Origin of the sequence: Providencia zhijiangensis (assembly GCF_030315915.2) — a bacterium.
Taxonomy (GTDB): Bacteria; Pseudomonadota; Gammaproteobacteria; order Enterobacterales; family Enterobacteriaceae; genus Providencia; species Providencia zhijiangensis.
On the sequence record NZ_CP135990.1, the window covers coordinates 1,614,452 to 1,729,794 of the forward strand.

Below are 115,343 nucleotides of genomic sequence, written 5' to 3' on the forward strand. Positions count from 1 at the left end.
AAAATCTAAAAAGTGCTTAAAAAACAAATTGATTAATGGTTTCATTGGTTCGTTTTGCTACAATCTCATTTAATTCTGGCGAAAAATATTTAATATTTTTCGCTTTTTCTCCGAGTGCTGAAGTGAATTTAGATGCTGATAAAGGAATAATGTTGTGAATTTGTAGCCGGAGATCTCATTTATCTTTTGAGATAAGAGACATTTACGTACAGTTGATTATAATTTTACTGTTAATGTTTATTCGATAATTTATCAGGAGGGCTTATGTACAAAACGATTTTGGTCCCTATCGATCTTACTGAAGAAGAGTTGACCAGTAAAGCGGTTCGTCATGCGGTAAATTTAGCGAAACAATCTGGCGCAAAAATTCATCTGATCCACGTATTGCCTATCTCTTCGGCGATTATTAATGCGTATGCGTTGGGTTATATGGAAATTAAAGACCGAGCGACAGTGAAAGCAGAAGAAGATATGAAAATGTTGATGGATTCGATTGATCTTCCTCATGATGATGTCAGTTACACTATCACGTTTGGTTCACCTCGTGATGAAGTGATTAACACCGCAAAGGATATTAATGCTGATATTATTGTGATTGGTTCTCGCCGTCCAAATATTACGACCCACTTGTTAGGTTCTACAGCGGCAGGAATTGTTCGCTACGCAGAAACATCCGTACTGGTTGTTCGTTAATTTATTCTTTTTTAAAACCTATGCAATGAAGTTTCCATAATGTTGCATAGGTTTTTTTATGTCGTTTACAAGATCATTGTTGAATTGGCATATCGGTATGGATTGAGTGGGATTTTTATGGAGAAATTCACTAAAGAATTAATGCGCATGGAACATTTTGTTTTGCGAGTTCTGCGTTTTTATTTTTTAGCGTTATTAGTGTTTTTTATTGGCTTACTGCCTGGGATTATTGGTTTTTATTTTATTGAAGGGCATTCGATAATGGAATCTATGCTAAACGCATTATCAATGCTGAGTGGCCAAGCGATTGAGCCTGCACCAATCACCCAAACAGGCCGTTTCTTTATTGCTATTTATGGTTTATTTTTACAAAGTGTATTCATTATTAGTATTGGCTTAATCGTCACGCCATTTATTCATCGAATATTACATAAATGGCATCTAGAAGAGGATTAGATTGAATAAGTTGCCAAATGTTGTGATTATTTACTGAATTGATTGTCAGATTAGTAAACCAGTTCACGGCATTTTCATTTTATTCAGACTATACTTTTCTTGGCAAAACAATAACCATTAAACCGCTATCTCATCTATTCAAAAAACGAATAAATTGAATGAGAGATACATCCTTGAGAGGGGCTTATATGAATAAAACTATTTTGGTTCCCGTTGATATTTCTGAAGATGCATTGACCGATAAAGCGTTAAAGCAAGCCATTCATTTAGCAAAAATGGATAACGCTAACATTCATCTATTTCACTCAGTGCCGGATGTTTCAAGATTTTCGATGAGTTATAGCTATCATTATGATTTGCTCGCCTCATTTACGAAAAAGGCCATTGAACGTTCGGAAGAACAGCTGGTTGAACTGGTTAATCACATTGTGAAAGATATGGATTTCCCCGCGGATAGGATCTCTTATAAAGTGGAGTTCGGTTCGCCAAGAGAAAAAGTATTAGACGAAGCTGAGAAAGTTCATGCCGACCTTATTGTGGTTGGCTCACGTAACCCAAGTATCTCAACCCACTTATTGGGTTCGAATGCTTCAGGGATCGTCTCTTATGCAAAAATATCCGTTTTAGTCGTAAGATAGTTTTATTATTTAATACACAGACTGGATTCATAAAAAAGACCTGAGCTATCAGGTCTTTTTCTTTGGAGCAATTAGGGTTTATTGACAGTTTCTTTTGCCTGCTCAATAGCTGTTAATGCCTGGCCGCATGCTTGCTCTTGCGTATCTTCAGGATAACTTGCGAGGGTTTTCCTCGCGTCTTCTAATTGCGACTTCATTAATGCGATTTGTTCACTGGCATTAGGCTCGTTTTTATATTGTTCTTCCGCTTGTTGAACTAGCGCATTCATTTCTTTGAAATATTTGTCACAAACTTGTCCTGCATTTGCATTCAATGCAGTCAGCGAAACAAATAGGCCCAATGCAATTGGCAGAATATTCTTCATTATATTTTCACTTTCAAAAGTCATATTTCGGCCAGCATAGCATCCCATTTTTTAAAAAGACATCGGCCAATGATGAATATTTCAATGAGTTTTAATTTTTATCAAATTAATCATACCAATATTAAAGGAAGTGGCTATAGCATAAATTGCAAACTATAAATGAGAATCATTCTTGACTGCCTGTAATGATAAAGTGTACATTTCAGTACACTTTATTGAGTTAACAACCCAACGTAAGGAATGATAATGAATAACAGTATTATGATTAATACTCAGAACTGGCCTGTCTGCGCGATGAATACGTTTCCAACGTCAATGGTGGAAACTCAGTCATGGTTATCGGAACTTGAACAATTATTAGCGAAAAAGACCCCGTTTGTTTTAATTTATCCACCTATGGAACAGAAAGGGAAACCAACAGCAGAAGATATGGAATGTATGAAATTCGTGCGTCGTTGGTTGAAAGATGGAAGAGAGGCGATGGCAGAATATTGTCGAGCGATGGTGATCACGTTACAGCCAGATGGGGGGGATAAAGATGAAATGGAGCGAACTGCACCTGTTATTTCATCTCTGTATGGGCCTAAAGTTATTTTAGTGGAAAGCTCTCAAGCTGCGCAACAGCGAGCCACTGAAATTTTAAATGGACTATGATTTACTAGCACTAATTTTACGAATATAGCTAGCGATGATATCCACGGAAAGCCCGATTTGTTGATGGATAAATTCATCGCTAGGTTTAAAGTTTTCGACACAGAAGGTTTTGATAAAAACATCCGCTTTTAGCATCTCTAGATAACGGGATGAAATACTTAACAGTGTGGCTTTATCGACTTTGACAGTCGGAATTTGTGCAAGCTTTTCGGCAAGGCGCTGATAGCTTTGCACGGGGCCTTGTTCGAAAAAGAGTTGGCTAATATCAGGGAAGCGGTTGTATTCACCCAATATTAGGCGATATAGCCCGATAGATTGGGGTTTAATCACATTGACTAAAAAACGCGAACCATAAAACGATAATACCGCTTCTATGTTGTTTAAAGGCGGCTCTTTATGGTCTGGTTCGGTAAAAATATCGTCTATCATATGTGCCACGACTGCGGCAAATAAGCCTTCTTTATCTCCAAAGTTTTTATATAACGTCGACCGGGAACCGCCCGCGCGTTCGATGATCATATCTAATGTCGTGCCTTCAAAACCGTATTGCAGAAAAATATCCGCCGCAGCCATAATAAGTGCTTGATGGCGGCGCTGTCCTTTTGGTGTTTTGGCTGAACTTGTCTGGTTCATGAAATCAATTTCCTAACAAAATGGCGGCACGGGGCTAAATTATCTGAAAGAGGTCATAATTCAGTTTGTTATTTTCCTCTATGATGTATATGAATATTATCATGTTTAAATCAATATCTGAATTTTTGTCAAATCCTTGGGGGAGAGAATGAAGGATTGCATAGCGGATGAAAAAACGCAGGGAGAAGAAATGCTTGTTGATACACAGAGAGAAATTACAAAGCTGTGTATTGAATGCGGTTTGTTGCTATTACAGCATGGGGCTGAGAGTATGTTGGTTGAGCAGTTAACAACACGTTTAGGCATTGCTTTGGGCGCTAGTCAGGTAGATAGTGCGATTTCATCTAACTCACTCGTATTAACCACAATCATCGATGGGCGTTGTTTAACATCGACTCGGCGGATTATTGACCGTGGCATTAATATGCATGTGGTGACTGAAGTTCAGCATGCGGTGATCCTCGTTGAACACCATTTACTTGACCGTAAACAACTACAAAAAAAATTATCGGGCATCAAACCACTACGTTATCCCCGCTGGCTAATGGTGGTGATGGTGGCGCTTTCTTGTGCTTGCTTCAGTTCCCTTAACGGAGGTGGTTGGGAAAGTGCGTTGATCACTTTTATGGCGAGTGGCTGTGCGATGTATATCCGGCAAGTGTTAACATCTCGCCAGATTAACCCATTGATTAACTTCTGCATTACAGCATTTGTCGCGACATCCGTTTCGGGTTTATTACTCAAAGTGCCCTATTTAAATGTGACTGAAACCATTGCGATGGCGGCAAGCGTGCTGTTGTTAGTTCCAGGATTTCCATTAATTAATGCGGTGGCGGATATGTTCAAAGGCCACGTGAATACAGGAATTGCTCGTTGGATGATGGCCAGCTTATTAACGCTGGCAACCTGTATCGGCGTTGTATTGGCGATGATCATTTGGAATCTGAGGGAGTGGGCCTAATGTTTTTCATTGAGCTAATTGAGAAAATGGTCTTAGCGGCTGTCCCTGCTGTTGGTTTTGCAATGGTGTTTAATGTGCCTGTGAGGGCATTGAAATATTGCGGGTTATTAGGCGCGATTGGTTATGGTTCACGAATGATTTTAATGTCGCTGGGGTTGCAAATTGAATGGGCGAGTTTTCTTGCCGCGATTTTAATTGGCATGATAGGGATTCAGTGGTCGCGTTGGTGGTTGGCTCATCCGAAAGTTTTTACCGTTGCAGCGGTTATTCCTATGTTTCCGGGTATCAGCGCCTATATCGCAATGATTTCTGTGGTGAAAATTTCCCAATATGGCTATACCCCAGAGTTAATGGAAACGCTGGTTACTTACTTTTTAAGGGCATCTTTTATTGTCGGTGCGCTCTCTATCGGCATTTCGTTACCTGGATTGTGGTTATATCGAAAAAAGCCAAGTGTTTGATACTCACAAATGTTTTACTGTTAGAGTCCTTTAAGCAATAAATCACGCAATAGTAAAAGCGTTAGTTGATAGCGATTAACGCTTTTTGTTAGCCAAGCTTGTTATCTATTCTTTGTATATTATTGCACAAATTCCGATATTGCTTTTGATGTAATAAAATTGAGTACCAATTGATATCAAAAAGACTTATATTTCATCCAACTAGCGAGTATACATAGTGCATTCGGCAATTTTTGCATGAATAACTTACGTGTTGTATTTAATAAATTGCTTTTTTTCCTATCAATGGTGTTATTTTGAAACAGATTTTTTATTTTTCGCGCATGATCATTGCGTTAGTATGTTTTTCCTCGTTATTTATCTCTTCCGTTTATGCTGCACCGAACAATTTCACTGAAGCGAAAACGTCCAGTAAAAGCCTCGTTTATGGTGATCAAAATCATCAGGGACAAGGAACGCTATATTGTGGCTGTGAGTGGGAATGGACAGGTAAAAGTGGTGGGCAAGTTGATTTAGCCTCATGCGGCTACCAAGTGCGTAAGCAACAGAGCCGTGCTGAGCGTATTGAATGGGAACATATTGTTCCTGCTTGGGTGTTTGGTCATCAAAGGCTGTGCTGGCAGAATGGCGGTCGTAAAAATTGCGTCTCAACTGACCCTGTGTTTTCTCGAATGGAAGCAGATATGCATAACCTCGCGCCTTCAATTGGGGAAGTGAACGGTGACCGCAGTAATTGGAGCTATGGCCAGTTACCGGCTAATGCGCCTTATTCTTACGGTGCATGTCGTAGCCGCATTGATTTTAAACAGAAAATCTTTGAGCCACGCGACGAGGTGAAAGGGCAGGTTGCTCGGGTCTATTTCTATATGCATGACCGCTATAATTTATCCATGTCACGCCAACAGCAGCAGTTATTTATGGCGTGGGATAAACAGCATCCGGTGAATGAATGGGAACAAAAACGTGATCAGCGCATTGCTAAAGTGATGGGGCACCATAACCCATTTGTGACGGGTGAAAGAGCGTGGAGTTTAGGGCACAAAAATAGCGGTGATGGCTTAAATATGAGTGATAAGCCCAGCGAAAGAGTCCCTCAGCCTGTACCTCAATCTTCCCCAAACAAGGACGGTGAGATGCAGGTAAAAGGTAACCGTAATTCAAAGAAATATCATTTATCCCACTGTTCAGGGTTTAAAACCTTATCGGATAAAAATGCGGAATTCTTTGCGAATGAAGCAGATGCTCAGGCAAAAGGTTATCAATTAGCGGGTAACTGTAAGCCTCGTTAATAGTATTGGACTGTAATAACTCAGTAAATTTAGCGAGTTATTACAGTTTTCTATATGCAATTTTTCACAGATTATCTGATAGATACGTGTATTTACACATTTTTTGTTAATTTAAAGTTGTCATTCAAAAAAAACTCGCGCTATATTTATTGTATGGAAACGTTGTAGGTTGATGATATTCGGGCCAATGCAATATTTTGTCGTGAGTTCGAGTATTTTTTATATTGTCATAATATTGTCACGCAGATTCTTTAGTTTACGAGTATCGCCTGTATAGGAGAAACTAATGAGAACTAGGTGTTTGTTAATCAATATGCGAAACCGGTTACCACTCCATCATGAAACTGACATGATGAGATTGCTAACCGGTTTTTTTATACCTGAATTATCAACCTAGGCAACACAAGAGCTTGAAGGGAGCTCCTCTCTGTTTTGAATAGTTCGTCATCTGAAATTGACATCATCGATACCTGGAAGGGTTAATACTATGAGTAGACAGAAAGCTGCAACAAAAGCACGTCGTGAAATGAAACGTACATCACGCAAAGACCGTTCAGGGAGGTATGATATGAACAACGTTACCTCCTTCGCTGAGTTTACAGGCATTGAGCCGATAGGCATGGCGAAAGAACGTCGCGATGAAACTCCAATAGCACCACGTAATGAAGCCCAGAAGCTCTACATTAATTCCATCAAGCACAAGCAGTTGATTTTCGCTAACGGTGAGGCAGGGTGCGGGAAAACCTATATCAGTACTGCATTGGCTGCGGATGCCTTGATTAACAAGGAAATTAGCAAAATCATTGTCACGAGACCCGTGTTGCAAGCGGAGGAAGATCTTGGTTTCTTACCGGGAGATATGTCTGAAAAGTTCGCGCCTTATTTCCGACCTGTTTATGACGTATTAATGAAGCGATTAGGCGCTTCGTTCCTACAGTATTGTTTACGCCCTGAGATTGCTAAAGTTGAAATAGCGCCATTTGCTTATATGCGTGGTCGCACATTCGAAAATGCGATTGTGATCCTCGATGAAGCACAGAACGTCACAGTCACTCAAATGAAAATGTTTTTAACTCGTTTGGGTGAGAACGTAACGGTAATTGTAAACGGTGACGTGACCCAATCTGATTTACCAAGCGGTGTTCAGTCAGGTTTAGGGGATGCGTTACAGCGCTTTAGTAGCGATGAAATGGTCTCGATGGTCAATTTCACGATTGATGATTGTGTGAGATCTCAGCTATGTCACAAGGCCCTGCTGGCTTACAATGACTAACAACTAGTTTAACTAGCTACACAGGTTAATTAATGCATGAAACTGCCCCAATATAGGGGCAGTTTTTTATTAGTCGTCAGGGTTGTCCATGACGGCGTGACGTTCATGATGATAACCTTCTTCATCATAGCCATATCGCCAGTAAGGAATTGCATAGATATCATCGCGACCAAAACCTTTCTCACGTCTAATAAAACGGCGTAATTCACGGATAATTTGATCTTCACCGGCAATCCAAAAGCCCACATCGGATTCTGGAATATCCCACGATTTGAATGTATTAATCAGATTGGTAGTTTGGCTAATGTCTCCGCAGATCCAATCAATTTCGATGCCTGCTGGCTTGGCTAACTCGCGAATATCCGCTTGGTGGTCAAGGCGTAGAACGACGCGTCCCATCGCGGTAGCAGGCATTTTTTCCAGTAACGCCGCAATCGCAGGCAAAGAGCTTGAATCACCCGCCATAAAATAATGTGTGCGGATAGGTAGTAGTGGATCTGGGCCACCAGGGTTGGTGATCCCCAGCCAATAACCCGGTTTTGCATCACGAGCAAACAGATAAGCAGGACCTGTTACCCCTTCGTGCATGGCAAATTCAATATCGATTTCATTGAGTTCAGGGCGAATAGCGCGAACGGTGTAAGTGCGCACAAAAGGGCGCGGCTTATCTTCTGGCCAGCTACGTCCTTTTTCAGTGAGGAAAGGAAGCGCGGGTTGGCTTTGATGGTCAGGGGCAATAAAAATTTTGAGATGACCACCTTCACACTCCGTTGGGTAATTGGCTAACTTTTCACCCGTAAATGTGATGCTGCGAATAGAAGGGCTGATATCGACAATGGATTTAACTTGAATAAGCTGTGGGGGCGCTGGGCGGTAGATATTTTTTTCAACAGTCTGTTCACTAGCCACTAACCGTCTCCTTTCTTAATGATAATATTATTATATGTTAATTATTATCATTATCATATCATGAATGTTTATAGGAAAACTATTCAAAAGATGCAGGATTATTGAGCGTCTAATTATAAACATGCCGCAGCATTAAAATGCTGCGGCAAAGGGCTTACTTCACTTTCATGCCAGCGGCGGTCATCAACAATCTAAATAAGGAAGAGAATGCGAATAGTGCCAATACACTTCCTAACCAAATTGCTGCCATCCAACCGAGTTTCTTCCACCAAGGTGAGCGGAGAGTTGTATCAGTGATAGCCTTGGTCTGGGGTAATTTTTCCTCTGAAGACATAGTAACTCCAATAGGTATAAACCAAAATAACAGGGATAATGAATAGGGCGCCAACTAGCATAAAGCCTAAGCTTTCTGAAGGACCTGCCGCATCGCGGAAGGTAATTGCTGGCGGAATTAAACTTGGCCAAACGCTGATGCCTAATCCTGTAAACCCTAAGAAAATCAGCATGAGTGCAGCGAGAAATGGCACGCTATCGTGACGTTGACGTTTGGCGCTTTTTAAAATGATCCACACACAGCCGAGCACTAATAAAGGAACTGGTAAGAAGAAAAACAGGTTTGGTAAGCTAAACCAACGCGTATAAACCGCCTCATTTAACATTGGCGTCCATAAACTGATCACGCCAATCACTGCTAACATGACCAGTGTTAATGGAGTTAGCACGCGATACATGGTTTTACGCAGGTGTCCTTCTGTTTTCATGATCAACCAGCCACATGCCAGTAAGGCGTAAGCGATGACTAATCCAAATCCACAGAACAGAGGGAAAGGTGCGAACCAGTCAAAATAGCCACCCATATACACACGGTTTTCAACGTGGAAGCCTTGAATAAACGCACCAATCACAATCCCTTGGGAGAATGTGGTAAGAATCGATCCCCAAATAAAGGCGTGATCCCAGCGGCGGCGATGAGATTCATCGGCGCGGAAGCGGAACTCAAAGGCGACCCCACGAAAAATCAGTGCTAGCAACATAAAGGTAAGAGGGATGGATAGCGCATCTAAAACAATGGCATAGGCTAATGGGAATGCCCCAAATAGCGCCGCACCACCAAGCACTAACCAGGTTTCGTTACCATCCCAAACCGGTGCCACACTGTTCATCATTAAATCTCGGTCTTGGCTCTCTTTTAAGGCTGGGTACAAAATACCAATACCTAAGTCAAAACCGTCCATCACGATATACATCAACATACTGAAGACGATGATGACAAACCAAATTAGTGGTAAATCAATGCCCATGAGTTGCCTCCTCGGAGATACCTTTACGAATTAATTTCATCATGTACATGTAGCCGATGCCAAATACGCCGCCGTACACCACAAAGAAGGCTAGCAAGCTCACGCTCATGTGCATTTCACCATGGGCGCTCACGGCATCTGCTGTACGCTGTAAACCGTAGACAACCCAAGGCTGGCGACCAATTTCGGTGGTAAACCAACCGGCTAAGATGGCGATTAAACCTGATGGCGCCATGACGAACATAAAACGGAGGAACAATTTGGAGTCATACAGTTTTTTACGTGAACGTAGCCATAGCCCCCAAACACCGGCGGCAATCATCAACATGCCTAAGCCCACCATCACGCGGAATGACCAGAACACCATAAACACATTTGGCCTATCTTCCGGCGGGAACTCTTTTAGTGCAGGAACCTGTTTGGTGGTGCTGTGCGTCAAAATCAGGCTCGCCATATAAGGAATTTCAATGGCATATTCGGTTTTTTCTTTTTCCATATTTGGAATGCCGAAGAGGATCAGCGGGGTGGCTTTGCCGGGTTTATTTTCCCAGTGACCTTCCATTGCCGCGACTTTAACTGGCTGATATTTTAGAGTGTTTAACCCATGAGCATCGCCGATGAAAGCTTGGACTGGCGCTAAAATTAGGATCAACCACAAGGACATGGAGAACATTTTCTTCATGGCAGAGGATTTATTGCCTTTGAGTAAATGCCACGCGCCGGATGCACCAATGAAAAACGCCGCTGCCAAGAATGCCGCAGTGGTCATGTGGAGTAAGCGGTATGGGAATGAGGGGTTAAAGATCACCGCTAACCAATCGACAGGGACAATTCGCCCATCGATAATTTCAAAACCTTGAGGTGTTTGCATAAAGCTATTGGATGCAAGGATCCAGAAGGTTGAAATGATGGTGCCGAGTGCAACCATGCACGTCGCAAAGTAGTGAAGCTTTTCGCCCACGCGGTTCATACCAAATAGCATGACACCGAGGAAGCCAGCCTCTAAGAAAAAGGCGGTGAGCACTTCATAGGTTAAGAGTGGGCCGGTGATGCCACCTGCAAAATCCGAGAAGAAACTCCAGTTAGTCCCAAATTGGTATGCCATCACCAATCCAGAAACGACCCCCATACCGAAATTGACGGCAAACACTTTTGACCAAAAATGGAACAATTTTATATAGTCAGCATCGCGGGTTTTTAGCCATAAACCTTCGAGAACTGCCAAAAAACTGGCAAGCCCGATGGTGATGGCAGGGAAGATAATATGGAACGATACCGTAAACGCGAATTGAATACGGGCAAGCTCCAGCGCAGTTAGTCCAAACATATTGACCCCTGAATGGAATTGATTTCGACACGCCACATTTCCAGCCATTGCGAAGCAATTGTGGGCTGTTCCTTAGCAATAAATAATTGATTTCGCTGGATTGTTAACACTCATAAATCCAACTAAAAATGTTTTGTGGTTATAGTTAAAAAAAGTCAGGTGAATGTGTGGATAAGTAGAACATGAGACGATAAACTATAATAGTAACAATTTTTAGCAAATCACCTATAACAGTGAGGCGGGAATGACGAGATACGAACAGCTAGCGGCACAAATTCGTCAACAGATTGAAGATAGTATTTGGCAAGTAGGTGACAGGCTACCTTCACTAAGAGAGAGCGTTAAACAATCGGGTTTAAGCTTAATGACAGTGGTGCAAGCTTATCAATTACTGGAAAGTCAGGGGTGGGTCGCTGCGCGCCCGCAATCTGGCTATTATGTTGCAAATCGCAATAATGCATTTGCCGCCGCAAAAGGGGGGAAAGGGCTCCATTTAAATGAAAATGTGGAGATCAACGCCTCGATTTTCGGTGTTCTACAAGCTTGCAAAGACCCAGATATTATTCCATTTGGCTCTGCTTTCCCAGAGCCCGCTTTACTGGATGACCCCAAATTAGCCAAGTCTCTCGCTTCGGTGGCGCGTCGTTTATCGAAAACTAACACCACCACCAACTTACCACCGGGGAATGAACAGCTACGTCGCAATATTGCCCAGCGCTATGCAACGCAAGGGATCCACGTCGCCCCTGATGAAATTGTGATCACGGCAGGCGCGATGGAATCATTGGTGCTGAGCTTACAAGCAGTTACTCAACCGGGTGATTGGGTAGTGATTGAATCACCTGCATTTTATGGTTCCTTGCAGGCGATAGAGCGCTTAAAACTTAAAGCGATTGCCATCAAAACTGACCCATTATTTGGAATTGATCTTGATGCGTTAGAGGACATTGCGGATAAATACCCGATCAAAGCTTGCTGGTTGATGACGCACTACCAAAACCCGTTAGGCGGTACGATGCCTCCAGCCAATAAAAAGCGGTTAGTGAATATTTTGAACAGTCACAAAATTGTGTTGATCGAAGATGATGTATATGGCGAGCTTTACTTTGGTAATCAGCAACCTATTCCGGCAAAATCACTTGATTCACAAGGAAACTTTTTCCACTGTTCATCATTTTCGAAATGTTTAGCACCGGGGTACCGTGTCGGGTGGGTGGCTGCAGGCCATCACGCGAGCAAAATTCAGCATTTACAAATGATGAGCACCGTTTCGGCCAGTGTGCCAACCCAACTGGCGATCGCGGAATACTTATCTCAAGGGGGATATGATAACCATCTGCGCAAACTGCGCCAAACCATGGAGCAGCGGCAACATATCATGCTGAGTGCAATCGCGAAATATATGCCGCCCACCGTTAAAGTGAACACCCCAAAAGGCGGTTATTTTTTATGGCTAGAATTTGAACCGCCATTTAACGCCATCCAGCTGTATCAATTGGCGTTGAAGGAAGGCATTAGCATCGCGCCGGGAAGCATGTTCTCTACCAGCGATCAATTCAATCATGCATTTCGCTTAAATGCGTCATTTGCATGGAATGACCGGCTTGAACAGGCGATGCAAGTTTTAGGGCGATTATGCTATCGATTAACGGGGCTTAAATAGGGAATGTAGGGTGAGGGCGTAAGTCGCGTTCACCCTTGAGAGTTGATTAGCTGCTTGCAAGTCCGATGGCAGCAAAGGTTAACATTCCGCCAGCAACACCTTCTGTAATGCGACGTTTTTTATCGCTATATTGTTGGCGATTATGCATCGATGCGAATATCATGCCGATAGCACCGTAAATAATGATACATGATGTGATAAAAGTCGCTGATAAGATTAAAGATTGTATTGCAACGCTTTCGGAAACATGGATAAAATTAGGCAAAATTGCGAAATAAACTAGTAACCCCTTAGGGTTAAGGAAGCTAGTGAGAAACGCTTTGCCAATCACAGCTTGCGTGGAAACGACGTTAATCTGGAACTTTCTCGATTTCATGGCCGATAGCAGCATACGGACGGCTAAGTAAGCAACATAGGCGACCCCCACCCATTTGATGGTTTGGAAGATAATCGGTGAAGTTGCAACAATAGCCGCGAGTCCAAGTGCCGCTAAAATGGCATGGGTTACATAGCCGAGAATAATACCCAAATTGGCTTTCCACGCAGCAGAGATTCCGCCTGATAACCCTTGTGATGAGATAAATAAAATATCGGGACCTGGTGTGCAAATCAAAGGAATGACAGTTGCACTAAACAGCAATAACGTTTGTAGATCCATCCAAACACCTCTAATTTATTATTATTTTCTTATGAAGAGAAAAAAGTTTGGTTATTATAGCTATTTCCCGTTGAAATTTGGTTGTTTTGTTGCTTGTCATGAATGTTTATTTGACATTTAATATCAAAAAATAAAAGCAAAAGAGGTTCGCATGCCAAAGACTACTGACTCGCATTATGCAGAAAAGCATGAGCTGGAACACAGCAGTTCATCCGCTATCAAATTAGATGCGATTGATAAACATATTTTGCAGGTGCTGCAACGTGATGGAAAAATTCAAAACGTTGAACTAGCAAAAGAGGTCGGCTTATCCCCGTCACCTTGCTTAAGGCGCGTTAAGCTGCTGGAAGATGCTGGCGTAATCAAACGTTATGTTGCGGTGTTGGATGGTGCAAAGATTGGCGCGGGCTTATCCCTGTTCGCACGTATTTGGTTTAAAACTCAAGATGCGCAAACCATTAATCAATTTGTTGCCGATATTCAGCAAATGCCAGAAGTGGTGGAGTGCCATTTAATGGCGGGTGAGTGTGATGCGCTAATCCGTATTGTGACGGAAGATATGGCTTCCTATCGCCGTTTTCATGCCGATTATTTGACGCAAATAAGCAGTGTGCAGAGCATCAAAACGGAAGTGCCGATGGAGACAGTCAAAGTGACGTATGCACTTCCTTTATAAGTTTTATAAGCTTATGAAATCCACTTATTTACCCTTCTAGACTGCTCAATAATCATAATGGATATTATTGAGCAGCTTGCCAATTTGTATTGACTACTTATTCATGAGTGGATATAGCGCCAGAGATATTATTCTGGACGCTCAGGGATTTCAGCAAGGTGCTCATAAATATTGTCAACAACGGTATTTGGCACACAGACAATCTTTGTCAGTTTCTTATCTTTGTTATAAACCTCAACCCCTGATTCTATTTTAGAGCCTGAATGAGTTGTAAAAATGGTATAGGTATAAGTGCCGTTTTTAAAATCGATTTCTTGGGAAGCTGCATAACCAGTATCTGTATCCGCATAGCGGGTTTGGAAAAAGCCCTGCGTAAGTTGTTTAGGACTACGGGTAATTTCAATATCAGGCTGTTGATTTAATTTTCCAAACTGGTACTGATACTGACCATTAATCAACGTCACTTTGACCTGACGGTCATTTTTGTTAACGCATTGAAATACAGTCACTGTGTGTGAATCAGCCAGTGCTGGAACAGACATGAGTACAGGTAATGCTAGAGCGAGTAGTGTACGGCGAAGTTTCATGGGATCCCTACCAATAAAAGAGTTATCAATATTTATGTTATCGGCATCATATTCAGATGCTCAAGAGAGAGTTTAGCATTTAAAATTAAGCTAAATGTATTGATGCCTCAAAAGCAGATTATTCCACACGGTAAGTTATCAATATTAGACAAAAGGCACGAATGTGGCAGGTAAGTGGAAAATTCTCTAAGACTTTTGGCAAGGATTAGATTATTACTATGACGTTTGTTAAATTAAGGGGAGTCATTTTAAAGTACACGAATGCTAATCGAATAATGATAAAATAGGGTAGAATATGTGTAATGGAACTCTCGCTATGCAGGTAAGAAATCGTCATTTACCGAATTGGCAAACATTAAAATTAATATTGAGTTCTTTGATTGTCTTTAATTTTTATTTAAATGTTAATCCAATCGTGAAATCCGATTATTCAATATTGATTGAAGTCTTTGATTGGGTATTAATCCCGATGTTTGTTTTTATCGCTGCATATTTAAGTAAAGGGATTTTATGGCAAGGTTGGCGAGCCCATTTAATCCCACCTTTAATTATCTATTTCACATTTCAAACGATAGATGCGATCCCGCTTTATTTTACAAATCGATTAACTATCGAAGAATATTTACTGTTTCCTCAAAATGGTGTTTGGTTTTTCTTAGCGGTACCGATATGGCAAGCCGTTTTTTTATTACTGCCCTCATTTATAAAGAATAATGTCGGGGGAGTGAATGTCACCTTGCTGTTATCCATCATTATTGCGTTTTTCTCCAAGATATACTTATCGGATCTTACTGGTTTCTCGGCGATTCTTCAGTATTTCCCATTTTTTGTTATGGCGTACTTTTGTGATGATAAAAAAATAATTTGGCTCAGGAAAAATGTATTTTTTATCGTATCCGCAGTAATCGCCTTGGTTGCGATTTATATTTATACCTCAGTAGATATTGAATCTGAGCTAATAAAAACTTTAGGGGGAAACCAACTTGCTTATCATTTCTTTGAGCATGTTTTTGCATTTCTAATGGGCGTGTTAATTTCTATTGCGGTGATTTGTATTGCATTATCGACTGAGCGATTTGTGAAAATAGCCAATAACGCATTAGGGGTATATTTAATTCATCCGATCATCTGTTTCTTACTATTGACTGGGTTAAATTCATTCCACATCGAAGCGGGTTTACCGCTTTTAATTTTGCTCACTCTCTTTACCATTATGTTAGCGTTAATTCTTGCCAAAAATTCGACCATTCATTGGTTTTTAAACCCTGAATTAAAGCCGAAAAAATAATAGAGGATAGTAAGATTAGGAACGGAAGGGGTCTATAAAATAAGGCTTACCGAACAATCTCGGTAAGCCTTTATTTAAGATCAAAATGGCTTATTTACGCAGGGCCTTAACTTGCTCAGGGGTAACATCACCAGTTTGCCCACCCCATTGAACGCGCAGGAAGTTGACCAAATCGGCAATTTGCTGGTCGTTAAGCTTGTCGGCGAAACCTGGCATGCTTTGCATGTTTTGGTTATTTGGGAACGCTTGCTCCGGCAAACCATCTAATACGGCATTAATGAGATTGGTGCTGTCCACATCACGCAGGGTCGAATTACCTTTCATCGCCACTGCCACATTAGGTTTACCGCTGCCATCATAGGAGTGGCAACCTGAGCAACTTTCCAGATAAACCTGTTTACCTGCTGCGTTACCATCACCCATCTTGAGCGGTAATGTAGCTGGTGGATTATCACCCATTAGGTAGGTCGCAATGGCCTTATTATCTTCCGGGGTTAAATGTTGCGTGCTGAGGTAAATAACCGGATGCATATCGCTGTAGGCTGAACCTTGCGGCGCTAATCCTGTCATGAAGAACTGCTGGAGATCCTCTTTTGTCCAGCCACGAGCAGCGAGGGCGTCAGGGGTAATGTCAGGAGCAGTGAAACGGCCTAATGCGCCGCCTTTCATATACTTATCTAGCTCCATTTCGCCGAGTGCGCCTCTTGGAGTGTGGCATTCAGAGCAGTGTTCAAGCACATTGACTAAATACTTTCCGCGTTCCCATTCTGGAGAACTGCCTTGGGAGCTATTCGGCAAAGGTTTATCATTGAAAAATAATAGGTTCCAGCCAATCATCGCCATGCGTTGGTTTAATGGGAAAGGCAGTGAGTTTTCTGGTGGTGCGACATCAACTGCCGGGCGACTCATTAAATAGCTGTAGATAGCGTCAGAATCACTGCGAGTTATCCCTTTATAGGAGGTATATGGCATCGCAGGGTAGAGGTTTTTGCTTGGTGGCGAAACACCCTCAGTTAATGCTTTATGGAACTCTTCTTTTGTCCAACGGCCAATCCCATAGTCAGCAGAAGGCGTTAAGTTACTACTATAAATAGTGCCAAAAGGCGTATCGAGAGGAAAACCGCCCGCTAAAGGCGCGCCGTTTGCGCTGGTGTGACATGCTGCACAGTCACCGGCAAGCGTTAAGTAACGACCACGCTCAATTTCCTCGGCACTCGCGGTGACTTTTTGTACAGGGCCGTCTGGTTTACGACTCTCATACCAATACAGAATCGCCCAGACGACGATAGCTATCGCTATCAACCATAAAATAATACGTTTGATCATTTTATCGTCTCCTTGATTAGTCCCGGAGTACTCATCACCACATCACGCACTGCTTCATAATAACGAACATAACCCGTACAGCGGCAAATGTGATTATTTAAAGCCGTTTTGATGTCTTCTTCTAGCTCTTCCTCGGCAATCGGGTTGCGTTGCAATTCTTCAACGAAAATTGTCGCCGCATTGACAAAGCCTGGGGTGCAGTAACCACATTGGAAACTAAAGTGATCGATAAACGCTTCTTGTACAGGGGATAATTTAACGTCACCATTTTCTTCTTTGGTGGCAGCCCCTTCGATGGTACGAATGCTTTTGTTGTTGAAAAAGTGTGCGCCTGTAATGCAGGTACGAACTTCTTCGCTGGTGCCTGATGGGTTATCCAAAATCACCACACAAGCGTGGCAAATACCTTGACCGCAGCCAAGTCGTGAACCCGTAAGGTCAACATACTCATGAAGAAAATCAATCATCATGAGACCTTCAGGAACATCCATCGGTCCATATTGTTGACCGTTAATGTTGATGGTGAGTGGTAGAAAATTTAGGCTCATGATAATACCTCTAGAATATCGTTAGGGCGAACAGGCAGACTCAAGAAATGATGCCCCGTTGCATCAGCAATCGCATTGACGATGGAAGAAACGACAGGGATCATAACAACTTCAGCGACCCCTTTTGGTGGGTCGGTATCGGATAACCCCGGCAGGATTTCGCTAGTTTGTTTCCAAACCGCAACATCATTTGCGAGGGGTAAGTGGTAACGGTTAAAGTTCCACGTTCCATTTCCGGGTCCATCTTCATAGAGAGGTAAATATTCATGGAGCGCATGACCAATGCCCATCGCTAATCCACCTTGGATTTGCCCTGAAACCAGTTGAGGAACAATTAAGTTTCCGCATTCAACCACAGTGTGGTGGTCGAGCAATTCGACATGACCGGTGGCTTTATCAATAGCAAGTTCAGATAAGGTAGCGACGGCGCTGTAATAGGTAACGCCAGCATTGTTTCTTTGAGTATCAGGGTAATACGCTTTTTGACGATGCCACACTTGATAATCTTTATTCGCAAAACGTAGGGAAAGACCATCAACAGGAAGGCGGCGGGTTTCATCATTAATTTTGAAATCAGCTTCAGCCCATTCCCAGCGGTTAAAGACATGGCAAACTGCGCCAGTTAAACCGCCCATCTCAAATGTACGGTCGATTAAGCGTTGTAGGCTCAGCACTTCTAGTCCATCAGCGGTGAGACCATTGGCAACCCAACGGGCATCTTCACGACGAACCACGAGTGGCGCTGCTTGTCCACCACCAATGCCTTCTTGCCAAATTGACATTGCCGCAGGCCACAGACCATATTCAAAGACTAATCGAGCGGCTTCTTCCGTACTGTGGGTGAAATAATAAGCGGAGTTACTGGCACTGGCTGGAGAGCAGTAATTTGGTGTCCAGAGCGGGTTAGTGGCGAGGCGCTCTTGTTCATCTTGCGCCATCGCAAATGGGTTTCCTGTCGAAATCATCGGCAGAACTGACCAATCTACAACTGAAAAATGAGCTTCTTCCGCAGGCTTACCTAACCACTTGGCACAAACTACGGCTTGGGATGTGGACATCCCCGTACCAATCTCTGCACCACTATGATAAATGGCTATTTTTCCTTCAGGCGTGAGTTCAACGCGCGCAAAGGAGGATTCAGCACCTGTACCGAAGTCTTTTTGAACGCAAGAAATGCCGGTACCAAATAGTTTGCCTGCATTTTTAGCTTCAAAGTCGGCTTTACGTTTCGCTCTTTCTTTCCACATTGGATGCTCAGCGCAACGGCTTAGCACTTCATCTGCGCGAATTGCACCACCGGGGATCGCCCCTTGGGTATTCTTCATTCCTGACTTGATGATGTTATTCAGGCGAAACTCAATAGGGTCGGCCTTGAGTAATTTTGCGGCTTCTTCCATGATCATGTCAGTGGCAGCCATAGCCTGTAACGTACCATAACCACGGGCAGATCCCGCATCAACCGCACGAGAAGCGATACCCACCGCAGATAAATCACTGCGAGGAATATAGTAGATGGCTTGGGCGCCGGTGGCCGCAACCATTACAACGGAAGGCGTAAAGTTACATCGACCGCCGCCATCCCCAATAAATGAGGCGGAAAGTGCTTCAATTTTATGGGTTTTCTTATTGACAGCGAGGGTGTAATCCATGTCAAACGCATGGCGTTTGATGGTGGATTGGAACTGTTCATAACGGTCATTGGCTAGGCGGATCGGAACGCCATCACCGTATAGGGTTGCCATCGCACCATAATAAGGGAATGGGGTGTGATCTTTCGAGCCATAACCCACCGTAAAGCATGGATGTAAGAATATTTGCTTTATCGGGAATTTGGATTTTGCGAGCATTTCAGGCAGTGATGCGGCCACTTCTTGCGGAGACTGGGTTGGGATCACTAAATGAAAAGATTGTGTTTTTGCATCGTACCAGCCATTGGCGTTATCAGGTTCGAGCGCAGAGGTATCAATTGATTGCGAGAAGTATTTACGCTTGATAACTAGCCAATCTTCCGGCGGATTTTCTAACTGTTTGGCGAGTTCATCCGCATAATACATGCCTTCTTGATCTAGCTTTCCACCTTCACGACCTTCAGGCCAGATAGGGAGATGCTTTTTCATACCAATCGGGGAGATAGGCATATCTTTCATGCTGGAATATGTATCAGGCGAGAATGGTGTTTCTCCGCCGATACGAACCCCACGATAAGTTCCCCAAGGATCTCGCTGTAATGGTCCCGTGTAAGCACCATATTGGATGACATCATCGTGGAATTTGAGTGTCTCTTTAGCGAAGTTAAATTTGGCAAAATCATGATAAATCAGTAACGCGACGGCTTGCCCTAAGTAAGCAGGGGTTTTTCCTGTCGGTAATAGTAAATCTTCACCATAGAACTCCGGGAAGGCGACGCCATCTTTTTCTAAATCACTGGCGGTAACAATACGGTCAGGCATTAAGCCATCATTAAGTCGTTCGAGATTAAAACCTTCGTAGATTTTATCGGCTTGGGTGACACGTAGAAGAAAGGCATGCCCTTGTTGTTTGGGCCAGTGAGGGATATCGCGGGCTCGAATATCTCTTGCAAAGACTTTTTCACCTTGCACTTTGGCATAGCCATCAATTCGGAATTTGATTTTTTTATCGACAGGGTTCCAGTCGGGAGCCTGAAGAATTTTTTCCTCGAATAGCACATCAAAAGCTCGGCTATACAAAGGGGCGATATAACAAGAGATCCCCGCAACAACAGCACATTTGATAAAGTGTCTGCGGGATAGTCCGACATGGTTATTGCTCATAATATACCCTTACACTTATTTTCATTGCTTCAATTATTATTTTTTATTTCATTGCTAGTTTCGTAATATAAATATTTATATATCCAATAATTTTCTATCGAAATATGAGTAGAATTGGATGGATAATAAAAATAGTGATTACCAGCATAATCTGCATATTATTATTTATAATATAAACAATAAAATTAATTATGTATAATGTAAACCATGAATATAGGTATATTAATATTAGCGGCAGGAAAAAGTGAGCGTTTTCAACGTGCTGGCGGTGAAGGAAGTAAATTAAATTATCGAATTGACCAACAAACTGTGTTCGAAAAAACGCTTGTAAATTCAATGAATAGTGAATTGCCTATTCATGTGGTCACTCGCGCTGATAATGTGGGTGTCATTAACAATTGTTTACATTTTAATATTCCATTTTCCGTATTAAATAGTCATGGACTAGGGGAATCGATTGCGTTAGGCGTAAAAAACACCTCTAATTGGAGTGGCTGGTTAATTCAGTTGGGGGATATGCCATATATTTCTCACGAAATATTTATTCGAGTTGCGAACGAATTAAAAAATTATTCATTAGTGCGACCTGTATATAAAAACATACCGGGGCATCCTGTCGGAATATCAGAAAAATATCGACAAAATTTACTTAATTTATCGGGCGATGATGGCGCAAAATCAATATTACGTCATCAATTGGTTTACGAAATGCAGATAAATGATGAGAATGTCATTAAAGATATTGATTATCTTCCAAATAAAAACTAAGAATAAAAATCAATAGGGACTGAATATGTTACGTGAAGATGTTTCCGTGATTTCTCAAGCAATTAAGTGGGCAACGGATGAGCCTGTCTGGTTATGCACTGTGCTGAATACGTATGGTTCATCGCCGCGAAGCCCTGGCTCTTTATTGGTCGCTAAAGGCGATGGGATGTATGTAGGTTCTCTTTCTGGAGGCTGTATTGAAGAGGATTTTCTGCAACGAATTCAGAAAGGCCATTATTTAAAAGATAGCCAAGTTGTTCGCTATGGTCAGGGTGGGGTGGAAGCCAAAGTCAATTTACCTTGTGAAGGGAGTTTAGATGTTCTTATCGAATATTTACCCTGTAACCCGCATTCTCATCAATACCTCTCACAGATTCAAACAGCACTGCTCGGTTATACCGCCATCATCAAAAAATTGACACTCCCCCTGCGAAGTGAAATCACGACGGTGCCAAATTCACAGCATCCCACTCACATTGAGCGCAATGGTGATGAGATCCAGTTTTATATCATGGCGCCACCCAAGCTAATCATTGCGGGTATCTCCAATGTCGGCGTTTACTGCGCTAATTTTGCGGTTACATTAGGTTTTGAAGTGATTCTTTGTGAGCATCGCGATGACGAATTGTTACGCTTTGCTGGGCAAATTGCTGAACAAGTTGAGATTAAAAAAATATTCCCTGCCCGATTTTTAGAAGAGAATCCAAGCGCATCCAATACCGCGATTGTGTCTTTGACTCACGACCCTCGTATTGATGATTTAACATTAATGGAAGCAGTGAACACATCTGCATTTTATATTGGCGCAATGGGCTCAACCCGAACCAGTGCTAAGCGCCGAGAGCGTTTATTAAATTCAGGGGGATTAACGCTTGAAATGATAGACCAGATCCATGCGCCTATCGGTATTCCAATTGGCAGTAAAACGCCACCAGAGATTGCGTTAGCGATTATGGCCGACATAGTGGCGCATAAGAATGGGCGGGGTTAATACAGTAGGGAATAGATGAACCCTATTATATTGATATCATCATTTGAGCGGGAAATTTAGGATAAGACTCGTTCATCGATTCTGATAGATAGACTATTCTAGGTATTCGCTAAAATCGATCCTACAGGGAGGTTACAATGTGGTATATCCATCCAACTCGGGCTCAATACACATTACTGTCACAGTACCTTTCTCCTCTAGAAGCAAGAATAGACGCGGGTTTGCTCAACTCTGAAGGAATTGATTCTCTATTATTAGACGAAAACATGGTCTGGAATAACCAAATGTATGCCCAAGCTATTGGTGGCGTTAAATTATTGGTACCAAAATGCGAGTTAGAGAATGCATTAAATGTCTTGGATAAACTGTACCAAGGTAAATTTGCGATCACAGATGAAGGTGAGGATGGAGAAGCTAAACCTAAAATCACGCAAAAAAATGGTGTTACCGACTATATGAATATGTTGCTGGTTTTTTTGCTTTTTTTTGTTACTGGGTTGGCATTACCAATTTCAAAGAGATGAGAGCAAAAACTAAGAAAATCAATATTTTTTAACATGTGAAAGGATTTACCATGCAATCAAAACTAATTTATCAATGGAAATATAAAAGACGAGCAAGACTATCTTTCCTAGGCGCGGAAATTTTTTGGATAATCGTTCTGAGTATCATTCAGGTATTAGTCTATCAATGGTATTTGGATTCACATCCCGAAGATGCTGAATTAGTGTTTAAAAGTAACTTTTATTACCAATTTTCTTTTAGCTTGTTTGGACTAATGGAATTAGTATCAGCGGCTGTTCAACTATATATTTTCTCACTTATTCTTACGCAACGAATTCGGGATATTGGCATTAAATATCCATTGGTCATTGCTCTTGCCTTTACGTGTTCATCATTGTTTATCACGCCACTAACGTTTATCAATCAGTCTAGTTTCTTGATGATTTTTATGGCTATTCAACTCATTTTTTCGTTGATTGTTTTATTTACGCCATCTGCGCGAGAAACAAAAACGAGTGTGAAGAATGATGTAATGAATTGAGCAATATAGTGGTTATTTGAAGTGAAGAATTGTGAGCTTAAATTAAAAAAGCAGCTTAAAACCAAATCAGTTTTATGCTGCTTTTCTCTTTAATAACGACTTTTTAATAAGAAGATATAGGCTTACACGTTAAACAGGAAGTTCAATACATCGCCATCTTTAACGATGTAATCTTTACCTTCTGCACGCATTTTACCGGCTTCTTTCGCGCCTTGTTCACCACGGAATTTGATGAAATCTTCGAATGCGATAGTTTGTGCGCGGATAAAGCCTTTTTCGAAGTCAGTGTGGATTTTACCGGCTGCTTGTGGAGCAGTTGCGCCAACAGGGATAGTCCATGCACGCACTTCTTTCACACCAGCGGTGAAATAAGTTTGCAGGTTTAATAATTCGTAACCTGCGCGGATCACACGGTTCAGACCTGGCTCTTCAATACCTAAATCAGCCATAAACTCATCGCGCTCTTCATCGTCAAGCTCGGCGATGTCAGATTCGATAGCAGCGCAAACCGGCACAACAACAGAACCTTCGGCTTTAGCGATTTCGTAGACTTTGTCTAAGTATGGGTTATTTTCAAAACCATCTTCATTGACGTTGGCAATGTACATGGTTGGCTTCAGGGTTAAGAAGCTTAAATAACGGATTGCGGCTTTATCTTCAGCCGTTAAATCTAATGAACGCAGCATGCCAGCTTGTTCTAAGTGTGGCAGGCATTTTTCCAGCGCTTCTAATTCCGCTTTTGCGTCTTTATCGCCGCCTTTTGCGCGTTTTTGTACGCGGTGAATAGCACGCTCACAAGTATCTAAGTCAGATAATGCTAATTCAGTGTTGATCACTTCGATATCGGCTGCTGGGTCAACTTGGCCAGCAACGTGGATGATATTGTCATTTTCAAAACAACGAACAACGTGACCAATCGCTTCCGTTTCACGGATGTTAGTCAGGAATTGGTTACCAAGACCTTCACCTTTCGATGCGCCTTTTACCAGACCCGCGATATCAACGAATTCCATCGTGGTTGGCAGGATGCGCTGAGGCTTCACAATTTCAGCTAATTGATCAAGACGTGGGTCTGGCATTGGCACAACACCCGTGTTTGGCTCAATTGTACAGAAAGGGAAGTTGGCTGCTTCGATGCCGGCTTTGGTCAATGCATTAAACAGAGTGGATTTACCCACGTTAGGCAGACCAACGATACCGCATTTAAAACCCATATGTTTCTCACCTTAATAGCGGGGGCAGGCGAGTGCTGCCCCCAATGTTTAGAAAATTGGCGCTGATTATACACAAAAACTCGTGTTTGATGAAATCAACTCTTAGGCTGTGGCTTTAAAACCATGTAAGCGATTGATAGCTTTGTCCATTCCGTCGGATAACAGGATGTCCGTGCAGCGCACAGATTCATCAATTGCATCATCAATAAGCTTCTGTTCAGACAGCGGTGGCTTGCCTAACACGAAACCAACAACTTTGTTTTTATCGCCTGGGTGCCCAATACCAATGCGTAAGCGGTAAAAGTTCGGGTTATTGGCAAATTTACTTTGAATATCTTTTAAGCCGTTATGTCCGCCGTTACTGCCACCGAGTTTCATTTTGGCTACACCTGGTGGTAAATCGAGCTCATCATGGGCGACTAAAATTTCATCCGGATTAATGCGATAGAAATTGGCTACTGCTGCGACGGATTTACCGCTCAAGTTCATAAAGGTGGTCGGAACCAGCAAGCGAATATCATTGCCATTAAGATTGATGCGAGCCGTATAACCAAAAAATTTAGGCTCTTCCTTTAACGATTGGTTATGGCGTTGTGCCAGTAAATCAACATACCAGGCACCAGCGTTATGGCGGGTTTGCGCATATTCAGCGCCCGGATTGGCTAATCCAACAATTAATTTTATTTTACTCACGGGGACTTTTTCACTGTCAATGTATAGAAATTGGCGACTAGTTTACCTCGTGTCGGAGTGGATGTACAAAATTGTCATTGATAAGATTGCACCAGTGATAATTAGTTTGTGAATTATTCGTCAATACCATCATCAGTTGTTAAATTGATTAAAAGCACTTTTTGAGTAGATATCCTTAAAGTCTTCTATACATGTGAAGCTTATCGCAAATAATTTTACTTAAAGAGCTATACTCTTTACATAAATATAAAGTTTTATCGAACTTTTCTTTAATGCTTGCGTATCAGTTTACTGATATTGGAGGTAGATATGAAACGGAAAATGGTTACTCTCATTGGTAATGGCTTGATGGGTTTGGGTATGGTGGTGATGGGGGGAAGCATCGGTTTAAACCTGTTTTCTCATATTGTTGATTTAGGGTTGTCCGATGACATCATCAATGGCTCTCTGTTTGGGATCTTTATCGGTGCGTTGGTTTGGTTAGTGGGCGCAAGAATGGGCGGTAAAGAGAAAGTGGAAGACCGTTACTGTTTGGTGAAACGTCAATTTCATTCCCGTAACGATAACCACCGCTACCCATAGTGAGTTAGGCTGAAATTCATCGATGGATATCCTCAATGAACAGAAATGAGTCATTGAAAAATAGATAAAATCTAAATAAGAGTGAAATTCACTACGTATGATTTCACTCTTATTTTTTGCCTGAAAAAGTAGGCTTTAAAAGAGCGGTTTTTTGAAAAGCCCAAAATAAAGCCCCTACGGTTGATGAACAACAGTAGGGGCGCTACTTATAAATTTTTGTATCGTGACCACAATGAATGTGGTGCGATAAAGCACATTTCCCGTCTCAATAATTTCATGAAAAACGACTGAAACTAGGATGTTAAAACGGGGTCATTAAGACCCCGCTTTAGAATTAGTGCTCGAACATCGCAGAAATTGACTCTTCATTGCTGATACGGCGAATAGCTTCGGCCAGCATGCCTGAAAGGGTCAGGGTGCGAACTTTGTTCAGCGCCTTGATTTCAGGAGAAAGAGGAATTGTGTCACAAACAATGACTTCATCAATCACAGAGTTTTTGATGTTGTCTACAGCATTACCTGAGAAGATAGGGTGAGTTGCATAAGCGAATACACGCTTAGCCCCACGTTCTTTCAGCGCTTCAGCTGCTTTACACAGTGTGCCACCAGTATCAATCATATCGTCAACTAAGATACAGTCACGACCAGAAACGTCACCGATGATGTGCATGACTTGAGAAACGTTTGCGCGTGGGCGACGTTTGTCAATGATTGCCATATCAGTATCGTTCAGTAATTTCGCGATTGCTCTAGCACGAACGACGCCGCCGATGTCTGGAGAAACAACGATTGGGTTTTCTAAATCTTTCTGCAACATATCTTCCAGAAGGATTGGGCTACCAAATACGTTATCTACAGGAACATCAAAGAAGCCCTGGATCTGCTCTGCGTGTAAGTCAACAGTAAGAACACGGTCAACACCCACACTTGACAGAAAATCGGCAACAACTTTAGCGGTGATTGGTACACGGGCAGAACGTACGCGACGATCCTGTCTTGCATAACCGAAGTAAGGGATAACAGCGGTAATACGACCAGCAGATGCACGGCGCAGGGCATCGACCATAACAACGAGTTCCATCAGGTTGTCATTGGTTGGTGCGCAAGTTGACTGGATGATAAAAATATCACCACCGCGAACATTTTCATTAATTTGAACACTGACTTCGCCGTCGCTAAAACGACCAACAGCCGCGTCTCCAAGATTAGTGTAAAGGCGGTTAGCAACACGTTGTGCTAGTTCCGGTGTAGCGTTACCAGCAAAAAGCTTCATATCGGGCACGAGAAAAACCTCAGGCTTGCGTCCAGAGAGATATTGTTGACCAACAGCAATGATGGATAAGTCATTACTATCGGTGCAATACACGGGTTATCCCAGCGCGGAATTTGTGCACAGGAGAAACATTCGCTCCTTGAGCGACGAATCCTTGCACCCACGATGGGGATTTATTTAACACCTTCAGGGCATCCGCTTGGGTTTCAAATTCAGAAAACACACAAGCGCCTGTTCCTGTTAGGCGAGACGGAGCATATTCTAACAGCCAAGAAACGAGCTGTTCAACCTCACGAAAACGTTTTCTTGCGATCGGTTCACAGTCATTTGCATACGGAGCCAGTAATAATGCGGCTAAAGAGCGTTTTGGAGAATTTCTATTTAATTCTGGATCTGTGAAGATCATCGGGGTTGAGATTTCAATTCCGGGGTGTGCGACTAAATACCAACGCTCTTTTGGTTCTGCGGGTGTTAAAATTTCGCCAATGCCTTCGGCAAAGGCAGCATGACCGCGAACAAAAACGGGGACATCGGCACCGAGGTGTTTACCTAATTTGGCTAAGACCTCATCAGAAACGTGAGTTCCCCAATGCTCGTTAAGCGCAATCAGCGTTGTCGCCGCATTTGATGATCCGCCGCCAATTCCACCGCCCATCGGCAGCACTTTGTGGATGTGAATATCTGCACCTAACGCCCCTTGATGATTGAGGGTTTCGCGACAATAGGTTTGCAAGCTTTTGGCGGCTCGAATGATTAAGTTTTTTTCGACATCTACGCCCGGCATCGGGGTGAGTAAATTAATTTGATCATCCGAACGCGTGGTAAAGGTGATTTCATCACCATAATCTAAAAATTGAAACAGAGTCTGTAGCTCATGATAACCATCAGCTCGCTGCCCGGTAATGTATAAAAAAAGATTCAATTTTGCCGGTGATGGCCACGTTAACGTCATTTTTTCAGTGTCCAACTATCCATTTTTAACTTGATGACTTTATCTCCTTGCTTCAGCTCCATGTGGTTCGGTAGCATTGGCGAGGTTTTAGTATCGTAAGAGAGATAATCCAATTTCCATGTTTCGCCATTGATTTTAAACGTCACGGATTTGAGCAAATGGTTACTATCAAGGATGTATTCAGTAGCGCGTCCCGGTGAGCCGACCAACCAAGCGGTGAGATCGTCAATAGGTATATCCATGCCTGTTAACTGATAAATTAACTCACTCGGCACATCACTCATGTGAGTTTGCCCATCTTTAGTCGTTAATTTGGTTAAATCAGGCTCTACACTGAGTTCCAGTTCACGCGTGCCTAATGGGTTAGTCAGTAATAAACGGTATTTTTCTGGGGTATATTGCTGCCAGAAAAACTTCGCGTAAGTTTTGGTTTCTGTTCCGGTACCTTGACCGCCAATGTACACAAAGGAGCCACGAGTTTGATAGTCACGCAGTTCAACCACTTGCGATTGATGGGCTGTCCACTGCGCATCCGTTGAGGATGAAGTACCTTTCGTGGTGTCTTGAGAGGTAGTCACACAGGCAGTCAGCAGCAAGCAGGAAAGGGGCATTAATCGCCAAAAATTTCTGGCTGGGCGCATAAACGACAGAGCTGAAGAAAGTTGCATATCGGTTCTCAAAAGGTAATTTTCAGGAATATTGCGCTAATCTGTAGTGGTTATCAATGAAAACCTACTCAAAAGTAGGGAATTTGCTTTCTGTGCCAAATAGCGGCATCCTTGATGCATCTTATTGATATTGATATCAGACAGTCCGATAATCAACGTAAATTTTGGTGTGCATCATCTTTCTGATTGTTGATGATAGGCTAACCGTAGAAACAGACGCGTTAATCATCTACAATATACGAATATAAATCGCAGTAATGAGCTAAATACTAGCATCATTCTGACAAATAAATTAGCAATGTGAGCAATGTGAGTAAGTCGTAAGCACAATGACCCTATTAGCCTTAGGCATTAATCATAAAACAGCACCAGTGGCTTTGCGTGAGCAAGTCGCTTTTGGTCCTGAAAAAATCGACTACGCACTTGAGGAGTTACTGAAGCAACCTCAAGTGAGTGGCGGCGTTGTGCTGTCTACCTGTAACCGAACTGAACTGTATCTCAGCCTTGAGTCTCAAGAAAAAGCGCAGGAACAGTTAACTAAATGGTTATGTGATTTTCACGGGATCACCGCCAAAGATCTGCAACCTAGTCTCTATTGGCACCAAGATGCGCGCGCAGTCAGCCATCTTATGCGCGTAGCAAGTGGGTTAGATTCGCTGGTTCTTGGTGAGCCTCAAATTCTCGGTCAAGTGAAAAAGGCGTTTGCGCTTTCACAAGATAATCATTCTCTATCTAGCGAATTAGAGCGCTTATTCCAAAAATCGTTTTCTGTGGCTAAACGTGTGCGAACCGAAACTGATATCGGTGCGAATGCGGTCTCTGTCGCTTTTGCGGCTTGTACACTGGCGAGACAGATTTTCGAATCACTCAAACATTTGAATATCTTGTTAGTCGGGGCAGGGGAAACCATCGAATTAGTCGCACGTCATTTGCGTGAGCATGGCGTACAAAAGATGATGATCGCTAACCGAACGCTAGAACGAGCCGAACTTCTCGCCAAAGAAGTGAACGCGCAAGTTATCTCATTAGCCGATATCGATAACCGTTTAGCAGAAGCGGATATTGTGATTAGTTCAACGGCTAGCCCGCTACCAATTATTGGTAAAGGGATGGTCGAACGTGCGATGAAAGTACGACGTAGTAAACCTATGTTATTGATTGATATCGCAGTTCCTCGTGATATCGAGCAGGATGTAGAAAAACTCAGAGATGTTTATCTCTACACTGTTGATGATCTGGAATCCATCATTGCCCAAAACTTGGCGCAACGTAAAGCTGCCGCGGTTGAAGCGGAATTTATTGTTGAGCAAGAAAGCGGTCATTTTATGGATTGGTTGCGCTCACAAGCCGGAGTCTCTACAATTCGCGAATACAGAGAGCAGGCGGAAGCAATTCGGGCAAGCATGACCGAAAAAGCACTTGCAGCCATTGCCCAAGGTGCCAACCCTGAGCAAGTGATTATGCAGCTATCACAACAGTTAACCAACCGCCTGATCCACGCTCCGACTAAATCTTTGCAGCAAGCTGCGGGAAATGGGGATGTTGAGCGTCTAAATCTACTTAGGGACAGCCTAGGGCTGGACCATCAATAACCACTTTTTAATCATAGGTCTGATATAACGAATGAAGCCTTCTATTGTCGCAAAACTAGAAGCATTACAAGAACGCTACGAAGAAATTGAAGCGCACCTTGCTGATGCGGGTGTGATTGCTGATCAAGACCGTTTTCGTGCTTTATCAAAAGAATATGCTCAATTAACGGATGTCGCGAAGTGTTTTACTGCGTGGCGCACCGTTCAGGATGATATCGAAACAGCCCAAATGCTGTTAGATGATCCTGAAATGAAAGAGATGGCTCAAGAAGAGCTAAAAGAAGCTAAAGAGCGCAATGAAGAGCTAGAGCAACAATTGCAATTGTTGTTACTTCCAAAAGATCCTGATGATGAATATAACTGCTTTGTGGAAATCCGCGCGGGCGCGGGTGGCGATGAAGCGGCAATTTTTGCGGGTGATTTATTCCGTATGTACAGCCGTTATGCGGAAAGCAACCGCTGGCGTGTTGAACTGATGAGCACCAGCGATGGTGAGCACGGCGGATACAAAGAAGTTATCGCAAAAATTTCGGGTGATAGCGTGTATGGCCGCTTGAAGTTTGAATCCGGCGGTCACCGCGTACAGCGTGTTCCTGAAACGGAATCACAAGGTCGTATTCATACCTCTGCTTGTACTATCGCTATTTTGCCTGAACTGCCAGAAGCGGAATTACCGGAAATTAGTCCAGCGGATTTACGTATTGATACATTCCGTTCATCGGGCGCGGGTGGTCAGCACGTTAACACCACCGACTCCGCAATTCGTATTACCCACTTACCAACGGGTATTGTGGTTGAGTGCCAGGATGAACGTTCACAACACAAAAACAAAGCGAAAGCGATGTCTGTGTTGGGTGCGCGTATTCGCCAAGCTGAAATGGATAAACGCCATGCAGCAGAAGCTTCAGAACGCCGTAACTTATTAGGTTCCGGTGACCGTTCTGACCGCATTCGTACATATAATTTCCCACAAGGTCGAGTCACTGATCACCGTATTAACCTAACGCTGTACCGTTTGGATGAAGTGATGGAAGGAAAACTGGATACATTAATTCAGCCTATCATCAACGAATACCAAGCTGATCAGCTTTCTGCTTTATCTGAGCAGGACTAATGCGTTATAGCGAATGGTTACAGCAGGCAGTCGTCAGACTGTCTGCCAGTGATAGCGCTAAACGAGATGCGCAGATCCTGTTGCAACACACAACAGGGCGCAGCCGTACCTACATCCTCGCTTTTGATGAAACCGAACTCACTTCCTATGAACAACAGCAATTAGAGGCGCTATTAGTTCGCCGTGAACAAGGAGAGCCGATTGCCTACATTGTGGGTGAACGAGAATTCTGGTCACTACCGCTGTATGTTTCCCCCGCAACCTTGATCCCACGTCCAGATACCGAATGCCTTGTCGAGCAAGCGTTAGCACGCCTTCCTCAAGACGTCTGTCGTATTTTGGATCTTGGCACAGGAACGGGGGCTATTGGGTTAGCCTTGGCGTCAGAGTTACCTAATAGTCGTGTAACGGGCGTGGATTTTAATCCCGATGCGGTGGCGTTAGCGCAACGAAATCAACAACGTTTAGCCATTTCAAATATTCAGTTCTCACAAAGTGATTGGTTTACTTCACTCCCCAATGAACTATTTGATATGATTGTGAGTAATCCACCTTATATTGATGAGAGTGATATTCACTTGAGCCAAGGTGATGTGCGTTTTGAGCCATCAACCGCGCTGATTGCTGATGAGCATGGTTTTTCAGATTTAGCACACATTATTGCCACATCAAAACAATACCTAAAACAACAAGGGTGGCTGCTGCTTGAGCATGGTTGGCAGCAAGGTTTAACAGTGCGAGAGCTGTTTAATGAAAATGGGTACACCAATGTCGAGACCTGTCTGGATTATGGTGGTAAAGAGCGAATTTCCCTTGGCCAATGGAATGGTTAGGCGGGCAATTGCAGTGGAATTGTAATGAAAACAATAGCAAATATTGAGTTTAATCAGTTACCGTTAAGCGAAGGCATTATGATGGTTTCACAAATCATTCGTGCCGATTTCCCCTTTATGCAGGTACAAACGCAATTAGATGATTTAGTCGCTAAAGCGCGTGAAGCAATTGATTTGACTGCTGATAATCAGTCAAAGATAGAGCAGCTGATTGCACTGTTTTATGGTGAGTGGAAATTTGGTGCGGCGCACGGTGTTTATGCGCTATCTGATATGCTGTGGTTAGATAAAGTTTTAGTTTCTAAGCAAGGTACTCCGGTCTCTCTTGGCTCAATTTTCTTATTTATTGCTGAGCAGCTTGATTTAGAGATTGAAGCTGCAATTTTCCCGACTCAATTACTCTTTGTCTCGACAAAACGCGATGGTTCCCAGTGGTTTATTAACCCTGTTAGCGGTGAAACCTTGTCACAACACACATTAACGATGTGGCTAAAAGGCACGGTTGATCCATACTCCGAATTTATTTTTGATGAATTGGATGTGGCTGAACATAGTATTATTGTTCGCAAAATTTTCGACACATTAAAAGCGGCGCTGATGGAAGAGAAAAAAATGGAGATGGCATTAAAAGTCTGTGAGACATTGCTGATCCTCGATCCTGAAGACCCTTATGAAATTCGCGACCGAGGGCTTATCCTCGCTCACTTAGATTGTAACCATGTGGCGCTGAGCGACCTTAACTATTTTGTTGAGCACTGCCCAGAAGACCCCGTGTCGGAAATGATTAAGATCCAAATTTATTCGCTGGATAACCTTCCAGTTGTACTGCATTGATTAACGTATAGACAGTTTTTGTCTTCCTATAAAGGGTAAGAGTATGCAACAGAAAGTAGTCAGTATCGGTGATATTAAGGTCGCAAACGATCTGCCATTTGTTCTGTTTGGTGGCATGAACGTACTTGAATCTCGCGATATGGCGATGAAAGTGTGTGAGCATTATGTCACTGTGACACAAAAATTAGGCATTCCGTATGTATTTAAAGCCTCTTTTGATAAAGCTAACCGATCATCTATTCACTCTTATCGTGGACCAGGTCTGGAAGAAGGTCTGAAAATCTTCCAAGAAATCAAACAGACTTTTGGCGTGAAAATCATTACCGATGTTCATACTCCAGAGCAAGCTCAGCCAGCTGCTGAAGTGGTTGATGTTATCCAATTACCTGCATTCTTGGCACGTCAAACTGACTTAGTTGCAGCGATGGCGAAAACCGATGCGGTAATTAACATCAAGAAACCTCAGTTTATCAGCCCGGGACAAATCGGCAACATCGTTGAGAAATTCATCGAAGGTGGCAACGATAACATTATCCTGTGTGACCGTGGTGCAAACTTTGGTTATGACAACTTAGTAGTTGATATGCTTGGTTTTAATGTCATGATGCAAGCTTCTAACGGTTGCCCTGTGATTTTTGACGTAACGCACTCACTGCAATGCCGTGACCCATTTGGCGCAGCATCAGGCGGTCGTCGTGGTCAAGTTGCTGAACTGGCAAGAGCAGGGATGGCGGTTGGCTTAGCAGGTCTATTCCTTGAAGCTCACCCAGATCCAGATAACGCGCGTTGTGATGGTCCTTCTGCATTACCATTAAACAAATTAGAGCCATTCTTACAGCAAGTTAAAGCCATTGACGAAGTTGTGAAAAGCTTTCCTGCGTTGGACACCAACAGCTAATCATCGTTTCAAATGCAATTAAATGATGTTGTTTCCATGTTCGGCGCTGATCTCCAGCGCCGATATGGTGAAAAAATCCATAAAGTCACCTTACATGGTGGCTTTAGCTGCCCAAACCGTGATGGTACGTTGGGGCGAGGTGGCTGCACATTTTGTAATGTGTCATCCTTCAGTGATGAGAAACAGTCCGAACAACCCATCACCCTTCAAATCCAGCAACAAGTCTCTCGAATTTCCCGCGCAAATCGCTATTTAGCGTATTTTCAAGCTTATACCAGTACTTACGACGAAGTACATCGTTTAAAACAGTTGTATGAAGAAGCGCTACAACAGGCGGATATGGTTGGCTTATGCGTAGGAACTCGCCCTGACTGTGTGCCTGAAGCGGTGTTATCGTTACTGTCGGATTATCGCCAACAAGGCTATGAAATTTGGTTAGAACTTGGCTTACAAACTGCTCACGACAAAACATTGCACCGTATTAATCGCGGTCATGATTTTGCTGCTTATCAAACGACCACCCAAAAAGCCCGAGCACTGGGGCTCAAGGTTTGTACTCATTTAATTTGCGGTCTGCCAAATGAAAATGCTGTCATGAATATGCAGACGTTAGAGGCGGTTTTGGCGTGTGGCACAGATGGCATAAAACTGCATCCGTTGCATATCGTTGAGGGTAGTATTATGGCAAAAAGCTGGCGAGCAGGTCGCTTAGAAACCCTATCTCTAGATGAATATACCGCAACCGCAGGGGAGATGATCCGCCATACGCCAACGGATATTCTGTACCATCGTATCAGTGCTAGTGCGAGAAAACCGACATTATTAGCGCCACAATGGTGTGAAAATCGTTGGGTAGGTATGAACAGTTTGTACCAATATTTGCTTGCTAATGGTGGGCAAGGCTCTGCGTTATAGCGTCTCAAGAACCGTTTTAAAAGCATCGTTTATCATCCGTATTAACGTTTATAAATAATAAGGCACCTATGTACCCAATCCTCTCTGCTATTAAAAATACCAGCCGCCAATTTTGCTTAGGCGCGGTGGGCTTAATGTTCTCACTACATGCAATGGCGCAATACGATATTACGCCTGAAGATAAGAAAATATTTGAACAGACCAAAACGGCGGCCCAAAACAATGACGCTAAAGCGCAATATGAATTAGCTGGAATGTATTTGGCGGGAATTGGTGTATTACAAAACCAAAGCAATGCCAAGTTATGGGCAGAGAAATCAGCACAAGCAGGCAATGCAGATGCGTATTCATTATTGGCGGATATTACGTTAATTAGTGGAGACAGAACGTTTACTGAGGAATTTGTCAAAGCCCGTGAATATGCCACTAAAGCCGTTGCTGGTGGGAGTATTCGAGGGAAAATAAGCTTAGCTGAAACGTTGATTACGCCTGAGTCAGGTGACGTTGATTACCCGCGCGCCATTACGTTACTTGAGGAGGTCAGTGCGTTAAATGACAAAGATTATTTTAATGCGCCTTTATGGTTAGGCATCATTTATTATGATGGTAATGGGGTACCGCAAGATGAGAAAAAAGCCTTGGAATGGTTTGCAAAAGCTGATGCATTAACCTTCGCTGGCTTTGCAGAAGGTATGGCTTCATTTCAATTTAATGATGGTAACAATGGTGCCGTCAGAGATGATGAGCAGAAAGCGACAAAACTCCGTGCGATGGCTTGTGAATTAGGTAAAGCCGAAGGTAACGAAATGTACTGCTACTGATTTTTAGCATACAGGATTGAATAGAAAATGCCGCTCTTGTTCAGCAAGTGCGGCATTTTTATTGTCAGCGTTAAGCTAATAATACGGTAGCGCTGTTATGACTTAAGCTGCTTTTTATTTTCCTGAATCTGATGAACTTCTTCTAATGCACTTTTCAGTGAATTTTGGAAGCTGAGCACGCCATCAATCGGACGAACATTGGCACGCGCTAATGTTTTCAGTGGTTGGAATGGAATATCACACACAATAATGTGGGTGTCTTTACGAACGATATCAATAAATTTATGGAAGGCTTCCAGCCCCCCTGCATCAAATACCGGTACGGCATCCCACTGCATCACAATCGTTTCATAACCATGACTTTTTACCCGCAGCTCATCAAAAATACGCTCTGCGGCGGCAAAGAACAGGGGGCCATTCACTCGCACAACCAGTAGGCTTTTATCTTCTTGAGTCTCTGGTAGTTGGGTTACTCGTGTCATATTGGCAATTCGGCGCATAAACAGCAGTGATGCGATAACAATCCCGACAGTGATAGCAATAACCATGTCGAATAGGACAGTCAGTGACATACACAGCAGTAAAACAATAATGTCGTCTTTTGGTGCACGGCGGATCAACGTAAACACTTTTCCAGCGGCACTCATATTCCACGCCACAATCAGCAGTAGAGAAGACATTGCTGCTAGCGGTAAATAGGAGAGCAATGGCGCTAAAATAAGCAGGGTCAGCAACACTAAAATAGAATGCACAATGGCAGATATAGGGGATGTTGCACCTGCACGGACGTTTGCAGCCGAACGGGCAATCGCCGCGGTTGCGGTGATCCCACCAAAGAATGGAGCGGCAATATTCCCTAGCCCTTGACCAATAAGCTCACTATTGGAATGATGCTTTTTCCCCGTCATGTTGTCGAGCACGACGGCACACAATAGGGATTCGATTGCACCAAGAACAGCCATCGACAAAGCGGCAGGCATCAATGCGGTGATCATCGACCAACTGATGGGTGCACTACCCGGTAACTCCCAAGGCAACATAAACTGAGGCAGAATAGGTGGAATACCGTTACCTTGAGTTCCATCCGGTAGTAAATAGCTAAATTTAGAACCGATAGTTTCCACCTGAATATCAAATAGGGTTAGTACCCACATAATTAGGGTACCGACAATAATTGCAGGCAAGTGTCCCGGTAGGCGAACTTTGAGTTTAGGCCAGAAAATCAGCACCAATAAAGTTGCAAGCCCAATCAAGGTGTCACTGTATTGCAAGGTTGGAAATGCCTTAGTCAACGCAATCACTTTATCGACATAGTTTTCAGGGACATGCTCCATATGCAGACCAAAAAAATCTTTGATTTGCATGGTCGCAATCGTGATCGCAATCCCCGATGTGAAACCAAGCGTGACGGACACAGGAATATATTCGATAAACTTACCGAAGCGAGCAAAACCCATCGCCAGCAAAATAATCCCTGACATTAATGTTGCGACTAATAAGCCACTAAGTCCGTATTGTTGAGATACGGGGTATAAGATAACCACAAAGGCCGCAGTTGGCCCAGAAACGCTATAACGGGAGCCTCCCGAAATGGCAATAACGATCCCTGCAATGGCAGCGGTGTAAAGACCATATTGAGGCGGAACACCACTGGCTATAGCGAGTGCCATAGCCAGTGGAATTGCAATAATCCCAACGGTAATACCCGCAATTAAATCCTTCATAAAGCGGGCTGCGGTGTATTTCTCTTTCCAACAGGAATCAATCAATGCGCTAAAAGGGCGCAATCTATTAATATTTTTTGTACTCATTAAAACCCTACCAAAATAACAGGGTGAAAAATAAACGAAATGAAGATATGAGGATACGCCTAACTGAATCAAAAAAATGTGTTATTTATCAATGAAACTACAATTATCATAACGTTTTCAGTATCAAAAGTAAAAAAGCGTTATTTACTCCGTTAAATATCATTAAACGTATTTAAAATAATTATTAACTATCGATTTGCTATTTTAAACAGCGATTTAAAAGGTGTGATAATTAATTAATAGTAAATTTACCGCTTATTTAAATATCACCCAAAACGAACTAAAAAATAAGCGAAAATAATAACCATCCCCACAAGATAACCACGCAATAACTGGCACGCTGAAATAATTTACGAGTGCCTTCCCAGCGACTTTCCATACTTCGGTTTTCCCTATTTTGATTCCCTGAGGATTGAGGAAATAGGAACCCGAGTGTGTTATCAAAGGATTGAGTATCTCCCTGTCGATAAATCAGCGCAAAGAAATGGTGGTCTAGCCATAGGCGGAAAATAAAGTATTGGCTAGCAAAAAACAGCCCGACACTCACTGCGAGGCTAAAGCGTGATATCGAATCATGAAGCAGTAAAGCGAATTGCCCCAATAACGCGAGGATGGCACCTACGGCAAAATAGCGCCAACTGGCAGTGAATACTACAATCACATCTCCTTGGTTTTTATCCATCAGTGAACTCATTGGTGTGTTCTCCGTACATGAAATTGCTGATACCAGTGATGTAACTGCTCAACAGTTGCTGAATTTAAAATCACCTGAGGGCGAACGTGTTCCACATGGGCGATTGCCTCATCGATATTTCTCGCCATATTTTGATGCACCATCCAAGCTACCACTACCGTCGCACTACGAGAATAACCTAACTTGCAATGAACATACACCGAACCACTTTGGGCGAGTCTGTCCATAGTTGTAACAGCTTTCTCAATATCCTCGGGGCTTAGAGGTAACAAATCAATTTGCGGCTGACTACAATAATTTTTACCTTGGCTGTAATTATTGCGAGGCCACTCGCAAGTCATATCGAGAACAGCTTGAGTTTGCAGTGGATATAACGGGCGTCCTCCCAAAACAATTTTTTCGTTCACAATACTGGGTTGCTGACAGCGCTTGGCGTAGTAATGATAGGTACCCCAAGCGATCAGGCGATAAGGAAGTAAAACTAATGTGGCAGAAGGAGAAATCTGTCCAGAGGCTGTTTTCTGGAATACAGAAGCACCAGCACCTAAATAGCCTAGTGTGACGAAAGTTAAGGCGATTGCAGGCCATAGGAGCCACCATGCTGCACCTTGCACGAGAAAGGCGAGAACATAGCAGGCGATAGCGCCAAGGCCATAGTTTTTCGCTATTTTCAGGCTACGAGGGCTACCGGTATAGCGCCATTGCCAGCGAGTGTTAATGGGTAACAAGTAACTGATGATGACACCAACGGCGAAACCGGTGATCACATCGATAAAGTGATGCTGCCATGTGGTAAGAACGGAGACCAAAATAAGGATTGACCAACTGTGTAGCACCCAGCGCCATTGGGTTGGAGTATGAGCCCTGAAACGTAGCCACAATAACCACAGTAAAATAATATGCAGAGAGGGGGCTTGGTTATAGGGTAAGTCAAACAGCTCTAGGCTATCGAACATCCAGCCGAATGCCCCATTGGTTTCAGGGCGCGGAAAGCTGAATTTAAGTGGAAAAAGTAAAAAACCAGCACAGGCGATCAGCGAGGCGGCAACTAAGCGCAAACCATGGATGTACTGTTCACGGCGGGTGACACAGATAAACAAGGAAAGCCCATAAAGCAGGTCGATGCTCCAATAGGGGATGATGGTCCATGGCAAAAATGGAATGCGTGTTTCCCATCCGTATACATAAGAAGGCACATTGGGCAGTGTCGCGGTGTAATTATTGACTTGCCCATAGGTTAAAAAGAAAAAAGGGGCTAAGAATAGCAACCAAACTAACCCATAGAGCCAAATCTGGCGTCGTGATGTCGGGCGCGTATCTTGGGCTAAATAGAGCATGGGTTCGGTTCCTATCCTTATTAATCGCATCTCGATGCACTGATAAAGGTACATCAATAAGCTATCTGCAAGCGAGTGAATCATTTGCAGGCTAAATGAGTGTGGGGCAGATAAAAATACAGGTTATTGGTGATGATACCAATAACCTGTTAGTTAAAAAGAAAAGTAATTAACGGCGTCGAGCAAGGGAAACGCTAAAAATGCCCCAGTTATCGATGGACTGCGTGATTTTTTCGAAGCCAGCTTCTTCGACTAAAGCATCCATTTCGCCTTGGCTACGGCAGCGCATTACCCACGCTTGTCCACCTTGGTGACTTGGCAGTACTCGGGCAATCATTTCAACCTGTGGGTGCCATGGTTGGCAGGTGTAGACGAGTAAACCACCGGATGGAATGACTCGGGAAAGCCCATCAAGGGAAGCGCGGATGAGCTCATTGCTTGGGAAAAGCTCATATAGACCGCTGACGATTCCCAACGTTGGCGCTGGAGAAACTGCCGCGAGGTCGTCGGCATCAAATGCGTTACCTTCTTCAAAGCGAACTTTGTCTTCTAAGTAACGTTCTTTGATATGTAAACGGCCTTGTTCAACGTTAACTGGGCTGTAGTCACGCAGTAGAACGGAATCGACTTTTCCGTAGTCATTAATGGCATCAAAGATGTAGCGACCTTGGCCCGCGGCAATATCCATAATACGAACAGGCTTTCCACTATTAGTTAGTTCACGAATAGCTTGGCGAATAATGTTTTCAATGTTGACTTTACGCTGGCGGATCCCCTGCCAGCCAATACTGTTGAGGTACTGCCTATCGATAATACGACCAAATAGACCGGAACCTTGCGCCTCGTTGCGATAGACATAATCGAGGGTAGAGCCGGAATCAAAGCCTTTATCATAGCCGATACGTACACCTTCAGATGCTTTACCCAACGTGCTCATCGATTTGCTCATGATTTGATAAGCAAGGTTTTTTGGGCAGTATTTAGGCAGCGGTACACTCAATGAGCGGAATGCATCGGCACTGGTGCTCCAGGTATCTTCGAATTGATAATCATGTTGATACAGTGGCAGGGCAAATAATTTATCAACAAACTGACGGATCATTTCGATAGGAATATGGCGGTCTTTTTCACCTAATGTGTCGTGATAAAAACCGGGAAGAATGTGCTTCTCTTTAATTGGGGTATTTAGGCGGTCATAAAACTGATGCTGTGGTTTATGGTGAACCACATGGTCACTACCAGAAATAAACAACTGGGTTGGCAAAGTGATGGCAGCGGCATCCGCGACCACACGGTCTGCAGTTGTATACAGCTCCAGAAGAATGTTTACGGCAATTGGGCGCGTGATCAGCGGGTCATTGTTAAACGAGTGAATACGCTGCTCATCGTGGGTTAAAAACTTGGCTTTTACATAAGAGTTCACGTAGAACAATCCGCGAATTTTTTGCATTAGCCCTAAGCCTGTACGGGCAAATGGGACGTACAATTTGACCTTAAATGCAGGGGAGGCTAGCACCATACCACGGATTTTAGGTGCATAGTCATGCACCCATGTAGAGACCAAGACTGCCCCAACACTTTGACCAATAACAATAATATTTTCGAGTGGGATCTGATATTGCTCTGATACGTAATGGACAAATTCATCCACATCACGGATGGACGTGCCTAGAGATGGGCTGTAGCCACGGGGGCCTTCATTTCGGCCGTGTCCACGAGCATCCCATGCAAACATAGCAAAATCAGGGAGATTCAATTCATCCACTAAATGCGCAACACGACCAGAGTGCTCATGACCACGGTGAAACAAAATAATGGCTTTATCGGTGATTTGTTCAGTTGGCCAATAACGATAAAACAAATTGGTATGATCACTGGTGGTAAATTGAGATTCGACAACGGGACGTTGAGTCGAATAGTCAGTTTGAGCGTTCATAATTCTTCCTTAATTATTTTCCGATACTGCACTTAATTCAGTCAGTGCGCGGCGAATACGGTTATAGCAGGTATAGAACAAGAGCAGGGCAAGGATGACGAACAGGATATTGATCCAACTTGCGGTCATCAGTTGCGGAAAAATACAGACAAACAACCCGAGCGCGCCAAAAACAAAAGCACGGTCACTTTTACCTACGGGGCCATCATAACGGCGAGATGCGCCAATCGCTTGAGCAATGACGCCGATAAATTCAGTCAAAACGCTGAGGAATAGGATCAGTAAAATCCACCAAAATGCGTGCGGGAAAATCAGCACGAAAGGTAGGTATAAGGCAACATCAGAAATGACGTCTCCTAGCTCATTTAGCATGGCACCAAGGTGACTTTTTTGGTTATGTTCACGAGCCAGCATGCCATCAATAGCGTTGAGCGCCATACGAATAAAGAGGACAAACGGCAGCAGGATAAACAAATAAGGGCTAGGGAAAATGGCTAATAGAGCGCCAACGATAATGGACAACCCTAATGCTGCGAGGGTGACTTGGTTGGCTGTAATTCCCGCCTCAAAGAGCTGACGAACGATAGGGCGTAACAGATTCTGAAACTTCGGCTTCAGATCATAAATGGTCATTCACTCATCCTTAAAATATACCGCATAGCGTGCAGTTTAGTGCTATATCAATACGCGATTATGTTTTAGCTGCAATAAGAGCTGTCCTAAGTTCATGATTGCAACAATTTATCGTTACAACTATTTATCATGATAGCAATTCATCATGATAGCAATTCATCGTGAAAGCGATTCATCGTGACAACAAAAAGAGGCTCAACGGTTTCTTTCTAAAAGAACAACTGAGAATTTAGAGGGAATGGATGGAAAAAAGTTCGCGTGTTTCAAAAAAGAAAAGACGCACATTTTTTAAAGAAAATGCGCGTTTTATGAGGGTTAAATAGAATAAGCCATATCCCATTTATTAACGGCTTTATTATCTATGTTTTTATTATCATTGTGTTTGTTATTATCAATAGTAGAACGCATACGTTTAAATTGGCTTGGGGTCATATTTGTGAGTTCTTTAAATTTACGGCAGAATGCGCTGTGATCGGCATAGGCACATTTAATTGAAATATCCGTAATCGAATAGTCCTCTTCTAATAACTCAATTGCGTGTTCAAGGCGTTTCTTCTGAATATATTGCTGGGGAGTAATATGAAAGACCGTTTTAAATTGACGATTGAGTTGTGATAATGACAACCCTGAAATTTCAGCCAATGTCGTTATTTTAATAGCGGTATCAAAATGCTGGCTAATATAGTGCTCAACGCGTCCCAATTGACCATTTAATTTGGGACTCACTGACTTCTCATCCTGCAAATCCACCGAAATTCCCGCAACACCGATAACCTGATTGTTAGTATCAAAAATCGGTACCTTGGTTGTTAAACACCAGCCTAATAACCCTGCCTTATAGAGATGTAATTCCAGTTTATTGATAACACTGATTTTTTTCTGCATCACCAAATAATCTTGGGAGCTATAACTCTGACCTAAATCTGCATGGAAGATATCTTCTGCAGTTTTTCCTATTACACCATTTGGTTGATCAACTTTGCACCGTTTAGCGAGATTTTCATTGGCAAGTAAGTATTTGGCATTACGGTCTTTGACGAAGAAAGTCACATTGGGAAGCGTATTAATCAATGGCATGACCAATCCAAGATGATTTAACAAATTATTAATATTATCTACGGGGAAAAGCATGTTTTCCTGACTAATCAACAACAGTTTATTTAAATCAATCATATTGCGCTCCAATGCATTCAACTAATTTTAATAGTTATCTGAAATGTTTTTAAATTGTGCAGAAATACGCATGGGTTGATTCGAAAGATATCAAGAGTTGTTTACATAAATCAAGCATTCTATTAACAAATGATATTAATAAGGATGAACTGATGCAGAGTAAATATAAGAAAATTGAAGTCATTGACTCTCATACTGCAGGGGAACCGACACGTTTAGTGATTGAGGGTTTTCCTGATTTAGGGAATTCAGACATGGCGTCGCGCCTACAAAAATTACGTACGGAATATGACCATTGGCGCTGCACGACGATTTTAGAACCGCGTGGAAATGACATTTTAGTGGGCGCATTACTTTGCAAACCAGTGAATCCCAAAGCTGCCGCGGGGGTGATTTTCTTTAATAACGAAGGCTACTTAGGCATGTGTGGTCACGGCACCATTGGTTTAGTTGCATCATTGCATTACTTAGGGCGCATTGGCTACGGGGAGCATTTAATTGAAACCCCTGTCGGGGATGTGACTGCTAAATTACATGAAGATGGTAGCGTGAGTATTCAAAACGTCTACGCATACCGTTATCGCAAAGCCGTTCAAGTCAACGTGCCGGAGGTTGGGCTAGTGACTGGGGATATTGCATGGGGCGGAAACTGGTTTTTCCTCGTCGAAAATTCACCACTCGCTATCCAGTATGGGAATGCGAAGGCGCTGACTGAAATCTGTTTGAAAATCAAACAAGCTCTCGTTGACCAAGGTATTTTTGGTAAAGATAACCAAGAAATTGACCACATTGAGCTGTTTGGTCATTGCAAAGATGCGGATAGTCAAAGTTTTGTGTTATGTCCAGGCGGTGCCTATGACCGTTCTCCTTGTGGCACGGGCACAAGTGCCAAGCTGGCGTGTCTTGCGGCAGACAACAAACTAGCGGAAGGCAAAATTTGGCGTCAGGCAAGTGTCATCGGTAGTCAATTCCAAGCTAGCTATCAGATTGCAGATGCTAACGGCATCATCCCGACTATTCGTGGAAATGCTTATATCAGTGGCGAAAATACCTTGTTGATCGATGAAAACGACCCGTTCCGCTTTGGGATCACGGTGGAGTGAGGTAAGCCAATGGATAACAAATATTCTGTGATTGTGGTGGGTGGTGGCATTGTTGGGCTCAGTATTGCGTTATCTGTCCAGAATCAAGGCACGGACGTTTTATTGGTCGACAAAAACCAAATTGGCTCAGGCGCTTCGTTCGGGAATGCGGGGCATATCGCCACGGAGCAGGTGTTTCCTGTGGCGGACCCATCTGTTTTGAAATCAATTCCTAGCATGTTGATCGACCCGTTAGGCGCACTGCGTATTGATTGGCGCTATATATTGCCGCTGACACCATGGTTACTGAAATTGTTGGGTAATATGCGCCACAAGCCGTTTATGCATATTCATCACGTTCTCTCCATGCTCAATGGGGCGTCATTAGGCGCTTGGCAGGCATTTTCGAAGCAGTGGCAGTTAGAGGATTTAGTCAAAATCCAAGGTTCGCTGCTGGTGGCTGAGAAACCACCGACCCTCAAAAAATTGCGTCGCCACGGAGAGTATTTAAATAGCATGGGGGTGCATAACCAGCTGTTGGATCAATCCCAACTGTTGGCACAGCAACCTGAACTTGCCAATAACCAGATTGGTGGATTGTTCTATCCCGAGACAGGACATGTGGTGGATCTCGCCTTGATGCATGAGCGTTTAACCCAAGCATTCGTACAGTTAGGGGGAAAAGTCCTGACTGAGTGTGAAGTCACGGCGATTGATTCGTCATCAGCGAGTCAAGCACGCTTGACCACATCACAAGGCGCATTTATCGCCGATAAAGTGGTGATTGCGGGTGGCGCATTTTCGAAATCGTTAGTGAAGATGGTGAGCCGCATTAATGTGCCGTTAGAAACGGAGCGCGGTTATCACTTGATGCTACCAAATGAAAAAGGGCGTTTATCCATCCCTGTTTCCAGTATGGATCGCCGTTTTATTATGACGCCAATGAACGGTGGGTTACGTCTTGCGGGTACGGTGGAATATGCAGGGCTAAAACGTCCACCGAATATGCAGCGCGCTCGTCACTTTTTACCGTTAGCTAACCCAATGCTAAAAACACCATTGGATAGCCAGAATACCAGTGAGTGGATGGGGTTCCGTCCCACTATTTCCGATTCCTTACCGGTCATAGACCAAAAAGGCCCGTATGTTTTTGCTTTTGGGCATCAGCATTTAGGGCTAACACAAGCGGCAATTACCGCAGATATCGTCAACAACATGATCCACGGGCAACCGACACCGCTCGATTGCTCGCCTTTTTCGATTAAGCGCTTTCTTTAATTCAGGAGAATTATAATGAATTTCCATGGCATCCTTGTTCCGTTAGTCACTCCGTTTCATGATGATCTTTCATTGAATATCACGGCGTTAGCAGAGTTAACCGAAAAACTGATTGCCAGTGGTGTGACAGGGTTAGTTGTCTGCGGCACCACGGGTGAATATTACGCGTTAAATGAAGATGAACGCAAAACCGTATTAACCACGGTCAGTAAAATTGCTAAAGGGAGCGTGACGCTGATCGCAGGGATTAATGACTTATCTACCGAGGGCGCAATTAAACGCGCAGCACAAGCAAAAGAACTGGGTTACGAAGGGTTGATGCTGTCGCCGCCTCCGTACAGCCTGCCGGATCAAAACGGCGTTTATGCTCACTATGAAAAAGTGGCGAAATCCACCTCGCTACCAATCATTATGTACAACTTCCCAGCCCGTATCGGTATCGAAATTGAACTGGATACCGTGGTGAAATTAGCTGAAATCGACAATATCGTCGCTATCAAAGAGAGCAGTGGGAGCTTTAGCCGTGCTCTGCATTTGCTACAAACGCCATTTAAAAACTTCGAAGTCATTTGCGGTTGTGATGACCAACCTGTGGACTTTTTCTTCTGGGGCTCGAAAAGTTGGATTGCGGGTGCGGGCAACGTTTTCCCTGCGGAGCAAGTGGCGATTTTTAATGCCGCACAAAATGGAGATTGGGCGAAGGCTAAGCAGACAATGGAAGAGATTTATCCTGCTATTTATTCAATGGAGTCAGGTAATTATAACCAAAAAGCCAAAGCGGGTTGCTTAAAAGGCACCTTTAACGTGGGGCCAGTTCGTTTGCCTCTGTCAAATATTAGCCAGCAAGAACGTCATGAGTTTCTTGCGTTGATCAAGCCGTAGGGAGGTTGACTATGTTGATCACCAAAGAGCAAATATTTGAACGAGCGAAACAGAGCCAACTGTGGGCGGGTAATTTAATTGCGGGTTACCAAAGTGGCAGCGCCAAACTCAAAAATTATACACCTATCGATAATAGCGCGATTGGTTATATTGCGGATGGCAGCGCGCAAGATGTTCATGCAGCCGTGAATATTGCTCGAGAAACCTTTGAAGAAGGGTGCTGGAGTGGGTTATCTCCCCAAGAACGTAAGCAAGTGATGCTGCGCTGGGCGCAATTAATTGAAAAACACAGTGAAGAGCTGGCAGCCTTAGATTGTGTGGATGCAGGGAAACCCATCACGGAATGTCTGAATACAGACTTACCCGCAACGGTGGAAACCTTCTATTGGTATGCGGAAGCCATCGATAAACTGTTCGGCAAAATTGCCCCAACGGGTCGCCAAGAAATGGGGCTGATTGTTCATGAGCCAATTGGCGTTGTGGGGGCCGTTTTACCTTGGAACTTCCCTGCTCAAATGTTTGCATGGAAAGTAGCACCTGCATTGGCGGTTGGGAACTCGGTGATTGTGAAGCCTGCAGAGTTAACTTCCTTAAGTGCCTACCACATGGTGGAACTGGCTTATGAAGCTGGCGTCCCTAAAGGCGCGTTAAGTTTAGTGTGTGGACTGGGTGAGAAAGTCGGGGAAGCCTTAGGGCGTCATCCTGATGTGGACGTGGTGTCGTTTACCGGTTCAACGGAAGTGGGGCGTTTATTCTTGAAATACTCCGCTGAAAGTAACCTAAAAGAGATTGTTTTGGAATGTGGTGGAAAAAGCCCGCAAGTGGTGTTTGAGGATGCGAACTTAGATACGGCTATTCCACATATTATGGCGGCTGCGTTCTGGAATATGAGCGAAAACTGTAGCTGCGGTTCCCGTTTAATTGTGCATGAAAATGTCAAAAAGTCGCTGCTTGAAAAGTTAACGGCTGCAGCATCAACATGGCAAGTGGGCGATCCTCGCGATGCGGGTGTCTCTATTGGTCCAATGATTGAACAGGCGCATTTTGAGAAAGTGAAATCGTTTTTAGATACCACTGTCAAAGAGGGTGGAAAATTGGTGACAGGAGGAAAAATACGCAGTGATCTCGGCTCCGGATGGTATATCGAACCGACTATCTTTGATGCCGTTACGCCAGAAATGTCTCTCTTTCGACATGAAGTTTTTGGTCCCATTTTAGCCGTCACATCGTTTAAAACCGATGACGAGGCGGTCAATTTAGCCAATGACACTCACTACGGATTGGCTGCATCGTTTTATAGCCAAAATGTCCATCGAGTGATGAATATTGCACGTCGTATCAATGCGGGGACGGTGTCTGTCAACGGATTTAGCGAAGGTAATATCACCACGCCATTTGGTGGTTTCCGTCAGTCAGGTTTTGGTGGAAAAGACAACGGCTTAGAAGCCTTTGAGCAATACACCCAAACGAAAGTTATCTGGTTTATCAATCAGTAAAATGACATTGACCTGAACCTTGCGGGGTTCAGGTTTCGACCCTTGCAAATACACAAATACAATTACAATCGTCGAGGAGTACATATGGAAGCCATCGTTAATACCATCGTTGGTTACATCTGGGGTAATGCTCTCGTATTCTTATCTCTGGGTGTCGGTCTCTATTTCACATTAGCAACACGCGGTGTTCAGTTCCGTTACATCGTCAAAATGGTCTGTTTATTAAAAGAAAATAAAGCATCAAAAGACGGGATCTCCTCATTCCAAGCCTTCTGTTTAGCATTATCGGGGCGTGTTGGGGTCGGTAACATCGCAGGTGTCGCAACCGCGATTGCAGCAGGTGGCCCCGGTGCAATTTTCTGGATGGTGGTCATGGGCTTACTCGGAGGCGCGAGTGCCTTTATTGAATCCACACTGGCGCAAATTTATAAGCAGCGCTCAGATGACCAATATCGTGGTGGTTCGCCGTACTATATTGAAAAAGGATTGAAATTAAAGCCTTTTGCTATCTTTGTTGCGGCTGTGATCTGTTTATCTTACGGTGTGTTGGTGCCGGGTATTCAAGCCAATACTATCGCGGATTCATTCCAAACGGCATTTAATATTCCACCAATGGCAACAGGTGCATTAGTTACCGTGTTGATGGCGTGGTTAATTTTTGGTGGCGTGAAACGTATTGCGAGCGCAGCCGATAAAATCGTTCCTATCATGGCATTAGCCTATATCGTGATGATGGTGATTATTCTGGGCAGTCACTGGGATAGCGTACCGGGTATGTTTAGCTTAATTTTCCGCAGTGCGATGGGAATGGATGCGGTATTCGGTGGGATCGTAGGAACTGCGGTGTCTTGGGGCGTGCGCCGTGCTGTGTTCTCAAACGTAGCAGGGGCAGGTGAAGCGACGTTCAGTTCTGCAGCCGCAGAAGTGAGCCATCCGGTCAAACAGGGGCTCATCCAAGCATTTTCTATTTATATCGACACGGTGGTGGTGTGTACGGCCTCCGGATTGATGATCTTAGTTACCAATATGTACAACGTATTCCCTGATGGCTCAGCGACCGCGCTTGTGGAATATGTACCGGGTGTGGCGGCAGGAACAGCATGGACACAAATGGCCGTTTCTACGGTATTTACATCGGCGGGTGCGGGGTTTGTTTCTATCGCAGTATTCTTGTTCGCCTTCACAACGCTCATGGCTTACTACTATATTGCAGAAACCACCATTGTTTACCTTGACCGTAAGCTGAAATACCCTGTACTTAAGCTGATTTTGAAATTTGTCTTCTTGGTGATTGTGTTTATGGGAAGCGTGCAATCAGTCAGTATTATGTGGGGGCTGGGTGATATCGGCTTCGGCAGCATGAGCTACTTGAACTTGATTGCGATTGTTTTCTTGTCGAAACCTGCATTGAGAGCATTACGTGACTTTGAAAGACAAACCAAATTAGGCGTTGATCCGGTGTTTGATCCAAGAGCCGCAGGTGTAGAAAATGCAGAATTATGGGAAGAAATCAGTCGTGAATATCATGCGCAAGGTGTTGGGATTGATAAAATCGATGGGTCTGGGAAGATAAACGAGAAATTACTTAAGGAAGAATAAATTAGATTAGAAATGGCGGTGAGGGAGGGATTCGAACCCTCGATACGTTGCCGTATACACACTTTCCAGGCGTGCTCCTTCAGCCTCTCGGACACCTCACCGTTTTTCTAAATTGTGGTTGTAGAATTTGTTATAAATAACTTGTCCTTCAACGGGGCGCTACTATAGGGAAAAGAGCGCCTTCCGTCAACTCCCAATTAAATAAAAATCTACTTTTTTCTATCGTTTAGCTAAATAAAAACCAATTTGGTTAATCTCTAATCTTAAGCAATTATTCTTGATGAAAAATTGACAATAAATTGTTTATTTAAACTTCAAGCAATTAATCCAAATTCCGTTAACTCCTTAACAAAATCCTCATCTTATGGATATAAATATGGGGTATTGACTTGAAAATAAACACCATTACGCACACTCTGGTGGAAACCTATAAGGAGTTGCCATGAATATTTTATTTTACCATCCATTTTTTGATGCCAATCAGTGGATTGATGGCATGCGTGCTCGATTGCCTCAAGCCAATATTCGCCAATGGAAGCCGGGAGATACCCAACAGGCAGATTATGCCATGGTATGGCTTCCTCCTTATGAGTGCCTTGCGGGTCGCCAAGACCTAAAAGGGATTTTTGCGTTAGGCGCGGGAGTGGATGCCATCCTAAAGCAAGAGCAAGATAATCCGGGAACATTACCCGCGGGTGTTCCGCTGATGCGTTTAGAAGACACAGGCATGGCTATCCAAATGGAAGAGTATGCCGCCGCAAAAGTGTTGTATTACTTCCGCCGTATGGATGAATACCGTCAATTGCAATCCCAGCGTCAATGGAAACAACTGCCAGCTTACACCCATGACCAGTTTGTGGTGGGCGTGATGGGCGCAGGGGCGTTAGGTCAAGCAGTGGCAAAACGCTTAGCCAGTTTTGGTCTTAAAGTCAGAACGTGGAGTCGCTCTGAAAAGCAAATTCCAAATGTGAAAAGTTACTATGGGCAAGACCAGTTAGCGGATTTCTTGTCAGGAACCCGCGCGATTGTGAACTTGCTACCAAGTACGCCAGAAACGGTGGGTATTCTTAATCATCAATTATTCAGCCAGCTAGAACCAAATGCTTACATCATCAACCTTGCTAGAGGTGCTCACTTAATCGAGCAAGACTTGTTGGAAGCGTTAGAAAAAGGCCAAGTTGCAGGGGCGTCTCTCGATGTTTTTGCCACCGAGCCACTGCCACACATGCACCCATTCTGGACACACCCACGTATCGCGATCACGCCACACGTTGCGGCGTTTACGTTGCCGAATGAAGCGATGGATATGATTGCGAGTAATATTCAGCGAATTGAATCTGGAAAAGAGCCTAAAGGAGTTGTGAACACTGCCCGCGGCTACTAAATCCTCTTCATACTTCACGCTGTGGCGTTGTTGTCTGCTCTCGGTCACTCGGGTCACATACTTTTGTATGCTCCCCGAGATAACCTCGTTTGACGCCTAGCCACAGCGCGAATTATTTTGAGGATGCTTCAGTGATCAGATGTCTGATTTTTTAAGAAATAGTCTCTATTCATCATTGATGTCTTATCTCGATTTCTCAAAGCGTGGGTTTTCTGTTTTTTCAGGTATACTGCATCGCATCATGATCACGAAAAAGTGATTGCAGGAAAATCGCCAACAGGAAGAAACCCATGAATGAATTCTCAATCGTCTGCCGCATTTTAGGTACCTTATTTCAACGCTCTCCGGACGATGCGCTTGTGAAGCCTCTTATCGATATGATTGCGCAAGATAAGCTCAAAGCCTCATGGCCGTTGGAGCAAGATGAGCTGTGGGCAAGAATGGCTAAGGCAGTGGATCACAAGGCTATCACGGCGGATTATCAATCGATGTTTGGTAGTGAGCCAACGGTTCCACCTTTTGCTCACCGCTATGATGAAGAAATCACTGAAGCGGAAATTCGCGAATTCCTAGTGACCCGTGGAATGACCTTAACCGATGCCCCAGCGGATGCATTTGGTGCGTTACTGTTAGCCGCATCATGGCTAGAAGACCAAGCCGCTGAAGACGAAACCGCCGCGCAGGAAGAGCTATTCGACAGCTATATTCTGAGCTGGTATGGCGCATTTCTGGGAAAAGTTGAGGCCCATGCGACAACGCCGTTTTACCGTACATTAGCGCAAATTACCCGTGATGCCGTGATTGCATTGCGCGATGAGTTAGAATCTGACTCAGAGAGTGATGATGAATAAGTGACGCTGTCACTTAAAAACTAGTGATTGGGGGAAGACGGGCGCTGAACCGTCTTTTCTCGTCATAGGTTAAAAGGATGGACACGATGACCTCGACAAAACTTCACAGCTTGATATTACTCTTTATTTCACCGTTAGCACTGGCACAAGTGGATAATGATTTGCCTAGCTACAGTAAACGCATGGTTAATTACAGTACTGAATTTCAATTTGACCCGCTTTACGGAAAAGTAAAAGAATTAACGCAAATCATGAACGATGAAAAAGGGCTCAACAAAAGGGTGACTGTGTCTTTTAATCTCCATGGTTGTCTCAACAATTTAAGTTATTACAATAGAGACAGCGGAACAGAGTTTGTGATTGTCAGAAAATTTAAACAGCTTTATTTTTTGACGGAGAAACAAAAATTCAAAGGTTATGGCATCGATAAGATGTGCAATTTACAAACCGGAGAGCTGCAAGATTGGAAATATTATTATCGTGATGGTCTTGTTAATAAGATCACTCAAGGGAAGAAAGAGATAGCGACATTTGTTTATGGTGAACATTTTTTACCGATAGAAACGACCTATTTCAATGAAGATGAAGTCATGAATACAAAAAACGAATACTTTTTCACTAATGGCTTAGTCACTAAAATTCTGTTTCATACGACGAAAAATCAGCAACCGTTTGTCGAAACTACTCAAAAATGCACGCATTATGATTCCCATAAAAACCCAACTGTATGTACCAGTGTGGTGACATACAGTGATGGACGGGTAGAAAAATTCGATTTTGAATACAAAACGAGTTATTACGAGTGACTTTTTAGTATTAAAGATAAATGGCATTCCAATAAAAAAGCAACCTATCACAAAGGTTGCTTTTTTCATTTTTAGATTATCAATTTATCAATCAAAAATATTTATGGTCAATTAATCAACCATTGGAATAACTAATTTACCCGGTTTGATTTCTAAACCTTTAGCGAGTTTTTTCGCGGTGGCTTCTGCGGCACTGTTATCTGGGTTTAGCACGTATACAGGCTGAGTTGCGAAGAAGGTCTCAAGAGAGCTATTCAAATATGGGATCACCACGGAAATCGCGGTATCCATATTTTCCGGTGTGATTTTATATTGGGTAATTTTCAGCTCTTTCAAATAAATAGAGCCTGTTTGTGCATCAAAAATAGGGCGCGCGGTTAAGGTCAGTGCAATATCGGCCGCCGCAGCACCAAGCAGTGAATTCATTGTGACAGTGGCTTCGCCTTTTAATGCAATAATGCCCGGCTCGCTACGACCAATTTCTGATTGCAAGTTATGCAAAGTGATATCCGCATCTGCAAACCCAGTAATGCCGATATTATTTTCGTATTTAACCTTGGTCGCAAGGTAACTGTTAATTTGTGATTCACTGATAGTAAATTCGGTTAATTTGTCACAACCCGTGAGAATAAATAGCAATCCAAAGATAGATGCCAAGAAAATGTTTTTCATAATCACTCCTTTATACAGTAATAACCCAAGTGTAACGTATTACTGCCCGCTCAACATGACTGTTTCAATTTTTTTACGGTTAAATTGGCGATGAAGCGCCCACAAGGTGATAAAACCAATAGTGCCGAGCAAGAACCAAGGAAGCTGAGGTATATTCCATTGATGCCCAATATCGTACATCCAACCGCCACCGGTATAGCCAACTGCACCGCCTAGCGCAAGACCGAGTCGGCTAAAGCCCATATAGCTACCACGGGCGCGAGGGTCGGCAAGGGAGGCGCTCAGGGTTTCACGAGCAGGATCCGCGGTGATAGTGCCTAAATAGAAAATGCCAATCAACACAAACAGTATATTGACCGATGCGGTCATACCAATAGGGAACATGCTCAGGCTCATTAAAAATAGCCCGGCCATCAAACGTTGTTCTAAGCGGAAATGTTTTTCGCTCCAACGGGCAATTGGATAAAGCAGTGTCAGGGAAATTGCCGCTTCAATGGCGTACATCCATTTCACCGCCGTTGGCGTTCCTGCCAATTCGTTAACGGCGATGGGAAACATCAGCATCACTTGTACTGACAGCATAAAGTAGCCAGAAAGCGTAATCACATAGGTCACAAAGCGGGTGTCTTTCAAGACTCGGCGCATCCCATCTCGAATAGGGGCTTTGATGGTGGAAATGCGATAAGCAGGAAGTAACCAAGCATTAAGTAGAGCGGCAATCACGAACACCGCCGCGCCAGCCCAGCAAACATAGTGGAAGTCATACTGTAAAAGCCAGCTACCAATTAATGCCCCAATCACCGCGCCAGCGCTGTCCTGCATAAATAATAATGAATAAAAACGCCCACGCTCATAAGGGCGGGTCAATTTAATCACTAAAGCGGTACGAGGAGGGTCAAACAAGGTACCCCCAAGGGCAGACAATATACAAGAAAGCCATAACACCCAAGGATCATAAGCCAAAGCCATCAACACAAAGCCTGCGGCACGCAACAGCATCCCGATAATAATTAACGGTTTTGCACCAAATCGGTCGGCAATCGCACCCCCAAAAATCCCAAATCCTTGCTGTACAAACTGGCGAAGTCCAAGGGCAAAACCAACCACCACAGCTGCCCAGCCAAGCTGCTCAACAAAGCGAATTGAAATTAAAGGGAAAACCACGAAAAAGCCAAGAACAACCAGCATATTATCGAGTAAAAGGAAATATTTGCCGAGGCTTCTTGCCCGTGATACCTGTGCCATGAAACACCATAAAAAAGTAGTAACGGAAGGAATGATTCTTATTAATAGTATCAGGAGTTTGGCGGGAATGATGGGGTGTTGACCATGATATTTTTTTATCGATAAATCCGTCATATTTCCCATTATAGGGGTGTTGGCTACGTTCGTTCGCCCTCGTCACATACATGTGTATGCTCCAAGGGACTCATTCACTTGCCGCCTACCTCTAATGTGAACTATTTAGGATTTAGGATTTAGGATTGGGGGCATATTTCCCATTATAGGGGTGTTGGCTACGTTCGTTCGTTCGTCCTCGTCACATACTGATGTATGCTCCAAGAGACTCATTTGCTTGCCGCCTACCTCTAATATGAACTATTTAGGATTTAAGGTGGGGGCTGCGCTCGCTAGAGGGTCACAATATTATCAATATGATAATGATACTCATTATGATCTTGATAATTATTATCACTACTGTATATTTCAAGGCTTGTTAATATTTGCAAGGGAAATGAATACGTAACCATTCAATAAATAAGGTTTTTCGAACGAGTTACATCTATGGCATTGCACTTAAATTTACTTTAAATGCATAAATTGAAAAGTATAAAAATATATCCTCATATTTTTTATACGCTATTTCGTCACGTCTATTTAATCATCATTAATTAATGAAGGCATTACTTAAATGATATTTCAAAATAAAAACATAATTAGTTTAATTATTATATGTTCTACAAACACAGCCTTAGCAAATCAAACCAATACCTCGACTCAAAAAGATAAACTTCTCGTCACAGCCAGCAAAATAAAGTCAAATAGCAAGCAAATCGACGCCAATGATATTTCTACCGTAAGAGGAACAACCAATTCAGATATATTTGCTAATAAAACTTCATTACAAGTTAATAATGCACGAAATGAAGCGGGTGCATTAGATATTGGTATTCGGGGGTTGCAAGGGAATGGACGAGTGCCAATTATCATTGATGGCAGTTTGCAATCAACCAATACATGGCGTGGTTACCAAGGAAGTACAGATAGAACTTATGTGGATATGGATTTAATCGATACAATTGAAATCGAAAAAGGGGCTTCTATGAGTAAATTCTCAGGAGGAGCCATCGGAGGTACGGTTAAATTAAAAACATTATCAGCAAACAGCATTATTCCTCAAGGTGACCAATTTGGTTTCTTATTTAAGGGGAATATTTACAATAATAACCGACGCCCAACTATCGCTTCAGATGAAAAAGGAGAATCTGGGTATCGTGTTTCAAATGGCGTTAAAAATTCACATTTTAATAATGGTTCTATCACGACAGGGGTTGCATATCGAAATGATAAATTTGATATATTACTGGCACATAGTGATAGAAAACAAGGGAACTTCTTCGCTGGTAAAAATGGTTATCATAAATACGAAAATACAGATGCTCCTATTAAGCCAGGGCAAGAAGTGGTTAATACTAGTTATGAAAGCCAGTCAACATTATTAAAAACAAATATTTATCTTAACCCATACTCAAGTATTGAATTAAATTACCGCCATCATGAACAAAAAGCGGGTGAGGTTTTAGCGGCGTATTGGTATCAATACGATGGGAAAATGCCACAGTGGTCTTTAGGTACCGCAGATATTGATACTGCCTCTTTAAATTATTCTTATAAACCCGATTCATTATGGGTAGATATGAACTTAGGCCTATGGTGGACAAAAGGGAAATTTAAACAACGTAATGGCACAACGGATGATGTTACCGCTCACTATGGTAATCAATATCAGCACCGTTACACCGATGAGCGAGTGGGCTTTAATTTAGAAAATACGTCTGAGTTTGCAGATTATCCTATCGATATCACTTACGGTGTGGAATATATGCAACAAAAATCAAAGCCATTGACTAAAACCTATCAACCGATTTGGACTCCAGAAGGAACAATACCCGGTGAGGAATTAGACCCTGTAACGCGTAATGCTAAAGGAACGAATAAATCCGTCTTTACCAATATGGCATATCAAGGGGAATGGGTGAGTACTTTAGTCGGGTGGCGTATTCACGCTTTCGATGTTGATGACCATGTTTTAGGTAAAAGTATTAGCTACGGTCCGAAAAATGATTTAATGGGTGAACTGCGTTTTCATGTAACTGACGAATTTGATATTTATACAAAATATTCTGATAGCTATAGAGAACCGAGTTTATTCGAGAGCACTGTATCAGGACAAACCTATTCGTATTCTCCGGATGTTCCATTAAAACCAGAGCATGCTAAATCATTTGAAGTTGGGATGAATATAGAAAAAGAAAATCTTATATTTGATGAAGATAATACTGAATTACGTGTGGCTTATTTTAATAATGATATTAAAGGGTATCTTTCTCAAGGTGTAAACCCAACGGGAGTTTATTCTCCATATGTGGTGATGAAAAACTATGACAGCTTTAAACTCTCAGGTTATGAAATTGAACTGAAATACGATTCTAATTACGCATTTGGTTCATTCGATGCGACTTTTTATAACAATTCTGAGTTATGTTCAAGAGATGAAATGGAGTTAGGTCGTCTCCCAACCGCATGTAATTCTGTTGGGTTTGCTTGGGGGTTATCACCTTCACGGATCCCACCGAAAAAGGTTGTGACCGGAATTGTTGGTGTGAAAATGTTTGATCAAAAACTACAAACAGGTTTACGAGTTCGTTATAACTCTGGCAAAGATTACCCTCATGAGTGGCTAGCGGGAACCGCTGCTGCCCCAGTAACTAAGCTGTACTCAACCACGACATTTGATTTGTTAGGCCAATACCATGTTTCGAAAAATATTCATGTGAATTTTAATATTGATAACCTAACTAACCGCTATGCATTTGACCCAGGAACTGTGATTTATATGCCTATCCCTGGAAGAACGTTTAGGCTTGGTTTGGAAGCGAAATTTTAGTTAATATCGTGATTATTACCTTAGGTTTATATTAGCCTAAGGTAATATGGAATTCTTTGAATTGCCAATAGTGAATTGATTTGTATAACTTTTGTGTTAATCCAGCTGGACGAATAAAGCACGAAATAGGAATACCTAGGGTTTATCTGTAAACATCAATCATGTGTTTTTACGTACACATGAAATAAAACAAAACCAACCGCTCAAAAAATGACTTAATTATAGAGAGAATTGAATTAGTTAAGTGATAAATTTAAGTTATAATTCAAGCATCGAAAGTAAGACTGGTAACACTACTAATTAAGGGCTAACGATGTTTGGTTATCGTTCAAATGAACCCAAAGTGCGTCTAATGACTGACAGAATGATTATCCGTTTAGCCTACGAACGAGATAATTACCGACTTGCAGACTATTACAGCTTAAACAAAGAGTTCCTAACCCCGTGGGAACCCACCCGTGATAGCTCCCATTTTAATCCTTCAGGCTGGAATAATCGCCTACATGCCATGAGCGAAATGCATCGCCAAGGCAGTGCGTTTCATTTCCTTTTATTGGATAAAGATGAAAACGAAGTGATTGGCGTCGCGAATTTTAGCAATATTTTACGCGGCTCATTCCACGCGTGCTATCTGGGCTACTCGCTGGGTGAAAAATGGCAGGGGCAAGGGCTGATGTACGAAGCTTTAACCCAAATTGTTCGTTACATGCAAAAACACCAAGGCATGCATCGCATCATGGCAAACTATATGCCCCATAATATGCGCAGCGGAAGTTTGCTCACTCGCCTTGGTTTTGAACGTGAAGGTTATGCGAAGCAGTATCTCGAAATAAATGGAGAATGGCGCGACCACGTCTTAACGGCCTTAACCGACAATGAATGGAAGTCGACCAAAGCCTAAACATTTACTCTACAATCGTAGTCAGTCTTGCCATCCGCTGTTAAACTGCTGCGATTGTCTTCTTTTAGTCTAGCAATCATGAATTTATTAAAATCTTTAGCGGCAGTCAGCTCGATGACGATGATGTCACGGGTTTTAGGTTTCATTCGTGACGCCATTATTGCCCGTGTATTCGGTGCAGGAGCGGCTTCCGATGCCTTCTTTGTTGCCTTCAAACTCCCTAATTTATTACGTCGAATTTTTGCGGAAGGGGCGTTTTCTCAAGCGTTTGTTCCCATTCTTGCCGAATATAAAAACCAGCAAGGCGAAGAAGCCACGCGCACGTTTGTGGCCTATATTTCGGGAATGCTAACGTTAGCATTAGCGATTGTGACGGTTGTCGGCATGTTTGCTGCGCCGTGGGTCATTTATGTGACGGCGCCGGGTTTTACCACGGATGCAGATAAGTTTGCGCTAACAACAGATTTATTGCGTGTGACGTTCCCCTATATTTTCTTGATCTCATTGGCATCATTAGCGGGTGCGATCCTTAATACGTGGAACCGCTTTTCGGTACCGGCGTTTGCACCGACGCTATTAAACGTCAGTATGATTTTTTTTGCAGCATTTGCTGCGCCGTATTTTGACCCGCCGATTATGTCTCTGGCTTGGGCGGTTCTTGTTGGTGGTGTGCTGCAATTGGGTTACCAATTACCGCATTTAAAGAAAATCGGTATGTTGGTGTTACCGCGTTTATCGTTCCACGATAGCGGCGTTTGGCGAGTGATGAAGATGATGGGCCCGGCAATTATCGGGGTTTCCGTCGCGCAAATTTCATTAATTATTAACACGATTTTCGCCTCGTTCCTGCAATCAGGTTCGGTATCATGGATGTATTATGCAGATCGCTTAATGGAGTTACCTTCGGGGGTGCTTGGCGTCGCGCTGGGTACCATCTTACTGCCATCGCTATCGAAAAGTTTTACTAGCGGAAATCACCAAGAATATCGCCATTTAATGGATTGGGGATTACGCTTATGTTTATTACTGGCGCTACCGTGTGCCGTGGGGCTAGCGATATTATCCGAAGCGTTAACGGTTTCACTTTTCCAATATGACAAATTTACCGCTCATGACTCGTTGATGACCCAGTATGCATTAATGGCGTATTGCGTGGGCTTAACGGGGATGATTTTAGTGAAAATCTTGGCACCAGGCTTCTATTCTCGCCAAGATATTCGTACTCCGGTCAGAATTGCGATAGTCACTTTGATCTTGACTCAGTTAATGAACTTAGCCTTTATTGGACCTCTACAACATGCGGGCTTAGCGCTGTCTATTGGGCTGGCGGCATGTTTTAACGCCGGTGTTCTGTATTGGCAGTTACGCAAGCAAGATATTTTCCAGCCGCTAGCAGGCTGGCGCGGTTTTTTAGTTAAATTGTTTGTTGCCTTGGTGGTGATGGTAGTAGTGCTTTTTGGTGTGTTGCATTTTATGCCACCGTGGCAAGACGGCAATATGCTGATGCGCATGTTACGTTTGATGGGAGTAGTGGTTGTGGGTGCAGGGAGCTATTTTGTGGCGCTGTATGTGTTAGGCTTCCGCCCGCGTGACTTTATGAAGCGCAGTATTGCGTAGTTCTTAATCCCCATCTGTATTAGCTTTACATCGAACAAACTCCCCCCTCAATCGAGGGGGAGTAGACTATTACGGATGATAAGCGCGCTCGCCATGGGTGGTAAGATCCAACCCATCGCACTCTTCTTCTGGGGAAACCCGCAGACCAACTAGCTTATCCGCCAGTTTAAAGGCGATAAATGCTACAACACCTGACCAAACAATGGTGACCACAATACTCTCAAGCTGTACAAAGACTTGGTGGGATAAAGTGACGTTGTCACGATAACCGAGTCCCCCAAACAGCGTCGAGGTAAATACGCCTGTGAGTACGCAACCAACAATACCGCAGGTGCCATGGATACCAAAAACATCGCACACATCATCGGCTTTTAACCAACGCTTTAAGACGACAACACCCCAAAGCCCAATAATTCCCCCGACAATACCAATAACAAGCGCACCAATAGGACCAACAGTACCTGCTGCTGGCGTGATAGCGACTAATCCAGAGATACAACCAGAGCAGCTTCCGAGCATCGAAGGTTTTCCTCGCAATAACCATTCAGTGAATGTCCATGAAAGGATAGCACCAGCTGTTGCAATCACCGTGTTAATAAACGCCAATGCAGCAACATTATTGGCACTGCCTGCGGAACCTGCGTTAAAGCCAAACCACCCAATGTACAGGACTGCGGTACCCATAAAGACCATTGGTAAGTTATGGGGCTTGAGCACCACTTGGCTGTAATCACTGCGTTTACCCAGCAAATAGGCACCGACCAGTGCAGCGACAGCGGCATTAATGTGCACCACGGTGCCGCCTGCAAAATCGAGAGCGCCATCATCGGCCAGCCATCCGCCTTCAGCCCATACCATATGTGCGATAGGCACATAGGAGAAAGTAAACCAAATCACGGTAAAAATCAGGAGTGCAGAGAAACGCACGCGCTCCCCTAGTGCTCCGACAATTAATGCGAGGGTAATAACCGCAAATGAGCCTTGGAAGGCAACATGGATATACCGATTAATGGAACCTGATAAATCGTCGATGGACATCGCGCTTAGAAACGTTAAAGAGCCATCCCCAAAGATTTTATTTCCTGCAGTGAAGGCGAGGCTGTAACCAAAGACAAACCAAAGAATAATCACCACACTAAAAATCAGCATCACTTGGGTGATCAGCGACAACACGTTTTTGCTGCGTAATAATCCGCCATAAAACAGTGCAATGCCGGGGATGGTCATAAAAAATACCAACGCCGTGCAGATCAACATAAAAGCATTATCCGCTTTATCAACGACATTCACTTCCGACGCATAAGCGGGAAGTGCGAAATAACTTAAGGCGAAGAGTGCGGCAGGCAACCATAATCGTCTCATCCTTTATCTCCCTTAGAGTGCGTCATCGCCGGATTCGCTGGTACGAATGCGAACGGCTTGTAGAAGTTCAAAAACAAACAGCTTTCCATCGCCCACTTTCCCCGTATCTGCGGTACGAATAATCGCATCGAGAGCGGGTTCCAGTAGGTCATCACTGATAGCGATTTCCATTTTGGTTTTGGGTAGAAAACTCACTTCATATTCTGCACCACGGTAAAGTTCCGCGTGACCTTTCTGTCTGCCATAACCTTTGACTTCACAGATGGTCATCCCTTGTATTCCTAATTCAGTGAGTGCTTCACGAACATCTTCTAATTTGAACGGTTTAATAATTGCGATGATGTACTTCATAAATCCCCCTGTCTTTTTGAAAAGGCAAAAGAGATAAAGCAAGCATCGTGCCAAATGTTAAATTTTTGTTTTTAGGGTGTAATGGATTGAAATGAGGGAAATAATGAGAGGTTGCTCACCAAATAAGTGCAAACTGACTATCGGTTACAAAAAGTTGCTCAAAAATAGTGCAGACAAGAAGATGAAAAATAGAGAATGGAAGTTGGATAGTAAAAAGCCCACCGAAGTGGGCTTTAAACAAAAGAATAAAACTTACATTCTTTCGACGGTTTCGATACCTAATGTATCCAGACCCGCTTTTAAGGTTTTTTGCGTTAATAAGGCCAGTTTTAAACGGCTTTGACGCTGTGCATCGGTGTCTGCGGACAAAATAGGGCAATGTTCGTAGAAACTAGAGAACAGACCCGCTAAGTCATACAGATACGCACACATAACGTGTGGCGTCCCTTCACGCGCAACCGTTAAGATAGTCTCTTCAAATTGCATTAAACGCGTTGCCAATGCCATTTCGTGTGGTGCTTCTAATACGATTGGCAGCGTTAAATCCGCTTCGGTAATGTCTGCTTTTTTGAAGATAGAGGCAACGCGGGTATAGGCATATTGCATATATGGCGCGGTATTACCTTCAAAAGCTAACATATTGTCCCAATCGAAAATGTAGTCAGTGGTACGGTTTTTAGACAGATCTGCATATTTAACCGCGCCGATACCCACGACATTCGCAAGATTCAGCAATTCCTCTTCTGCCATATCCGGGTTTTTCTCACGGATCAGCGTTTGAGCACGTTCAACGGCTTCATCTAACAGGTCGGACAGACGAACAGTACCGCCTGAACGGGTTTTGAATGGCTTACCATCTTTTCCTAACATCATGCCAAACATATGGTGCTCAAGCGCCATGGATTCTGGGATATAACCCGCTTTACGGACAATAGTCCAAGCTTGCATTAAATGTTGATGCTGGCGGGAGTCGATGTAATACAAGGAGCGATCCGCATGCAAGGTTTCATAACGGTATTTTGCACAGGCGATGTCGGTGGTGGTGTACAGGAAACCGCCATCTTTCTTCTGGACGATAACGCCCATCGGTTCGCCTTCTTTGTTCTTGAATTCATCAAGGAAAACGACGGTTGCGCCTTCACTTTCTACGGCTAAACCTTTGGCTTTCAGGTCGGCAACGATGCCTGGTAGCATGCTGTTATACAGGCTTTCACCCATCACATCGTCTTCCGTTAACGTAACGTTTAAACGGCGATAAGTTTCTTGGTTTTGTTGCATGGTGATATCAACCAGTTTACGCCACATTTTGCGGCAGTATTCATCACCAGATTGTAATTTCACAACGTAACCACGAGCACGAACGGCAAAGTCTTCATCTTCGTCGTAATGTTTTTTCGCTTCGCGGTAGAATTCTTCGAGATCTGAAAGTGCCATGTCGCTAGCATCTTCATTTTGCACTTTTTCTAAGTAAGCAATTAGCATCCCGAATTGTGTGCCCCAGTCGCCCACGTGGTTAGCGCGGATCACTTTGTGACCGATAAATTCTTGGGTACGTGCCGCAGCATCACCAATAATGGTGGAGCGTAAATGACCAACGTGCATCTGTTTCGCAACGTTAGGCGCCGAGTAGTCAATCACGATGGTTTCGGCTTTAACTGGTGCGAGGCCTAAACGGTCGCTGGTCAGCGCGCTTTCTGCGTGAGTTGCAATCCATGTTGGGTCGATAAAAATGTTGATGAAACCGGGACCGGCGATTTCAATTTTTGATGCGATACCTTCGAGATCTAATTGGCTAACAATTTGCTCGGCCAGTTGTCGGGGAGGCAGGCCCATTTTTTTCGCAGCTCCCATCACGCCGTTAGCCTGATAGTCACCAAATTGCGCTTTAGCTGATTGACGAACAAGGGCGTCACAGCCTTCTGGAGCTCCCGCTGCTAGCATTGCAGCACTGATTTTATCTGAAAGAATAGCCTGAATATTCACCGGATTACCTTAAATAACGAACATAGTTACCGCATTGTGCCATTTCATGGGCGTAACTAAAAGGTGGAAGAGAAAAAACGGCAGGTTTTATACCATATTTTGGGGGAGTCGTGCTACAGTCTGGCGCTTGTTTCACTTTTTATTATCTTTGTTTTCTATTTATAGAGTCATGTTAATGCTAGATTTCGATAAAATTCCTCAGTTAAATGATCTATGGTGCGACCTGCCGGACTTTGATCAAAAGGTTGCGGCGATGGCGCACTCTCTCAATCTTTCCTTGACTGATTATATGATTGACCATATTTCCGTACGTTGCCACCATCAGGAAACTGCTGAGCGTTGGCATGACGGCCTATTACAATGCGCTGAATTACTTTCTGATAACCTGATTAACGGTCGCCCAATTCGTCTTTATGATCTGAAAAAGCCCATTCAAATCGCTGGGCAGGATGTCTATATTATTGAGCTCCCTTTTCCTAAAGATAAAACTTATCCTCAAGAGAGCTGGGAACATATTGAAATGGTCATTGAGGTCGCGCCAGAATTATTGGAAGAGACGGCGCGTCGTTTATTACCGGATACGTTACCGGAAGGATACTCCTATAAAGTGAGTCAACCTAAAGGCCAGCAAGAAAGACTGCCAAATCCGACTTTGGCCGTGACAAACGGCTTAATTACTCTCAAATATCACCCATTTTCCCTTAGAAACATCGTTGAAAGCGAAAAATAAGTGATGCAATTAACGTTATTGATCATTATTTAGAGCCAACTCTAAATGGTGTGATATCACGCAGATAACATTTAACAAAAAGTGGCATAGTTAGTTGAATGCCTAATAAAAAGCACGTTTTGACCCTCAATTTTCAGCTCATATTCTACTGAGCTTATGACCATTTTGGAGATCTTCATGGCGAAACTGGAAATTTGCTGTTTTGGTATAGAGTGCGCCGAAGTCGCGCAAGAATATGGTGCAAATCGCATTGAGCTCTGTTCGGGGGCAGCAGATGGGGGGCTAACACCAAGCTACGGCTATTTAAAACTGGCGAGAGAGAAACTTCATATTCCTGTTCATCCCATTATTCGTCCTCGTGGTGGTGATTTTTGCTATAACGTGAGTGAATTTGATGTGATCCGTGAGGATTTACAGATGATCAAGGAGATGGGGTTTCCTGGCGCAGTGGTGGGGATCTTAGATACAGAAGGGCGCATTGATATCGAACGGATGCAGACCTTAATGGAAATTGCGAATGGAATGGAGATTACTTTCCATCGTGCTTTTGATATGTGTATCAATCCGTTACTGGCATTAGAGCAACTTAAAAACCTTGGGGTGGCACGTATTTTAACATCCGGTCAGCAACAAAGTGCTGAATTAGGTTTACCACTACTGAAAGAGTTGCACGAAAAAAGCCGTGAAATGAATGGTCCAATCATTATGGCTGGCGCGGGGGTTCGGTTGGCGAATATGACCAAGTTTATGGAAATTGGTCTAACGGAAGTGCACAGCTCCGCAGGGAAAACCGTTCCTTCCAGTATGAATTACCGCAAAGCGGGTGTAACCATGGCTTCAAACAGTGAAACCGATGAGTTCACACACTACTGTGTTGATGGGCCAACGGTGGAAGCGATGATGGACTTTATTTCTATAACGGAAAAAGTGCCTGCATAAATCATAAATTCGGAATAGGACTGACTGAATTTACGATAGGGAGAGTTAAGATAGGGAGGCTAAATACCTCCCTGAGGTTGAAGACAAAGAGGGATAAAAGCGTGGTTTTTCCCTCTTTGTGTTATCAGGCGAAAATCAATGAATTGATTTTCCTTGTTAATTTTACAACCCCAAAAGAGCCATTTCCAAACCTGATAGGTTTGTCAATGGTCTAAGGGAGGTTAAATACCTCCCTTTGTTTTTAGATTTTTGAACTGAGTAAAAACTAAAAACCGCTGAATGAATTTTAAGGAAAAAATCATGCTGAAAAAAATTGTCTTAACTTCATCACTTTTGCTCATCACAACTTCCTCGTTTGCTTTTTCATTAGCTGAAAAAGAGAAGCACCAAAAGTATGAAACGGAAGTTTCCTCTCAAATCTCTGCATTAAATAAAACCTGTGGGTCAGACATTAAAGCGAACTTTGATTGGGCAACCTTTTCAAAAGAGCAACTCGAAACCATTGGTATCGATGGTTATAGCAAAGAGATGCTCAAGGGAATAGCCAATGTCTGTGAACACTCTGAACTCGCAAAACAGTCAGTCGGTGAGAAAATCAAAAACATTACCTATTCCTATACCAAGCCTAGAGCGATTGAGTTAAAAGATGGCACGCTATCATTAGGCATGGACTTTGATTCGGCTAATGACGCAAAAGCGGTTGAAGAGTATTTAATGAATAATTTGTAGTCGTTATTTTTGTGGCACAAAAATAAAAACCCCCGTGAGTTGTCGATAAACTTTTGGGGGTTTTGTTATGTACGGCCGGTGAGAATTGTCGCCTGACAAGATTACGGTTTTTTCGCCACTAAAATCGCACGTAGAGGGGCTGGATACCCTTCGATGGTTTTGGTTTGATCATTAGGGTCTAAAAATTCTGCTAATGAATCCGTTGGCATCCACTCTGTACGGCGCTGTTCGTCTAACGAAGTCACGGCTTGGTCAACAATGCGTACGTCGACAAAACCACATTTCTCTAACCACACTTTGAGCATTTTGGCGGAAGGAATAAAGTAAACGTTGCGCATTTGTGCATAGCGATCGCCGGGGATCAGGCATTGGAATTCATCACCTTCAATCACCAAACTTTCCAACACTAACTCACCTTCACTGACGAGTTGGTCTTTTAACTGCCATAAATGGTCGAGTGGGGAGCGACGATGATACAGAACGCCCATAGAGAATACGGTATCAAAGGCTTTTAATGCTGGCAGTTGTTCGATACCGAGCGGCAGTAAATGTGCGCGTTGGTCATCACCTAACAGTTTTCTAACGGCTTCAAATTGGCATAAAAACAGTTCGGTAGGATCGATACCGACGACAAACTCCGCTTCTTCGCCCAGCATACGCCACATGTGGTAGCCACTTCCGCAGCCTACATCTAATACATGGCGGCCTTTTAATGGGGAAATATGTGGCAGAACGCGATCCCATTTCCAATCTGAACGCCATTCGGTATCGATATTGACGCCATATAGGGAAAATGGCCCTTTACGCCATGGTTTCAACTGCCCTAAGATATTGTTTAAACGGCGAGTTTCGCCTTCGGTTAATTCTGGGTCGCGCGTCGCAGTAACGCTATTTTTAATATCTAACTGGGTCGGCGTCATCACTGGCAGGTTATCTAACATTTTCTCCCATGAAGAGAACCCACCGTGTAGACCTTCTTTTTTCCATGCCACCAGTTGAGCGGGCAGGGTTTCTAACCAATGGCTAAGAGGGCCAACGGCAATTTGTTGATAAAAACGACCGAAATCGATCATTACTGCCCCTCTTTTAATGCTAATAATGAACCGAAGTTAAAACATTGGAACCAGACTTCACAATGTGTGAATCCGACGCGTTTTAAGCGAGCTTTATGCGCTTCAACAGAGTCGGTGAGCATGACATTTTCGAGCATGCTGCGTTTTTGGCTGATTTCGAGTTCGCTATACCCGTTGGCGCGTTTGAAATCATGGTGCATGTTAAATAACAACTCACCAATTTGCTTATCTTCAAAATTAAATTTCTCAGATAACACTAAAATGCCACCGGGTAGTAACCCTTGGTAAATTTTAGTGAGCAATTTTTCGCGGTCATCGGGATTTAAAAACTGCAATGTGAAGTTAAGGATAACCATGGACGCGTTTTCAATATGAATATCGCGAATATCTCCTTCGATAACCTCGACAGGCGTTTGTGCTTTATACGCATCAATATGACGGCGGCAGCGTTCGACCATAGCGGGTGAATTATCGACAGAAATGATTTTACAGTTTTCTACTGAAATATTTCGACGAACAGACAGGGTGGCGGCACCAAGGGAACAACCCAGATCATAGACTTGACTATTTGGTGTCACAAAACGACCCGCTAGCATCCCAATCATGGTGATGATATTGGAGTAACCCGGTACGGAACGTTGGATCATATCGGGGAAAACTTCAGCCACTTTTTCATCAAACTTCCAGTCACCTAAATTGGCGATCGGCGCGGAGAAAAGGCTGTCTTTATGGTTTGGATCCTGACTTGACATAGACTTGTATTAATTAGCAGAACAAAAGTAGTGGCGGATTGTAGCAGAAAGGCATATGACCTGAAAACAACATAACCTGAAAAACAATCCGCACAGAAGCTAAGGAAATTAAAAGGAGAACGACACCATTTGTACCCAAGGTAGGTAATAGGCATTGGCGATGACCATCAAGGCGAGAGCCAGATAAGTCCCCATCATTCCCATTCGACGTTGTGAATAGTCATGGTTTTTTAAACCGTAAGAGTGGAGCATGCGGCTTGCAATCAGCAGAATGCCACAAACATGGATCATCCAAACTTTGGCGCCATTCATTTCCATTAACAGTAATAAAATTAATGAAATTGGAATGTACTCGATGGCATTGCCATGCACACGGATAGCGGTTTGCAATTCAGAAAACCCACCATCGCCAACAGACACACGGTACTGATTTCTTAGCTTTACGACATGGAGTGATAATCTCAGTATCAGTAAGGCTCCTAGTACAGCGTATAAAGAACTGACCATTTTTTACTCTACCTCTATGGAGATAAATTAAATTTTCTAAATTTTAAAACCTAATCAGTAAATCTACAAATAGAAATATATCGCTATTGATAATTCATTTTTGAATTACTTAATGAGATTATCCGCTTTGAGCTGTGCCAAGACAGCAATCGCAGTGATAGAGCAGCGGTCTGCATCATTGGAATCTAGCCACGCTAATTCAGCAATTTCAGCCGCGGGTTGAGGGATGCCGTCATAATCGGCTTGGTAGCAACGGATACAAACCTGAGTGCCATCTTGTTTGCCATCAGCCAATCCGGTGAATTCTCCGTAGAAACGGATGGATTCAGGGTGCAAGGTTAATGTGAGTTCTTCATCGATTTCGCGAGAAAGCGCCTGTTGGTCAGTTTCACCTTGTTCACGTTTCCCGCCAGGAATATAAAATAAGGTTTTATTATGGGAACGTACCATGGCAACTTTGCTATTATGGATGGTAATTAAACCTAATTTATCAATAATTTTAGTGCTCATTTTTAGCCTTAACGCGTTGTCGTTTGTCGTGACTCACAGAAAAGAGCAGGTGATTTTACACCTGCACCGACATTATTTTTTCTCGATAACTTTGACTAACTCATAACGGATGCTTGGGGCATCAGCGGGTGGGTTAGGCACATCAAACTGTTGCACCTCTAGCACGTAGTTATAGCCCGGTTCATAGCTGAATCCTTGAATGGATGAGTAAAAATATTGCCAATCATCAGTTGGCTTTTCTTTAACTTTCATGCATTTCATCGGTGCAACGCCGACACAGTCAGCCAGAGAGGAGTCGATATAAAAGATTTTATTGTTGCTGTTGGTGGGCTTCATCGTATTGGTATTATTTCCGTTTTGGCATCCTGCAAGCAGAACAAGAAGGGATGATGCGAGTAGAATTTTTTTCATAAAGGTTCCTCTAGTTTCAGGCAAAAGTGTCTGAATATGAGTAATTATAGCAAAATGAAACGGGTAATTATTCCCAAAAAAATTATGATCTAACAAACAATCAGATTTTAATCATCAATTAGATGAGCAACTTTTCTTAGATTAGTTACGATCGTTTTGATAGATAAGAACCATTTTTATTGATTGGAGATGGTTTTTTTGTATCAATTTCGCAGTTAAGCTGTATAGCAAACTGTTTGTCTAACAGAATTTCCTATATAATGTCTGCCTTTTTTGACATTCTGAATTTTCAGCTAAATGCCAAATTCCCGCAGCAAGCAAAAGCACAACAAGCTGAGTAAAAGGATAGAGTATGCGTACTAATTATTGTGGGCAATTAAATATCGCTCATGAAGGCCAGAAGGTCACTCTTTGTGGATGGGTAAACCGCCGTCGTGACTTAGGTGGTTTGATTTTTATCGATATGCGTGATCGTGAAGGTATCGTTCAAGTTTTCTTCGATCCAGAGCGTAAAGACATATTTGAGAAAGCGTCAGAACTGCGTAACGAGTTCTGCATCCAAATCACAGGTACGGTACGTGCGCGTCCAGATAGCCAGAAAAACAAAGATATGGCAACGGGTGAAATTGAAATCTTTGCTGAAGGTCTGGAAGTCTTTAACAAATCTGAACCTCTGCCGTTAGACAGCAATCAAACCAACACGGAAGAGCGTCGTTTAAAATACCGCTATTTAGATTTACGCCGTCCGGAGATGTCAGACCGTCTGCGTACTCGCGCGAAAATCACCAGCTTTGTTCGTAACTTTATGGACAAAGAAGGCTTTATGGACGTTGAAACGCCAATGCTAACTAAAGCGACGCCAGAAGGGGCGCGTGACTACTTAGTACCAAGCCGTGTTCATAAAGGCAAATTCTACGCATTGCCACAATCCCCTCAGCTATTCAAACAGCTGCTGATGATGTCTGGTTTTGACCGTTATTATCAAATCGTAAAATGCTTCCGTGACGAAGATTTACGTGCTGACCGTCAACCAGAATTTACCCAAATCGATGTGGAAACCTCGTTCATGAGCGCGGAACAAGTTCGCGAAGTGATGGAGCGTATGATCCGCAACCTGTGGCTTGACGTGAAAGGTGTTGATTTAGGTGATTTCCCAATCATGACCTTCGCAGAAGCGATGCGTCGTTACGGTTCAGATAAACCAGACCTGCGTAACCCAATGGAACTGGTTGATGTTGCTGATATCGTTAAAGATGTTGAATTTGCAGTATTTGCGGGCCCAGCAAATGATCCTAAAGGTCGTGTTGCAGCCCTGAAAGTGCCAGGCGGCGCAGCAATGACCCGTAAACAAATTGACGAATACGGCAATTTTGTGGGCATCTATGGTGCGAAAGGCTTAGCGTGGATGAAAATCAACGAACGCGCGAAAGGCTTAGAAGGCATTCAAAGCCCAGTTGCGAAATTCCTAAGCTTAGAAATTATCGAACAAATTATTGAACGTACTGGCGCAGCCGATGGCGATATTATCCTGTTTGGTGCGGGTGCGAAAAATGTGGTGACTGACTCCATGGGCGCATTACGCCTGAAAGTGGGTCGTGACTTCGAATTGACCAACTTAAATAGCTGGCAGCCACTGTGGGTTATCGATTTCCCAATGTTTGAAGAAAATGGCGAAGGCGGCTTAACCGCAATGCACCACCCATTTACTTCACCGAAAGATTTCACACCGGAAGATCTGGCGAAGAACCCTGAAGATGCTGTTGCGAATGCCTACGATATGGTTATCAATGGTTACGAAGTGGGTGGCGGTTCTGTCCGTATTCACCGTAGTGAAATGCAACAAACCGTATTCGGTATTTTAGGTATCAATGAAGAAGAACAGCGTGAGAAGTTCGGCTTCCTGTTAGATGCACTGAAATATGGTACGCCACCACATGCAGGTTTGGCATTTGGTTTAGACCGCTTAGTGATGCTGTTAACTGGAACTGATAACATCCGTGATGTTATTGCCTTCCCGAAAACGACTGCAGCGGCATGTTTAATGACCAATGCGCCAAGCTATGCAAACCCAGATTCGCTGACTGAGTTAGCAATTGCAGTTGTGGCGAAAGAAGAAGAGTAATGAAAAGTTATAAGCGCCCAGAATCGGTATTAGTCATTATGGTGGCTGAAAACACGGGGCGGGTGCTTATGATGCGGCGTAAAGATGATCCAGACTTCTGGCAATCAGTGACCGGAAGTTTGGAACTTCATGAAAACAGTGCTGCGGATGCAGCGCTTCGCGAAATCAAAGAAGAGACGGGGTTTAACCCGCAACCAAGTCAGTTACATGATTTGTCGAAAAGTATCATCTTTGAAATTTTCTCGCATTTCAGACATCGTTACGCACCGGATGTAACCCACTGTAAAGAACATTGGTTTAAATTGGTTCTGAGTGATGAACAAACGCCATTACTGACTGAACACACTGAGTTTTGTTGGCTTGAACCGCAAAAGGCGGCTGAACTGACAAAATCGTGGAGCAACAGCCAGGCTATTTTAGAATTTGCTGTTTAATTATTTTATTGACGTTTTTGGAGATATTTCATGGCAGGTCATAGTAAATGGGCCAACACCAAACACCGTAAAGCGGCGCAAGACGCAAAACGCGGTAAGATTTTCACTAAAATTATTCGTGAGCTGGTCACTGCAGCGCGTTTAGGCGGCGGCGATGTCGCAACTAACCCACGTTTGCGTGCTGCTGTGGATAAAGCATTATCAAACAACATGACCCGCGACACATTAAACCGTGCGATTGCGCGTGGTGTGGGTAATGATGAAAACGATAATATGGAAACCATCATTTATGAAGGTTACGGTCCTGGCGGCACAGCGGTTATGGTTGAATGTTTAAGTGACAACCGTAACCGTACCGTATCCGAAGTTCGCCACGCGTTTACTAAAACGGGCGGTAACTTAGGGACTGATGGTTCTGTATCTTACCTGTTCACCAAACGTGGCGTGATCACTTACGCACCGGGCGTGGACGAAGATGCACTGATGGAAGCAGCACTGGAAGCTGGTGCTGACGACGTTGAAACTTACGATGATGGTGCAATAGATGTTTACACCACCTTTGAAACGTTTGGTGCTGTTAAAGACGCACTAGATGCTGCTGGTTTCACTAGCGAAGCCGCTGAAGTTTCTATGATCCCATCGATTACGGCAGAACTTGATGTTGAAACAGCACCAAAATTAATGCGCCTGATCGACATGTTAGAAGATTCAGACGACGTACAGGAAGTTTATCATAACGGTGATATCTCTGATGAGGTTGCTGAGCAACTGTAATTAAGACGATATCTGCGTAGAGAAAGCGGGCTGTGTCCAGCCTGTTTTCTCTAACGCCTCTCCGATCTTCACCTTTTCTTTTATTTGCTATATTTATGATGGCAGGAATGCTATTTACACTGAAATTGCGGTGGAAACCGTGATATTCCCTTGTTGCCATTGTGGCAGTCATTAGATGGGGATAAGATGATATGAAAATTAATAAAGGGCAACTATAGGTTTTATATGGCGATTATTCTGGGTATTGACCCTGGTTCACGGATCACAGGATACGGTGTTATTCGCCAACAAGGTAGGCAATTACTCTATCTCGGAAGTGGGTGTATTCGCACTCAAGTTGATGATTTACCAAGCCGTCTGCAGCGTATTTATGCGGGAGTCTCGGAAATTATCACCCAGTACCAACCTGATGTTTTATCCATTGAACAAGTCTTTATGGCGAAGAATGCGGACTCAGCACTAAAGTTGGGGCAGGCACGTGGTGTGGCGATTGTCGCGGCAGCAAACCAAAATATTCCCGTTTTTGAATATGCGGCTCGCCAAGTCAAACAAACCGTTGTGGGAACGGGCGCGGCAGAAAAAAGCCAAGTTCAACATATGGTGAAATCTATCCTAAAATTATCGGCTAGCCCCCAAGCGGATGCCGCAGATGCGCTGGCAATTGCTATCACGCATTGTCATTTTAATCAAAACCTACTGAAAGTGGGGGATCCGCGTTTAGTGTTAACCCGCGGAAGATTAAGATGAAAGCTGGATATGCATCCAGCATTTTTTGTGGTATAAACTGCAGAGTCAAAATTTAAGACGCTAATCAAATTAAAGGGGTTCAGTGTGATAGGTCGTTTACGTGGCATCGTGTTAGAAAAGCAACCACCCATTGTGTTACTTGAGCTACAAGGTGTTGGCTATGAAGTTCATATGCCAATGACCTGTTTCTATGAATTACCTGAAATTGGCCAAGAAGCCATAGTTTTTACCCACTTTGTAGTGCGAGAAGACGCGCAATTGCTGTATGGCTTCAATGACAAGCAAGAACGTGCACTATTTAAAGAGCTGATTAAAGTTAATGGTGTCGGCCCTAAACTGGCACTCGCGATTTTATCGGGTATGTCCGCTCAGCAATTTGTGTCTGCCATTGAGCAAGAAGCGATTTCCTCTCTGGTGAAACTACCGGGTATTGGCAAGAAAACTGCCGAGCGTTTAGTGGTCGAAATGAAAGACCGCTTCAAAGGCTTGAATGGGGATCTTTTCAACTCAGTGAGCGATATTGATTTACCAAGCGTGAAGAGCCAAGGGCCAAGCCAAGCAGATATTGAAGCCGAAGCAGCTGCTGCCTTGATTGCGCTGGGATATAAACCGCAAGAAGCTAGCCGTATGGTGAGTAAAGTCGCGAAACCTGATAGCGATTCTGAAACCCTGATCCGTGATGCCTTACGCGCAGCACTTTAATTGAGAGATTAATACGATGATTGAAGCTGATCGCCTAATTACTGCTGAAGTGTTGCATTCTGAAGAAGAAGCCATTGATCGCGCGATCCGCCCTAAATTACTGGATGAGTATATTGGGCAGCCGCAAGTTAAGCATCAAATGGAAATATTTATTCAGGCAGCCAAAATGCGGGGTGATGCGCTTGATCATCTATTAATTTTTGGGCCTCCAGGGTTAGGAAAAACCACATTAGCGGGTATTGTCGCCAATGAGCTTGGCGTTAATTTGCGGACAACGTCAGGGCCTGTATTAGAAAAAGCAGGGGATTTGGCAGCCATGCTGACTAACCTTGAACCTCACGATGTCCTGTTTATTGATGAAATTCATCGCCTTTCGCCAGTAGTTGAAGAAATTTTGTATCCTGCCATGGAAGATTACCAATTGGATATTATGATTGGTGAAGGCCCTGCGGCACGTTCCATTAAAATCGATTTACCGCCATTCACGTTAATTGGCGCTACTACGCGGGCTGGTTCCTTAACTTCTCCACTGCGTGACCGCTTTGGGATCGTACAGCGCTTAGAATTTTACCAAGTTGATGATTTGCAACATATCGTGAAGCGTAGTGCTCAGTATATGGGACTGGATATCACCGAAGAAGGGGCATTGCAGGTCGCGATGCGCTCTCGAGGTACGCCTCGGATCACTAACCGCTTATTACGTCGTGTGCGTGACTTTGCTCAAGTGAAAGGCAATGGCAGTATTGATGAGTTGATTGCGAGCCAAGCGCTGGATATGTTGAATGTGGATGCGGCAGGCTTTGACTATCTTGACCGTAAACTGCTGGTGGCCATCATCGATAAGTTTATGGGGGGGCCGGTGGGTGTTGATAACCTTGCCGCTGCGATTGGCGAGGAACGCGAGACCATCGAAGATGTGCTTGAACCTTATCTTATTCAGCAAGGGTTTATCCAGCGAACGCCAAGAGGGCGTATGGCAACGGCCCACGCTTATTCTCATTTTGGATTAACGCCGAAAGAAGTCTAGCTTTTAAACGTTTGATTGATATATATGCGTATTATTTAAATAATATCATACGTATTTCAAATGAAATGAACCCAGCAATTTAGCCACAATTACTGGGTTTTTTTTGTATCTATATTTCACTAAATTGCGAAATTATCATTACTTATTCAGCGGAATGGTATTGAGAATATATATAGTAAATTTTAAAAACACAGACAATGATAATGATTTTTATTACCATGTGGTGTTTTTTCGTATATTAGGATAGGTCACATGAATAAATCTTCTTACACATTTGCGCTCACAGTACTCTTATTTGCGACGGTTGTTTCTGGTTGCACAAAAAATACCAAAGCTATTACCAATAAGGAAACCATTGAAAGTTGTTCTCGATATCTACCTGAGGGATCAACATATTGGGTGAGTATCGAGGGTGAAATTGACTTGAACAAGAAATTTCATGGGGACTTAAACGTGAATGTTCCAAAAGATAAGTTAAATGATCCAAAATATTCAGATGAAGGATTTAAACTAAAAGTTAATCAATTTATGGATTGTGTCGGTGGATTCATAAACGATAGTGTCGGTGATGTAGAAACCCCCGCGAATAATGATAAAGAGAATGCTAAATAATACGTATTATTGAATTTTATTGGAACCCGCATAAAGCGGGTTTTCTATTTTTTTTACCTAGATACGGTTTTATTCAGGCATTTTTTATACAACTAGTTTTTCGTTTTTACGCACAAACTTAGAATAAATAAAATGGCAGAAGTTAGTACAACGGATGGGCCTGCAGGAGTATCGTAAAATGCTGATAGGGTTAATCCGCCAGTAACGGAAACCATGCCAATACCAATGGCTGTGAGCGCCATTTGTTCTGGTGTTTTTGCAAAACGTCGAGCAGTAGCAGCGGGAATGATCAGCAAAGAGGTAATGATCAGCGCACCAACAAATTTCATTGCTATCCCGATAGTTAACGCTGTGACCATCATCAACAATAAGCGAGAGCGTTGGAGATTAATTCCATCCACAAAAGCTAGCTCTGAGCTAACTGTCATCGATAAAAGCGCCCGCCATCGATAAAAAAGCAACCCACAAACGACAACCACGCCAATTAAAATCGTTATAATATCTTCGTATGTTACTGATAACAAATCGCCAAATAAGTAAGCCATTAGGTCAACGCGGACATTTGCCATTAGGCTGACAACAACCAGCCCTAAAGAGAGAGAGCTGTGAGCCATAATGCCGAGTAACGTATCCACGGCGAGTTGAGGACGTTTTTCCAGCCACACGAGGATCAGGGCCAATAATAAAGTCACTGCGATCACGGCGTAAAAGGGATTAATGTTTAGTAGCAAACCGAAGGCAACACCTAGCAAAGATGCGTGGGCGAGGGTGTCCCCAAAATAGGACATACGGCGCCAAACCACAAAGGAACCTAAAGGGCCTGCAGCAATCGCGAGTAACATACCTGCAATCCACCCAGGTAGCAGTAACTCAATCATGGTGGCAATCCTTGCTATGTTGGTGGGATGAGATCACATTACCTTCTAAGTCATGTTGGTGATTGTGTTGATGACGGTAAACACCTAGTTGCTGTGCGCCTCGATAGCCAAACATAGCGACAAATTCTGGGTGGTTAGAGACAACATCCGGGGTACCAGAGCAACAAATATGCCCGTTGATACATAAAACTTGGTCCGTTTTTGCCATCACTAAATGCAGGTCGTGAGAGACCATGAGAACCGCGCAACCGAGTTCAGTTCTCAATTGATTGATTAAGTCATACAACGCAACTTGACCATTAATATCGACGCCTTGAGCGGGTTCATCGAGAACCAACAAATCAGGTTTATTGAGTAATGCACGCGCAAGCAGAACGCGCTGGGTTTCACCACCCGAGAGTTTCTGCATTGGCTGATCAATAAGATGCGTGGCTTTAACCCGTTCGAGAGCGGGTAATAAATGTTCCGTGCGGACACCTTGCTTTAACATCATAAACCGCTTCACGGTTAGAGGTAGGGTGGTATCTAAATGCAGTTTTTGTGGAACATAGCCAATAGAGAGTGACGAGGCTCTTTTGATAGTGCCTGATGTGGGCGCTAATAGCCCCAATACCACGCGAACAATCGTGGATTTACCAGCACCATTAGGCCCCAATAACGTCACGATATCACCTTTGTTAAGTGCAAAAGTGACATCCTTTAATACGGGTTTATCGCCAAATGAGACTGAGATTTTATTTAAAGATAGTAGTGGTTGCATATGAAAACATCTTGCAGAAATCAAGTTGTGTTATATTATAACATTTCAATTTTAAGATCACGGAAAATGTTCATGATACACAAATCGAAACTTATTACCCGTAAATTCATCTGCAAAGCTACGTTAGCCTCAGTTTTAACCGCATCAATGTTACCAATGGCCAACGCTGATGTCGTTACATCGATTCGACCTTTAGCCTTCATTGCTGCGGGGATCGCTGATGGTGTCACTGATACACAAGTTTTACTTCCAGATGGTGCTTCGCCACATGATTATGCACTGAAACCATCGGATTTAAAAAAGATAAAACAGGCTGATTTATTTGTTTGGGTTGGACCTGAATTAGAAATGTTTTTAGATAAGCCAATCAACGTGTTAGACCAGAATAAACGTCTGGCATTGGCTGAGCAGAAAAATATTCATAACTTATTAATGGCCGAAAACCACGAGGAGGAAGATAGCCATCAACATGCCGATGAACCTAATCATGATGCGGATCACGAACATCATCACCATGGTGAGTATAATATGCACATCTGGTTGTCTCCAGATATTGCAAATTTGGCAGCCGATGATATTTACGCGCGTTTAGTAGAGCTTTATCCTGATCAGAAAGATAAGCTGGACGTAAACCTTCGTAAATTCAAAGAAAACATGGCGCAAAACAATAAGAAAATTGCTAGTATTTTAAAGCCGGCTCAAAATAAAGGGTATTTTGTTTTTCACGATGCTTATGGCTACTTTGAAAAACACTATCAGCTCGCTCCATTAGGGCATTTTACGATAAACCCTGAGATTCAGCCCGGTGCCCAAAAATTGCATCAAATACGAACACAACTGGTTGAGCATAAAGCGCAATGCGTTTTTGCTGAGCCACAATTCAGACCTGCGGTTATTGAAAGCGTAGCGAAAAATACGGGAGTCAAGATGGGTACTCTCGACCCACTCGGTAGTGGGCTGGCAATTGGACCAGATAGCTACATGAAGTTTCTGACTCAATTATCAGAACAATACGCAAGCTGCCTGAATTAAGCATAGAGGAATAGTTTAAAGTGCAGCAAATGGCAAGTGGTATTGTGCAGGCATTTAACGGCTTGTCCAAGACCCATAAAATTGTGTTGAGCACGCTCACCGTCGCTACCATGGCCGTCGCGATTTGGCGGCCTGTACATATCCCCACCACGTATGAAAGTGACAGTTCTCCTGATACCGTCATTCCTTTTTCTCAATCTGCAATTGAGGCAGAAGGTGATGATTTAATTCAAGATAGTAGCGAACAGTTACCCGATGAAGGCGTTGCAGACAGCGACACCGATGCATCAGATGCGGATGGTACACCGCTCGCACATGAATATGTTGTCTCAAGTGGCGATAATTTATCGTCTATTTTGACCCAGTTTGGTATTGAAGCTGGTGATGTTGCGACACTTTCAAACCAACATAAATCATTACGTAATTTAAAAATCGGTCAAACCCTTAGCTGGACATTGAATACGGACGGCGAATTAGAGTCCTTAACATGGGATGTTTCTCGCCGTGAAACGCGTATCTTCAAACGTGTTGGGGCAACCAACAAATTTGAAGAAGTGAAAGAGATCCGTAAAGGCGATTGGACAAACAGCGTGATGACCGGTTCTATCGACGGAACGTTTGCTCAAAGCACAAAGAAAGCGGGCTTGACTCGTACAGAAGGCCGTGAAGTTACCAAAGCATTACAGTGGCAGGTGGACTTTAACAAGCTGAAAAAAGGCGATAAGTTTACCGTTTTAATGGGCCGCGAGATGCTCAATGGGACTCATGAACAGAGTCAACTAGTTGGTGTGCGTTTACAGTCTGGTGGTAAAAATTACTACGCTTTCCGTGCTGAAGATGGTCGTTATTATGACAGTGAAGGTAATGGTTTAGAACGCGGTTTCTTGCGTTTTCCAACGGTTAAGCAGTTCAGAGTTTCATCGCACTTCAATCCACGTCGTGTTAACCCGGTAACGGGGCGAGTTGCACCACATAAAGGGGTCGACTTCTCAATGCCAGTGGGTACGCCGGTATTAGCGGTTGGTGATGGCGAAGTGATTGTGGCGAAATACAGCGGTGCAGCAGGAAACTTTATTGCTATTCGCCATGGTCGCCAATACACCACGCGTTATATGCATTTACGTCAATTGCTGGTGAAACCAGGGCAAAAAGTGAAGCGTGGTGATCGCATTGCATTATCAGGTAATACTGGACGTTCTACAGGGCCTCATCTTCATTTCGAAATGTGGGTTAACCAGCAAGCCGTCAACCCATTGACTGCGAAATTACCAAGCTCAGGTGGTTTAACAGGTAAAGAACGTAAAGAGTACTTAGAGCTGGTTAAAGAGACTAAACCTCAGCTTAAATTGAAATAACCATTTCAGTTTCTTCATCCAATAACTGGCAGATACTTGTGTCTGCCAGTTTTTTTTGTAATGCTCTTACACATTCATTTTTGGTTATCAAAATAGCCGTGATTTCTTGGGTATAACATGAATAAAGAACAAGATACCGACAGCAAAAAGGGCTATGTGCCAACGTTTCATAAATCCTATTTATTACCTAAATATTGGGGCGTTTGGCTAGGTGCAGGCCTCTTTGTTGCGCTTGCTTATATCCCTGTAAAAGTGCGTGATCCTATGCTGGCAAAAATAGGCAAATGGGTTGGACGATTAGCGAAAAGCGCCCGTCGTCGGGCAAAAATTAACTTACTCTATTGCTTTCCTAATATGGAAGAGCAACAAAGAGAAGAGTTGGTTGACCGGATGTTTGAAACCGCACCACAGTCTTTTGTCATGTTAGCTGAACTGTGTGTGCGCGGCGCAGAGCGCACATTAGCGCGTACGCAGTGGCATAACAAACAGATTATTGAGCAACTGCAGGAACAGCAAAGCAATGTGATTTTTATGGTTCCTCACGGCTGGGCCGTAGATGCTCCTGCCATGCTATTAGCGGCGATGGGGCAGAATATGGCTGCTATGTTCCATCACCAGAAAAACCCTGTTGCAGATTATTTATGGAACAAAGCACGTTACCATTTTGGTGGGCGACTTCATTCTCGTGAAGCAGGAATTAAACCTTTTATTGCATCGGTCAGGCAAGGTTACTGGGGTTTTTATCTACCAGACCAAGATCATGGGGAAGAGCACAGTGAGTTTGTTGATTTCTTTGGTACATACAAAGCGACCTTACCCGCGATTGGCCGATTGATGAAAGTGTGTAAAGCGAAAATTGTTCCTTTATTTCCGGTGTACGATCACGTTAATCATCAATTACATATTTATGTTCGTGAACCAATGGATGATATTGATGGGCAAGATGATAACTATATTGCACGTCGAATGAATGAAGAGTTAGAGTTTTTGGTTGAGCCTAATCCAGAGCAATATACGTGGATCCTTAAGCTCTTGAAAACACGCAAGGAAGGTGAGATAGAACCTTACCAGCGAAAGGATTTATATCGCTAGATTTCTTTTCAGAATCATAAAAAGCCACGGTAATAATTATCCGTGGCTTTTGTTTTTTAGGGGATTATATGTTTATCAGTATATATAATTGTGGAATAAATTTAATTTTAAAGGTGACTTTAAAATAATGCTAAAAATCCAAAAAGGATGAGTGATATTCTAAATGCATTGTTATATTCTTCCCGAGATAAAAGCGAGTGAAGATGACGGGCTGGAAAAATTATGGATAAAACAAAAACAACATTAGATCAGTGGATAACTTTACAAGCTGTAGTCGATTATGGCGGGTTCGCACAAGCAGCCGAAGTATTGCATAAAACACAATCTTCGATTAGTTATACCATTAGTAAATTAGAACAAATATTAGATATTGAAATCTTTGTAGTAGAAAAACGACGAGCCGTATTAACAGAACAGGGTGAAGCGTTATTAACATTATCACGAGAAGTAACCAATAAAGCGATTGCATTAGAAATAGCCGCAAAGTTAATAAATAAAAAAATAAATAATAAAATAAAAATTTTTATAGATGCATTATATAGCAGCGATGACCTATTAAATAAAATTGGGAGCCTAATAAAAAGTAGAAAAGATTATGATGTCGAATTAACTAAAACACTACTTAACCGGGAGGATATATTGTCATCCAAAGAATTTGATTTATTGATATCTCATCATTATGTTGGTTCATTAAACCCTATCTTTTTAGGAGAGGTTGATGCAGTTCTTGTTACAGAGCCAAATCATTATTTACAGCGATGCACGAAAGATAAAATTAGACATAAACTGGAAAAAACACCACACATTGTTTTGTCCTCTACATTTCAAGATAAGATACAGAGTCACCAAATTGTTAAGGTTGCAAATACTGAAACAGCAATTAAATTAGCTAGAAATTCAGTTGGCTACTCTTGGTTCCCTAGAAATATCATTCATGAATTGATAGAGGGAAATATCCTAAAAGAAGTTGAGAATGATATAGGTAATTCAAAATATCAATTCTATATGTATAAAAACAAGAGCCCAATAATCAATGAAATAATAATAAATTACCTATTCAATGATTTCCGAACTAATTAATTTTGATTTTAAATTTATTCTGTAAAGCATATAAGTATTTTTGATTTAAATTTAAAAAATTCAATGTAACCATTCATTAACTTAATTGAATGGTGGTGCTATATTTCTGGCGAACAGAAAATATAGATTACACTTCGTCTTTAAAAGATAAATTTAAAAACATACATTCTATTTATAGGAAATATTATGCATATTCTAAATAAATCCCTAACTTTATTGGGACTGACTTTGGCTATCACGATGTCACCAACAGTATTTGCCTCTGGTGTGATTAATTTTACGGGAGAAATAACGGAGCAAGCTTGTACCGTAGATAGTCAATCACGTAACTTAAATGTTGATCTTGGTAGAGTCTCCACCAAAAGTTTATCTTCCGCTGGAGAAATGGCTGGATTAACGAATTTCACAATTAAACTCGTGGATTGCCCTGAAGATACCAAAGTTACCGTTAATTTTGGTGGAAACCGAGATTCGGTTGACCAAGATATTCTGGCGTTACATCATGGTGCTGGAACATCAAAAAACGTGGGTATCGCCCTGTATGAAAAAAATGCAACTTCTCAGATCAAATTATACGAAGATAGCAAAGAGGTTGCTTTAGCTGGAAAATCAGCAGAATTGGAGTATGTTGCAGCGTTTAAAGCAACGGGGGCCGCAACGGCGGGGCAAGCGAATAGTAGTGCAGTTTATAGTATTCAATATCAATAATATGATGGGTGACGTTTGTCACCCATATTTATTTTATGTTGGCATTCATATGAAAATAATTTATTCAGTTGTGCTATTTTTTTTCTGTTTTGTTTCTTTAGCATCAGCATCTGGGATCAGTGTAGGTGGAACTCGTTTTGTTTACATGGATAATAAACGAGAAATCTCAATTCCCATTTTTAATAGTAATGAAAAAAAACCTTTTTTGATTCAAAGTTGGGTAACAGGATTTAATGAGGATATTAAAGCGCCATTTATTGCAACCCCTGCTTTATTCCGTGTTGAGCCGAGTAGTTATGGTGCTGCAAGAATTGCGTATTTAGGTCAGCCACTTTCATCTAATCAAGAAAAAATATTTTTATTAAATATAAAATCAATACCGCCTAAAGATGAAAATATTGAAAATGAATTGCAAATTATTATTAATTCTCAGTTTAAACTTTTCCTACGTTCAAATGATATTGAACCATTGGATTTTGAAAATATAATATTAACAAAAGAGTATGGTGGAATAAAAATTAATAATAAAACACCGTATCATTTATCAATTAAAAGCATTTTAATAAATGGTCAGTCTATAAAAGGAATGAAAATGGTCTACCCATGGGTAGATGATTATATTTTAAAAAAGAGGATAGGAAAGGGGCATGTAGTTACTGTCGAATTTATTAATGACTATGGTGCTATTGTGGAAAAGAAAATAACCAAGAGCTAGTGTATGGAAACACACCATTTAATCAAAAGTTGGTTTTATAGTAAAAAAATTAAATTCATTAATATTACATTTTTTTCATCAGTTGGATTTGCATCAATTTCTAGCGCAAGTGAGATATTTGACATCAATGCAATTAATACAGGAATTGAAAATAAGCTATCTGACTCTTCACTATTAAATTATCTTTCTAAAACCGAAGGGCAACTTCCTGGTCGTTATCAGGTCAATATTTATGTGAATGGAAACAAAGTTGCAGATGAGTTGATTGAATTTATTTACAATAATGAAGAAAAAAAACTGAAACCTAAAATAACAAAAGAACAGTTAATGAGTTGGGGTGTTAAGCCCTCAATGTTATTACAAAAAAATGAAATCTCTTCAACCGATAAATTCTTAGATATTAAGCACTCAATTGATGGTAGTGACATTCACCATGATTTTTTTTCAAATCGATTAGATATTAGTATTCCTCAAATTGGAATGGAAATGGCGAGCCGAGGCTATATTGACGTCACTGAATGGGACGATGGAATCAATGGGATGTTTATTAACTATTCAGCACGCTTTAACCGATCGTGGGGAAATCCAAACAGCCAACAAAATATTTATGTAGGCCTACGAAATGGAATTAATTGGGGGGCCTGGAGGTTACGTAATCACAGTTATTACAATGACACGAATGAAAAAGCCATTTTGCATAGTTTGCAAACCTTCTTAGAGCGGGATATTCGTGATTTGAAAAGCCATTTAATTATTGGAGAAACAGCGTCTGATAACGGGATTATGGATGCTTTTCAATATCGCGGTATAAAGCTCATGTCGGAAGAAAGCATGTTACCGCAAAGTCGCCGTGGATTTGCTCCTGTTGTTAATGGGGTTGCAAATACTAATGCGGTGGTCACTGTTCGTCAAAATGGTCAGATTATTTATCAAACGTCAGTACCTGCTGGGGAATTTATATTGAATGATCTTTATCCTACATCGTTCAATGGGGATTTACAGGTTATGGTCACTGAAGCGAATGGATCAACAAGAACATTTACTCAACCTTTTTCTAATGCCCCAATAATGCAAAGAGAAGGCACATTAAAATACAGCATCGAACTTGGAAAATATCGAGAAGAGAGAGGAATAGAACGACCTTATTTTATTCAATTCTCAGGGATCTATGGTCTGCCAATCAATTTGGCGAGTTATGGCAACGTGTCGTTATTAGGTGGCGCGCTTATCTCAGAAGATAAACAAGTTTATGTTTTAGGATCTGGGGTGAGTCTAGGTTATTTCGGGGGTATTTCACTGGATATGACATACTCACAAGCACAATGGCAGCAATATGCAAATATGACGGATCAAACCTACCGTTTTCAATATACCAAATATATTCAAAGTACAGCGACGGCACTGAATTTATCTGCTCAATATGCCGTAGAACCCGATATAAACAAGGTTCTTTTTCAAACCATAAATAGTGATCAAAGGTCAAAGAAGCACAGGTTACAGGTTGCGTTGAGTCAAGTGTTAGGGAAATGGGGATCTTTAAACATTAATGGTTATCAGCAAAAGTATTGGGGGCAGTCAGGTTCAGATAATAACCTTACAGTCGGTTTTAGTTCTCAGTATCAATCTATTAATTACAGTTTTTCCTATTCCCATTCTGAGCAAAGTAATCCCCATAGGGTTGATAGGTTATTTTCCTTTAATTGCAGTATGCCATTTCGTTGGAAAGAAAAGGCTTATTGGGGTGTTTATAGCTACAACACGAGCGATAATGCAGGGGGAATAAGCACATTTAGCTTGAATGGCTCAGCTTTCAATTCCAATCCATTACAATATGACATTACTCAGCAATATCATCATAAGAATCAACAATTCAGCCATGGTATTCGTGGAAATTACTTAACCTCTTACGGCGAATTTGGCGCAGGTTGGGATGATGCTTCTGAATATCAAGCTGCCCATGCTGAGGCGACAGGGTCGCTGTTATTTCATCAAGGTGGAGTGACAGCTTCACGCGCGTTTTCTGATGCCATTGGACTGGTTAAAGCTCAAGATATTGATAATTTGAAAGTGAATAATACACCTTCATTGCATACTAATGGGCAAGGGTACGCAGTGGTTCCCATGTTAACGCGCTATGAACGCAATAAAGTGAGCGTAGATACCTCGACGTTAAAGGGTAATGATGATGTGGAGTCGAGCTCAGCGACCGTTGTTCCCACAAGCGGTGCGATTATTTTGGTGGATCTCAAAGCGAAGCGTGGTGGGCGAGTGGTATTAAAACTGAAGAAAAATAATCAGTTACTCGGGTTTGGTACCCAAGTTAATCTTCTCACACAGCAGCGTATCGTCTCATCGGGCATTGTAGCGAATGATGGAGAAGTGTATTTGAGTGGGGTTCCTGCACAGAGTGTTGTTCACATTAAATGGGGAGAAGCGCATACACAACAGTGCCAATTGCCTCTTCAGATTGATTTGAACAATCAAGATATTCAATTTATTGACGGGGTTTGCCAATAAGGGATCTTATGAAACAGTTTGCTATCTCCAGCGCTATCTACGCCATTATGTTGTTGTTCTCACCAAGACTTTTCGCAGACTACCGAGCAGAATTTTCATCTTACACGGTACCGATATCTCAAACGCTGTATGTTCCTAAAAGTGCGCCCATCAACTCACATATTGCAACGATAGAGCTGGGAACCTATACGCCATGGGCGTGGTGGAATGAATCAGGGATAACGCGAGTGGGAATTAATTTACCCGGTATATTTGATGATCATTATCAGATAGCAGGGGTTGGCGCCATTAAAGAAATTGGCCTCTCAGGTATCGGCTTTGCATTGCACGGTTCAGTTAATAGCCCCTGTTCAGCGCGGGGGTATGTGAATGGTAAAAATAATCGCGATGGAAATCCGGCGAATCGCTTGCTGTGTCCAAGCAGCGAATCAAGGGGTAATTACAGTGTTACCTTGAAAGCCGCATTCTATAAAATCCGCCCTCAAGTGAATTCTCAATTATTACAATCGACTAGCGCTGCGATGCTTATTGTGTTTAATGATAAGTTTATTACTCAGGATGCATTTGGAAATGTTGAGCCAAAAATTTGGTTGTCACCGATTAATGTGATTGCTAATGGATGTGAAGTTAAAAATCGGGTAGTCAATGTCGCCTTTGGTCAGGTGGAAAAGTCAGGCGCCAATGGGGTGGGTATGACAGTTGCGAATAGCCGTAAACGATTCAAAATTGAGCTTGAATGTGATGAATCCTCGCCAATAAAGATCCGTTTTATGGGAATGGCTGATGCGAGTGGATTAGGTGGAACGATTGCACTCAATAATCCGAATCATCAGAAAACTGCAAAAGGCTTTGGCATTCAAATTAAACACAAAGGAAAACCCATTAAACTGAATCAAATGGTGCAAGTTTCCCGCTTAAATCAAGCGCAACACTACGTTATTCCGTTAGAAGCGGCCTATATTCAAACCGCAGAGAAAACACACGGAGGAAAGGCGGATGGAACGCTGCAATTTAATCTGCAATATCATTGAGATGACAAAATAAAAGGGAGCCTAAGCTCCCTCTATAACGATAAATTGAACGACTAGACTATCATTCAACTACTAAAATACGGCAGGTATTGGTGCTGCCGATGGTGCCCATTTGGTCACCTTGAGTCACGATAACCGTATCACCAACCATCAAGTAGCCATTGTCACGTAATCGTGCGATGGCCTCACTTGCTGCCGCAATACCATCAGTATGTGTGCTGCAAAATACGGGGGTGACACCACGATACAGTGAACATTGGTTCAATGTTTTTTCATGGCGAGACATCGCGAAAATTGGCAAGCCAGAGCTAATACGCGACATAATACGTGCGGTACGACCTGATTCAGTCATCGCAATGATCGCTTTAACACCTTTTAGGTGGTTGGCGGCATACATGGTTGACATCGCAATCGCATCTTCGGAACTTTCAAATTCAGCGTCTAAACGGTGTTTTGAAATATTCAGGCCCGGCATTTTTTCCGCACCAAAACAGACTTGCGCCATGGCAGCGACAGTTTCCGCTGGGTATTGTCCTGCTGCGGTTTCTGCGGATAGCATCACCGCATCGGTTCCGTCTAAGACAGCGTTTGCCACGTCCATCACTTCTGCACGGGTTGGCATTGGGTTGGTGATCATGGATTCCATCATTTGAGTTGCAGTGATCACCACACGGTTCAATTGACGGGAACGACGAATTAATTTCTTTTGCACCGCAACCAGTTCAGGATCACCAATTTCAACCCCTAAATCACCACGGGCAACCATCACCACATCAGAGGCAAGGATCACTTCGTCCATGATATCGTCAGTTGCGACTGCTTCAGCACGTTCAACTTTGGCGACGATTTGGCATTCGCAGCCTGCATCACGCGCTAAACGGCGAGCATAATCTAGATCTTCACCTGAACGCGGGAAAGAGACAGCCAAGAAATCCACATTGATTTTAGCGGCGGTAATAATGTCGGCTTTGTCTTTTTCTGTCAGGGCTTCTGCGGACAAGCCACCACCGAGTTTATTGATGCCTTTATTATTGGAAAGTTGTCCACCGACAGTCACTTCGGTGAAGACTTGTAAACCTTGAACTTCACGAACTTTTAACTGCACGCGACCATCATCCAGTAGGAGAATATCGCCAGGTACCACGTCAGCAGGCAGACCTTTATAGTCGATACCCACTTTATGCTGGTCGCCTTCACCTTTACCTAATGAAGCATCCAGCGTGAATTTATCACCAACATTGAGGAAAACTTTACCGTCTTTAAAAGTAGAAACACGAATTTTCGGACCTTGTAGATCCCCAAGAATAGCGACGTGACGCCCTAATCGAGCCGCAATCTCACGCACTTTATTTGCGCGAGCCATGTGGTCTTCAGGAGTTCCGTGAGAGAAATTAAGGCGAACAACGTTAGCCCCAGCATTGATAATTTTTTCTAGATTATTATCACGATCGGTTGCTGGACCAAGGGTTGTAACAATTTTAGTTCTTCTAAGCCGTCTAGACATGTATTACTCCGTGACCTGTAATGGTACAAATATAAGTGAAACCATTTCACTCCATTTCGAAACCTATTTACTGCAAATAGGGGTGCTGACACGAGCACAGCTATTATATACAGCAAATTTCTTAAAGCCATCGGGAGAATAAAAACTCTTTGGGCCCGGTAGAATTAAGAAACCTCTTTTAACATTGTCATTTCCATCTTTCAGACATTATCAAACCGCGAATCGCGTAACGCTTCTTTGACCCGTTTCAAGTTATCTCTAAATTTTTCGCCTCTACGCAAAGTAAATCCAGTGGTTAATACATCAATGACGGCAAGCTGTGCCATCCTAGAGACCATTGGCATGTACATATCGGTATCTTCAGGGACATCAATAATAATCGATAAGTTGGCTTCTTTGGCGAGAGGAGAACCTTCAGAGGTAATTGCGATGACCGTCGCATCATTCTGGCGAGCGAGTTGCGCCATATCGACTAAGGCTTTTGTGCGTCCTGTGTGAGAAATCAACACAATCACATCCCCCTCACTACTATTGATGCAGCTCATGCGTTGCATGACAATATCATCAAAGTATATGACTGGAATATTAAAACGGAAAAATTTATTCATCGCATCGTGGGCAACCGCCGCAGAAGCCCCAAACCCAAAAAAGCTGATTTTTCGCGCTTGAGTAAGTAAATCAACGGCACGATTAATGGCATGAGTATCGAGGGTATGTTTGACATTGTCTAACCCGGCCATTGCGGATTCGAAAATCTTGTGAGTATAGGTATTGACGGTGTCTGTCTCTTCGATATGGCGATTAACGTAAGGCGTGCCATTAGCGAGATTTTGAGCCAGCTTTAATTTAAAGTCAGGAAACCCTTTGGTTTCCATTTTGCGGCAAAATCGGTTGACGGTAGGCTCGCTGACATCCGCCAATTGGGCCAATGCAGCGATACTTAAATGAATAGCACTTTGGGGCATACTTAAAATGACTTCCGCCACTTTTTTTTCTGATTTACTCAAAAAATCGAGGCTAGTTTTCATTTGTTCTAAAATATTCATATAGCAAAAGTGCCTATTTCAGCAAAAGGAGAAATATTTCTGCCATCAGCGTATGGTGGCATTAACATCCGGATATGACTGAAAATATACTACGTGTTGATAGTAAGCTATCTATACACTGAGCGTAACTAATGGCTTTTTTTACGAAAATATGACCCGTATCTAATTTTCAACTTAGTAAACTCACCACATAAACCGTGATTTTCTAACAAAGCTGGAAGCATTCAGTGATAAAAAATTTTATTGATGTCTGGGTATGCTGTATTTTTCAGCATAAAAACTGTGACCAGCGTCATCAATATTTACTGAGCAGGAGCAAACGGGTACATTAGCAGGCAACCGATTGTATTTTTATTAAAAACGACATTCAGAACCTATCTCATTAGAGTGAAATACCCCCTTGTTTTCTCTGGGCTCTAATCAGATAGTTTCTAAATTCCGCAGATTGAGGAGAACCAACATGGCGGTACATAATGCTGCTCAAGCTTGTGACTTGATTATTTTCGGCACTAAAGGTGACCTAGCGCGTCGCAAGTTACTTCCATCACTGTATCAACTGGAAAAAGCAGGTTATATCCATCCAGATACTCGTATTATCGGCGTTGGTCGTGCCCAATGGGAACGGAACGATTATGTAGAATTTGTGCAAAAAGCCCTAAATGACTTTTTGAAAGAAGAGCTAGATCCTGCGCTGTGGGAGCGTTTAAGCGCCCGCTTAGATTTCTGCAATTTAGATGTCAGTGAAACCGATAACTTCGTTCGTTTAGCGGATATGCTCAAACAAGACGAACAACCTGCCATCCATTACTTCGCGATGCCACCAAGCACATTTGGTGAAATGTGTCAGGGGCTGGGTCATGCAGGGCTGAACAAGCAACCGAACCGCGTGGTAATGGAAAAACCATTAGGAACAGACTTAGCTTCATCTCAGCAGATCAACAACGAAGTGGCTAAATATTTCGATGAAAGCCAAGTTTACCGAATTGACCACTATCTAGGTAAAGAAACAGTTTTAAACTTACTGGCACTGCGTTTTGCGAACTCACTGTTTATTAATAACTGGGATAATCGCACCATTGACCATGTGCAGATCACTGTTGCAGAAGAAGTCGGTATCGAAGGTCGTTGGGGTTACTTTGACCAAGCTGGTCAGATGCGCGATATGGTGCAAAACCATTTGCTGCAGATCTTAACGATGATTGCCATGTCACCGCCGGCAGACTTAACCACTGACCGTATTCGTGATGAAAAAGTGAAAGTGCTGCGTTCTTTACGTCGCATTGACCACACAAACGTGCGTGAGAAAGCGGTACGCGGTCAATATACTGCGGGCTTTGTGCAAGGTAAGAAAGTACCAGGCTACTTAGAAGAAGAAGGCGCCAACAAGCAAAGCCAGACAGAGTCCTTTGTGGCTTTACGTGTGGATATTGATGACTGGCGCTGGGCAGGCGTCCCATTCTACCTGCGTACGGGTAAGCGTTTACCTGCAAAATGTTCAGAAGTTGTGGTCTATTTTAAAAAGCCGGCACTGAATATTTTCTCTGAAAGCTACCAAGATTTACCACAGAACAAATTGACCATTCGTCTGCAACCAGATGAGGGTATCGATATTGAAATTATGAACAAAGCGCCGGGCTTGGATCATAAGCACCGCTTACAGACTACTAAGCTGGATTTAAGCTTCTCTGAAACCTTCAATCAAACGCATCTTGCGGATGCTTACGAGCGTTTATTATTAGAAGCCATGCGCGGAATTCAAGCATTGTTCGTTCGCCGTGATGAAGTGGAAGAAGCATGGAAGTGGGTCGATTCCATCATGGAAGCGTGGGCAATGGATAACGATGCGCCTAAGCCGTACCAAGCGGGAACTTGGGGGCCAATTGCTTCAGTAGCAATGATTGCTCGTGATGGTCGCTCGTGGAATGAATTTGAGTAATATTTTATTTCCATAAACTGGAATGATGAGATGGCGGGGAGGCTGAATCCCCGCCATTTTTTTAGCTAATACTTTCTTCTTTATCTTTTTTTATTCTTTCCGCGATAGAAATTTCCGCAAGCCATTGAATTTCACGTTGGCTAAATGACAAAGTTTTATTTTTTTCTGTTAATTCAAATGAAAGCGATGAATTTTTTATTTTAAGCATAGGATAGCTATTTATTTCTTTTATGATTTTTGGATCAGTGAGTTTAATGGTTGAATGAAATACAACAGGGATATGTTTTGCAGGTTTTGATCTTGAAAAGAAAGCGCTGATTGGCATTGTAAATCCTTTAGTGATGCATTTATTGAATGCGGAGTCTGCCATGACTCATGACGCTTCTCTTTAATAATGTGATGGTTACCATGATGTAGACTCAAGGTAACCATTCAATTTGGGTTATCTTAAAGCACTAGCTCACTTCGACCTGTCGCAGCCATATGAATGATTCCTTGCTCGATACGTAAACACGCCATTTTAGCCGCATCAGGAACCGATAAACCGGCCAATAATTGAGCGGTAAGCTCAGCGCCGAATAGGTCGCCAGTGCCTTTGGGTGTTACAGGGTAACGTTTGTGGCGAATAACGGCGACATCCTGTTTCGTTACACAGACCACTTCAATGCTTTCCTCATCAGGTTGAAAAGCGCTCGTAATGATGACCCACTGCGTGTGACCTTTGAGCAACGAGCGAGCTGCACGGGTGGCATCGTCTAGATTGTTGATCTCTTGTCCACTGAGTGTGGAAAGCTCAAATTTGTTTGGGATAATTCCCGTCGCGAGTGGGATGACTTCATGCCGATAAATATCGGCAATCGCTGGAGGAATATAAAAGCCACTATCTTCATCTCCCATTACAGGGTCGACAATGACAGGCATTTTAGGATGTTGCTCACGCACAGAGGCGAGCCAATTTGCAAGGTCGTGAGCTTTATCTGGTGAACCTAAATAACCCGTTAAAATGGCTTTAACGCTCTTTAAGCTGCCACGTTCAACGAAGCCTTGCAAATAACCGCGAAACCATTCACCGGGTAATTCGCCACCATAACAAGTGGCATAGTGGGGGGTGTTGCTTAGAATAACAGTGGGAACCGCAGCAACGCGTAATCCTTGTTTGGTCAATGCAGGCACAGCGATGCTATTACCTACACTGCCATACACAACTTGTGATTGAATGGAGACGACATCATAAGGAAGTGGGGTAGCATCGGCGGCGTTTTGAAAGCTATTTGACGTTAGCGTAAAGGTATCCATGACTCTCTCTTATTGGTGTTCATTATTGCTATTTTCTAACGGATAACACGATAAGAAGCGTGTTGACGTTGATTGTCAATGGTAACCGAAAAAATTCATATTGAATGGGATGGTTACAGCATAAAAAAGGGTGATAAAAAATTTTTTTTGCTTAGATCCTCTAAAAATAAATGCGAGAAAAATAACGGAATTATTCGCAAAATAGACGCTGCCACTGTATTGCTTAGCATATTAATGAATATTTATGCATAAATATGAGGGATTCAAAAAGTGTTTGTATTCATTGACTTAATAATTTTGGCATGATAGAAATAGCTTGAAACTAACAATTATATGAGGGTTCGGAGTAACTTGGATGGATGTCCATCCGATGAAATGAATGAGATATCATGCTTAGCGTGACTAGCATAAAGATCAGTAAGTCCCAAAGAAGATCAACACACAAGCTTTTCCTTTCCGCTATTCTTTCCAGTGAGCATCACTGGTGTGGCGCATTATAGCGTCCTTCTAGATTATTCAATCCGCTGAATAAAATCAGCATTCTTTTGTTTTTATTTGAATTTTAAACAGCTTAAAGCTTAAACATCAAGCTCATTGCCTTTCTATCTTGTTCAAAAAACAGGCTATGGCGAAGCTGTATCTAGAGGGATACTATAATGATTTATTGGATATTTTTAGCATTAGCTATCGTGACTGAGGTCATTGGTACGTTATCAATGAAACATGCCAGTGTAAGCGGTGATTTCACTGGTATGGCAGTGATGTATGTGATGATTGCGACTTCCTATATTTTACTGGCGGTTGCGGTAAAAAAAGTGGCCTTGGGTGTCGCTTATGCGATGTGGGAAGGGGTCGGCGTTCTGTTGATCACTACCTTCAGTGTGTTGTGGTTTGGAGAATCGCTGTCACCGATGAAAGTCGGTGGATTAGTTTTCCTGATCACGGGTATTGCATTGATCAAATCAGGCACCAAAAAAGCGACTGTTAGACAGTCAGCTCAGAAGGTAAAACAAGCTGCCAAGAATGCGGTTGATTCCGCCAAAGCCCGAGCTTTAGTGACAAAGACCGCTAAATCGGAGGTGTAATATGGCCAGTCAATTTGAATGGTGGCATGCGGCATTTTTGATCCTCGCAGTGGTACTGGAAATTCTAGCCAACGTATTTTTAAAAATGTCGGATGGTTTTAGACGTTATTGGTTAGGAATTTTGTCTCTTGTTGCTGTATTAGGGGCATTTAGTGCACTGGCACAGGCAGTGAAGGGAATCGAACTGTCAGTCGCTTATGCCTTATGGGGAGCATTCGGTTTAATCGCCACAGTTGCTGCCGGCTGGATCTTGTTTAATCAACGCCTAAACTATAAAGGCTGGGGTGGGTTAGTATTCCTGCTTATTGGTATGGTGCTGATTAAAATGTCGTAACGGATAATACAATTCTTAAAGCTATTAGTGCTTATTCTACAATATAGTACTAATAGCTTTTCAATATATAATTACATCAAAATTAATACTTTCAGTGAAATGAAAATTTTAAAATATTGATCTAATGTCCATAGAATAATATATGGTTATTTATTCATACGTTAATGAAAATAATTTTATCTCTATTTATTTTTCCAATAGCAGCCATTCGGCGGCCTGTGGGCAAGGTAACACAATAATTAAAGGTTACCAAGCGCTGAGAGATCCCCTCATAATTTCCCCAAAGCGTAACCATGTGTGAATAAATTTTGAGCTAGTAGGGTTGCAGCCACGAGTAAGTCTTCCCTTGTTATTGTGTAGCCAGAATGCCGCAAAACTTCCATGCCTAAGCGAACTGTTGAGAGTACGTTTCGATTTCTGACTGTGTTAGCCTGGAAGTGCTTGTCCCAACCTTGTTTCTGAGCATGAACGCCCGCAAGCCAACATGTTAGTTGAAGCATCAGGGCGATTAGCAGCATGATATCAAAACGCTCTGAGCTGCTCGTTCGGCTATGGCGTAGGCCTAGTCCGTAGGCAGGACTTTTCAAGTCTCGGAAGGTTTCTTCAATCTGCATTCGCTTCGAATAGATATTAACAAGTTGTTTGGGTGTTCGAATTTCAACAGGTAAGTTAGTTGCTAGAACCCATGGCTCCTTTGCCGACGCTGAGTAGATTTTAGGTGACGGGTGGTGACAATGAGTCCGTGTCGAGCGCTGATTTTTTCGGCCTTTAGAGCGAGATTTATACAATAGAATTTGGCATGAGATTGGATTGCTTTTAGTCAGCCTCTTATAGCCTAAAGTCTTTGAGTGACTAGATGACATATCATGTAAGTTGCTGATAGGTTTCCAGTTTTCCGCTCCTAGGTCTGCATATTGTACTTTTCCTCTTACTCGACTTAACCAGTACCAACCCAGCTTCTCAACGGATTTATACCATGGCACTTTAAAGCCAGCATCACTGACAATGAGCGGTGTGGTGTTACTCGGTAGAATGCTCGCAAGGTCGGCTAGAAATTGGTCATGAGCTTTCTTTGAACATTGCTCTGAAAGCGGGAACGCTTTCTCATAAAGAGTAACAGAACGACCGTGTAGTGCGACTGAAGCTCGCAATACCATAAGTCGTTTTTGCTCACGAATATCAGACCAGTCAACAAGTACAATGGGCATCGTATTGCCCGAACAGATAAAGCTAGCATGCCAACGGTATACAGCGAGTCGCTCTTTGTGGAGGTGACGATTACCTAACAATCGGTCGATTCGTTTGATGTTATGTTTTGTTCTCGCTTTGGTTGGCAGGTTACGGCCAAGTTCGGTAAGAGTGAGAGTTTTACAGTCAAGTAATGCGTGGCAAGCCAACGTTAAGCTGTTGAGTCGTTTTAAGTGTAATTCGGGGCAGAATTGGTAAAGAGAGTCGTGTAAAATATCGAGTTCGCACATCTTGTTGTCTGATTATTGATTTTTCGCGAAACCATTTGATCATATGACAAGATGTGTATCCACCTTAACTTAATGATTTTTACCAAAATCATTAGGGGATTCATCAGTACCAAGCGCGTTTAAGTGTGGATTATGGCACCTCAATAGCTCAGTCTACTCAACTTTTTGATATATCCGTTAATTATAAAGACACTAGTTGTAGTGGCTATTTTACAATTCAATCAATACATCATTTCCAAAAATGAATTTACTACAGTATTCACTGGTTTTTGTGAAAAATTAGATTCTCTTTATTTTATTAATTCATTTTTATGAAAAAAGCATTAAACCCTTCAGAGTAGAAAATCTATTTATATCTATCCTAAGCTTATTATTACCGGTTACTATTTCAGTAACACTTCTATCTGTATCTGCCATCATATTAACTGCTGTGATTACATCTTATATTGATGCTGATTTTGCTGGTGCAATAAATAAAGAAATTATTCCATGAATGTATTTTTAAATCCATAATATGAATTAGTCTGTATTTATTTTTTTTATATTTAATAGGTAGAAATAAAAATGCATTTATTGTAGCGCAAGTAATGGTGAAAACTGATATAAAGATAGCGTAATAATAAAGGAATGAAGTGAATTCAAAAACGGAAATTGAGCGTAAATTTACATTTCCGTTTGATATGTTATAGTTTAGGAAGTAATTAATATATGTAATAATAAAAGCAATTAAAATTATACTAAAATAACCAAATATAGTTGTAATTATCCCTTTATTATATAATTCAAAATGTTCTTTTTTTATCTCTATCGAATTCCACACAATCAAATAGTATGGAATGGAAAAGAAAGGTGCCATTTTACAGTATAAAGCGGATAGATAGCTTTCATTTCGATAATAATCTGAGTAAATTACAGGTATCTCACCTATCCAATTACTAATGTTTATTATTACTATATTGGGTATCATGTGTAACCATATAGTAGAGAGAGGAACAGCTCCCAGTAAAATGGTAATAATAAAAACTAAGCTTGAATTGATCTTGAAAGGCATTTTAGAATTCCTACTTCATATGGTGGTGATAATAATATTCATTCCTATTGTCATGTAAAGATCTATTACTTCCTACTGTGTAGAGAAATACAAATTTCATTTGAGATGAAAAAGAATATGAGAAACAGTAAAGACTCTAAATAATACGTTTTTACTTTTAATAATAAATCAAATGGATAGGTAAATAGAGGCCAAAGCTCGTTACTACCGTCATATGGCGATACGCAATGAAACTGAAAAAATAAGTGAAGTGAGAAAATAAAAGGTCAAGTTATCCCGTTAAAAAATAATGGCGTTCACTTAAGGTGAGCGCCATTAGGCTGATGATTATTTTTCAAGTATCAATTAAGACTAATCAATCGCCGCAACGATTTTAATCTCAACTTTATATTCTGGCTTCATTAGCGCGGCTTGAACCGTGCAACGAACAGGCGCGCTACCCGCAACAACCCATGCATCCCACGCTTGGTTCATGCCAGCAAAATCTGCTTTATCTGCAAGGAAGATAGTCGCATCTAAAATTTTGCTTTTATCGGAACCCACACGGCCTAACATGACATCAATAGCGGCTAAGGTATCTGCGGTTTGAATAATAATGTCGCCATCCAGTTTTTCTGGGACGCTAGTGTAATAGACCACGTTGTTATGGATAACAGCTTCAGACCAACGGGTATCTGGGTCAATGCGTTCAATAGTCATAATTGTTCCTTATTATCAATGCTGCCCAAGGATATCAGTTTGCTACTATGATGAAAATCAGTTCATTGATGAAACGATAATTAGCTCAGCAGCCATCTTGAACTCATGGTAAAGTGTGCCTATCAACGGTAAGCAATATAGGTTCGTAGTGTCTAACGACTTTTCAGCAGATGGCTTTCTAGCAAAAACAATTCCCGGTTTCCAACCTCGAGCTGCGCAGGTCACTATGTCTGACGCTGTCACTCAATCTATTGAGCAGCAGCATGTGCTGGTGGCTGAAGCGGGTACAGGAACAGGGAAAACCTACGCTTATCTCGTCCCTGCATTACGAAGTGGCAAAAAAGTGATTGTTTCTACGGGGTCGAAAGCCCTACAAGACCAACTTTATCACCGCGACCTACCTACGATTATCGATGCGATGAACTACACAGGAAAAACGGCGCTATTAAAAGGGCGTTCAAATTACCTGTGTCTTGAAAGGTTAGATCAGCAATCCCTCGGTGGAGGTAGCCTCGAACCGGAGATCCTCGCTGCGGTTGTGAGATTACGCAGTTGGTCCATCGAATCAGAACTGGGGGATACCAGTACCTGCCATGATATTGCTGAAGATAGCCCTGTTTGGCCGTTAGTCACTAGCACCAACGATAACTGTTTAGGCAGTGATTGCCCCCGCTACCAAGAGTGCTTCGTACTCAAAGCGCGTCGTAAAGCTCTTGATGCCGATGTAGTGGTCGTTAACCACCATCTTTTTATGGCGGACAGAGTGGTGAAAGATACCGGTTTTGGGGAGTTGATCCCCCAAGCTGATGTGATGATCTTCGATGAAGCCCATCAAATCCCTGATATTGCAAGCCAATATTTTGGTCAACAACTCAGTAGCCGGCAATTGTTAGATTTAGCTCGCGATATGATAATGACGTATCGTACAGAGCTAAAAGACCAAGCTCAATTGCAAAAAAGTGCTGATCGACTGACGCAAAGCACACTGGATTTTCGCCTTAATTTAGGGGAAAACAGCTTCCGAGGTAATTTACGGGAATTACTGAAATTGTCGGAAGTTCAGCGAGCGTTAACGCTGTTGGATGATGCACTGGAACTCTGTTATGAAGTCATCAAAACGTCATTAGGGCGTTCCCAAAGTTTGGATTCTATTTTTGAGCGCGTGACGATTTACCGCAACCGTCTTAACCGCTTAAAGGATGTCACCATACCGGGTTATAGTTACTGGTTTGAGAGCTACGGACGTCACTTTTTATTAGCTTTAACACCACTCACTGTCGCGGATAAATTCAGTGAAATGATTGCGAGTACGCCGGCTAGTTGGGTGTTCACCTCGGCGACGCTTTCCGTGAACGAAAAACTCAGCCACTTTACGGATAGATTAGGACTCAATTCCGCGAAAACGTTATTGCTCGCAAGTCCGTTTGATTATGAAAGCCAAACCTTGCTGTGTGTGCCTCGCTTTTTACCGGAACCTAATCAACGGGGTAGCGCTCAAAAGCTTGCCAATATGTTGCGGCCGTTAATTGAAAAAAACCGAGGTCGCTGCTTCTTTTTATGTACCTCTCATTTAATGATGAGGGAATTAGCCGAAGAGTTTAAAGCGTCGTTGACATTGCCTGTGCTTATGCAGGGGGAAAGCAGTAAAAATAAATTGCTGGCACAGTTTATTGCGGCAGGAAATGCCGTTTTGGTCGCTACGAGCAGTTTCTGGGAAGGGGTTGATGTCCGGGGTGATGAATTGACCTGCGTGATCATTGATAAACTCCCGTTTACAGCACCGGATGACCCGTTATTACGTGCTCGGATTGAAGATTGTGAACTCCGAGGCGGAGACCCATTTGCCGACGTTCAATTACCCGATGCCGTCATCACATTAAAGCAAGGGGTTGGGCGGTTGATCCGCGACACAAAAGATTACGGTGTTATTGTGATTTGTGACAATCGGCTCGTGACACGCCCTTACGGAGAGGTGTTTTTGCGAAGCTTGCCTCCTTCGCCACGTACGCGAGATTTGAATAAAGCGATTGAATTTTTGGCAGCAAAGCGCGCGGAAGCGATTGAGAAACACTAATTTTATGCAATCCTGTGGGCGGTTTATGCTAAGATACCGCCCATCTTTCAGGTTGCCGTCATAAGGCGACAACAAAAAACCTAATATTTGCCGGAGTTTAGGCATGTCGAGTCGTATTCTAGCTGTTGATACAGCCACTGAAGCTTGTTCTGTCGCATTACTGTGCGATGGTGAAATTATTTCGCGTTTTGCAATCTCTCCTCGCGAACATACTCAAAAAGTATTGCCGATGATCGAAGAAGTACTGGCGCAAGCAGGCATTAAACTTAATCAATTAGATGCATTAGCATTTGGGCGTGGACCGGGTAGTTTTACTGGGGTTCGAATTGGTGTGGGCATTGCTCAAGGACTAGCGCTGGGTGCCGATTTACCCATGATCGGTGTTTCCTCGTTGATGGCGCTGGCACAAGGGGTATACCGCACAACGAATAGTTCCCGTGTGCTGGTGGCGATTGATGCGCGAATGTCTGAAATCTATTGTGCGCAATATCAACGCGATGAACGCGGTTTTTGGTTAGGTGAAGAAACGGAAGCTGTGATGCTACCCGCTGATTTCAAATTAAAATTTACGGAATTAGAAGGGCAATGGAGTCATGCAGGAACGGGCTGGGCGGCTTATCCTGAATTATTAGAAGGCTCATTGTTGACCGACAGCCTAATCACATTACCTGCAGCGCAAGATATGCTGCCAATTGCAGAGCAGCTGTGGCAGGCAGGAAAAGTGACTGCGGTCGAGAATGTCGAACCGACTTACTTGCGTAATGAAGTGACTTGGAAAAAATTACCCGGTCGCGAATAACGGATCGTGAATAAATAGAAGCAGCATGATTTTTGTCGAATAAAAAAATAGCTATCAGGGTAAAACCGATAGCTATTTTTTTAATCTAAGATATAGAATCGCTGTTTAATTGAGCTATCATTGAATAAATAAGCGTTAATAAAAATTGGATTGCACATATAATGTGATAAGGAATACCAGCAGTTTTAATACGAACTATCTCATTCTATAATGACGGCTAATTGGAGGTGGTAAATGAAAATTCAATTTAGCTACCGCTCAGCAATGAAAACGCTATTACTTGCGGGCATATTAGCGCTAGCAGGTTGTGTATCAATCCCTCAGTCTATTAAGGGGTCAGTACCTAATCCTGCAGATAATCTTAAGTCGGTGCAAAATGCGCCGGAGATGTATATTGGTCAAGAAGCGCGCTTTGGCGGTAAAGTGTTATCTGTCTTTAATGAGCCGAAGAGAACGCGGATTGAAATAGCCGTTATGACGTTAAATAAATATGACGCTGCACCTGAATTAAACTCTCCGTCGCTTGGTCGTATTTACGCGTATATCAATGGGTTTGTTGAGCCAAACGATTTTAAAAACCGCTATGTCACTGTTGTGGGTAACATAACTGGAGAACAAGCGGGGAAAATCGGAGAGGTACCTTATCAGTATGTGACAATGAATGTCACTGGCTTCCAGCGTTGGAGTATTGCACAAAGTGTGATGATGCCACCGCCGGCAGGTCCATGGGGTTATGGGTATTATGGTTCCCCATATTACTATAATCATCCTTGGGGATGGGGCTATGGATACCCTGTGGGGCCTGCCCAAGTGCAGACGTATTTAACGGAAGATTAAGCAATAGTATAATTCTGCTAAAAATCCTAGTTAAGCTAGGATTTTTTTTATAAAAAAACTGAGCGGGAGTAGGCTATTAACTGCTTAATTCTCCAAAAATTCCTGACAACGGTGTATAATTACGGGTTATAAGCAGACTAAAGTTCTGGTGAATTAATCATAAGTTGAATAGGGCGGCATTGACCGCCTTATTTTTATCTCGAAGGAATGAAATTTATTTAGTGATATAGCTCTCAACCTTAACATTGTCTAATTTTCAAACTGGTACAATGAGTTAATAATTTGTTAAAGGGTTGTGTAAAATAATAACTCACTAAATTCAGGAGTGACATTTTGGAAAAAATCTGGCTAAAAAACTATCCTGCTGATGTACCTGAAGAAATAAGTCCTGATGACTTCGCGTCATTAGCAGAGTTACTTGAAAATGCCGTTTCTCAATATGCGGATCAGCCAGCGTTCATTAATATGGGCGCCGTAATGACCTACCGTAAACTTGAAGAGAGAAGCCGCGCATTTGCCGCCTACTTACAAAATGGACTGGGTCTTAAAAAAGGTGACCGAGTTGCTTTAATGATGCCAAACTTGCTGCAGTATCCTATAGCGCTGTTTGGGATTTTGCGTGCGGGTATGGTGGCGGTTAATGTTAACCCTCTGTATACCCCGCGAGAGTTAGAGCATCAGTTAAATGATAGCGGGACGACAGCGATTGTCATCGTTTCTAACTTTGCGCATACATTAGAAAAAATCGTTTTTAATACCAAAGTTAAACACGTTATTTTGACCCGCTTAGGGGATCAGCTACCGCGCCCGAAAGCCACAATTGTGGATTTTGTGGTGAAATATGTAAAACGGTTAGTTCCAAAATACAACTTGCCGGATGCTATTTCATTTCGTCGTGCTATGCATCAAGGTTATCGAATGCAATATATCAAGCCGAATATTATTGGCGAAGATTTAGCATTCTTACAATATACCGGTGGCACGACAGGGGTAGCCAAAGGTGCAATGTTAACGCATCGCAATATGTTAGCGAATATAGCCCAAGCCAAAGCCGCTTATGGTCCTGTGTTACATTTTGGTCATGAATATGTGGTAACGGCACTGCCTCTTTATCACGTCTTTGCGCTGACCGTAAACTGCTTATTGTTTATTAGTGTGGGTGGTGTGAATCTACTTATCACCAACCCGCGAGATGTGCCAGATACGGTGAAGCAATTATCCCGTTATCCATTTACATCGATCACGGGTGTTAACACGCTCTTTAATGCATGGCTGCAAAACCCGGAATTTCAGAAGCTTGATTTTTCCCGTTTAAGACTGTCTGTTGGAGGCGGAATGCCTGTCCATAAAGCGGTTGCTCAGAAGTGGCAAGCGCTGACTGGGCGGCATTTACTCGAAGGTTATGGCTTAACAGAATGTTCCCCATTAGTTTCTGGTAACCCATATAATTTAACGGCTTATAGTGGTAGTATCGGGATACCTGTTCCATCAACAGATGTGAAGTTTTTAGATGATGATGGGCATGAAGTTCCTCATGGTACTCCTGGGGAAATGTGGGTAAAAGGCCCGCAGGTGATGAAAGGGTATTGGAATCGCCCTGATGCGACCAGTGAAGCTATCGTTGATGGTTGGTTAGCCACTGGTGATATCGCCGAAATAGATGACGAAGGCTATATTCGTATTGTTGATCGCAAAAAAGATATGATTATTGTCTCTGGATTTAATGTCTACCCGAATGAAATTGAAGATGTTATTTCCATGCATCCTGATGTTATCGAATGTGCTGCAATTGGGGTGCCAAGCGAAAGTACTGGGGAAGCGGTGAAGGTTTTTGTGGTCACCAAAAATTCAGCTCTGACCGCTGCAGATCTAAAAACATTTTGCCGTCGTTCATTAACGGCTTATAAAGTCCCGAAAATTTTTGAGTTTCGTGATGAGCTGCCGAAATCTAACGTAGGAAAAATTCTACGAAAAGAATTACGAGCCGAAGAGCAGCAATCACGAGAAAAATCACCGTCATAGCGAGTAAGCGATGAATAGCTAATTAGGCGATGAATTAACAAAAGCAATGTGTGTAACGCCGGTTTTTACCGGCGTTACTGTGTCAATCAGATACACTTAACCAAATTATAATAAAGAGAAACTTGTTTTGAATTACCGTTTAGTCACAACAGATAGCGAATTAGCCCAAGTCTGCCAAGAGGCCAGTGATGCGCCGTGGTTAGCATTAGATACTGAGTTTGTTCGCACACGAACCTATTACCCGCAACTGGGTTTATTGCAGTTGTATGATGGAAAACAGGTTTCACTGATTGATCCGCTATTAATGACGGATTTTAGCCCATTTAAGGCGCTGTTAACCAATCCAAACCAATTGAAGTTTTTACATGCAGGCAGCGAAGATTTAGAAGTGTTTATGCATGATTTTGGTTGTGTGCCAGAGCCGATGATAGATACTCAAATCGTCGCGGCATTTTTGGGTTATCCCATTTCTTGCGGCTTCGCTACGTTGGTGGCAGAGCATTTGGGTGTCGAGCTAGATAAAAGCGAATCTCGAACAGACTGGCTCGCGCGTCCTTTAAGTTTGAAGCAGTGTGATTATGCGACGGCGGATGTACTTTATTTACTGCCACTAGCCAAAATTTTGATGGAAAAAGTGACAGAAGCAGGTTATTTAGCTGATGCCCAAGACGAATGCCAGCGAGTGGTTGCGCGTCGTCAAAAAACAGTTAAACCTGAAAAAGCCTACTTAAATATCACCAATGCGTGGCAATTACGTGATGAACAACTTGCTTGCTTACAGCTGCTGGCAGCATGGCGTTTGGATCAAGCAAAAGCGCGGGATATGGCGATCAATTTCGTTATTAAAGAAGAAAACCTGTGGAAAGTCGCTCGTTATTTACCGAGCTCTTTAGGCGAACTGGATGCTCTCGGTTTATCTGGACAAGAAATTCGCTGCCATGGTCGCCGCTTGTTAAGTATTGTCGAAGAAGCGAAGAAACTGGACGCCAGCCAGTATCCAGAACCTGTTGCTAATATTACTGAGCAGAGCCAATACAAAAGCATTTTTAAAGAGATCAAAGGGGTGGTGAAAGAGATCGCCGAGAATGAAAAATTCAACCCAGAGTTATTAGCATCTCGTCGACAAATTAACCAGTTATTAGCGGTGCATTGGGGGCTAAAAGAGAAATCATGTCAGCCTGAACTGCTTGCTGGTTGGCGAGGTCGGTTACTAGAAGCGCCATTAACCCAATTACTTAGCCAAGCGTAATCATAATAAAGGCACAAAATAGCGATAATTTTGTGCCTTTATGCCATTTTCAAAGTACTTTTTTTCTTGGGCATTTTGTTACTCATATCAATAAGCTTTATTCTCATCCCGCCAATATTAAATATTTATTCTTCTTTAAATAATGAAGATTATTATTTAGCACTAATCTAAAAATAACACCGCGCTTTGATATTAATGGCGCTATTTAATGTATTTCAATTCTGTAATTACTCTTAAAAAATAGTAAATATAAATAAAAATCGAACTTAAAATAACCCATTACAGCGATGATTAACATTTATAGGGGGAGGGTTGTTTTATAGTTAATTGAAAAATAAAAAGAAAAAATATCATTCTAATACAATGATTTTTAATTGAATTATAAATTCTCTATTTGTAAATAAAACTCATTCTCATAAAATCATTTCCAGTTTGTGGGCTCGCAAATACGTCCAAGAGTACAAAGCAAAAAGCATCATCTCCTTTTAATTTCTTATTAAATGTATAAGGAAATAACTTATGAATAAAAGTACTAAAGTTACATTAATTGCTATGTTGGTGGGTGTTTCTACTTGTGCGAGTGCGGTAACGGAATCTGCACAGAGCCAAACGTATGAAACGGAAAGATCGGATGTAACGGTAGGAGTAACGCAATCAGTTATAGGTCCACATGGTGGTGAAGTTGGTTCACCGGGTATTGGTTATCGTCATAAAGCTGATGGGAAAAGAATCTCCTTTTCAGGATTAACAAGAATGATTATGTTCCCAAAAGAGGGCAACGTCTATGTTCTTCCTAGAACTCAGCACGGCAATATCGATATGGGAAAATTTCAGTTTTCTAAAATTGCCGATGCTGAAGTTTATTATGGGGATTGGTCACAAACTGGAGCAGAAGACGATGCTAAGCACACTGCATTCTTCTCTGGCCAAGATGCGACAACAGCAGTACCAACCGAAGGTAAAGCCACTTACACCATTGCGGGAATTAACCAATATGATGGTCAGAAAAAGCTCTCTGGTGTATTTGAAGCGGACTTTGGTGATAAGGGTTATACCGGTTCATTACAGGGCGAAGATCTAAAAATTGCACTTGAAGGTAAAATTCAAGATGCAGGTTCATTCTCTGGTTCGGCGATTGCCAATGACACCGTATCGGGTATGAACTATGGTCGCTTCTTCGGTGAGAATGCAGAGCATGTGGCGGGTGTCGCGGTGTTTAACAGTGACCATCAATATGATACCGCCTTTGGTGGTAGCCAAACCGAAGAGTAATTTCTTTATTTAACACTCTTTGTTTTGCAATATCGTTGTTATCAGGTAGGCAAAAGTTATTTTGCCTACCTGTGTTTTTATGGAAGAAGAAAAAGGAAGACGGATGAAAAAAATAATCAGCAAGATTGAGGTATTAATTCTATTATTGTTCTCTGTAAATTCATTTTCTGAGCAAAATTATAGGCAACAACAATATGGACAACAACAATATGAACAAATAATCGGATTTTTAACTGAAATAAATAACGCAAGAAATAACTCACCCATTATAATTTCACTTAAAATAAATAAAACTGTCGACGACCTTGGTTTTATTCTTTATGATTTAGTCAATCGGCAGCAATTCCAAAAAATCGATGAAATATTACCTGACTATCTAAATGATGAAAATCACGATAAAGGGATGGTGGATTATATTTCAGCTGAAAGAGCTTATTTTAATGGTGATTATCCATTAGCGCTAAAGTTTTATTTAAAAATAGTTAATGGAAACCCTAACTCAGTGTTTGCTGAAATGAAATTGGCACATGTGTATATAAAAAACAGCTATTATCGGGAAGCATTAACGTTATACAAGAAAATAAAAAACAAATATAGAATAAACTTATCTGAAGACCGAATTAAGCAGATAGACAATGAAATTACAGCATTAGAAAATCGAGCTAATTGGCAGGGGAATTTCAATGCGGATGTAAAGTATGACACAAACTATACCGAGGCTCACGGTAACAAGGAGCAGCAATGTAATTCGACGTGGTGCATGCAAGGTAGTGAAATCAAATCCGGTTTAGTGTACGGGTTTTCAGGGAATACCAATAAACTTCTTTGGCAATATCGAGGGCACTCTCTGTCAGCCAGCATGGGCGGACATGTATGGGAATATCCACATCGCTCAGTAAAAAGACGTTTTACAAGTTACTCATCAGTAAACTATCAGTACCTTTATGGAAATAAAAAGGTCACATTTTCACCGATTGTAGATATGAATTGGCGAGGGCATTTATTTGATCATTACAGTGTCGGGGCGAGCGTTACCGGAGCACATTCTCCCAGCAATAAGCTTTATTTGCTATCCAATCTAACGTATAAAAATCAAACTTTCTTTGGGAAACGAGTATCGCGATCAGGTTATGATATTAATTATAGTATAACGGCAATTTATTCGGTTAATCCGCAATGGAGTTTATTCTCAAATTTATATGGTGGTAAAAATATTGAGAAATATAAAAGTGATAGCTACCAATTTTCAGGGTTAACTGTTGGGTCAATTAATGTCGTTGGCATGAATGAATTAGTCAATAAATTAACAAGCAGTAATCATGATTTTTTTGATTTTGATAGTGCACTTAATACAAAACGTAGCGATGAGTCTTGGGAGTTAAATAGTCAAATAACGCTATTAGGTCACACATTTTTATCATTAACACCAACACTCTATGTTAATTATAAATTTAATGATAGCAGTGCAAAAATAAGCTATTCCTATAATAAAAGCGAAGTGGGTTTAAATTTAAGTAAAACGTTTTAGTTCGTATTGAGATTTAATATGAAAGTAACAGCGGTGGTGGCAATGCAAATTGCCACAGGGTTAACTATGGGTGTCATTTCACTTTCGTCTTATGCCAACTCAAGGGAACAGGTGGGCAATATACAAGTAAAAGACCAGACTGATACGATTAAAATGCGGGATCAAAAAGGTGCGGATGACCAATATGACAAAGACGAATCAAATATCTATATCAGCAAAGAAGCGGCCGAACGATATAAAGGCACCAACCCCGCCGATATATTGAACCACGGTGTCGGTGTTTATAGCGGAGATGCGCGTAATAGTGGGGCGTTAGACCCAAATGTGCGAGGTATTCAAGGTCAAGGACGCGTCCCTGTTACGGTGGACGGTACGGAGCAAGCCATCACAGTGTGGCGTGGCTACAATGGGGCTAATAACCGAAACTATGTTGACCCCAATATGATCAGCAGTATTACCGTAGTAAAAAGCCCGATGTTAGATCGTGATATTCGTACCTCTATTGGTGGTGGCGTGGCAGTAAAAACCCTCAGTATTGATGATATTGTCCCATCAGATGAACGTTTTGCTGTCGATCTTAAGCTGGAAACACGCACTAATTCGACAAAGCCTCGAATCAATCAATTACATCTTGGAAGTGATTATCGAGATAACCCCATACTCATGGATAGTTTACTTAATCACTATGATGACTCTCTGTCTTTAGTGATGTTCCGTGACCCAGAAACAACGGTAGAACCAGATCAACCAGGAAGTTCCAATTTCTTTAATTTAAAAGACAGCGCGATGCGAGTGGCACTGGGGTTACGGCAAGATAAATTTAACCTGCTATTTGCCTATAGCCATCGAAACCAAGGTAACTACTTTGCAGGGCGTCATGGTGCGAACTATTTCCGAGAACCAATTATTCCTCGAGATAGTAAATACTCAGAAAAAACGTTAGATCCTAATATTCCTTTTGTTGCGAATGTTTACTTGCCAACTAAAGAAGTAGGTAATACTTCCAGTAATATCGAAACTTTTCTACAAAAAATGAATATGCAGCTCTCTGAATCACAGAGTGTCTCCCTCGGTTATGTGCATACCAAAAGCCATTATGGGGAAATTATGCCCTCGCAAATTCGTTTTCATGATTTGGCAGGGGAAATTCCCCAATGGCCGTTGGCAAATCTTAGTTTAGGCTCTTTTTATGCCAACTATGGATTTAAACCTAGCGACCAGCCGTTTATTGATTTTCAGTTAAGTTATTGGCTAACAAAAATGGATTTAAATTCAAACACTGCGGGTGCTTCACCTAGGCAGGCGATGGAGTTTGATTGGTCTACAGATATGGCCTATCGAAATCCGTATGTAAATGGAAAGCTAGTGGATGGTATAAAACTGAGTCAACTCAATGATAGGCAAGGTATTTCGGTATCTAATAAGACCCAATTACTGCCTAGCTTTGATGTGATTTTCATGGGTAACTTCACGAATGAGAAGATTTACAGCCATGATGATATCTTTGATCCTAATGCAGAAGTGCCTAAATATAACGTATTTCGAGCAATTCCGCGTGAAGGAAAGCGCCAAGAGTACAGTGGAGCAATTAGGTTGGATTGGCGGCCCACGGATTGGCTAAATGTGAATGCAGGTATTCAGTATCAAAATTATTGGTCGCGAGATTTATTAAGAGAACGCCGATTAAAAGTAAAAGATGAGCGCTTTGCTGTGCATCAAATTGAGACAGCCATGAACTTTGAATACTCTCGACCGTTAACGGAAGAGGAAGCGCGTAAAGTGAGAGAATATGTGGATAGTCAAGGGCGTACTTTTGATGGTTACAATAAGATAGGTCTCTGGCCGGACAGTAGCATTGGTACATCTAAAATTGAATGGTTTGTCGCAGAAGCGTTATCACTCCCTAAGTATTCCCTAAAAACAGCGGAGCACTATTCTACAATCCATGAAGAGTATGAGGGATTCCGTATTACCGGATTCGACTATATCAAATGGCGAGTGGATGAAGATGGCAAACTCACTACAGAGAATAACCCATTTTATAACGGGGAAATTGACCTCTCAGAAGAGGTGATTGACCCGATTAGCCAGAAAAAAGTGAAAGCAATCATAGCCTATCGTTCTCCAAATAAAGAGTGGGACTATATTTCAGTTAGTGAGAACGAAAAGTATAAAAATCCGGGTAAACGTATTAATTCCGCGTGGAGCCCATCACTGGGAGGATCAATTTACCTTTCAGAAAATGATCGCGTTTTTGCCCGTTATGCCGAAACCGTTAGAATGCCGAGTATTTTTGAAGATACCATTGGGTTCTCTGGTGCAGGTGATAGCGCCATAAGAACGCGCCCCTTTAAGCCAGAACGCAGCCATACCTTTGAAATCGGTTATGTGCGCAATTTGCAAAGTTGGTTGAAAGCAGAAAAAGCCGCCGATTTTAGAATCAACTATTACCATAATATTATCGATAATGCGTTTGATCGTGATGGCAAGTTGGTTTTTGCTCAAATGGATCAGCACCGAACTGCCGGATTAGAAGTGTTAGCTCGCTATGATAATGGGCGTTTCTTTGGGGATTTAGGGGTAGACTTCCGGCTGAAAAATGAAGTCTGTGATGATGCTTCGATGGCTCGTTTAGACCCGCTGAACAAGTATAAAGGGTCAATATGTACTGAAGGCGGTTTTCCACACGGTTACCTCCGAACTCAGTTACAACCTAAATACAGTATTCATACTAACCTCGGTATGCGCTTCTTTAATGAAAGTTTGGAAGTTGGCGGGCGTGTGCGGTATCACGCCAAGACAGAGAATAAAGATGAAGCACAGATGGCGAGCAAGTTTGGTCCTTCTTATTCACCTTTAAACAATAACCCGATGAGTTGGAATGCGGTATTTGTCACGGATGCTTATGTTACCTACCAAGTGAATAAAAACCTGTTAGTGGAGTTGTTAGCTTCTAACGTATTAAACGAATATTACATTGACCCATTGACGCGTAGCATGATGCCTGCGCCGGGAAGATCTCTTCGTTTAAGTGTGACTAGTCACTTCTAAGGCTCAGCCCCAGCAAAGTATATTTGCTGGGGCTGATTAGGAATATCGCCATGAATTATTTTCGAATTTATTATGGATTGCCGCTTTCTGGCTTATTACACGGCACGATTATTTATTTCTGTTTTTTTGCATTCAATTCATTGTCATTCAAAATGACAGCGCCGTTAATTTCGCCTGTGGTGACCGTCGCGTTAACCCAGTTTTTAGTTGAGCAACAAGTGAGCATCCCCCAAGAAAGCCAATCGGTAACTGGCGGTGAACTCAATGCCATTGAGGAGTTTGAGTACGCCAATATCAAGGTCAGCAAGCAGCGTAGCCATCAAGATAATGCCTCAAATACCGTTGCTGAAAAAACACCCAAAGAAGTGAAATCTGAAAAGCGTAATCCTGTAAAAAATAAAGCTAAGCCGGAAGAAAAAGCCAAGAAAGAAAGCCTTCGGGATGATTTACAAACCCAAAGAGCAAAAGAAGGCGAAAACACAGCAAACTCTTTAGCAGCAGGGCAGCAAGGTTCCCTCTCTCATTTTTCTGATGGTGAAAATAGCATCAATGTCAAGCAACGTTATTTAGACCAGATCAAACGGGAAATTGATAGCCATAAACAGTACCCGCGACGAGCCCGCAAAATGCGTATGCAAGGGGATATTCAAGTTCAGTTTGATGTCACAGAGAAGGGGGAGTTGGTCAATGCGAAAGTGGTGGATTCAGAAATGAGCCAATTTTTCGAACAAGCGATATTGGATGCAATTAGGCGTAGCAAGCTACTCGGCAAGCCACCTGAAAACATGAATAGAAAAATGACATTAGAAATTAACTTCAGATTAGACTAGTACTGAAATCAACAATAAAATCAAGCCGCTATGGCGTTATTTAATATAGCGATATAGCGGCATTGTACAATATTACTGTTCTGCGGGTTTTGCTTCTTTAACGTCTTTACCTTCTTCCGCTTCAGGAAGGGTGACGTTTAATTCGAGAACAGAAATATCATCATCTTTTTGTTCAAATTGTACGGATAACATTTCTGGGTCAACTTGAACATACTTGCAAATAACTTGCAAAATATCTCGCTTCATATCAGCAAGATAAGCTGGCTCACTATCACCGCGGCGACGTTCAGCAACGATGATCTGCAGTCGCTCTTTTGCGATATTTGCTGTCGTCTTTTTTCTCGACAGAAAGAAATCCAATAAAGCCATTATTTATCCCCCAAATAGACGCTTTAAGAAGCCTTTTTTCTCTTCTTCAATGAAACGCATAGGGCGATCTTCACCTAAAATACGTTCTACACAGTCGCTATATGCTTGTCCTGCTTCAGAGTCAGAGTCCAGAATGACAGGTTCACCTTGGTTAGATGAACGTAAAACAGACTGATCTTCTGGGATCACACCCACTAATGGAATGCACAGAATTTCCAAAACGTCTTCCATACTCAGCATATCACCACGAGTCACTCGACCTGGGTTATAGCGAGTTAACAATAAACGTTCTTTAATTGGGTCTTGACCTTTTTCTGCGCGGCGTGATTTAGAGGATAAAATCCCTAAAATACGGTCTGAGTCACGAACAGAAGAGACTTCTGGGTTAGTTGTGATAATGGCTTCATCAGCAAAATAAAGCGCCATTAATGCACCACTTTCAATACCGGCAGGAGAGTCACAGATAATAAAGTCAAACGCCATTTCGTTGCTGAGTTCATCCAGAATTTTCTCAACACCTTCACGAGTCAGAGCGTCTTTATCACGAGTTTGTGATGCAGGAAGAATATAAAGGTTTTCAGTTCGTTTATCTTTGATTAACGCCTGATTAAGAGTTGCATCACCTTGGATAACGTTAACGAAGTCATAGACTACTCGACGTTCACACCCCATGATTAGGTCAAGGTTACGCAGACCGATATCGAAATCGATAACTACGGTTTTCTTCCCTTTTTGAGCTAGGCCGGTAGCTATGGCCGCGCTTGAAGTGGTTTTACCAACGCCACCTTTACCTGAAGTAACAACAATTATGCGTGCCATGAATAATTCCTTGTAAATAAGGTCTAATTTAAGTATTCAATATTAAGTTTGTTATCAACTAAACAAAGTTTAGCTGCTTTGGCGAGAAATTCAGTAGGTATCTGATCACTCAGCCAATACTCGCCTGCAATGGACACTAGCTCTGCTTGCAAATGAGTACAATAAATCTGGCTTTCCATATCACCAGAGGCACCAGCAAGGGCACGACCTCTCATAACGCCATAGATATGAATATTACCATCTGCTAATAATTCTGCACCTGCACTAACATTACTTGTGACGATGAGATCACTATTTGGTGCATAAATACGCTGACCTGAACGAACAGGGGTATTGATAATACGGGTTTTGCGATAAGCAGATTCGATAGGAGCAGGTTGCGGGGCAATATCAGATTTCGCAAAAGAGACGTCATCCGTTGAAGGTTCTGGCGCTTTTTTGCTTTTACCTTCAATAAGCACTGGCAAGCCCGCTTCATTGATCTTTTGTCTTAACAGTGGATCAGTACAACCACTGACGCCCACAATTCGAAGACCAGCAGAGACAATCGCTTTGTGAATACTGTACATATCCGCGTGGTGAGTTAATTCTGCAACATTAATAACAACTGGGGCATTTTTAAGAAAATCAGGAGCCTGATTGACCTTGTCTTGCAGCGCTTTTTTGATGAGTTTAGGCTCTTCACTGTGTAAGTGAATGACTGAAAGAGTAAAACTGCTGCCTTTAAGTTCTATTGGCGATTGTGGCATCTATCTAGACTCAGCAAATTAAAATTTCCGAAACAATCCTCGGGTGAAGATACTCAGTAAAACAATAGCATGTTATAGTTACTGCATACTTCAAGCAAGCTTACGAACCAAGAAAAAGAGTTAAATATAATGATTTGTGCAATTTATAGAAGCCCGAACCGTGATCAAACTTATTTATATGTCGAGAAGAAAGATGACTTTTCACGTGTTCCAGAAGAACTCCTCAAGCAATTTGGCAAACCACAGTTTTCAATGTTAATTTCATTGGATAAACGTGAAAAGCTAGCAAATGCGGACATTGAGCGAGTTCGAGCTGACCTTCAAGACGTTGGTTACTACTTGCAATTCCCACCTCCGGTTGAAAATTTACTTTCTGAATATCGCGAATTAAACGACTAAGATAATTTAGGATGATCCTTAAAAAGCCATTATCGTCAGGAGGATAAAAATGAAGCCAACGTTATTATATACATTAGTCGCTGGTGTGCTTTTAGCAAGTTGTAGTGCTCCACAGACTCAAAAAGCTGCAACTCAAGCAAACGAAACTCGAATTCTGACAACGGCACAAGAAGCTGCGATTGAGAAAGAAGTTATCGCGCTAGATAAAGCTTTTCCAATTGATCAACGTGAACCTTCACAATTCCCCGCTTATGTGGAATTGCTGAAACAACATGCTGCGGCTCAAGGTATCAAACAATCTACGATTGATCGTGGCTTTGCTAACATTTATTTCCTTGAACGTGTCGTAAAAGCGGATAAAGGGCAACCTGAAAAACGCGCAACAGTGACGTTAGCCAGCTATTTAAAAAATGTCTTACCACAATCTCGTATTAATGCGGGTGTTGAAAAGTACTATGAAAACCAAGCTGTATTAAACGCAATTAGCCAAAAATATGGCGTGCCGCCCCAATACATTGTCTCTTTATGGGGACTCGAAAGTGGTTTTGGTCGTTCACAAGGTAAAGAAGATGTGATTTCAGCGCTTGCCACTCTCTCTTTTGAAGGGCGCCGCGAAGCACTGTTTAGTAAGCAATTATTAGCCGCACTGGAAATCATGGATAAAGGTTATATCCCTGAAGATCAGCAACTGAAAGGTTCATGGGCTGGAGCGATGGGGCAGAGCCAATTTATGCCAACCTCTTATTTATCCTATGCCGCAGATGGTGATGGTGACGGTAAAATGGACATTTGGAATAACAAAGCCGATGTCTTTGCTTCAGTTGCCAATTATTTATCCACCGAAGGGTGGCAATCTGCATTACCATGGGGCTATCAAGTTTCACTACCTGCTGATTTTAACCGTAGTTTAGAAGGGGTTAAAACGGAACAAGGGAAAACCGTTCAGGAGTGGGAAAAATTAGGGGTTAAATTACCTGCATTTTCCCAACTTTCGCCAGATGTGAAAACATGGGTGGTTATTCCTGATGACCCTGAAGGTCGAACATTCTTAGTGACCCAAAACTTCCGCACGATTATGCATTGGAATCGTTCATATTATTTCGCATTAAGTGTTTGTATGATGGCGGATGGCATCGCTGCAAAAATACAATAACGATAATAGGAGTTACCGACATGTATCAACATCGCGACTGGCAAGGTGCTTTATTAGATTTCCCTGCCAATAAAGTAGTTTGTGTGGGCAGTAACTATGCCAAACATATTAAAGAAATGGGTTCAGCACTACCTGAGGAGCCTGTCTTATTTATTAAGCCGGAAACTGCCCTGTGTGATGTGAACCAACCAATTGTTATTCCTAAAGAATTGGGCTCGGTTCACCACGAAGTTGAGATGGCGATTTTGATCGGTATGCCTCTTAAAAATGCGGATGAAGATAGGGTTGCTCGTGCAATTGCCGGTTATGCGGTAGCACTTGATTTGACCCTAAGAGACTTACAGGCAAAGTTTAAGAAAGCAGGGCAGCCATGGGAAAAAAGCAAAGCTTTTGATGGTTCATGCCCGATTTCTGGATTTATTCCCGTCAGTGGTACCAGTGACCTGCAAAATATGTCACTGAGTTTAGAAATCAACGGCGAGGTTCGTCAGTCTGGCTCGACCCGTGATATGATCACGCCAGTTTTACCGCTAATTAGCTATATGTCCCGTTTCTTTACCCTGCGTCCTGGAGACGTTATTTTAACTGGAACACCGGAAGGTGTGGGGCCATTGGCTTCTGGGGATATGTTAAAGCTAACGATTAATGATAATTCACTGACCACTAGAGTCATTTAAGTATAGGATTTTGCAGTATTATGTCTCAGTTTTTCTGGCAGGTTAAAACCTTAGATGAAATGACCGATGAAGAGTGGGAGTCTCTCTGTGATGGATGTGGGCAATGCTGCTTGCATAAATTAATGGATGAGGACACCGATGA

The 115,343-nt window shown here is 42.4% G+C and carries 112 protein-coding genes and 1 tRNA gene (1 of these 113 cut by a window edge); 68 read left to right on the forward strand and 45 right to left on the reverse strand.

The annotated features are described in order from the left end of the window. Window positions 1-264 precede the first annotated feature (264 nt). From QS795_RS07360 to QS795_RS07370, 3 genes are all read left to right on the forward strand, one after another. Window positions 265-693: a universal stress protein gene (locus tag QS795_RS07360; protein WP_006660028.1), complete on the forward strand. Its 429-nt coding sequence runs from the start codon at window positions 265-267 to the stop codon at window positions 691-693. Window positions 694-810: 117 nt separating this feature from the next. After that, window positions 811-1,149 (forward strand): hypothetical protein, encoded by a 339-nt coding sequence (locus QS795_RS07365; protein WP_036954745.1) that lies wholly within the window; start codon window positions 811-813, stop codon window positions 1,147-1,149. Between the two features lie 188 nt (window positions 1,150-1,337). Further along, on the forward strand, window positions 1,338-1,787 hold the full coding sequence (locus QS795_RS07370) for a universal stress protein (protein ID WP_036954742.1): 450 nt from the start codon (window positions 1,338-1,340) through the stop codon (window positions 1,785-1,787). A gap of 71 nt (window positions 1,788-1,858) precedes the next feature. Here QS795_RS07370 and QS795_RS07375 read toward each other — a convergent pair whose 3' ends face one another. Next, window positions 1,859-2,152 (reverse strand): DUF5339 domain-containing protein, encoded by a 294-nt coding sequence (locus QS795_RS07375; RefSeq protein WP_154603961.1) that lies wholly within the window; start codon window positions 2,150-2,152, stop codon window positions 1,859-1,861. Window positions 2,153-2,398: 246 nt separating this feature from the next. On the opposite strand from QS795_RS07375, the gene QS795_RS07380 reads away from it, so the two are divergent. After that, complete coding sequence (locus tag QS795_RS07380; protein WP_318627110.1) at window positions 2,399-2,806, forward strand: hypothetical protein; 408 nt, start codon at window positions 2,399-2,401, stop codon at window positions 2,804-2,806. Here QS795_RS07380 and QS795_RS07385 read toward each other — a convergent pair. Beyond that, on the reverse strand, window positions 2,801-3,439 hold the full coding sequence (locus QS795_RS07385) for a TetR/AcrR family transcriptional regulator (RefSeq protein WP_154627981.1): 639 nt from the start codon (window positions 3,437-3,439) through the stop codon (window positions 2,801-2,803). The two genes, QS795_RS07380 and QS795_RS07385, sit on opposite strands and share 6 nt — an antisense overlap. 148 nt (window positions 3,440-3,587) lie before the next feature. On the opposite strand from QS795_RS07385, the gene QS795_RS07390 reads away from it, so the two are divergent. The 4 genes from QS795_RS07390 (at window position 3,588) to phoH (ending at window position 7,423) form a co-directional block, all read left to right on the forward strand. Then, window positions 3,588-4,400 carry a threonine/serine exporter family protein gene (locus QS795_RS07390; protein WP_286271819.1) on the forward strand — a complete coding sequence of 271 codons (813 nt, stop codon included), beginning with the start codon at window positions 3,588-3,590 and terminating at the stop codon, window positions 4,398-4,400. After that, complete coding sequence (locus QS795_RS07395) at window positions 4,400-4,861, forward strand: threonine/serine exporter (RefSeq protein ID WP_080675670.1); 462 nt, start codon at window positions 4,400-4,402, stop codon at window positions 4,859-4,861. The genes QS795_RS07390 and QS795_RS07395 overlap by 1 nt, the downstream gene beginning before the upstream one ends. Before the next feature lie 323 nt (window positions 4,862-5,184). Next, window positions 5,185-6,150, forward strand: coding sequence for an endonuclease (locus QS795_RS07400; protein ID WP_418055376.1), 966 nt, complete (start codon window positions 5,185-5,187; stop codon window positions 6,148-6,150). 487 nt (window positions 6,151-6,637) lie between these two features. Then, a complete protein-coding gene (phoH, locus tag QS795_RS07405) occupies window positions 6,638-7,423 on the forward strand; it encodes a phosphate starvation-inducible protein PhoH (protein ID WP_286271824.1) in 786 nt (261 codons plus the stop codon). A 69-nt stretch (window positions 7,424-7,492) separates the two neighbouring features. Here phoH and QS795_RS07410 read toward each other — a convergent pair whose 3' ends face one another. The 4 genes from QS795_RS07410 to QS795_RS07425 form a co-directional block, all read right to left on the reverse strand. Further along, window positions 7,493-8,332 (reverse strand): siderophore-interacting protein, encoded by an 840-nt coding sequence (locus QS795_RS07410; RefSeq protein WP_286271825.1) that lies wholly within the window; start codon window positions 8,330-8,332, stop codon window positions 7,493-7,495. 154 nt (window positions 8,333-8,486) lie between these two features. Next, a complete protein-coding gene (locus QS795_RS07415) occupies window positions 8,487-8,666 on the reverse strand; it encodes a DUF2474 domain-containing protein (RefSeq protein WP_071992173.1) in 180 nt (59 codons plus the stop codon). Then, window positions 8,623-9,633: a cytochrome d ubiquinol oxidase subunit II gene (cydB, locus tag QS795_RS07420; RefSeq protein WP_154603957.1), complete on the reverse strand. Its 1,011-nt coding sequence runs from the start codon at window positions 9,631-9,633 to the stop codon at window positions 8,623-8,625. Before cydB ends, QS795_RS07415 begins: the two co-directional genes overlap by 44 nt. Then, a complete protein-coding gene (locus tag QS795_RS07425; RefSeq protein WP_318627111.1) occupies window positions 9,623-10,960 on the reverse strand; it encodes a cytochrome ubiquinol oxidase subunit I in 1,338 nt (445 codons plus the stop codon). The genes cydB and QS795_RS07425 overlap by 11 nt, the downstream gene beginning before the upstream one ends. A gap of 244 nt (window positions 10,961-11,204) precedes the next feature. Between QS795_RS07425 and QS795_RS07430 the strand changes: the two genes are divergently transcribed. Further along, on the forward strand, window positions 11,205-12,623 hold the full coding sequence (locus tag QS795_RS07430; RefSeq protein WP_286271830.1) for an aminotransferase-like domain-containing protein: 1,419 nt from the start codon (window positions 11,205-11,207) through the stop codon (window positions 12,621-12,623). A gap of 46 nt (window positions 12,624-12,669) precedes the next feature. On the opposite strand, the gene QS795_RS07435 is transcribed toward QS795_RS07430, so the two are convergent. Then, the gene (locus QS795_RS07435; RefSeq protein ID WP_286271833.1) at window positions 12,670-13,281 is read right to left on the reverse strand and encodes a LysE family translocator; all 612 of its coding nucleotides are present in this window, start codon (window positions 13,279-13,281) and stop codon (window positions 12,670-12,672) included. Between the two features lie 151 nt (window positions 13,282-13,432). On the opposite strand from QS795_RS07435, the gene QS795_RS07440 reads away from it, so the two are divergent. Continuing rightward, window positions 13,433-13,957, forward strand: a complete 525-nt coding sequence (locus QS795_RS07440) for an Lrp/AsnC family transcriptional regulator (RefSeq protein WP_286271834.1) — start codon at window positions 13,433-13,435, stop codon at window positions 13,955-13,957. A 128-nt stretch (window positions 13,958-14,085) separates the two neighbouring features. Here the strand turns inward: QS795_RS07440 and QS795_RS07445 are convergent, their stop codons facing one another. Continuing rightward, a complete protein-coding gene (locus tag QS795_RS07445; protein ID WP_286271835.1) occupies window positions 14,086-14,544 on the reverse strand; it encodes a hypothetical protein in 459 nt (152 codons plus the stop codon). A 295-nt stretch (window positions 14,545-14,839) separates the two neighbouring features. Between QS795_RS07445 and QS795_RS07450 the strand changes: the two genes are divergently transcribed. Next, window positions 14,840-15,832 (forward strand): acyltransferase family protein, encoded by a 993-nt coding sequence (locus QS795_RS07450; RefSeq protein ID WP_318627112.1) that lies wholly within the window; start codon window positions 14,840-14,842, stop codon window positions 15,830-15,832. Window positions 15,833-15,922: 90 nt separating this feature from the next. Here the strand turns inward: QS795_RS07450 and QS795_RS07455 are convergent, their stop codons facing one another. From QS795_RS07455 to QS795_RS07465, 3 genes are read right to left on the reverse strand one after another with little or no spacing between them, the layout of a single operon-like run. Further along, on the reverse strand, window positions 15,923-17,158 hold the full coding sequence (locus QS795_RS07455) for a c-type cytochrome (RefSeq protein ID WP_286271840.1): 1,236 nt from the start codon (window positions 17,156-17,158) through the stop codon (window positions 15,923-15,925). Continuing rightward, window positions 17,155-17,706, reverse strand: a complete 552-nt coding sequence (locus tag QS795_RS07460) for a (2Fe-2S)-binding protein (RefSeq protein WP_318627113.1) — start codon at window positions 17,704-17,706, stop codon at window positions 17,155-17,157. The genes QS795_RS07455 and QS795_RS07460 overlap by 4 nt, the downstream gene beginning before the upstream one ends. Beyond that, the gene (locus QS795_RS07465; protein ID WP_318627114.1) at window positions 17,703-20,498 is read right to left on the reverse strand and encodes a xanthine dehydrogenase family protein molybdopterin-binding subunit; all 2,796 of its coding nucleotides are present in this window, start codon (window positions 20,496-20,498) and stop codon (window positions 17,703-17,705) included. Before QS795_RS07465 ends, QS795_RS07460 begins: the two co-directional genes overlap by 4 nt. 207 nt (window positions 20,499-20,705) lie before the next feature. Here QS795_RS07465 and QS795_RS07470 point away from each other — a divergent pair, with 207 nt between their 5' ends. From QS795_RS07470 to QS795_RS07485, 4 genes are all read left to right on the forward strand, one after another. Beyond that, a complete protein-coding gene (locus QS795_RS07470; RefSeq protein ID WP_286271845.1) occupies window positions 20,706-21,266 on the forward strand; it encodes a nucleotidyltransferase family protein in 561 nt (186 codons plus the stop codon). A gap of 25 nt (window positions 21,267-21,291) precedes the next feature. Beyond that, on the forward strand, window positions 21,292-22,257 hold the full coding sequence (locus QS795_RS07475) for an XdhC family protein (RefSeq protein ID WP_286271846.1): 966 nt from the start codon (window positions 21,292-21,294) through the stop codon (window positions 22,255-22,257). Window positions 22,258-22,394: 137 nt separating this feature from the next. After that, window positions 22,395-22,781 (forward strand): hypothetical protein, encoded by a 387-nt coding sequence (locus QS795_RS07480; RefSeq protein ID WP_318627115.1) that lies wholly within the window; start codon window positions 22,395-22,397, stop codon window positions 22,779-22,781. Between the two features lie 50 nt (window positions 22,782-22,831). After that, complete coding sequence (locus tag QS795_RS07485) at window positions 22,832-23,302, forward strand: hypothetical protein (protein WP_318627116.1); 471 nt, start codon at window positions 22,832-22,834, stop codon at window positions 23,300-23,302. A 122-nt stretch (window positions 23,303-23,424) separates the two neighbouring features. Here QS795_RS07485 and ychF read toward each other — a convergent pair whose 3' ends face one another. Together ychF and pth are read right to left on the reverse strand one after the other, a co-directional pair. Next, the gene (ychF, locus tag QS795_RS07490; protein ID WP_036954672.1) at window positions 23,425-24,516 is read right to left on the reverse strand and encodes a redox-regulated ATPase YchF; all 1,092 of its coding nucleotides are present in this window, start codon (window positions 24,514-24,516) and stop codon (window positions 23,425-23,427) included. A 102-nt stretch (window positions 24,517-24,618) separates the two neighbouring features. Beyond that, window positions 24,619-25,209: an aminoacyl-tRNA hydrolase gene (gene pth, locus QS795_RS07495; protein WP_036954667.1), complete on the reverse strand. Its 591-nt coding sequence runs from the start codon at window positions 25,207-25,209 to the stop codon at window positions 24,619-24,621. Window positions 25,210-25,518: 309 nt separating this feature from the next. On the opposite strand from pth, the gene QS795_RS07500 reads away from it, so the two are divergent. After that, window positions 25,519-25,791, forward strand: a complete 273-nt coding sequence (locus QS795_RS07500) for a DUF2583 family protein (RefSeq protein WP_154638228.1) — start codon at window positions 25,519-25,521, stop codon at window positions 25,789-25,791. A gap of 334 nt (window positions 25,792-26,125) precedes the next feature. Here the strand turns inward: QS795_RS07500 and prs are convergent, their stop codons facing one another. The 3 genes from prs to lolB form a co-directional block, all read right to left on the reverse strand. Next, window positions 26,126-27,073: a ribose-phosphate diphosphokinase gene (gene prs / locus QS795_RS07505; RefSeq protein WP_006661866.1), complete on the reverse strand. Its 948-nt coding sequence runs from the start codon at window positions 27,071-27,073 to the stop codon at window positions 26,126-26,128. Window positions 27,074-27,140: 67 nt separating this feature from the next. Further along, complete coding sequence (gene ispE, locus QS795_RS07510; RefSeq protein ID WP_286271853.1) at window positions 27,141-28,016, reverse strand: 4-(cytidine 5'-diphospho)-2-C-methyl-D-erythritol kinase; 876 nt, start codon at window positions 28,014-28,016, stop codon at window positions 27,141-27,143. Then, entirely contained in the window at window positions 28,013-28,657 is a 645-nt protein-coding gene (gene lolB, locus QS795_RS07515) for a lipoprotein insertase outer membrane protein LolB (RefSeq protein ID WP_318627180.1), read from the reverse strand. The genes ispE and lolB overlap by 4 nt, the downstream gene beginning before the upstream one ends. A 356-nt stretch (window positions 28,658-29,013) precedes the next feature. Between lolB and hemA the strand changes: the two genes are divergently transcribed. The 7 genes from hemA to QS795_RS07550 all read left to right on the forward strand — a co-directional run bounded on the left by hemA (window position 29,014) and on the right by QS795_RS07550 (window position 35,691). Beyond that, entirely contained in the window at window positions 29,014-30,276 is a 1,263-nt protein-coding gene (gene hemA / locus QS795_RS07520) for a glutamyl-tRNA reductase (RefSeq protein ID WP_286271855.1), read from the forward strand. Between the two features lie 31 nt (window positions 30,277-30,307). Beyond that, complete coding sequence (gene prfA / locus QS795_RS07525; protein WP_006659989.1) at window positions 30,308-31,390, forward strand: peptide chain release factor 1; 1,083 nt, start codon at window positions 30,308-30,310, stop codon at window positions 31,388-31,390. Further along, window positions 31,390-32,223: a peptide chain release factor N(5)-glutamine methyltransferase gene (gene prmC / locus QS795_RS07530; RefSeq protein ID WP_286271857.1), complete on the forward strand. Its 834-nt coding sequence runs from the start codon at window positions 31,390-31,392 to the stop codon at window positions 32,221-32,223. The genes prfA and prmC overlap by 1 nt, the downstream gene beginning before the upstream one ends. Before the next feature lie 24 nt (window positions 32,224-32,247). Further along, entirely contained in the window at window positions 32,248-33,057 is an 810-nt protein-coding gene (gene sirB1, locus QS795_RS07535; protein ID WP_181478568.1) for an invasion regulator SirB1, read from the forward strand. A 43-nt stretch (window positions 33,058-33,100) separates the two neighbouring features. Continuing rightward, a complete protein-coding gene (kdsA, locus tag QS795_RS07540; RefSeq protein ID WP_154603938.1) occupies window positions 33,101-33,955 on the forward strand; it encodes a 3-deoxy-8-phosphooctulonate synthase in 855 nt (284 codons plus the stop codon). A gap of 12 nt (window positions 33,956-33,967) precedes the next feature. Continuing rightward, a complete protein-coding gene (mnmL, locus tag QS795_RS07545; RefSeq protein ID WP_286271861.1) occupies window positions 33,968-34,870 on the forward strand; it encodes a tRNA modification radical SAM protein MnmL/YtqA in 903 nt (300 codons plus the stop codon). A gap of 68 nt (window positions 34,871-34,938) precedes the next feature. Beyond that, on the forward strand, window positions 34,939-35,691 hold the full coding sequence (locus tag QS795_RS07550; RefSeq protein WP_318627119.1) for a tetratricopeptide repeat protein: 753 nt from the start codon (window positions 34,939-34,941) through the stop codon (window positions 35,689-35,691). Window positions 35,692-35,786: 95 nt separating this feature from the next. Here the strand turns inward: QS795_RS07550 and dauA are convergent, their stop codons facing one another. The 6 genes from dauA to QS795_RS07580 form a co-directional block, all read right to left on the reverse strand. Further along, window positions 35,787-37,502 (reverse strand): C4-dicarboxylic acid transporter DauA, encoded by a 1,716-nt coding sequence (gene dauA, locus QS795_RS07555; RefSeq protein WP_154638222.1) that lies wholly within the window; start codon window positions 37,500-37,502, stop codon window positions 35,787-35,789. A 280-nt stretch (window positions 37,503-37,782) separates the two neighbouring features. After that, complete coding sequence (locus QS795_RS07560; protein ID WP_318627120.1) at window positions 37,783-38,196, reverse strand: hypothetical protein; 414 nt, start codon at window positions 38,194-38,196, stop codon at window positions 37,783-37,785. Next, on the reverse strand, window positions 38,193-39,533 hold the full coding sequence (locus QS795_RS07565) for a phosphatase PAP2/dual specificity phosphatase family protein (RefSeq protein WP_318627121.1): 1,341 nt from the start codon (window positions 39,531-39,533) through the stop codon (window positions 38,193-38,195). Before QS795_RS07565 ends, QS795_RS07560 begins: the two co-directional genes overlap by 4 nt. Window positions 39,534-39,702: 169 nt before the next feature. Further along, window positions 39,703-41,469, reverse strand: coding sequence for a bifunctional alpha/beta hydrolase/class I SAM-dependent methyltransferase (locus QS795_RS07570; protein ID WP_286271870.1), 1,767 nt, complete (start codon window positions 41,467-41,469; stop codon window positions 39,703-39,705). Between the two features lie 9 nt (window positions 41,470-41,478). Beyond that, window positions 41,479-42,102, reverse strand: a complete 624-nt coding sequence (locus tag QS795_RS07575; RefSeq protein ID WP_224060970.1) for a CDP-alcohol phosphatidyltransferase family protein — start codon at window positions 42,100-42,102, stop codon at window positions 41,479-41,481. A 315-nt stretch (window positions 42,103-42,417) separates the two neighbouring features. Beyond that, complete coding sequence (locus QS795_RS07580; RefSeq protein WP_154603930.1) at window positions 42,418-43,275, reverse strand: AraC family transcriptional regulator; 858 nt, start codon at window positions 43,273-43,275, stop codon at window positions 42,418-42,420. A gap of 152 nt (window positions 43,276-43,427) precedes the next feature. Here QS795_RS07580 and QS795_RS07585 point away from each other — a divergent pair, with 152 nt between their 5' ends. The 5 genes from QS795_RS07585 (at window position 43,428) to QS795_RS07605 (ending at window position 49,612) form a co-directional block, all read left to right on the forward strand. Beyond that, window positions 43,428-44,378 (forward strand): 4-hydroxyproline epimerase, encoded by a 951-nt coding sequence (locus QS795_RS07585; RefSeq protein WP_318627123.1) that lies wholly within the window; start codon window positions 43,428-43,430, stop codon window positions 44,376-44,378. Window positions 44,379-44,387: 9 nt separating this feature from the next. Continuing rightward, entirely contained in the window at window positions 44,388-45,635 is a 1,248-nt protein-coding gene (locus QS795_RS07590) for an NAD(P)/FAD-dependent oxidoreductase (protein WP_286271939.1), read from the forward strand. Window positions 45,636-45,650: 15 nt separating this feature from the next. Then, on the forward strand, window positions 45,651-46,517 hold the full coding sequence (dapA, locus tag QS795_RS07595) for a 4-hydroxy-tetrahydrodipicolinate synthase (RefSeq protein WP_286271874.1): 867 nt from the start codon (window positions 45,651-45,653) through the stop codon (window positions 46,515-46,517). Between the two features lie 11 nt (window positions 46,518-46,528). Then, the gene (locus QS795_RS07600; RefSeq protein ID WP_286271875.1) at window positions 46,529-48,013 is read left to right on the forward strand and encodes an aldehyde dehydrogenase; all 1,485 of its coding nucleotides are present in this window, start codon (window positions 46,529-46,531) and stop codon (window positions 48,011-48,013) included. Between the two features lie 84 nt (window positions 48,014-48,097). Next, window positions 48,098-49,612: an alanine/glycine:cation symporter family protein gene (locus QS795_RS07605; protein ID WP_286271877.1), complete on the forward strand. Its 1,515-nt coding sequence runs from the start codon at window positions 48,098-48,100 to the stop codon at window positions 49,610-49,612. 13 nt (window positions 49,613-49,625) lie between these two features. Here QS795_RS07605 and QS795_RS07610 read toward each other — a convergent pair. Continuing rightward, window positions 49,626-49,713 (reverse strand) — tRNA-Ser (locus QS795_RS07610). 341 nt (window positions 49,714-50,054) lie between these two features. Between QS795_RS07610 and ghrA the strand changes: the two genes are divergently transcribed. The 3 genes from ghrA to QS795_RS07625 all read left to right on the forward strand — a co-directional run bounded on the left by ghrA (window position 50,055) and on the right by QS795_RS07625 (window position 52,653). Further along, window positions 50,055-50,996 (forward strand): glyoxylate/hydroxypyruvate reductase GhrA, encoded by a 942-nt coding sequence (gene ghrA, locus QS795_RS07615; RefSeq protein WP_286271878.1) that lies wholly within the window; start codon window positions 50,055-50,057, stop codon window positions 50,994-50,996. Between the two features lie 290 nt (window positions 50,997-51,286). Continuing rightward, a complete protein-coding gene (locus QS795_RS07620) occupies window positions 51,287-51,847 on the forward strand; it encodes a TorD/DmsD family molecular chaperone (RefSeq protein ID WP_286271880.1) in 561 nt (186 codons plus the stop codon). A gap of 86 nt (window positions 51,848-51,933) precedes the next feature. Then, window positions 51,934-52,653 (forward strand): YnfC family lipoprotein, encoded by a 720-nt coding sequence (locus tag QS795_RS07625; RefSeq protein ID WP_318627124.1) that lies wholly within the window; start codon window positions 51,934-51,936, stop codon window positions 52,651-52,653. Between the two features lie 111 nt (window positions 52,654-52,764). Here the strand turns inward: QS795_RS07625 and QS795_RS07630 are convergent, their stop codons facing one another. Further along, window positions 52,765-53,325 (reverse strand): lipoprotein, encoded by a 561-nt coding sequence (locus QS795_RS07630; RefSeq protein ID WP_286271885.1) that lies wholly within the window; start codon window positions 53,323-53,325, stop codon window positions 52,765-52,767. 39 nt (window positions 53,326-53,364) lie between these two features. Continuing rightward, a complete protein-coding gene (mdtH, locus tag QS795_RS07635) occupies window positions 53,365-54,570 on the reverse strand; it encodes a multidrug efflux MFS transporter MdtH (protein WP_154603921.1) in 1,206 nt (401 codons plus the stop codon). Between the two features lie 667 nt (window positions 54,571-55,237). Between mdtH and QS795_RS07640 the strand changes: the two genes are divergently transcribed. The 3 genes from QS795_RS07640 to murJ all read left to right on the forward strand — a co-directional run bounded on the left by QS795_RS07640 (window position 55,238) and on the right by murJ (window position 60,011). Then, a complete protein-coding gene (locus tag QS795_RS07640) occupies window positions 55,238-57,493 on the forward strand; it encodes a TonB-dependent receptor domain-containing protein (protein WP_286271887.1) in 2,256 nt (751 codons plus the stop codon). 313 nt (window positions 57,494-57,806) lie between these two features. Continuing rightward, window positions 57,807-58,394 (forward strand): ribosomal protein S5-alanine N-acetyltransferase, encoded by a 588-nt coding sequence (gene rimJ / locus QS795_RS07645; RefSeq protein ID WP_154603918.1) that lies wholly within the window; start codon window positions 57,807-57,809, stop codon window positions 58,392-58,394. Between the two features lie 78 nt (window positions 58,395-58,472). After that, a complete protein-coding gene (gene murJ / locus QS795_RS07650) occupies window positions 58,473-60,011 on the forward strand; it encodes a murein biosynthesis integral membrane protein MurJ (protein ID WP_286271889.1) in 1,539 nt (512 codons plus the stop codon). A gap of 69 nt (window positions 60,012-60,080) precedes the next feature. Here murJ and amtB read toward each other — a convergent pair whose 3' ends face one another. The 3 genes from amtB to argS form a co-directional block, all read right to left on the reverse strand. Continuing rightward, entirely contained in the window at window positions 60,081-61,373 is a 1,293-nt protein-coding gene (gene amtB, locus QS795_RS07655) for an ammonium transporter AmtB (protein WP_286271891.1), read from the reverse strand. A 12-nt stretch (window positions 61,374-61,385) separates the two neighbouring features. Then, window positions 61,386-61,724 carry a P-II family nitrogen regulator gene (locus QS795_RS07660; protein WP_036954549.1) on the reverse strand — a complete coding sequence of 113 codons (339 nt, stop codon included), beginning with the start codon at window positions 61,722-61,724 and terminating at the stop codon, window positions 61,386-61,388. Window positions 61,725-61,976: 252 nt separating this feature from the next. After that, complete coding sequence (gene argS, locus QS795_RS07665; protein ID WP_286271894.1) at window positions 61,977-63,707, reverse strand: arginine--tRNA ligase; 1,731 nt, start codon at window positions 63,705-63,707, stop codon at window positions 61,977-61,979. A 175-nt stretch (window positions 63,708-63,882) separates the two neighbouring features. Here argS and QS795_RS07670 point away from each other — a divergent pair, with 175 nt between their 5' ends. The 3 genes from QS795_RS07670 (at window position 63,883) to QS795_RS07680 (ending at window position 66,105) form a co-directional block, all read left to right on the forward strand. Next, on the forward strand, window positions 63,883-64,437 hold the full coding sequence (locus tag QS795_RS07670) for a VOC family protein (protein ID WP_286271896.1): 555 nt from the start codon (window positions 63,883-63,885) through the stop codon (window positions 64,435-64,437). Window positions 64,438-64,614: 177 nt separating this feature from the next. After that, the gene (cutC, locus tag QS795_RS07675) at window positions 64,615-65,376 is read left to right on the forward strand and encodes a copper homeostasis protein CutC (RefSeq protein ID WP_154603911.1); all 762 of its coding nucleotides are present in this window, start codon (window positions 64,615-64,617) and stop codon (window positions 65,374-65,376) included. A gap of 300 nt (window positions 65,377-65,676) precedes the next feature. Then, window positions 65,677-66,105 carry a hypothetical protein gene (locus QS795_RS07680; protein WP_286271898.1) on the forward strand — a complete coding sequence of 143 codons (429 nt, stop codon included), beginning with the start codon at window positions 65,677-65,679 and terminating at the stop codon, window positions 66,103-66,105. A gap of 101 nt (window positions 66,106-66,206) precedes the next feature. On the opposite strand, the gene cmoB is transcribed toward QS795_RS07680, so the two are convergent. From cmoB to QS795_RS07705, 5 genes are all read right to left on the reverse strand, one after another. After that, on the reverse strand, window positions 66,207-67,178 hold the full coding sequence (cmoB, locus tag QS795_RS07685) for a tRNA 5-methoxyuridine(34)/uridine 5-oxyacetic acid(34) synthase CmoB (RefSeq protein ID WP_286271900.1): 972 nt from the start codon (window positions 67,176-67,178) through the stop codon (window positions 66,207-66,209). Then, a complete protein-coding gene (gene cmoA, locus QS795_RS07690) occupies window positions 67,178-67,930 on the reverse strand; it encodes a carboxy-S-adenosyl-L-methionine synthase CmoA (protein WP_036948300.1) in 753 nt (250 codons plus the stop codon). The genes cmoB and cmoA overlap by 1 nt, the downstream gene beginning before the upstream one ends. Window positions 67,931-68,038: 108 nt before the next feature. Next, window positions 68,039-68,437, reverse strand: a complete 399-nt coding sequence (locus QS795_RS07695; protein ID WP_154638207.1) for an MAPEG family protein — start codon at window positions 68,435-68,437, stop codon at window positions 68,039-68,041. 105 nt (window positions 68,438-68,542) lie between these two features. After that, window positions 68,543-68,947, reverse strand: a complete 405-nt coding sequence (locus QS795_RS07700; protein WP_154638206.1) for an NUDIX hydrolase — start codon at window positions 68,945-68,947, stop codon at window positions 68,543-68,545. Between the two features lie 72 nt (window positions 68,948-69,019). Further along, a complete protein-coding gene (locus tag QS795_RS07705) occupies window positions 69,020-69,358 on the reverse strand; it encodes a DUF4377 domain-containing protein (protein ID WP_036948292.1) in 339 nt (112 codons plus the stop codon). A gap of 352 nt (window positions 69,359-69,710) precedes the next feature. Here QS795_RS07705 and aspS point away from each other — a divergent pair, with 352 nt between their 5' ends. From aspS to QS795_RS07740, 7 genes are all read left to right on the forward strand, one after another. After that, a complete protein-coding gene (gene aspS, locus QS795_RS07710) occupies window positions 69,711-71,480 on the forward strand; it encodes an aspartate--tRNA ligase (protein ID WP_154603906.1) in 1,770 nt (589 codons plus the stop codon). Beyond that, window positions 71,480-71,914 (forward strand): dihydroneopterin triphosphate diphosphatase, encoded by a 435-nt coding sequence (nudB, locus tag QS795_RS07715; RefSeq protein ID WP_154603905.1) that lies wholly within the window; start codon window positions 71,480-71,482, stop codon window positions 71,912-71,914. Before aspS ends, nudB begins: the two co-directional genes overlap by 1 nt. A gap of 30 nt (window positions 71,915-71,944) precedes the next feature. Then, window positions 71,945-72,688, forward strand: coding sequence for a YebC/PmpR family DNA-binding transcriptional regulator (locus QS795_RS07720; protein ID WP_154603904.1), 744 nt, complete (start codon window positions 71,945-71,947; stop codon window positions 72,686-72,688). Between the two features lie 225 nt (window positions 72,689-72,913). Beyond that, on the forward strand, window positions 72,914-73,435 hold the full coding sequence (gene ruvC / locus QS795_RS07725; RefSeq protein ID WP_036948281.1) for a crossover junction endodeoxyribonuclease RuvC: 522 nt from the start codon (window positions 72,914-72,916) through the stop codon (window positions 73,433-73,435). Window positions 73,436-73,519: 84 nt separating this feature from the next. After that, window positions 73,520-74,137 carry a Holliday junction branch migration protein RuvA gene (ruvA, locus tag QS795_RS07730; protein ID WP_006659946.1) on the forward strand — a complete coding sequence of 206 codons (618 nt, stop codon included), beginning with the start codon at window positions 73,520-73,522 and terminating at the stop codon, window positions 74,135-74,137. 16 nt (window positions 74,138-74,153) lie between these two features. Continuing rightward, window positions 74,154-75,164 carry a Holliday junction branch migration DNA helicase RuvB gene (ruvB, locus tag QS795_RS07735; protein WP_036948275.1) on the forward strand — a complete coding sequence of 337 codons (1,011 nt, stop codon included), beginning with the start codon at window positions 74,154-74,156 and terminating at the stop codon, window positions 75,162-75,164. Window positions 75,165-75,416: 252 nt separating this feature from the next. Continuing rightward, window positions 75,417-75,776: a hypothetical protein gene (locus QS795_RS07740; protein WP_286271906.1), complete on the forward strand. Its 360-nt coding sequence runs from the start codon at window positions 75,417-75,419 to the stop codon at window positions 75,774-75,776. 92 nt (window positions 75,777-75,868) lie between these two features. Here QS795_RS07740 and znuB read toward each other — a convergent pair whose 3' ends face one another. After that, on the reverse strand, window positions 75,869-76,654 hold the full coding sequence (gene znuB, locus QS795_RS07745; protein ID WP_036948270.1) for a zinc ABC transporter permease subunit ZnuB: 786 nt from the start codon (window positions 76,652-76,654) through the stop codon (window positions 75,869-75,871). Continuing rightward, window positions 76,647-77,414 carry a zinc ABC transporter ATP-binding protein ZnuC gene (gene znuC, locus QS795_RS07750; RefSeq protein ID WP_318627125.1) on the reverse strand — a complete coding sequence of 256 codons (768 nt, stop codon included), beginning with the start codon at window positions 77,412-77,414 and terminating at the stop codon, window positions 76,647-76,649. The genes znuB and znuC overlap by 8 nt, the downstream gene beginning before the upstream one ends. A 72-nt stretch (window positions 77,415-77,486) precedes the next feature. Between znuC and znuA the strand changes: the two genes are divergently transcribed. The 8 genes from znuA (at window position 77,487) to QS795_RS07790 (ending at window position 86,944) form a co-directional block, all read left to right on the forward strand. Next, window positions 77,487-78,446 carry a zinc ABC transporter substrate-binding protein ZnuA gene (znuA, locus tag QS795_RS07755; protein ID WP_286271909.1) on the forward strand — a complete coding sequence of 320 codons (960 nt, stop codon included), beginning with the start codon at window positions 77,487-77,489 and terminating at the stop codon, window positions 78,444-78,446. Between the two features lie 29 nt (window positions 78,447-78,475). Further along, window positions 78,476-79,801, forward strand: coding sequence for a murein DD-endopeptidase MepM (mepM, locus tag QS795_RS07760; RefSeq protein WP_154603901.1), 1,326 nt, complete (start codon window positions 78,476-78,478; stop codon window positions 79,799-79,801). A gap of 117 nt (window positions 79,802-79,918) precedes the next feature. Further along, a complete protein-coding gene (gene lpxM, locus QS795_RS07765; RefSeq protein WP_154603900.1) occupies window positions 79,919-80,893 on the forward strand; it encodes a lauroyl-Kdo(2)-lipid IV(A) myristoyltransferase in 975 nt (324 codons plus the stop codon). A gap of 222 nt (window positions 80,894-81,115) precedes the next feature. Then, window positions 81,116-81,973: a LysR family transcriptional regulator gene (locus QS795_RS07770; RefSeq protein ID WP_286271915.1), complete on the forward strand. Its 858-nt coding sequence runs from the start codon at window positions 81,116-81,118 to the stop codon at window positions 81,971-81,973. Between the two features lie 186 nt (window positions 81,974-82,159). Beyond that, window positions 82,160-82,681, forward strand: coding sequence for a fimbrial protein (locus QS795_RS07775; protein WP_286271917.1), 522 nt, complete (start codon window positions 82,160-82,162; stop codon window positions 82,679-82,681). 49 nt (window positions 82,682-82,730) lie between these two features. Continuing rightward, a complete protein-coding gene (locus tag QS795_RS07780; RefSeq protein WP_286271919.1) occupies window positions 82,731-83,396 on the forward strand; it encodes a fimbrial biogenesis chaperone in 666 nt (221 codons plus the stop codon). A gap of 3 nt (window positions 83,397-83,399) precedes the next feature. Next, window positions 83,400-85,913 carry a fimbria/pilus outer membrane usher protein gene (locus tag QS795_RS07785; RefSeq protein WP_286271921.1) on the forward strand — a complete coding sequence of 838 codons (2,514 nt, stop codon included), beginning with the start codon at window positions 83,400-83,402 and terminating at the stop codon, window positions 85,911-85,913. Between the two features lie 8 nt (window positions 85,914-85,921). Continuing rightward, a complete protein-coding gene (locus QS795_RS07790; protein ID WP_318627126.1) occupies window positions 85,922-86,944 on the forward strand; it encodes a fimbrial protein in 1,023 nt (340 codons plus the stop codon). 61 nt (window positions 86,945-87,005) lie between these two features. Here the strand turns inward: QS795_RS07790 and pyk are convergent, their stop codons facing one another. Further along, the gene (gene pyk / locus QS795_RS07795; RefSeq protein ID WP_036948247.1) at window positions 87,006-88,448 is read right to left on the reverse strand and encodes a pyruvate kinase; all 1,443 of its coding nucleotides are present in this window, start codon (window positions 88,446-88,448) and stop codon (window positions 87,006-87,008) included. 200 nt (window positions 88,449-88,648) lie between these two features. Further along, window positions 88,649-89,494 (reverse strand): MurR/RpiR family transcriptional regulator, encoded by an 846-nt coding sequence (locus QS795_RS07800; RefSeq protein ID WP_154626743.1) that lies wholly within the window; start codon window positions 89,492-89,494, stop codon window positions 88,649-88,651. Between the two features lie 460 nt (window positions 89,495-89,954). Here QS795_RS07800 and zwf point away from each other — a divergent pair, with 460 nt between their 5' ends. Beyond that, window positions 89,955-91,430: a glucose-6-phosphate dehydrogenase gene (gene zwf / locus QS795_RS07805; RefSeq protein ID WP_154638197.1), complete on the forward strand. Its 1,476-nt coding sequence runs from the start codon at window positions 89,955-89,957 to the stop codon at window positions 91,428-91,430. Window positions 91,431-91,491: 61 nt separating this feature from the next. Here zwf and QS795_RS07810 read toward each other — a convergent pair whose 3' ends face one another. Together QS795_RS07810 and pdxK are read right to left on the reverse strand one after the other, a co-directional pair. Beyond that, on the reverse strand, window positions 91,492-91,755 hold the full coding sequence (locus QS795_RS07810) for a hypothetical protein (RefSeq protein WP_286271930.1): 264 nt from the start codon (window positions 91,753-91,755) through the stop codon (window positions 91,492-91,494). Window positions 91,756-91,877: 122 nt separating this feature from the next. After that, a complete protein-coding gene (pdxK, locus tag QS795_RS07815) occupies window positions 91,878-92,726 on the reverse strand; it encodes a pyridoxine/pyridoxal/pyridoxamine kinase (RefSeq protein WP_286271932.1) in 849 nt (282 codons plus the stop codon). 656 nt (window positions 92,727-93,382) lie between these two features. On the opposite strand from pdxK, the gene mdtJ reads away from it, so the two are divergent. Beyond that, on the forward strand, window positions 93,383-93,811 hold the full coding sequence (mdtJ, locus tag QS795_RS07820) for a multidrug/spermidine efflux SMR transporter subunit MdtJ (protein WP_154603890.1): 429 nt from the start codon (window positions 93,383-93,385) through the stop codon (window positions 93,809-93,811). 1 nt (window position 93,812) lies between these two features. Then, the gene (mdtI, locus tag QS795_RS07825) at window positions 93,813-94,145 is read left to right on the forward strand and encodes a multidrug/spermidine efflux SMR transporter subunit MdtI (protein ID WP_154603889.1); all 333 of its coding nucleotides are present in this window, start codon (window positions 93,813-93,815) and stop codon (window positions 94,143-94,145) included. Between the two features lie 269 nt (window positions 94,146-94,414). Here mdtI and QS795_RS07830 read toward each other — a convergent pair whose 3' ends face one another. From QS795_RS07830 to QS795_RS07840, 3 genes are all read right to left on the reverse strand, one after another. Beyond that, window positions 94,415-95,623: an IS4-like element ISVsa5 family transposase gene (locus QS795_RS07830; RefSeq protein WP_001339197.1), complete on the reverse strand. Its 1,209-nt coding sequence runs from the start codon at window positions 95,621-95,623 to the stop codon at window positions 94,415-94,417. Window positions 95,624-96,044: 421 nt separating this feature from the next. Beyond that, window positions 96,045-96,674 (reverse strand): colicin immunity protein Cui, encoded by a 630-nt coding sequence (gene cui, locus QS795_RS07835; RefSeq protein ID WP_318627128.1) that lies wholly within the window; start codon window positions 96,672-96,674, stop codon window positions 96,045-96,047. Window positions 96,675-97,025: 351 nt separating this feature from the next. Next, window positions 97,026-97,373, reverse strand: a complete 348-nt coding sequence (locus QS795_RS07840) for a RidA family protein (protein WP_036948225.1) — start codon at window positions 97,371-97,373, stop codon at window positions 97,026-97,028. Between the two features lie 148 nt (window positions 97,374-97,521). Here QS795_RS07840 and QS795_RS07845 point away from each other — a divergent pair, with 148 nt between their 5' ends. From QS795_RS07845 to QS795_RS07885, 9 genes are all read left to right on the forward strand, one after another. Beyond that, window positions 97,522-99,447 (forward strand): DNA repair helicase YoaA, encoded by a 1,926-nt coding sequence (locus QS795_RS07845; RefSeq protein ID WP_286272102.1) that lies wholly within the window; start codon window positions 97,522-97,524, stop codon window positions 99,445-99,447. Window positions 99,448-99,550: 103 nt separating this feature from the next. Continuing rightward, a complete protein-coding gene (tsaB, locus tag QS795_RS07850; protein WP_286272101.1) occupies window positions 99,551-100,246 on the forward strand; it encodes a tRNA (adenosine(37)-N6)-threonylcarbamoyltransferase complex dimerization subunit type 1 TsaB in 696 nt (231 codons plus the stop codon). 234 nt (window positions 100,247-100,480) lie between these two features. Beyond that, window positions 100,481-101,083 carry a Slp family lipoprotein gene (locus QS795_RS07855; RefSeq protein WP_286272100.1) on the forward strand — a complete coding sequence of 201 codons (603 nt, stop codon included), beginning with the start codon at window positions 100,481-100,483 and terminating at the stop codon, window positions 101,081-101,083. A 333-nt stretch (window positions 101,084-101,416) separates the two neighbouring features. Next, the gene (fadD, locus tag QS795_RS07860) at window positions 101,417-103,105 is read left to right on the forward strand and encodes a long-chain-fatty-acid--CoA ligase FadD (protein ID WP_154603885.1); all 1,689 of its coding nucleotides are present in this window, start codon (window positions 101,417-101,419) and stop codon (window positions 103,103-103,105) included. 127 nt (window positions 103,106-103,232) lie between these two features. Then, window positions 103,233-104,354 carry a ribonuclease D gene (gene rnd / locus QS795_RS07865; RefSeq protein ID WP_154637759.1) on the forward strand — a complete coding sequence of 374 codons (1,122 nt, stop codon included), beginning with the start codon at window positions 103,233-103,235 and terminating at the stop codon, window positions 104,352-104,354. 519 nt (window positions 104,355-104,873) lie between these two features. Then, window positions 104,874-105,626, forward strand: coding sequence for a Slam-dependent surface lipoprotein (locus tag QS795_RS07870; RefSeq protein ID WP_286272099.1), 753 nt, complete (start codon window positions 104,874-104,876; stop codon window positions 105,624-105,626). A 79-nt stretch (window positions 105,627-105,705) separates the two neighbouring features. Then, the gene (locus tag QS795_RS07875) at window positions 105,706-107,154 is read left to right on the forward strand and encodes a surface lipoprotein assembly modifier (RefSeq protein ID WP_286272098.1); all 1,449 of its coding nucleotides are present in this window, start codon (window positions 105,706-105,708) and stop codon (window positions 107,152-107,154) included. Between the two features lie 18 nt (window positions 107,155-107,172). After that, entirely contained in the window at window positions 107,173-110,205 is a 3,033-nt protein-coding gene (locus QS795_RS07880; protein ID WP_286272097.1) for a TonB-dependent receptor domain-containing protein, read from the forward strand. Window positions 110,206-110,255: 50 nt separating this feature from the next. Further along, window positions 110,256-111,035 (forward strand): energy transducer TonB, encoded by a 780-nt coding sequence (locus QS795_RS07885; RefSeq protein WP_286272096.1) that lies wholly within the window; start codon window positions 110,256-110,258, stop codon window positions 111,033-111,035. 72 nt (window positions 111,036-111,107) lie between these two features. Here QS795_RS07885 and minE read toward each other — a convergent pair whose 3' ends face one another. The 3 genes from minE to minC are packed head-to-tail and all read right to left on the reverse strand — an operon-like array spanning window position 111,108 to window position 112,972. After that, window positions 111,108-111,404, reverse strand: coding sequence for a cell division topological specificity factor MinE (gene minE, locus QS795_RS07890; RefSeq protein WP_036948203.1), 297 nt, complete (start codon window positions 111,402-111,404; stop codon window positions 111,108-111,110). 3 nt (window positions 111,405-111,407) lie between these two features. Continuing rightward, window positions 111,408-112,223, reverse strand: a complete 816-nt coding sequence (gene minD / locus QS795_RS07895; protein ID WP_154603880.1) for a septum site-determining protein MinD — start codon at window positions 112,221-112,223, stop codon at window positions 111,408-111,410. Between the two features lie 23 nt (window positions 112,224-112,246). Continuing rightward, window positions 112,247-112,972: a septum site-determining protein MinC gene (minC, locus tag QS795_RS07900; RefSeq protein ID WP_154626774.1), complete on the reverse strand. Its 726-nt coding sequence runs from the start codon at window positions 112,970-112,972 to the stop codon at window positions 112,247-112,249. 129 nt (window positions 112,973-113,101) lie between these two features. On the opposite strand from minC, the gene QS795_RS07905 reads away from it, so the two are divergent. The 4 genes in view from QS795_RS07905 to QS795_RS07920 are tightly spaced (at most 49 nt apart) and all read left to right on the forward strand, a layout consistent with a single transcriptional unit that may run on beyond the window. Continuing rightward, the gene (locus tag QS795_RS07905; protein ID WP_036948197.1) at window positions 113,102-113,371 is read left to right on the forward strand and encodes a YcgL domain-containing protein; all 270 of its coding nucleotides are present in this window, start codon (window positions 113,102-113,104) and stop codon (window positions 113,369-113,371) included. Window positions 113,372-113,420: 49 nt separating this feature from the next. Next, window positions 113,421-114,524, forward strand: a complete 1,104-nt coding sequence (locus QS795_RS07910) for a lytic murein transglycosylase (protein ID WP_286272093.1) — start codon at window positions 113,421-113,423, stop codon at window positions 114,522-114,524. A 20-nt stretch (window positions 114,525-114,544) separates the two neighbouring features. Next, window positions 114,545-115,201 (forward strand): fumarylacetoacetate hydrolase family protein, encoded by a 657-nt coding sequence (locus tag QS795_RS07915; protein ID WP_154603877.1) that lies wholly within the window; start codon window positions 114,545-114,547, stop codon window positions 115,199-115,201. Window positions 115,202-115,218: 17 nt separating this feature from the next. Next, window positions 115,219-115,343: the 5' portion of a YcgN family cysteine cluster protein gene (locus QS795_RS07920; protein WP_224061158.1), read on the forward strand. Its footprint extends 319 nt past the window's final position; only the first 125 of its 444 coding nucleotides appear in the window; it begins with the start codon at window positions 115,219-115,221; its stop codon lies beyond the right edge, outside the window.

Bases quoted from the DNA above. Each gene is read 5' to 3' on its own strand.
- QS795_RS07360 (WP_006660028.1), top strand. From the start codon at position 265: ATGTACAAAACGATTTTGGTCCCTATCGATCTTACTGAAGAAGAGTTG.
- QS795_RS07365 (WP_036954745.1), top strand. From the start codon at position 811: ATGGAGAAATTCACTAAAGAATTAATGCGCATGGAACATTTTGTTTTG.
- QS795_RS07370 (WP_036954742.1), top strand. From the start codon at position 1,338: ATGAATAAAACTATTTTGGTTCCCGTTGATATTTCTGAAGATGCATTG.
- QS795_RS07375 (WP_154603961.1), bottom strand. From the start codon at position 2,152: ATGAAGAATATTCTGCCAATTGCATTGGGCCTATTTGTTTCGCTGACT.
- QS795_RS07380 (WP_318627110.1), top strand. From the start codon at position 2,399: ATGAATAACAGTATTATGATTAATACTCAGAACTGGCCTGTCTGCGCG.
- QS795_RS07385 (WP_154627981.1), bottom strand. From the start codon at position 3,439: ATGAACCAGACAAGTTCAGCCAAAACACCAAAAGGACAGCGCCGCCAT.
- QS795_RS07390 (WP_286271819.1), top strand. From the start codon at position 3,588: ATGAAGGATTGCATAGCGGATGAAAAAACGCAGGGAGAAGAAATGCTT.
- QS795_RS07395 (WP_080675670.1), top strand. From the start codon at position 4,400: ATGTTTTTCATTGAGCTAATTGAGAAAATGGTCTTAGCGGCTGTCCCT.
- QS795_RS07400 (WP_418055376.1), top strand. From the start codon at position 5,185: ATGATCATTGCGTTAGTATGTTTTTCCTCGTTATTTATCTCTTCCGTT.
- phoH (WP_286271824.1), top strand. From the start codon at position 6,638: ATGAGTAGACAGAAAGCTGCAACAAAAGCACGTCGTGAAATGAAACGT.
- QS795_RS07415 (WP_071992173.1), bottom strand. From the start codon at position 8,666: ATGTCTTCAGAGGAAAAATTACCCCAGACCAAGGCTATCACTGATACA.
- cydB (WP_154603957.1), bottom strand. From the start codon at position 9,633: ATGGGCATTGATTTACCACTAATTTGGTTTGTCATCATCGTCTTCAGT.
- QS795_RS07425 (WP_318627111.1), bottom strand. From the start codon at position 10,960: ATGTTTGGACTAACTGCGCTGGAGCTTGCCCGTATTCAATTCGCGTTT.
- QS795_RS07430 (WP_286271830.1), top strand. From the start codon at position 11,205: ATGACGAGATACGAACAGCTAGCGGCACAAATTCGTCAACAGATTGAA.
- QS795_RS07435 (WP_286271833.1), bottom strand. From the start codon at position 13,281: ATGGATCTACAAACGTTATTGCTGTTTAGTGCAACTGTCATTCCTTTG.
- QS795_RS07440 (WP_286271834.1), top strand. From the start codon at position 13,433: ATGCCAAAGACTACTGACTCGCATTATGCAGAAAAGCATGAGCTGGAA.
- QS795_RS07445 (WP_286271835.1), bottom strand. From the start codon at position 14,544: ATGAAACTTCGCCGTACACTACTCGCTCTAGCATTACCTGTACTCATG.
- QS795_RS07450 (WP_318627112.1), top strand. From the start codon at position 14,840: ATGTGTAATGGAACTCTCGCTATGCAGGTAAGAAATCGTCATTTACCG.
- QS795_RS07455 (WP_286271840.1), bottom strand. From the start codon at position 17,158: ATGATCAAACGTATTATTTTATGGTTGATAGCGATAGCTATCGTCGTC.
- QS795_RS07460 (WP_318627113.1), bottom strand. From the start codon at position 17,706: ATGAGCCTAAATTTTCTACCACTCACCATCAACATTAACGGTCAACAA.
- QS795_RS07465 (WP_318627114.1), bottom strand. From the start codon at position 20,498: ATGAGCAATAACCATGTCGGACTATCCCGCAGACACTTTATCAAATGT.
- QS795_RS07470 (WP_286271845.1), top strand. From the start codon at position 20,706: ATGAATATAGGTATATTAATATTAGCGGCAGGAAAAAGTGAGCGTTTT.
- QS795_RS07475 (WP_286271846.1), top strand. From the start codon at position 21,292: ATGTTACGTGAAGATGTTTCCGTGATTTCTCAAGCAATTAAGTGGGCA.
- QS795_RS07480 (WP_318627115.1), top strand. From the start codon at position 22,395: ATGTGGTATATCCATCCAACTCGGGCTCAATACACATTACTGTCACAG.
- QS795_RS07485 (WP_318627116.1), top strand. From the start codon at position 22,832: ATGCAATCAAAACTAATTTATCAATGGAAATATAAAAGACGAGCAAGA.
- ychF (WP_036954672.1), bottom strand. From the start codon at position 24,516: ATGGGTTTTAAATGCGGTATCGTTGGTCTGCCTAACGTGGGTAAATCC.
- QS795_RS07500 (WP_154638228.1), top strand. From the start codon at position 25,519: ATGAAACGGAAAATGGTTACTCTCATTGGTAATGGCTTGATGGGTTTG.
- ispE (WP_286271853.1), bottom strand. From the start codon at position 28,016: ATGACGTTAACGTGGCCATCACCGGCAAAATTGAATCTTTTTTTATAC.
- lolB (WP_318627180.1), bottom strand. From the start codon at position 28,657: ATGCGCCCAGCCAGAAATTTTTGGCGATTAATGCCCCTTTCCTGCTTG.
- hemA (WP_286271855.1), top strand. From the start codon at position 29,014: ATGACCCTATTAGCCTTAGGCATTAATCATAAAACAGCACCAGTGGCT.
- prfA (WP_006659989.1), top strand. From the start codon at position 30,308: ATGAAGCCTTCTATTGTCGCAAAACTAGAAGCATTACAAGAACGCTAC.
- prmC (WP_286271857.1), top strand. From the start codon at position 31,390: ATGCGTTATAGCGAATGGTTACAGCAGGCAGTCGTCAGACTGTCTGCC.
- sirB1 (WP_181478568.1), top strand. From the start codon at position 32,248: ATGAAAACAATAGCAAATATTGAGTTTAATCAGTTACCGTTAAGCGAA.
- kdsA (WP_154603938.1), top strand. From the start codon at position 33,101: ATGCAACAGAAAGTAGTCAGTATCGGTGATATTAAGGTCGCAAACGAT.
- mnmL (WP_286271861.1), top strand. From the start codon at position 33,968: ATGCAATTAAATGATGTTGTTTCCATGTTCGGCGCTGATCTCCAGCGC.
- QS795_RS07550 (WP_318627119.1), top strand. From the start codon at position 34,939: ATGTACCCAATCCTCTCTGCTATTAAAAATACCAGCCGCCAATTTTGC.
- dauA (WP_154638222.1), bottom strand. From the start codon at position 37,502: ATGAGTACAAAAAATATTAATAGATTGCGCCCTTTTAGCGCATTGATT.
- QS795_RS07560 (WP_318627120.1), bottom strand. From the start codon at position 38,196: ATGAGTTCACTGATGGATAAAAACCAAGGAGATGTGATTGTAGTATTC.
- QS795_RS07565 (WP_318627121.1), bottom strand. From the start codon at position 39,533: ATGCTCTATTTAGCCCAAGATACGCGCCCGACATCACGACGCCAGATT.
- QS795_RS07570 (WP_286271870.1), bottom strand. From the start codon at position 41,469: ATGAACGCTCAAACTGACTATTCGACTCAACGTCCCGTTGTCGAATCT.
- QS795_RS07575 (WP_224060970.1), bottom strand. From the start codon at position 42,102: ATGACCATTTATGATCTGAAGCCGAAGTTTCAGAATCTGTTACGCCCT.
- QS795_RS07580 (WP_154603930.1), bottom strand. From the start codon at position 43,275: ATGATTGATTTAAATAAACTGTTGTTGATTAGTCAGGAAAACATGCTT.
- QS795_RS07585 (WP_318627123.1), top strand. From the start codon at position 43,428: ATGCAGAGTAAATATAAGAAAATTGAAGTCATTGACTCTCATACTGCA.
- QS795_RS07590 (WP_286271939.1), top strand. From the start codon at position 44,388: ATGGATAACAAATATTCTGTGATTGTGGTGGGTGGTGGCATTGTTGGG.
- dapA (WP_286271874.1), top strand. From the start codon at position 45,651: ATGAATTTCCATGGCATCCTTGTTCCGTTAGTCACTCCGTTTCATGAT.
- QS795_RS07600 (WP_286271875.1), top strand. From the start codon at position 46,529: ATGTTGATCACCAAAGAGCAAATATTTGAACGAGCGAAACAGAGCCAA.
- QS795_RS07605 (WP_286271877.1), top strand. From the start codon at position 48,098: ATGGAAGCCATCGTTAATACCATCGTTGGTTACATCTGGGGTAATGCT.
- ghrA (WP_286271878.1), top strand. From the start codon at position 50,055: ATGAATATTTTATTTTACCATCCATTTTTTGATGCCAATCAGTGGATT.
- QS795_RS07620 (WP_286271880.1), top strand. From the start codon at position 51,287: ATGAATGAATTCTCAATCGTCTGCCGCATTTTAGGTACCTTATTTCAA.
- QS795_RS07625 (WP_318627124.1), top strand. From the start codon at position 51,934: ATGACCTCGACAAAACTTCACAGCTTGATATTACTCTTTATTTCACCG.
- QS795_RS07630 (WP_286271885.1), bottom strand. From the start codon at position 53,325: ATGAAAAACATTTTCTTGGCATCTATCTTTGGATTGCTATTTATTCTC.
- mdtH (WP_154603921.1), bottom strand. From the start codon at position 54,570: ATGGCACAGGTATCACGGGCAAGAAGCCTCGGCAAATATTTCCTTTTA.
- QS795_RS07640 (WP_286271887.1), top strand. From the start codon at position 55,238: ATGATATTTCAAAATAAAAACATAATTAGTTTAATTATTATATGTTCT.
- rimJ (WP_154603918.1), top strand. From the start codon at position 57,807: ATGTTTGGTTATCGTTCAAATGAACCCAAAGTGCGTCTAATGACTGAC.
- murJ (WP_286271889.1), top strand. From the start codon at position 58,473: ATGAATTTATTAAAATCTTTAGCGGCAGTCAGCTCGATGACGATGATG.
- amtB (WP_286271891.1), bottom strand. From the start codon at position 61,373: ATGAGACGATTATGGTTGCCTGCCGCACTCTTCGCCTTAAGTTATTTC.
- QS795_RS07660 (WP_036954549.1), bottom strand. From the start codon at position 61,724: ATGAAGTACATCATCGCAATTATTAAACCGTTCAAATTAGAAGATGTT.
- QS795_RS07670 (WP_286271896.1), top strand. From the start codon at position 63,883: ATGCTAGATTTCGATAAAATTCCTCAGTTAAATGATCTATGGTGCGAC.
- cutC (WP_154603911.1), top strand. From the start codon at position 64,615: ATGGCGAAACTGGAAATTTGCTGTTTTGGTATAGAGTGCGCCGAAGTC.
- QS795_RS07680 (WP_286271898.1), top strand. From the start codon at position 65,677: ATGCTGAAAAAAATTGTCTTAACTTCATCACTTTTGCTCATCACAACT.
- cmoB (WP_286271900.1), bottom strand. From the start codon at position 67,178: ATGATCGATTTCGGTCGTTTTTATCAACAAATTGCCGTTGGCCCTCTT.
- cmoA (WP_036948300.1), bottom strand. From the start codon at position 67,930: ATGTCAAGTCAGGATCCAAACCATAAAGACAGCCTTTTCTCCGCGCCG.
- QS795_RS07695 (WP_154638207.1), bottom strand. From the start codon at position 68,437: ATGGTCAGTTCTTTATACGCTGTACTAGGAGCCTTACTGATACTGAGA.
- QS795_RS07700 (WP_154638206.1), bottom strand. From the start codon at position 68,947: ATGAGCACTAAAATTATTGATAAATTAGGTTTAATTACCATCCATAAT.
- QS795_RS07705 (WP_036948292.1), bottom strand. From the start codon at position 69,358: ATGAAAAAAATTCTACTCGCATCATCCCTTCTTGTTCTGCTTGCAGGA.
- aspS (WP_154603906.1), top strand. From the start codon at position 69,711: ATGCGTACTAATTATTGTGGGCAATTAAATATCGCTCATGAAGGCCAG.
- nudB (WP_154603905.1), top strand. From the start codon at position 71,480: ATGAAAAGTTATAAGCGCCCAGAATCGGTATTAGTCATTATGGTGGCT.
- QS795_RS07720 (WP_154603904.1), top strand. From the start codon at position 71,945: ATGGCAGGTCATAGTAAATGGGCCAACACCAAACACCGTAAAGCGGCG.
- ruvC (WP_036948281.1), top strand. From the start codon at position 72,914: ATGGCGATTATTCTGGGTATTGACCCTGGTTCACGGATCACAGGATAC.
- ruvB (WP_036948275.1), top strand. From the start codon at position 74,154: ATGATTGAAGCTGATCGCCTAATTACTGCTGAAGTGTTGCATTCTGAA.
- QS795_RS07740 (WP_286271906.1), top strand. From the start codon at position 75,417: ATGAATAAATCTTCTTACACATTTGCGCTCACAGTACTCTTATTTGCG.
- znuB (WP_036948270.1), bottom strand. From the start codon at position 76,654: ATGATTGAGTTACTGCTACCTGGGTGGATTGCAGGTATGTTACTCGCG.
- znuC (WP_318627125.1), bottom strand. From the start codon at position 77,414: ATGCAACCACTACTATCTTTAAATAAAATCTCAGTCTCATTTGGCGAT.
- znuA (WP_286271909.1), top strand. From the start codon at position 77,487: ATGATACACAAATCGAAACTTATTACCCGTAAATTCATCTGCAAAGCT.
- mepM (WP_154603901.1), top strand. From the start codon at position 78,476: ATGGCAAGTGGTATTGTGCAGGCATTTAACGGCTTGTCCAAGACCCAT.
- lpxM (WP_154603900.1), top strand. From the start codon at position 79,919: ATGAATAAAGAACAAGATACCGACAGCAAAAAGGGCTATGTGCCAACG.
- QS795_RS07770 (WP_286271915.1), top strand. From the start codon at position 81,116: ATGGATAAAACAAAAACAACATTAGATCAGTGGATAACTTTACAAGCT.
- QS795_RS07775 (WP_286271917.1), top strand. From the start codon at position 82,160: ATGCATATTCTAAATAAATCCCTAACTTTATTGGGACTGACTTTGGCT.
- QS795_RS07780 (WP_286271919.1), top strand. From the start codon at position 82,731: ATGAAAATAATTTATTCAGTTGTGCTATTTTTTTTCTGTTTTGTTTCT.
- QS795_RS07785 (WP_286271921.1), top strand. From the start codon at position 83,400: ATGGAAACACACCATTTAATCAAAAGTTGGTTTTATAGTAAAAAAATT.
- QS795_RS07790 (WP_318627126.1), top strand. From the start codon at position 85,922: ATGAAACAGTTTGCTATCTCCAGCGCTATCTACGCCATTATGTTGTTG.
- pyk (WP_036948247.1), bottom strand. From the start codon at position 88,448: ATGTCTAGACGGCTTAGAAGAACTAAAATTGTTACAACCCTTGGTCCA.
- QS795_RS07800 (WP_154626743.1), bottom strand. From the start codon at position 89,494: ATGAATATTTTAGAACAAATGAAAACTAGCCTCGATTTTTTGAGTAAA.
- zwf (WP_154638197.1), top strand. From the start codon at position 89,955: ATGGCGGTACATAATGCTGCTCAAGCTTGTGACTTGATTATTTTCGGC.
- QS795_RS07810 (WP_286271930.1), bottom strand. From the start codon at position 91,755: ATGCCAATCAGCGCTTTCTTTTCAAGATCAAAACCTGCAAAACATATC.
- pdxK (WP_286271932.1), bottom strand. From the start codon at position 92,726: ATGGATACCTTTACGCTAACGTCAAATAGCTTTCAAAACGCCGCCGAT.
- mdtJ (WP_154603890.1), top strand. From the start codon at position 93,383: ATGATTTATTGGATATTTTTAGCATTAGCTATCGTGACTGAGGTCATT.
- mdtI (WP_154603889.1), top strand. From the start codon at position 93,813: ATGGCCAGTCAATTTGAATGGTGGCATGCGGCATTTTTGATCCTCGCA.
- QS795_RS07830 (WP_001339197.1), bottom strand. From the start codon at position 95,623: ATGTGCGAACTCGATATTTTACACGACTCTCTTTACCAATTCTGCCCC.
- cui (WP_318627128.1), bottom strand. From the start codon at position 96,674: ATGCCTTTCAAGATCAATTCAAGCTTAGTTTTTATTATTACCATTTTA.
- QS795_RS07840 (WP_036948225.1), bottom strand. From the start codon at position 97,373: ATGACTATTGAACGCATTGACCCAGATACCCGTTGGTCTGAAGCTGTT.
- tsaB (WP_286272101.1), top strand. From the start codon at position 99,551: ATGTCGAGTCGTATTCTAGCTGTTGATACAGCCACTGAAGCTTGTTCT.
- QS795_RS07855 (WP_286272100.1), top strand. From the start codon at position 100,481: ATGAAAATTCAATTTAGCTACCGCTCAGCAATGAAAACGCTATTACTT.
- QS795_RS07870 (WP_286272099.1), top strand. From the start codon at position 104,874: ATGAATAAAAGTACTAAAGTTACATTAATTGCTATGTTGGTGGGTGTT.
- QS795_RS07875 (WP_286272098.1), top strand. From the start codon at position 105,706: ATGGAAGAAGAAAAAGGAAGACGGATGAAAAAAATAATCAGCAAGATT.
- QS795_RS07880 (WP_286272097.1), top strand. From the start codon at position 107,173: ATGAAAGTAACAGCGGTGGTGGCAATGCAAATTGCCACAGGGTTAACT.
- QS795_RS07885 (WP_286272096.1), top strand. From the start codon at position 110,256: ATGAATTATTTTCGAATTTATTATGGATTGCCGCTTTCTGGCTTATTA.
- minE (WP_036948203.1), bottom strand. From the start codon at position 111,404: ATGGCTTTATTGGATTTCTTTCTGTCGAGAAAAAAGACGACAGCAAAT.
- minD (WP_154603880.1), bottom strand. From the start codon at position 112,223: ATGGCACGCATAATTGTTGTTACTTCAGGTAAAGGTGGCGTTGGTAAA.
- minC (WP_154626774.1), bottom strand. From the start codon at position 112,972: ATGCCACAATCGCCAATAGAACTTAAAGGCAGCAGTTTTACTCTTTCA.
- QS795_RS07905 (WP_036948197.1), top strand. From the start codon at position 113,102: ATGATTTGTGCAATTTATAGAAGCCCGAACCGTGATCAAACTTATTTA.
- QS795_RS07910 (WP_286272093.1), top strand. From the start codon at position 113,421: ATGAAGCCAACGTTATTATATACATTAGTCGCTGGTGTGCTTTTAGCA.
- QS795_RS07915 (WP_154603877.1), top strand. From the start codon at position 114,545: ATGTATCAACATCGCGACTGGCAAGGTGCTTTATTAGATTTCCCTGCC.